The sequence below is a fragment of the Streptomyces silvisoli genome, from assembly GCF_029269905.1.
Classification (GTDB): Bacteria; Actinomycetota; Actinomycetes; order Streptomycetales; family Streptomycetaceae; genus Streptantibioticus_A; species Streptantibioticus_A silvisoli_A.
On record NZ_JARJBC010000005.1, the window covers coordinates 111,975 to 224,934 of the forward strand.

At 70.6% G+C, this 112,960-nt stretch carries 103 protein-coding genes and 7 pseudogenes (1 of these 110 running past the window's edge); 54 read left to right on the plus strand and 56 right to left on the minus strand.

Annotated elements, in window-relative coordinates; genetic code table 11:
• Window positions 1–68: 68 nt before the first annotated feature.
• The 3 genes and pseudogenes from P3G67_RS10360 to P3G67_RS10375 form a co-directional block, all read left to right on the plus strand.
• Window positions 69–369, plus strand: a pseudogene (locus P3G67_RS10360) (molybdopterin-dependent oxidoreductase); the annotation flags it as partial.
• Between the two features lie 396 nt (window positions 370–765).
• Window positions 766–1,119, plus strand: coding sequence for an AAA family ATPase (locus P3G67_RS10370; RefSeq protein WP_276093386.1), 354 nt, complete (start codon window positions 766–768; stop codon window positions 1,117–1,119).
• Window positions 1,120–1,489: 370 nt separating this feature from the next.
• A complete protein-coding gene (locus tag P3G67_RS10375; protein WP_276093163.1) occupies window positions 1,490–1,669 on the plus strand; it encodes a hypothetical protein in 180 nt (59 codons plus the stop codon).
• A 7-nt stretch (window positions 1,670–1,676) separates the two neighbouring features.
• On the opposite strand, the gene P3G67_RS10380 is transcribed toward P3G67_RS10375, so the two are convergent.
• From P3G67_RS10380 to P3G67_RS10410, 7 genes are all read right to left on the minus strand, one after another.
• Window positions 1,677–3,278 (minus strand): APC family permease, encoded by a 1,602-nt coding sequence (locus P3G67_RS10380; RefSeq protein WP_276093164.1) that lies wholly within the window; start codon window positions 3,276–3,278, stop codon window positions 1,677–1,679.
• Between the two features lie 36 nt (window positions 3,279–3,314).
• On the minus strand, window positions 3,315–3,797 hold the full coding sequence (locus P3G67_RS10385) for a hypothetical protein (protein ID WP_276093165.1): 483 nt from the start codon (window positions 3,795–3,797) through the stop codon (window positions 3,315–3,317).
• A gap of 149 nt (window positions 3,798–3,946) precedes the next feature.
• Window positions 3,947–4,243: a hypothetical protein gene (locus tag P3G67_RS10390; protein ID WP_276093166.1), complete on the minus strand. Its 297-nt coding sequence runs from the start codon at window positions 4,241–4,243 to the stop codon at window positions 3,947–3,949.
• Between the two features lie 185 nt (window positions 4,244–4,428).
• Window positions 4,429–5,403, minus strand: coding sequence for a magnesium/cobalt transporter CorA (corA, locus tag P3G67_RS10395; protein ID WP_276093167.1), 975 nt, complete (start codon window positions 5,401–5,403; stop codon window positions 4,429–4,431).
• Window positions 5,404–5,448: 45 nt separating this feature from the next.
• Entirely contained in the window at window positions 5,449–5,892 is a 444-nt protein-coding gene (locus P3G67_RS10400; RefSeq protein WP_276093168.1) for an SRPBCC domain-containing protein, read from the minus strand.
• Window positions 5,893–5,949: 57 nt separating this feature from the next.
• A complete protein-coding gene (locus tag P3G67_RS10405; RefSeq protein ID WP_269859091.1) occupies window positions 5,950–6,399 on the minus strand; it encodes an SRPBCC family protein in 450 nt (149 codons plus the stop codon).
• Window positions 6,400–6,476: 77 nt separating this feature from the next.
• A complete protein-coding gene (locus P3G67_RS10410; RefSeq protein ID WP_276093169.1) occupies window positions 6,477–7,718 on the minus strand; it encodes a benzoate/H(+) symporter BenE family transporter in 1,242 nt (413 codons plus the stop codon).
• Between the two features lie 54 nt (window positions 7,719–7,772).
• Between P3G67_RS10410 and P3G67_RS10415 the strand changes: the two genes are divergently transcribed.
• Together P3G67_RS10415 and P3G67_RS10420 are read left to right on the plus strand one after the other, a co-directional pair.
• Window positions 7,773–8,336, plus strand: coding sequence for a helix-turn-helix domain-containing protein (locus P3G67_RS10415; protein ID WP_276093170.1), 564 nt, complete (start codon window positions 7,773–7,775; stop codon window positions 8,334–8,336).
• Window positions 8,337–8,733: 397 nt separating this feature from the next.
• On the plus strand, window positions 8,734–9,993 hold the full coding sequence (locus P3G67_RS10420) for an alpha/beta hydrolase family protein (RefSeq protein ID WP_276093171.1): 1,260 nt from the start codon (window positions 8,734–8,736) through the stop codon (window positions 9,991–9,993).
• Between the two features lie 44 nt (window positions 9,994–10,037).
• Here P3G67_RS10420 and P3G67_RS10425 read toward each other — a convergent pair whose 3' ends face one another.
• Together P3G67_RS10425 and P3G67_RS10430 are read right to left on the minus strand one after the other, a co-directional pair.
• Window positions 10,038–10,499: a hypothetical protein gene (locus P3G67_RS10425; RefSeq protein WP_276093172.1), complete on the minus strand. Its 462-nt coding sequence runs from the start codon at window positions 10,497–10,499 to the stop codon at window positions 10,038–10,040.
• A gap of 596 nt (window positions 10,500–11,095) precedes the next feature.
• The gene (locus tag P3G67_RS10430; protein WP_276093173.1) at window positions 11,096–12,079 is read right to left on the minus strand and encodes an alpha/beta fold hydrolase; all 984 of its coding nucleotides are present in this window, start codon (window positions 12,077–12,079) and stop codon (window positions 11,096–11,098) included.
• A 76-nt stretch (window positions 12,080–12,155) separates the two neighbouring features.
• Between P3G67_RS10430 and P3G67_RS10435 the strand changes: the two genes are divergently transcribed.
• Window positions 12,156–12,995 (plus strand): chitosanase, encoded by an 840-nt coding sequence (locus P3G67_RS10435; protein ID WP_276093174.1) that lies wholly within the window; start codon window positions 12,156–12,158, stop codon window positions 12,993–12,995.
• 215 nt (window positions 12,996–13,210) lie between these two features.
• Here the strand turns inward: P3G67_RS10435 and P3G67_RS10440 are convergent, their stop codons facing one another.
• Entirely contained in the window at window positions 13,211–13,336 is a 126-nt protein-coding gene (locus P3G67_RS10440; RefSeq protein ID WP_276093175.1) for a hypothetical protein, read from the minus strand.
• Between the two features lie 575 nt (window positions 13,337–13,911).
• On the opposite strand from P3G67_RS10440, the gene P3G67_RS10445 reads away from it, so the two are divergent.
• Entirely contained in the window at window positions 13,912–14,367 is a 456-nt protein-coding gene (locus tag P3G67_RS10445; RefSeq protein WP_276093176.1) for a hypothetical protein, read from the plus strand.
• Between the two features lie 61 nt (window positions 14,368–14,428).
• Here P3G67_RS10445 and P3G67_RS10450 read toward each other — a convergent pair whose 3' ends face one another.
• Window positions 14,429–14,851: an HIT family protein gene (locus P3G67_RS10450; protein ID WP_276093177.1), complete on the minus strand. Its 423-nt coding sequence runs from the start codon at window positions 14,849–14,851 to the stop codon at window positions 14,429–14,431.
• Window positions 14,852–15,006: 155 nt separating this feature from the next.
• On the opposite strand from P3G67_RS10450, the gene P3G67_RS10455 reads away from it, so the two are divergent.
• The 4 genes from P3G67_RS10455 to P3G67_RS10470 all read left to right on the plus strand — a co-directional run bounded on the left by P3G67_RS10455 (window position 15,007) and on the right by P3G67_RS10470 (window position 18,283).
• Complete coding sequence (locus P3G67_RS10455; protein WP_276093178.1) at window positions 15,007–16,026, plus strand: alcohol dehydrogenase; 1,020 nt, start codon at window positions 15,007–15,009, stop codon at window positions 16,024–16,026.
• Between the two features lie 128 nt (window positions 16,027–16,154).
• Entirely contained in the window at window positions 16,155–17,279 is a 1,125-nt protein-coding gene (locus tag P3G67_RS10460; RefSeq protein ID WP_276093179.1) for a site-2 protease family protein, read from the plus strand.
• A 69-nt stretch (window positions 17,280–17,348) separates the two neighbouring features.
• Window positions 17,349–18,002 carry a DedA family protein gene (locus tag P3G67_RS10465; RefSeq protein WP_276093180.1) on the plus strand — a complete coding sequence of 218 codons (654 nt, stop codon included), beginning with the start codon at window positions 17,349–17,351 and terminating at the stop codon, window positions 18,000–18,002.
• Entirely contained in the window at window positions 18,002–18,283 is a 282-nt protein-coding gene (locus tag P3G67_RS10470) for an acylphosphatase (RefSeq protein WP_276093181.1), read from the plus strand. The genes P3G67_RS10465 and P3G67_RS10470 overlap by 1 nt, the downstream gene beginning before the upstream one ends.
• Here P3G67_RS10470 and P3G67_RS10475 read toward each other — a convergent pair.
• The gene (locus P3G67_RS10475; RefSeq protein ID WP_313879949.1) at window positions 18,280–18,450 is read right to left on the minus strand and encodes a hypothetical protein; all 171 of its coding nucleotides are present in this window, start codon (window positions 18,448–18,450) and stop codon (window positions 18,280–18,282) included. The two genes, P3G67_RS10470 and P3G67_RS10475, sit on opposite strands and share 4 nt — an antisense overlap.
• Before the next feature lie 214 nt (window positions 18,451–18,664).
• Window positions 18,665–18,943, minus strand: a pseudogene (locus P3G67_RS10480) (steroid 3-ketoacyl-CoA thiolase); the annotation flags it as partial.
• Between P3G67_RS10480 and P3G67_RS10485 the strand changes: the two are divergent.
• A pseudogene (locus P3G67_RS10485) lies at window positions 18,937–19,257 on the plus strand (winged helix-turn-helix transcriptional regulator); the annotation flags it as partial. The pseudogenes P3G67_RS10480 and P3G67_RS10485 overlap by 7 nt on opposite strands.
• 67 nt (window positions 19,258–19,324) lie before the next feature.
• Window positions 19,325–20,458 (plus strand): PP2C family protein-serine/threonine phosphatase, encoded by a 1,134-nt coding sequence (locus P3G67_RS10490; RefSeq protein WP_276093182.1) that lies wholly within the window; start codon window positions 19,325–19,327, stop codon window positions 20,456–20,458.
• 26 nt (window positions 20,459–20,484) lie between these two features.
• Here the strand turns inward: P3G67_RS10490 and P3G67_RS10495 are convergent, their stop codons facing one another.
• The 3 genes from P3G67_RS10495 to P3G67_RS10505 are packed head-to-tail and all read right to left on the minus strand — an operon-like array spanning window position 20,485 to window position 24,671.
• Complete coding sequence (locus P3G67_RS10495; RefSeq protein WP_269859108.1) at window positions 20,485–21,534, minus strand: NAD(+)/NADH kinase; 1,050 nt, start codon at window positions 21,532–21,534, stop codon at window positions 20,485–20,487.
• A 51-nt stretch (window positions 21,535–21,585) separates the two neighbouring features.
• Complete coding sequence (locus tag P3G67_RS10500) at window positions 21,586–23,931, minus strand: glycoside hydrolase family 65 protein (RefSeq protein ID WP_276093183.1); 2,346 nt, start codon at window positions 23,929–23,931, stop codon at window positions 21,586–21,588.
• On the minus strand, window positions 23,928–24,671 hold the full coding sequence (locus P3G67_RS10505; RefSeq protein ID WP_276093184.1) for an HAD family hydrolase: 744 nt from the start codon (window positions 24,669–24,671) through the stop codon (window positions 23,928–23,930). The genes P3G67_RS10500 and P3G67_RS10505 overlap by 4 nt, the downstream gene beginning before the upstream one ends.
• 243 nt (window positions 24,672–24,914) lie before the next feature.
• Here P3G67_RS10505 and P3G67_RS10510 point away from each other — a divergent pair, with 243 nt between their 5' ends.
• Window positions 24,915–26,729, plus strand: a complete 1,815-nt coding sequence (locus P3G67_RS10510; protein ID WP_276093185.1) for an APC family permease — start codon at window positions 24,915–24,917, stop codon at window positions 26,727–26,729.
• Window positions 26,730–26,732: 3 nt separating this feature from the next.
• Here P3G67_RS10510 and P3G67_RS10515 read toward each other — a convergent pair whose 3' ends face one another.
• Entirely contained in the window at window positions 26,733–26,972 is a 240-nt protein-coding gene (locus P3G67_RS10515; RefSeq protein ID WP_276093186.1) for a hypothetical protein, read from the minus strand.
• Between the two features lie 99 nt (window positions 26,973–27,071).
• On the opposite strand from P3G67_RS10515, the pseudogene P3G67_RS10520 reads away from it, so the two are divergent.
• Window positions 27,072–27,269, plus strand: a pseudogene (locus tag P3G67_RS10520) (IS630 family transposase); the annotation flags it as partial.
• Between the two features lie 73 nt (window positions 27,270–27,342).
• Here P3G67_RS10520 and P3G67_RS10525 read toward each other — a convergent pair.
• Window positions 27,343–27,720: a nuclear transport factor 2 family protein gene (locus P3G67_RS10525; RefSeq protein ID WP_269859113.1), complete on the minus strand. Its 378-nt coding sequence runs from the start codon at window positions 27,718–27,720 to the stop codon at window positions 27,343–27,345.
• 188 nt (window positions 27,721–27,908) lie between these two features.
• Window positions 27,909–28,106: pseudogene (locus P3G67_RS10530) on the minus strand (sensor histidine kinase); the annotation flags it as partial.
• Window positions 28,107–28,358: 252 nt separating this feature from the next.
• On the opposite strand from P3G67_RS10530, the gene P3G67_RS10535 reads away from it, so the two are divergent.
• Window positions 28,359–29,108 carry a DUF4118 domain-containing protein gene (locus tag P3G67_RS10535; RefSeq protein WP_276093188.1) on the plus strand — a complete coding sequence of 250 codons (750 nt, stop codon included), beginning with the start codon at window positions 28,359–28,361 and terminating at the stop codon, window positions 29,106–29,108.
• Between the two features lie 30 nt (window positions 29,109–29,138).
• Here the strand turns inward: P3G67_RS10535 and P3G67_RS10540 are convergent, their stop codons facing one another.
• Window positions 29,139–31,622: a sensor histidine kinase gene (locus tag P3G67_RS10540; RefSeq protein WP_276093189.1), complete on the minus strand. Its 2,484-nt coding sequence runs from the start codon at window positions 31,620–31,622 to the stop codon at window positions 29,139–29,141.
• A gap of 304 nt (window positions 31,623–31,926) precedes the next feature.
• Here P3G67_RS10540 and P3G67_RS10545 point away from each other — a divergent pair, with 304 nt between their 5' ends.
• The 6 genes from P3G67_RS10545 (at window position 31,927) to P3G67_RS10570 (ending at window position 39,276) form a co-directional block, all read left to right on the plus strand.
• The gene (locus tag P3G67_RS10545) at window positions 31,927–32,085 is read left to right on the plus strand and encodes a hypothetical protein (RefSeq protein WP_276093190.1); all 159 of its coding nucleotides are present in this window, start codon (window positions 31,927–31,929) and stop codon (window positions 32,083–32,085) included.
• Window positions 32,082–32,171, plus strand: a complete 90-nt coding sequence (gene kdpF, locus P3G67_RS10550) for a K(+)-transporting ATPase subunit F (protein ID WP_276093191.1) — start codon at window positions 32,082–32,084, stop codon at window positions 32,169–32,171. Before P3G67_RS10545 ends, kdpF begins: the two co-directional genes overlap by 4 nt.
• Before the next feature lie 37 nt (window positions 32,172–32,208).
• The gene (kdpA, locus tag P3G67_RS10555; protein ID WP_276093192.1) at window positions 32,209–33,873 is read left to right on the plus strand and encodes a potassium-transporting ATPase subunit KdpA; all 1,665 of its coding nucleotides are present in this window, start codon (window positions 32,209–32,211) and stop codon (window positions 33,871–33,873) included.
• Window positions 33,873–36,008, plus strand: coding sequence for a potassium-transporting ATPase subunit KdpB (kdpB, locus tag P3G67_RS10560; RefSeq protein ID WP_276093193.1), 2,136 nt, complete (start codon window positions 33,873–33,875; stop codon window positions 36,006–36,008). Before kdpA ends, kdpB begins: the two co-directional genes overlap by 1 nt.
• A gap of 17 nt (window positions 36,009–36,025) precedes the next feature.
• On the plus strand, window positions 36,026–36,655 hold the full coding sequence (kdpC, locus tag P3G67_RS10565; RefSeq protein WP_276093194.1) for a potassium-transporting ATPase subunit KdpC: 630 nt from the start codon (window positions 36,026–36,028) through the stop codon (window positions 36,653–36,655).
• 92 nt (window positions 36,656–36,747) lie between these two features.
• Complete coding sequence (locus P3G67_RS10570) at window positions 36,748–39,276, plus strand: sensor histidine kinase (protein ID WP_276093195.1); 2,529 nt, start codon at window positions 36,748–36,750, stop codon at window positions 39,274–39,276.
• A 10-nt stretch (window positions 39,277–39,286) separates the two neighbouring features.
• On the opposite strand, the gene P3G67_RS10575 is transcribed toward P3G67_RS10570, so the two are convergent.
• The 5 genes from P3G67_RS10575 to pstS form a co-directional block, all read right to left on the minus strand.
• Window positions 39,287–39,664: a hypothetical protein gene (locus tag P3G67_RS10575; RefSeq protein ID WP_276093196.1), complete on the minus strand. Its 378-nt coding sequence runs from the start codon at window positions 39,662–39,664 to the stop codon at window positions 39,287–39,289.
• A 232-nt stretch (window positions 39,665–39,896) separates the two neighbouring features.
• On the minus strand, window positions 39,897–40,712 hold the full coding sequence (locus tag P3G67_RS10580; RefSeq protein ID WP_276093197.1) for a phosphate ABC transporter ATP-binding protein: 816 nt from the start codon (window positions 40,710–40,712) through the stop codon (window positions 39,897–39,899).
• A complete protein-coding gene (gene pstA / locus P3G67_RS10585; RefSeq protein WP_276093198.1) occupies window positions 40,709–41,587 on the minus strand; it encodes a phosphate ABC transporter permease PstA in 879 nt (292 codons plus the stop codon). Before pstA ends, P3G67_RS10580 begins: the two co-directional genes overlap by 4 nt.
• Entirely contained in the window at window positions 41,587–42,582 is a 996-nt protein-coding gene (gene pstC / locus P3G67_RS10590; RefSeq protein WP_276093199.1) for a phosphate ABC transporter permease subunit PstC, read from the minus strand. Before pstC ends, pstA begins: the two co-directional genes overlap by 1 nt.
• Before the next feature lie 67 nt (window positions 42,583–42,649).
• A complete protein-coding gene (gene pstS / locus P3G67_RS10595; RefSeq protein ID WP_276093200.1) occupies window positions 42,650–43,834 on the minus strand; it encodes a phosphate ABC transporter substrate-binding protein PstS in 1,185 nt (394 codons plus the stop codon).
• Window positions 43,835–44,196: 362 nt separating this feature from the next.
• On the opposite strand from pstS, the gene P3G67_RS10600 reads away from it, so the two are divergent.
• Window positions 44,197–45,264 (plus strand): Dyp-type peroxidase, encoded by a 1,068-nt coding sequence (locus P3G67_RS10600; RefSeq protein WP_276093201.1) that lies wholly within the window; start codon window positions 44,197–44,199, stop codon window positions 45,262–45,264.
• Window positions 45,245–46,048: a family 1 encapsulin nanocompartment shell protein gene (locus P3G67_RS10605; protein ID WP_276093202.1), complete on the plus strand. Its 804-nt coding sequence runs from the start codon at window positions 45,245–45,247 to the stop codon at window positions 46,046–46,048. The genes P3G67_RS10600 and P3G67_RS10605 overlap by 20 nt, the downstream gene beginning before the upstream one ends.
• 7 nt (window positions 46,049–46,055) lie before the next feature.
• On the opposite strand, the gene P3G67_RS10610 is transcribed toward P3G67_RS10605, so the two are convergent.
• Window positions 46,056–46,517 carry a hypothetical protein gene (locus tag P3G67_RS10610; protein ID WP_276093203.1) on the minus strand — a complete coding sequence of 154 codons (462 nt, stop codon included), beginning with the start codon at window positions 46,515–46,517 and terminating at the stop codon, window positions 46,056–46,058.
• A 137-nt stretch (window positions 46,518–46,654) separates the two neighbouring features.
• Here P3G67_RS10610 and P3G67_RS10615 point away from each other — a divergent pair, with 137 nt between their 5' ends.
• From P3G67_RS10615 to P3G67_RS10635, 5 genes are all read left to right on the plus strand, one after another.
• On the plus strand, window positions 46,655–46,798 hold the full coding sequence (locus tag P3G67_RS10615; protein ID WP_276093204.1) for a hypothetical protein: 144 nt from the start codon (window positions 46,655–46,657) through the stop codon (window positions 46,796–46,798).
• A gap of 155 nt (window positions 46,799–46,953) precedes the next feature.
• Window positions 46,954–48,516: a peptidoglycan-binding protein gene (locus P3G67_RS10620; protein ID WP_276093205.1), complete on the plus strand. Its 1,563-nt coding sequence runs from the start codon at window positions 46,954–46,956 to the stop codon at window positions 48,514–48,516.
• Between the two features lie 209 nt (window positions 48,517–48,725).
• Complete coding sequence (locus P3G67_RS10625; RefSeq protein ID WP_276093206.1) at window positions 48,726–49,409, plus strand: GNAT family N-acetyltransferase; 684 nt, start codon at window positions 48,726–48,728, stop codon at window positions 49,407–49,409.
• Between the two features lie 127 nt (window positions 49,410–49,536).
• Entirely contained in the window at window positions 49,537–50,136 is a 600-nt protein-coding gene (locus P3G67_RS10630) for a YceI family protein (protein ID WP_276093207.1), read from the plus strand.
• A gap of 92 nt (window positions 50,137–50,228) precedes the next feature.
• A complete protein-coding gene (locus P3G67_RS10635; RefSeq protein WP_276093208.1) occupies window positions 50,229–51,383 on the plus strand; it encodes a low temperature requirement protein A in 1,155 nt (384 codons plus the stop codon).
• Window positions 51,384–51,774: 391 nt separating this feature from the next.
• On the opposite strand, the gene P3G67_RS10640 is transcribed toward P3G67_RS10635, so the two are convergent.
• From P3G67_RS10640 to P3G67_RS10655, 4 genes and pseudogenes are all read right to left on the minus strand, one after another.
• Window positions 51,775–52,653, minus strand: coding sequence for a YncE family protein (locus P3G67_RS10640; RefSeq protein WP_276093387.1), 879 nt, complete (start codon window positions 52,651–52,653; stop codon window positions 51,775–51,777).
• Window positions 52,654–52,851: 198 nt separating this feature from the next.
• Window positions 52,852–54,258 (minus strand): annotated as a pseudogene (locus tag P3G67_RS10645) (alkaline phosphatase family protein); the annotation flags it as partial.
• A 195-nt stretch (window positions 54,259–54,453) separates the two neighbouring features.
• Window positions 54,454–54,921 (minus strand): hypothetical protein, encoded by a 468-nt coding sequence (locus P3G67_RS10650; protein WP_276093209.1) that lies wholly within the window; start codon window positions 54,919–54,921, stop codon window positions 54,454–54,456.
• Between the two features lie 247 nt (window positions 54,922–55,168).
• A complete protein-coding gene (locus P3G67_RS10655; RefSeq protein WP_276093210.1) occupies window positions 55,169–55,630 on the minus strand; it encodes a MarR family winged helix-turn-helix transcriptional regulator in 462 nt (153 codons plus the stop codon).
• A 105-nt stretch (window positions 55,631–55,735) separates the two neighbouring features.
• Between P3G67_RS10655 and P3G67_RS10660 the strand changes: the two genes are divergently transcribed.
• Window positions 55,736–56,149: a DUF1398 family protein gene (locus P3G67_RS10660; RefSeq protein ID WP_276093211.1), complete on the plus strand. Its 414-nt coding sequence runs from the start codon at window positions 55,736–55,738 to the stop codon at window positions 56,147–56,149.
• Between the two features lie 164 nt (window positions 56,150–56,313).
• Here P3G67_RS10660 and P3G67_RS10665 read toward each other — a convergent pair whose 3' ends face one another.
• The 5 genes from P3G67_RS10665 to P3G67_RS10685 all read right to left on the minus strand — a co-directional run bounded on the left by P3G67_RS10665 (window position 56,314) and on the right by P3G67_RS10685 (window position 62,385).
• Complete coding sequence (locus tag P3G67_RS10665) at window positions 56,314–56,769, minus strand: transglycosylase SLT domain-containing protein (RefSeq protein WP_276093212.1); 456 nt, start codon at window positions 56,767–56,769, stop codon at window positions 56,314–56,316.
• Between the two features lie 803 nt (window positions 56,770–57,572).
• A complete protein-coding gene (locus P3G67_RS10670) occupies window positions 57,573–58,298 on the minus strand; it encodes a LysM peptidoglycan-binding domain-containing protein (RefSeq protein WP_276093213.1) in 726 nt (241 codons plus the stop codon).
• A gap of 423 nt (window positions 58,299–58,721) precedes the next feature.
• On the minus strand, window positions 58,722–60,878 hold the full coding sequence (locus P3G67_RS10675; RefSeq protein ID WP_276093214.1) for a SpoIIE family protein phosphatase: 2,157 nt from the start codon (window positions 60,876–60,878) through the stop codon (window positions 58,722–58,724).
• Window positions 60,879–61,112: 234 nt separating this feature from the next.
• On the minus strand, window positions 61,113–61,754 hold the full coding sequence (locus tag P3G67_RS10680; RefSeq protein ID WP_276093215.1) for a TetR/AcrR family transcriptional regulator: 642 nt from the start codon (window positions 61,752–61,754) through the stop codon (window positions 61,113–61,115).
• A gap of 262 nt (window positions 61,755–62,016) precedes the next feature.
• Window positions 62,017–62,385, minus strand: coding sequence for a VOC family protein (locus P3G67_RS10685; RefSeq protein ID WP_276093216.1), 369 nt, complete (start codon window positions 62,383–62,385; stop codon window positions 62,017–62,019).
• Between the two features lie 410 nt (window positions 62,386–62,795).
• Here P3G67_RS10685 and P3G67_RS10690 point away from each other — a divergent pair, with 410 nt between their 5' ends.
• Window positions 62,796–63,473 (plus strand): hypothetical protein, encoded by a 678-nt coding sequence (locus P3G67_RS10690; protein ID WP_276093217.1) that lies wholly within the window; start codon window positions 62,796–62,798, stop codon window positions 63,471–63,473.
• Window positions 63,474–63,552: 79 nt separating this feature from the next.
• Here the strand turns inward: P3G67_RS10690 and P3G67_RS10695 are convergent, their stop codons facing one another.
• On the minus strand, window positions 63,553–65,136 hold the full coding sequence (locus P3G67_RS10695) for an LCP family protein (protein ID WP_276093218.1): 1,584 nt from the start codon (window positions 65,134–65,136) through the stop codon (window positions 63,553–63,555).
• Window positions 65,129–65,683, minus strand: a complete 555-nt coding sequence (locus tag P3G67_RS10700; RefSeq protein ID WP_276093219.1) for a DUF6542 domain-containing protein — start codon at window positions 65,681–65,683, stop codon at window positions 65,129–65,131. The genes P3G67_RS10695 and P3G67_RS10700 overlap by 8 nt, the downstream gene beginning before the upstream one ends.
• Window positions 65,684–65,952: 269 nt before the next feature.
• On the opposite strand from P3G67_RS10700, the gene P3G67_RS10705 reads away from it, so the two are divergent.
• On the plus strand, window positions 65,953–66,261 hold the full coding sequence (locus tag P3G67_RS10705; protein WP_276093220.1) for an ArsR/SmtB family transcription factor: 309 nt from the start codon (window positions 65,953–65,955) through the stop codon (window positions 66,259–66,261).
• A 15-nt stretch (window positions 66,262–66,276) separates the two neighbouring features.
• On the opposite strand, the gene P3G67_RS10710 is transcribed toward P3G67_RS10705, so the two are convergent.
• Window positions 66,277–66,792, minus strand: coding sequence for an Lrp/AsnC family transcriptional regulator (locus P3G67_RS10710; RefSeq protein WP_391858239.1), 516 nt, complete (start codon window positions 66,790–66,792; stop codon window positions 66,277–66,279).
• A 160-nt stretch (window positions 66,793–66,952) separates the two neighbouring features.
• On the opposite strand from P3G67_RS10710, the gene P3G67_RS10715 reads away from it, so the two are divergent.
• The gene (locus P3G67_RS10715; RefSeq protein ID WP_391858240.1) at window positions 66,953–69,292 is read left to right on the plus strand and encodes a transketolase-like TK C-terminal-containing protein; all 2,340 of its coding nucleotides are present in this window, start codon (window positions 66,953–66,955) and stop codon (window positions 69,290–69,292) included.
• 50 nt (window positions 69,293–69,342) lie between these two features.
• Here the strand turns inward: P3G67_RS10715 and P3G67_RS10720 are convergent, their stop codons facing one another.
• From P3G67_RS10720 to P3G67_RS10735, 4 genes are all read right to left on the minus strand, one after another.
• Window positions 69,343–71,238, minus strand: a complete 1,896-nt coding sequence (locus tag P3G67_RS10720) for an ABC transporter ATP-binding protein (RefSeq protein ID WP_276093223.1) — start codon at window positions 71,236–71,238, stop codon at window positions 69,343–69,345.
• Complete coding sequence (locus P3G67_RS10725; protein WP_276093224.1) at window positions 71,235–73,421, minus strand: phosphotransferase; 2,187 nt, start codon at window positions 73,419–73,421, stop codon at window positions 71,235–71,237. The genes P3G67_RS10720 and P3G67_RS10725 overlap by 4 nt, the downstream gene beginning before the upstream one ends.
• Window positions 73,418–74,314: an ATP-grasp domain-containing protein gene (locus P3G67_RS10730; RefSeq protein ID WP_276093225.1), complete on the minus strand. Its 897-nt coding sequence runs from the start codon at window positions 74,312–74,314 to the stop codon at window positions 73,418–73,420. The genes P3G67_RS10725 and P3G67_RS10730 overlap by 4 nt, the downstream gene beginning before the upstream one ends.
• Before the next feature lie 630 nt (window positions 74,315–74,944).
• Entirely contained in the window at window positions 74,945–75,865 is a 921-nt protein-coding gene (locus tag P3G67_RS10735; RefSeq protein ID WP_276093226.1) for a LysR family transcriptional regulator, read from the minus strand.
• Window positions 75,866–76,072: 207 nt separating this feature from the next.
• On the opposite strand from P3G67_RS10735, the gene P3G67_RS10740 reads away from it, so the two are divergent.
• The 4 genes and pseudogenes from P3G67_RS10740 to P3G67_RS10755 form a co-directional block, all read left to right on the plus strand.
• Entirely contained in the window at window positions 76,073–76,678 is a 606-nt protein-coding gene (locus P3G67_RS10740) for an ArsR/SmtB family transcription factor (RefSeq protein ID WP_276093227.1), read from the plus strand.
• Complete coding sequence (locus P3G67_RS10745) at window positions 76,675–77,976, plus strand: MFS transporter (RefSeq protein ID WP_276093228.1); 1,302 nt, start codon at window positions 76,675–76,677, stop codon at window positions 77,974–77,976. Before P3G67_RS10740 ends, P3G67_RS10745 begins: the two co-directional genes overlap by 4 nt.
• A 169-nt stretch (window positions 77,977–78,145) precedes the next feature.
• Window positions 78,146–78,772 carry a DUF6230 family protein gene (locus P3G67_RS10750; protein ID WP_276093229.1) on the plus strand — a complete coding sequence of 209 codons (627 nt, stop codon included), beginning with the start codon at window positions 78,146–78,148 and terminating at the stop codon, window positions 78,770–78,772.
• Window positions 78,759–79,199, plus strand: a pseudogene (locus P3G67_RS10755) (DUF6114 domain-containing protein); the annotation flags it as partial. The gene P3G67_RS10750 and the pseudogene P3G67_RS10755, both read left to right, overlap by 14 nt.
• A gap of 10 nt (window positions 79,200–79,209) precedes the next feature.
• Here P3G67_RS10755 and P3G67_RS10760 read toward each other — a convergent pair.
• Window positions 79,210–79,683, minus strand: a complete 474-nt coding sequence (locus tag P3G67_RS10760) for a MarR family winged helix-turn-helix transcriptional regulator (RefSeq protein WP_276093230.1) — start codon at window positions 79,681–79,683, stop codon at window positions 79,210–79,212.
• A gap of 56 nt (window positions 79,684–79,739) precedes the next feature.
• Between P3G67_RS10760 and P3G67_RS10765 the strand changes: the two genes are divergently transcribed.
• Together P3G67_RS10765 and P3G67_RS10770 are read left to right on the plus strand one after the other, a co-directional pair.
• Window positions 79,740–80,684, plus strand: a complete 945-nt coding sequence (locus P3G67_RS10765; RefSeq protein ID WP_276093231.1) for an amidohydrolase family protein — start codon at window positions 79,740–79,742, stop codon at window positions 80,682–80,684.
• Between the two features lie 118 nt (window positions 80,685–80,802).
• Window positions 80,803–81,441, plus strand: a complete 639-nt coding sequence (locus P3G67_RS10770; RefSeq protein WP_276093232.1) for an endonuclease — start codon at window positions 80,803–80,805, stop codon at window positions 81,439–81,441.
• 30 nt (window positions 81,442–81,471) lie between these two features.
• Here P3G67_RS10770 and P3G67_RS10775 read toward each other — a convergent pair whose 3' ends face one another.
• A complete protein-coding gene (locus P3G67_RS10775; RefSeq protein ID WP_276093233.1) occupies window positions 81,472–82,302 on the minus strand; it encodes an SDR family NAD(P)-dependent oxidoreductase in 831 nt (276 codons plus the stop codon).
• Window positions 82,303–82,420: 118 nt separating this feature from the next.
• Complete coding sequence (locus P3G67_RS10780; RefSeq protein ID WP_276093234.1) at window positions 82,421–83,521, minus strand: MGDG synthase family glycosyltransferase; 1,101 nt, start codon at window positions 83,519–83,521, stop codon at window positions 82,421–82,423.
• Between the two features lie 118 nt (window positions 83,522–83,639).
• Here P3G67_RS10780 and P3G67_RS10785 point away from each other — a divergent pair, with 118 nt between their 5' ends.
• From P3G67_RS10785 to P3G67_RS10800, 4 genes are all read left to right on the plus strand, one after another.
• Window positions 83,640–84,431, plus strand: coding sequence for a polysaccharide deacetylase family protein (locus P3G67_RS10785; protein WP_391858231.1), 792 nt, complete (start codon window positions 83,640–83,642; stop codon window positions 84,429–84,431).
• The gene (locus tag P3G67_RS10790) at window positions 84,425–85,333 is read left to right on the plus strand and encodes a DMT family transporter (RefSeq protein ID WP_276093235.1); all 909 of its coding nucleotides are present in this window, start codon (window positions 84,425–84,427) and stop codon (window positions 85,331–85,333) included. Before P3G67_RS10785 ends, P3G67_RS10790 begins: the two co-directional genes overlap by 7 nt.
• A gap of 139 nt (window positions 85,334–85,472) precedes the next feature.
• The gene (locus tag P3G67_RS10795; protein WP_276093236.1) at window positions 85,473–85,979 is read left to right on the plus strand and encodes a DUF6624 domain-containing protein; all 507 of its coding nucleotides are present in this window, start codon (window positions 85,473–85,475) and stop codon (window positions 85,977–85,979) included.
• Between the two features lie 117 nt (window positions 85,980–86,096).
• Entirely contained in the window at window positions 86,097–87,767 is a 1,671-nt protein-coding gene (locus tag P3G67_RS10800; RefSeq protein ID WP_276093237.1) for a SpoIIE family protein phosphatase, read from the plus strand.
• A 37-nt stretch (window positions 87,768–87,804) separates the two neighbouring features.
• On the opposite strand, the gene P3G67_RS10805 is transcribed toward P3G67_RS10800, so the two are convergent.
• The gene (locus P3G67_RS10805) at window positions 87,805–89,106 is read right to left on the minus strand and encodes a serine hydrolase domain-containing protein (RefSeq protein ID WP_276093238.1); all 1,302 of its coding nucleotides are present in this window, start codon (window positions 89,104–89,106) and stop codon (window positions 87,805–87,807) included.
• A gap of 390 nt (window positions 89,107–89,496) precedes the next feature.
• Here P3G67_RS10805 and P3G67_RS10810 point away from each other — a divergent pair, with 390 nt between their 5' ends.
• Window positions 89,497–90,096 (plus strand): TetR/AcrR family transcriptional regulator, encoded by a 600-nt coding sequence (locus P3G67_RS10810; protein ID WP_276093239.1) that lies wholly within the window; start codon window positions 89,497–89,499, stop codon window positions 90,094–90,096.
• A 3-nt stretch (window positions 90,097–90,099) separates the two neighbouring features.
• Here P3G67_RS10810 and P3G67_RS10815 read toward each other — a convergent pair whose 3' ends face one another.
• The 5 genes from P3G67_RS10815 to P3G67_RS10835 all read right to left on the minus strand — a co-directional run bounded on the left by P3G67_RS10815 (window position 90,100) and on the right by P3G67_RS10835 (window position 94,990).
• Entirely contained in the window at window positions 90,100–91,896 is a 1,797-nt protein-coding gene (locus tag P3G67_RS10815) for an alkaline phosphatase family protein (protein ID WP_276093240.1), read from the minus strand.
• 242 nt (window positions 91,897–92,138) lie between these two features.
• A complete protein-coding gene (locus P3G67_RS10820) occupies window positions 92,139–92,975 on the minus strand; it encodes a DUF4097 family beta strand repeat-containing protein (RefSeq protein ID WP_276093241.1) in 837 nt (278 codons plus the stop codon).
• Between the two features lie 89 nt (window positions 92,976–93,064).
• A complete protein-coding gene (locus P3G67_RS10825) occupies window positions 93,065–93,589 on the minus strand; it encodes a hypothetical protein (protein ID WP_276093242.1) in 525 nt (174 codons plus the stop codon).
• A gap of 329 nt (window positions 93,590–93,918) precedes the next feature.
• Entirely contained in the window at window positions 93,919–94,491 is a 573-nt protein-coding gene (locus P3G67_RS10830) for a GNAT family N-acetyltransferase (protein ID WP_276093389.1), read from the minus strand.
• Between the two features lie 88 nt (window positions 94,492–94,579).
• Window positions 94,580–94,990, minus strand: a complete 411-nt coding sequence (locus tag P3G67_RS10835; RefSeq protein ID WP_276093243.1) for a hypothetical protein — start codon at window positions 94,988–94,990, stop codon at window positions 94,580–94,582.
• 668 nt (window positions 94,991–95,658) lie between these two features.
• Here P3G67_RS10835 and P3G67_RS10845 point away from each other — a divergent pair.
• From P3G67_RS10845 to P3G67_RS10870, 6 genes are all read left to right on the plus strand, one after another.
• The gene (locus P3G67_RS10845) at window positions 95,659–96,321 is read left to right on the plus strand and encodes a LysM peptidoglycan-binding domain-containing protein (RefSeq protein ID WP_276093244.1); all 663 of its coding nucleotides are present in this window, start codon (window positions 95,659–95,661) and stop codon (window positions 96,319–96,321) included.
• A 109-nt stretch (window positions 96,322–96,430) separates the two neighbouring features.
• Window positions 96,431–96,817 carry a hypothetical protein gene (locus tag P3G67_RS10850; protein ID WP_276093245.1) on the plus strand — a complete coding sequence of 129 codons (387 nt, stop codon included), beginning with the start codon at window positions 96,431–96,433 and terminating at the stop codon, window positions 96,815–96,817.
• 83 nt (window positions 96,818–96,900) lie between these two features.
• Window positions 96,901–97,296, plus strand: coding sequence for a hypothetical protein (locus P3G67_RS10855; protein ID WP_269858364.1), 396 nt, complete (start codon window positions 96,901–96,903; stop codon window positions 97,294–97,296).
• A 116-nt stretch (window positions 97,297–97,412) separates the two neighbouring features.
• Window positions 97,413–98,375, plus strand: coding sequence for an alpha/beta hydrolase (locus P3G67_RS10860; protein WP_276093246.1), 963 nt, complete (start codon window positions 97,413–97,415; stop codon window positions 98,373–98,375).
• Window positions 98,376–98,511: 136 nt separating this feature from the next.
• Complete coding sequence (locus tag P3G67_RS10865) at window positions 98,512–99,294, plus strand: ABC transporter ATP-binding protein (RefSeq protein WP_276093247.1); 783 nt, start codon at window positions 98,512–98,514, stop codon at window positions 99,292–99,294.
• Complete coding sequence (locus tag P3G67_RS10870) at window positions 99,291–100,922, plus strand: transporter (protein ID WP_276093248.1); 1,632 nt, start codon at window positions 99,291–99,293, stop codon at window positions 100,920–100,922. Before P3G67_RS10865 ends, P3G67_RS10870 begins: the two co-directional genes overlap by 4 nt.
• A 144-nt stretch (window positions 100,923–101,066) precedes the next feature.
• On the opposite strand, the gene P3G67_RS10875 is transcribed toward P3G67_RS10870, so the two are convergent.
• From P3G67_RS10875 to P3G67_RS10895, 5 genes are all read right to left on the minus strand, one after another.
• The gene (locus P3G67_RS10875; protein WP_269858360.1) at window positions 101,067–101,342 is read right to left on the minus strand and encodes an HPr family phosphocarrier protein; all 276 of its coding nucleotides are present in this window, start codon (window positions 101,340–101,342) and stop codon (window positions 101,067–101,069) included.
• A gap of 62 nt (window positions 101,343–101,404) precedes the next feature.
• Window positions 101,405–103,369, minus strand: a complete 1,965-nt coding sequence (locus P3G67_RS10880) for a PTS fructose transporter subunit IIABC (RefSeq protein WP_276093249.1) — start codon at window positions 103,367–103,369, stop codon at window positions 101,405–101,407.
• Between the two features lie 118 nt (window positions 103,370–103,487).
• Window positions 103,488–104,435: a 1-phosphofructokinase gene (gene pfkB, locus P3G67_RS10885; RefSeq protein WP_276093250.1), complete on the minus strand. Its 948-nt coding sequence runs from the start codon at window positions 104,433–104,435 to the stop codon at window positions 103,488–103,490.
• Window positions 104,432–105,193: a DeoR/GlpR family DNA-binding transcription regulator gene (locus tag P3G67_RS10890; RefSeq protein WP_276093251.1), complete on the minus strand. Its 762-nt coding sequence runs from the start codon at window positions 105,191–105,193 to the stop codon at window positions 104,432–104,434. The genes pfkB and P3G67_RS10890 overlap by 4 nt, the downstream gene beginning before the upstream one ends.
• 258 nt (window positions 105,194–105,451) lie before the next feature.
• Window positions 105,452–106,588: a vanadium-dependent haloperoxidase gene (locus P3G67_RS10895; RefSeq protein WP_276093252.1), complete on the minus strand. Its 1,137-nt coding sequence runs from the start codon at window positions 106,586–106,588 to the stop codon at window positions 105,452–105,454.
• A 535-nt stretch (window positions 106,589–107,123) separates the two neighbouring features.
• Between P3G67_RS10895 and P3G67_RS10900 the strand changes: the two genes are divergently transcribed.
• The 4 genes in view from P3G67_RS10900 to P3G67_RS10915 are tightly spaced (at most 41 nt apart) and all read left to right on the plus strand, a layout consistent with a single transcriptional unit that may run on beyond the window.
• Window positions 107,124–107,564, plus strand: coding sequence for a pyridoxamine 5'-phosphate oxidase family protein (locus P3G67_RS10900; RefSeq protein ID WP_276093253.1), 441 nt, complete (start codon window positions 107,124–107,126; stop codon window positions 107,562–107,564).
• A 26-nt stretch (window positions 107,565–107,590) separates the two neighbouring features.
• Complete coding sequence (locus P3G67_RS10905) at window positions 107,591–110,614, plus strand: amino acid adenylation domain-containing protein (protein WP_276093254.1); 3,024 nt, start codon at window positions 107,591–107,593, stop codon at window positions 110,612–110,614.
• A 41-nt stretch (window positions 110,615–110,655) separates the two neighbouring features.
• Window positions 110,656–111,867, plus strand: a complete 1,212-nt coding sequence (locus P3G67_RS10910; RefSeq protein WP_269858353.1) for a cytochrome P450 — start codon at window positions 110,656–110,658, stop codon at window positions 111,865–111,867.
• Between the two features lie 30 nt (window positions 111,868–111,897).
• On the plus strand, window positions 111,898–112,960 hold the 5' portion of the coding sequence (locus P3G67_RS10915) for a cytochrome P450 (RefSeq protein WP_276093255.1). 152 nt of this gene lie beyond the right edge of the window; 1,063 of the gene's 1,215 nt are visible here — the first part of the coding sequence; its start codon is at window positions 111,898–111,900; its stop codon lies beyond the right edge, outside the window.

Sequence of the window (112,960 nt, forward strand, 5' to 3'; positions counted from 1 at the left end):
GCGGTGCGCGGGCGGTGGCGTTGGGCCGCCGGGGCGGCGCCCGCGTGGCCGCGCTGGCGCGGGCGGCCATGGAGCTCCCGCCGCCCCCGGGGCCGTTCCGGCCAGGCTTCTGGCGCAGTCCGCTCCGCGGGCCATGGCTGCCCTCGGTGTTCGGGCTGGTGCTGCTGATCGGCATCCCGGTCGTCTTCGTCACCGGCCTGCTGTCGTACGCGGCCTACAACCCCGGGCTGGGCCCGCTCAACGACCAGACCCCCGACAAGGGCCTGCTGGGCTTCTACCTGTTCGACTGGCCGACGCACCCGTACTGGCTGTACCGGCTCACCCAGGGCGTGCACGTCACGCTGGGCGTGGTGCTGGTACCCGTGTCTGACCATGGCACGTTTCGCACGCTGGTACGGAGCGCATCCGCTGCACCTGCTCGTGCTGGTCTGCTCCTTCGCTTTGGCCGGGTACGCCGCCGTGCGGCTGTTCTCCGTCCGGCCGGTCGGGGTGGCCGTCTGGTTCGTGGGCGCCGTGATCGGCCATGACCTCATCCTGCTGCCGCTGTACTCGCTGGCCGACCTCTCGGCGCGCACCGTGCAACGGCACCGGGGCGGCCGGTTGCCCACCGTGCCGTGGCGCCGTCGACCCCGGCCAGCCCTCGGGGGGTGCCGGTGCGTCGGCGGGGGAGATCGGTGACCGCACGTCGGCCTGGCCTTCCCCGGCGGCCAGCTCGCCGTCGCCGACCACGCCGGGCGCTTCGACCTCCAGCTGCGGCAGCCCGGCCTGCTGCGTCCGCTACGGGCCGCGGAGCTGTCCGACGGGACGCTGCGCTACCTGCTGCTCGTCGCCGCGCTGCTCACCCCGCGCCCACCGGAGCTGCTGGTGCTCAACGAGCCCGAGACCAGCCTGCACCCGGAACTGCTGCCCCCGCTGGCCCACCTCATCACGATGGCCGCGGCACACTCGCAGGTCATCGTGGTCTCCCACTCCCAGCCGCTGACCCACGCGGTGCAGCGGCTGGCCGTCGACGACGCGCCGGAGGTCACGACCATCCAGCTGGTCAAGGAGCACGGGCAGACGCGGATCGTCGGCCAGGGGCCGCTGGACGAGCCCGCCTGGCACTGGCCCAAGCGCTGACGGCCGATTGCGGACAGACGACAGCCCCCGGTGCTCCACGTCGATGCCGTGAACCTCAGTCGTCGCCGACGGTTCCAACACCGGCATGTGCTTCTGCCGGGGGCCTAACCAGAGCCTCGATGGGGGTCACTCGGGTCGACAGACGTCTCTGCCAACGGGATGCGGCTCTCTCTGGTTTTCTGGTGTATTGCTATTTTCGTCACTATTTGTCCGGAGTCAAGGGCTGCGCCGAAGATTTCACTCCCTGGCCGCGGCTACGGGGAGTGCCGGGAATTTAACTAAAGGATCACAGCGGCGTAGCCTGGGGCTGGGACTTTTGGGGGGCCAAGGGCGACCCCGGAGGCGCACTATGGCTGAAGCCGCTGAAGCTATGGAGTCGTGGCCGTGTCGGAACTGCGGTGAGACGGATCCGGAGAAGGTGCGCTGGACCGAGCCGGAATTCGCGGTGAGGACCGACACCGAAGGCCACCAGACGATGTACGTCTACGCCGCGCTGATGGAGTGCGCCACCTGCGGCACCAGGTGCCGGGTGATCCTGGAGGGTGACTGACGTACCGTCAACTCCGCTCGCCCCGCACCGCGGTGTCCACCGCGTCGGACGGCAGCGCGAGCCGCACCGCGGTGTAGTGCACGGCCAGGCTGAACGCGATCACGACCAGCAGGTCCCACCAGCCGGGCAGCGCGCGGGTGCCGCCGTACCGGCCGAAGCGGCAGATGACCACCAGGCCGCCCAGCCACGGCCACACCCAGGCCGCCGACCGCCAGCGCAGCACGCCCCGGTCGCCCACCGGGATCCCCCTGCGGGTGAGCGCCAGTACGCCGAGCCCGAACAGCACGACGGCGGCGAGCTTCCAGTCAGCCTGGTACCCGGACCAGTAGAAGATCAGGTTGGCGAAGACGAACCCCGCCGGAGCCAGCACCGACCCGGCGGGCAGCCGGTACGGGCGCGGTCGGGCGCTGTCCCGCACCCGTAGCGCGTGCAGTGCCACCGGCGCGAAGGCGTACATGACCGCCGCCGCCGAGGTGACCACGCTGACCAGCGCCTGCCAGCTGGGGAACGGCAGGAATGCCAGCTCACCGACGACGAACGCGAGCAGCACCGAGACCACCGGCACACCCCGGCGGCCCACCGCGGCGACCGGCGCGGGCAGCACCCGCTGCCGTCCCATCGCGTACGACAGCCGGGCGGCCCCCGCCATGTAGACCAGCCCGGTGCCCGCGGGGGAGACGACCGCGTCGACGTAGAGCACGACCGCCAGCCAGGCGGCACCGAGCCCGGTCGCCAGAGTGGCGTACGGCCCGAAGTCGCCCCTGCCGACCGGGCTGGCCCAGCCGTGGCTCACCGCCGAGGGCTCCAGCGCCGCGATGAAGGCGATCTGCAGCAGCAGGTAGACCGCGGTGCCGATGGCCATGGCGACGATCACCGCCCGGGAGACGTCCCGCTGCGGGTCACGTGCCTCGCCGGCCAGTTGGATGGCCTGCTCGAAGCCCAGGAAGGCGAACACCACACCGGCGGGCAGCGCCGCGAAGACACCGTGCGCCCCGTGCGGGGCGAAGCCGCCGCCCGCGGTGAAGTTCGCGCCGTGGAAGGCCAGCGACATCAGCACCGCCACGGTCAGCAGCGGCACCGCGGTCTTCAGGACCACGGTGACCGAGTTGGTGGAGGACAGCAGCCGCACGCCGAGGATGTTGACGACCGTGAACAGCAGCATGAAGCAACTGGCGATCACCAGACCCGCGAGGGTGAGGGTGCCGTTGGGATGCAGGATGTGCACCCGGTCGTGGACCCAGCCGATGCGGTCCGAGTAGGAGAGGGTGGCCTCCACCTCGATCGGCGAGATCATCACCGACCGCAGCCAGGACATCCACCCCGCGGTGAAGCCGACCAGCGGGCCGAAGGCGAAGTACGGGAACCGCGCGGTGCCGCCCGAGATCGGATACGCCGCCCCCAACTCGGCGTGTACCAGTGCCAGCACCCCGAGCATCACCGCTGCCAGCAGCCAGGACAGCAGCGACGCGGGACCGGCGATGACGGCCGTGGTGAGCGCGCCCAGCAGCCACCCGGAGCCGATGATCGACCCGAGCGAGAGGAACATCAGGCCCCAGAACCCGACCGCCCGATGCAGCTGTCCGTCCGTGGCCGCGTTGGGGTTCGACACACGTGCATCCTGGTACCGGGCGGCGGAAGCCGCACGTCAGCTGGGCTTCGTGGGCCACTTCTCCGGTGTGCTGCTGGTGGTCACCTCGCAGACTGCGGGCTCGCCGGGGGCCGGGGACCTGCCTTCGGCGACCACCCGGACGCCGTCGAGCAGGATCCGGCAGGAGACCTGCCCTTCCCCGGCCGGGGCGACCTCCATCCGGGCCACCGCCCCCGTGTTGACGTTGGCCTCCGTGTGCCACGGCAGCCGGATGGCCCCCAGCCGCTCGTCGCGGAAGTCCTTCCTGAACGAGTCCGGGTTGTGCCGGTACCGCACCGCGGCAGCCCGCGGGTCACCGCTGACCGCTGCGGCCTCGTAGGTCAGGTTCCAGGCGTTTCCGCCCCGCCACTCCTTGACCGTGGACATGTTGTACTTCGCCCAGAACAGCCCGCCGACCACCAGCAGCGCCAGCAGGGCGCCGCCGGTGACGAAGCAGGAGTCGGCACGGAAACGGCGTGACGATGGTGACTGGTCCGGCATGCTGGCTCGGTTCCTCCGCGCTGGCTGGGCTCTCACCTCACCGTACGCACGCCGGACCGGTCGCAGTCGCGCCCTGGGGCGGAGCTCAGGGTCAGCCTGTGGTCGTACGCCCGGCCGCCAGGTCGGTCATCCGGCTGACGGCCGGAGCGTCACGGGCACCGCTCCTTGGTCTTGACCACCCGCAGCTCGGCGCGCTGGCCGCCAAGCGGCCTGCCCGGCGCGGGACTTTGCGAGCAGACCTTCCAGTTCGCCGGCCACAGCACATGGCGCCCGGCGTCGCGCGCGTCCACCAGCGTGATCCGCACGCCGTGCGGCATCGCCCGCTCGGCGGCGACCAGGCCCTTGCCGGTGACGTCCGGCATCGCGCCCGCGCCGGCCTGGGCAGGGGCGGCGAGGGCGCCGAGGAGCGCGACGGCTCCCACAGCGGTGGCGGTTGTACGGCGCATCGGTGACACCTTCCGTGCGGGGAATCGGGACGTGTAGTGACCTCCCCGGAACTCCCCGAAACCGGCACGAAGGAACGGAAGTTCACCCGTCCGCGACACCCGAGCCGCCTCACCGGATGATGTGCGGCACGAAACGCGCGTCCCCGTCGGTCACCGGGCCGCCGGACGGTGAGCGTGGGTGGTGGTCAGATCCAGTCCTTGCGCTTGAAGCTGATGTAGAGGACGACCGACAGGATCACGATGGCGGCGGTGGACGCCGCGAAGCCCCATTCGGTACTGAACCCCGGGTAGGGGACGTTCTGTCCGTAGAATCCGGTCACCGCGGTGGGCACCGCGATGATCGACGCCCAACTCGTCACCTTCTTCATGATGAGGTTCATGCGGTTGCCCTGGACGGTCAGGTTCGTCTCCATGATGGAGGTGACCATGTCCCGCAGCGATTCGGTCCATTCGGTGGCCCGCAGCACATGGTCGTAGACGTCCTGGTAGTAGGGCATCAGCGGTTCGCTGACGATGTGCAGGTCCCGGCGCAGCAGGCTGTTGACCACCTCGCGCATCGGAATGACCACCCGGCGCAGTTTCGTCAGGCTCTTGCGCAGTTCGTACGAGCGGCGCTGCACGGATTCGATCTGCGCGCGGCTGTCCTCGAACAGGAGGTCCTCGACCTCCTCGATGCGGTCGTCCAGGTTCTGCACCGCCGTGAAGTGCCCGTCGACGATGACGTCGAGCAGCCCGTACAGCAGGAAGCCCACGCCGTGTTTGGCCAGGTCGGGGTTGTTGTCCCAGCGGGCGACGACCTGTTCGATGTCGAAGCTGTCGTCGTTGCGGATGGTGATCAGGGCGCTCTTGGTGATGAAGACCGAGATCTCACTGGTGGTGAGCAGCCCGCTGTCGGCGTCGTTGCTGACCGAGTAGGCGCTGACGAAGGCATGGGTGCGGTAGTGGTCGAGCTTCGGGCGTTGGTGGTCGTGCCGGGCATCCTCCACCGCCAGTTCGTGCAGGCCGAACTCCTCGCTGATCATCTCGAAGTCGGCGTGCTCCGGGGCGCACAGGTCGAGCCACACCGCCGCGTCGGGATCGGTGACGTATTCGGATATGTCCTCGACGGGGAAGTTCTCCAGCGTGAGGGTGCCATTGCGGTAGAGCCGGGTTCGAGCCATGGCGCCAGAGCCTAGGGGCGCCGGCTATGAGCTCCGCGGCGGGGGTCAGGGCTGGGTGCCCGTGATCGTTTTGAGGTACTGCCCGAAGCTGTCCAGGAGGCCCGTGGCCCCCGCGACGGCCTGGTCGCAGGTGAAGGGGGCGACGACCGTCTGGTGGTACACGGCGACGGTCCGGCCGTCCCGCTCGCTGAAGGTGGCGGTCATCACCACCGGATCGCCCGGCGTGTCGACGGTCCACACCAGCTTCTCCCCGTCGATCACTTCGCGGTAGACACCCGACACCGGCATCTCCCCACCAGGGGTCTGCGTCACCGCTCGCCACGGACCTCCGGTGCGCAGGTCGAGTTCGACCGTGCCGGGCTTGGCGTGGAACCACTGCTGGAAGTGCTCGGGGCGGGTCCAGGTGTCCCACACGGTTGCCAGGGGAGCCGGGAAGGTCCGGGTGATGGTGAAGGCCGTGTCCGTGGTGCGGACGTTCTCCTCTGTCATGGCGCTGCTCCTTGTGGACGGTGTGACGGTCAGGTGGGCGGGCGCTGGCGACGGGGCTCAGCCGTAGCGCAGGGAGCCCGGCGTGGTGAGCTTCTCGCCGGTTTCCAGCCAGGTCTTCAGGCCCGAGAGGATCATCGGCCAGCCGCCGTACAGCTCGTTGTTGGCGCCCTGGCGCAACCGGTCGTGGGTGATGGTGAGTTGGCAGGAGTCCTCGGCGATGCGGTCGATCCGCCAGGTGACCCGTGAGGGGCCCTCGCGCCTCACCTGGTCGCTCCACAGCGCGACCATGCTCTGCACCAGCCGATGGGGCGGGTCCACCTCCAGGTTCTCTCCCTCGCCGAGCGGCCCCGGGGCGCCCGGCGCGATCATCTGGAACCGTGAGCCGGGGGTCCAGTCGGAGACGACACGGGCGCCGAAGTTGTACTTGCTCCGGATCTCCGGGTCGGTGATCGCCTCCCAGAGCCGCTCAGGGGTGGTGCGGATGTAGATCTCGTAGACCTTCTGCATGGCACCCTCCAGTCTCCAGACCGCACGGCCCTGTCGACTGGTTACCACGCCGGGCGCACTCTGTCGCCCCGAGCGACTCAGGGGCGGGGGCGGGCGGCGGTACGGCGCACCCCGTGCAGCGAGTGCAGGCCGAGACCGGCGACCAGGCCCCAGAACGCCGAGCCGATGCCCAGCACGCTGATGCCGGACGCGGTGACGGCGAACGTGATCATGGCCGCCTCGCGGGCCTCGGCATCGGCGACGGAGGCGGTCAGCGCGGAGCCCAGAGTGCCGAGCAGGGCGAGGCCCGCTACCGCCTCGATCAGCAGTGGGGGCGCGGCGGTGAGCAGCGCGGCGGACAGGCCCGCGGCGAGCCCGAGCCCCAGATAGGTGGCGCCCGCCGTGGTGGCGGCGATCCAGCGGCGCTTCGGATCGGGTCCGGCGTCCGGCCCGGCCGCGAGCGCGGCACTGATCGCGGCCAGGTTGAGCGCGTAGCCGCCGAACGGCGCGCACAGCGCGGTTGCGGCGCCGGTGCTGACCAGGATCGACCGGGTGGGCGGACGGTAGCCGAACTGGTTGAGCACGGCGATTCCGGGGACGTTCTGGGCGGCCATCGTGACCACGTACAGCGGCAGCGCGATGCCGATCACCGCACCGGTGCTGAGCGCCGGGCGGGTGGCCGTCACGGTGGGGAGGACTTGCGCGAGCGAGCCCAGATCGGGGTGGCGCAGCACGACGAGCGAGCCGATCGCCACCACGAGCGCCGCGGGGGTGGCCCAGCGCCTGGCGAACGGCGTCAAAACCGCCCACGTCACGATGGCGGGCAGGGACAGGGACGGCAGTGCCACGGCGGCCCGCACCGGTGTGAGGCACACCGGTAGCAGGACCCCGGCCAGCATGGCGGAGGCGAGTGGCGCCGGAATGGCGGTGACCCATCGGCCGAGCCGCCCCCACATGCCGGTGACGGCGAGCAGGATTCCGGTGACGGCGAAGGCGCCGACAGCCTGGGCGTAGCCGCCCGGTTGGCGGCCCGTGGCGACCAGGAGGGCGGCTCCTGGGGTCGACCAGGCGATGCTGATCGGCTGCCGGTGGCGCGTTGACAGGCCGATGGCCAGCAGGCCCATGGCCGTGCACAGTGCCAGAAGTCCGGAAACGGCCTGGCGCTGGTCCGCACCGACCGCCCGCAGTCCGGAGACGACCACGGCGAACGCGCCGGAGAAGCCGACCACCGCGGTGACGACTCCGGCGATCAGCGGTTGCGCGAGTCCGGGGGGTGAAGTGGATTCGGGTATTCGGCCGGTCTGCCGGTCGTCTGCCGGGTGGAGCCGCTGCTGTTCCATATATGGAACGCTAGCCCATCGGGGCCGCCGGGCGCGCCCGGGATACTGAATGTCATGGTGCAGGCATGGACGCCCGAGTCCGCTGTCGCGATGGGGCAGCGGATCCAGCGGCTTCGGCAGGAAAGAGGGCTCAGCCTCTCGGAGTTGGCCCGTAGCGCGGGCATCGGCAAGGCGACCCTCTCCGGGCTGGAGGCGGGCACCCGCAATCCGACGCTGGAGACGCTCTACGCCATCACGGGCCAACTGGGTGTCCCACTCGCCTCCTTGCTGACGGAGGCGACGGGCGAGGTGCGCGGTGCGGCGGTCACGGCGCGGCTGCTGGAGGTCTTCGAGGACGCCACGGCGACCACCGAGCTGTACTGGCTGACGATCAGGCCCGGTCGGGTCCAGCACTCACCCGCCCATCCGGCAGGCGTGACCGAGCAGTTGACAGTGATCGCCGGAGCCGCGCGGGTGGGTCCGCGCGGGGCGGAACGGCTGGTGCGGGCGGGCGAGCACATCTCGTGGGCCGCGGACGTCCCGCACACGTACGCCGCGGTGCACGACCAGGAGGTGCAGGCCAGCCTGCTGATCCGGCAGCCGCGCGGTGCGGCGGCCGGAAGTCGAACGGCCTGCTGAGCGGCCGATGCGGCCGTATGGCGCCGCCGAGACGCGAAGAGCGTGGCAGTCGGGGTGGCAGGGGAACCCCGGAGCGGCCATGAGTCCAAGCCGAAACGCCGCTGACTCCGTCATCGGGGCGCGACCCCGCGCGGCGGACGGAGGGCTCCACCTGGAGTTCCCGGAGGTGATGGCCCGGCTTGTGCCGGGCGGGAGGTACCGGTCGTCACCCCCCGGCGGCGGGCCGGAAAGCGACGACCAGTAGCGGCCGGTGGCCGCCCGCGTACGCCAGGCGCGTTACCGCGCTGCGTCGCCGGACTGGATTTCCGGGGCCACGGCGGCGGTGCGCACCGCTCCCGGCGCGCGTCCGGCGGCACGGTGAAGGCACACCGCATCGCCGGGCTAAGGGACGTACGCCATGAGGAACCCCAGTCGTCACATCCTGAAGGCACTGCTGGCCATGGCTGTCGCGGTGGGCGGCTGCTCCGCCGGCCACGGCGCCCCCGCCTCGGGCTCGGCCACCGCCTCCGGCCACTCCACCGCCGCGCCCCCCGATGTACGGGTCGCGGACCACACCTACCAGGTGCCGCGGCCCCTGCCCGAGGACGCCCCCGGTGCCCTGATCGCCGCCACCGACCAGGGCCCGGACCAGCAGACCGGCGCCGCACACCGCTGGACCGTGCTGTACCACTCGGTCAATGCCCACCACGCGGACATCCCGGTCAGCGGCACCGTGCTCGTCCCCCGGGGCGCACCGCCGCCCGGCGGTTGGCCGGTGGTGTCCTGGGGACACGGCACCACCGGCGTCGCGGACCGCTGCGCGCCGTCGCAGGCGCCGAACCTGGGTTTCAACGAGTACGCGCAGGAGCTGCGCACCCTGCTGGGCGCCGGTTACGCGGTCACCGCCACGGACTATCCAGGGCTCGGCACACCCGGTATGCACACCTATCTGGTCGGCGCCGACGAGGGCAACGCGGTGGTCGACATCGTCACCGCCGCCCGCCGTGTGGAGCCCAACCTGGCGCCGACCTGGTTCGCCGTCGGCCACTCCCAGGGCGGCCAGGCCGCCCTCTTCGCCGCCAACGCGGCGCGCCGGGTGCCCGGACTGCGCCTGCGGGGCACGGTCGCCATCACACCGGCCAGCCACCTGGAGGTGATGCTTCCCGGCGTCATCGCCGCACACCAGCCGTCCCAGCTGAGCTTCGCGCTGTACTCCCTCGCCGGGCTGAGCGCCACGGATCGGTCCGTCAACCTCCGCTCCCTGCTGGGGCCTTCGGCCGCCAGGACCGCCGCCGGAATCCTCAGCCAGTGCCTCGGCGGAGGGCACACCAAGCTGACCGACGCCAGCACCGAACAGGCGCTTCCGCTCAGCGGCGAGCAACTCAGCCGGGTGGACGGTGAGATGGGCGCGTACGGCGACCCGGACCGCGCCGCGATCCACGGACCGGTGCTGGTCATCCAGGGCTCGGCCGACCAGGACGTACCGCCGCGGTGGACCGACGCCGTGGTGGGCAACCTGCGGTCGCTGGGGTCGCGCGAGGTGGTGGAGCGCACATACCCCGGGCTTGACCACGACCAGGTGCTCGGCCAGTCCGTCTGCGACCTGCTGGCGTTCCTCGGCGCACACGGCGGCCGACCCTCGGCCAACTGCGTCCCCTACCAGAGCGACGGTGGCTGAGGCGCGGCCCCGAACCCGTCACGCCAAGGCCGTTCGGCGGTGGATCACCCCGTGGCGGGTCGCGGACGCGGCAGCGGGAGGTGCTTCGCGCGGTGCGCCTTGGACCTGCGCTTGGCCTCGCTCAACGCGGTGCGCAGCCCTTCCTCGACCAGCTTGACCTGCTCCAGCATCGCCCGGGCCCAGTCCCGCTCATGGGTGTAGAGCTCGGAGGCCTGCGGCAGGCGCGCGTCGTGCCCCGACAGCGAGTCGGTCAGGTCACGCAGCCCGGCCTGCATCGCATGGACATCCGCCTCCAGCCACCGCCGCACCATCGAAGCCAGCTCCACCGGGTGGCGGTGCAGCAGTTCCTCGTGCCACCAACGGGCTGGGGCCAGGTCGAACAGCCAGTTCTTGGCCGACTGCTCGAACTCCGGAGAGCCCGGCGGACGGACCGAGCCCGGCCAGTTCACCGGCGGTCGTTCGGGTCGGTAGGGGAACGGTTCCGGCTGCGAAGAGGAACGTGCCATGTTGTGCTCCCTGGAGGATCACCTCACTGCTGAGGCGGTGTGTGCTGATGACGCGGGGGACGAGGAGCGGCGGGCGCGGGAGGCGCTCCTCGCACACTTGGGACCAGGATCTTTAGCGGCTGTTTTTCAGCGAACGATATCTACTCGCTGGTATGCGCACAAGGTTCCGAATTGCCGCAATCGCTGCCGTTGGGGGCAGCGCGGTGTGCGGGGGGTGCGGTGAGGTGCCGGGGCATGATTGGCGAGAGCGCGCCCGCCGGGTTCCGGAAGGCCTTTTCGGCCCGAGGAGTTCCCCGAGCGGTACGCCCGCTGGCGGTAGTTCGACCAGGCGATCAAGGCGGCCGGGGTGTTCCTCGCCGCGTCGGGCTGGTCAAGCCCGACGTGGGCGCGGCCGTCCCGGGGTGCGACCGGTGAGACGCGGATCACATTGGAAGCGGTCCACCGACACGGGCAGTTGTCCGCCTCGATCCCGGCGGCCACCACCGCGGAAGCGCTGGCGCTGCTCGGTCCGAACGACTCCTAGGGGCGCGACCGAGGAGGTGGCGACAGTCCCGAACGGGGCGATCCCCGATCCGGAGCGGCCCCGGCCGAAGGTGTCAGCCCAGCGCCGTCACCGCTGCGGCGACCCGTTCCGGGTCGGAGATCATCGTCAGGTGGCGCCCGTCGGGGATCAGGGTGGGCGGTGGTGCTCCGATGCGGGCCGCGGTCTGGGCGGGGGCCTGGGGGGTGAACACGTCGTCCCGGGAGCCGAACACCACGGCCTTGGGGATGTGTACGGCACGCAGCCGTTCCAACTGGTCGGCGGGTAGGCCGGGCACCCCCGCGTCGAGCAGGCCCCACAGCGCCGCCTCTGCGCCCGGTACCTGAAGCGGCCGCCGCCACACGTCCACCCCGGCGCGGTCCAGCCGTGGGCACCTGGGGCCGCACTGTGCCTCGTACAGTCGCCGGACCAGCGCGTCGGAGCCGAGCCCGAGCCGCAACAGGCTGGTGCGGTACGGGTCGATCAGCAGGTACCGCAGCGCGGACGGCGCCCCCGCACCGGTGTTGAGCGCGTCCCCGTCGAGCAGGACCAACCCGCCGATGCGCCCGGGGGCCCGCAGTGTCGCCTCCGCGACCATCGCCGCACCGCTGGAGTGGCCGACCAGCACGGGACGGTTCAGTCGCATCGCGTTGAGGAAGCCGAGCAGTTGCCGGGTGAGGTGGTCGACGGTGTAGGGGCCGCGCCGCTCGCTGTATCCGTCGCCGGTGAGGTCAAGGGCGTACACCCGGTGGTCGCGGGCGAGCAGCGGGGCGAGCCGGGACCAGGTGTCGACCGACTCGAAGGCGCCGTGCACCAGGACGATCGGCGTCCCGGTGTGCCCCCACGTCTGGTAGCGGGTACGGATGTCCGCCGCCTGCACGTATCTGAGCCCGGACGGAGGCGCGGCGCGGCCCGCCGTGGCGGCGTTGTAGCCGAACGACGCGACGGTCACCGCGATCACTAGTCCGGCGCAGGCCAGGGCGGCGCGCCGGAACCAACGCGTCAGCCGCGGACGGCGCCGGGCGGGTGCCGCGCCGCCCGTAGTGGTTGACGTGGACATGGTGACCCCTTACGGTCCTGGCCTAGTTAGGAAACTTTCCTAACTAGCGGGAGTCTCGACCACAAGGGAGATTCGCATGACACGCACCGTGCTCCGATTCCTGGTCCCGGTATCCCTCATCGCGGCGTTCGGCACCGCGATGACCGTGCCCGCGACGGCCACCGCCACCGCGAGGCCCGGCACCGACCAGCAGACGATCTACATGATGGACGACATCACCGCCGTGTTCGAGCAGAGCGCCAGTTCCCCGCGGTACGCCAACATCGAGAACGACAACGACGGCTGCGGCTGGACGGCGGGCTGGATCGGCTTCTGCACCGCCACCGGCGACATGCTGGACCTGGTGAAGCAGTACGACGCCGCCGAGCCCGACAACGTACTGGCCAAGTACACCGCAACGCTCCAGCAGTTGGCGGATGCCGGTAGCGACGACACCAGTTCGCTGGGCAGTGCCTTCCCCGACGACTGGAAGCAGGCCGCGCAGGACCCGGCGTTCGTACAGCTGCAGCTCAAGGTGGGGCATGACACCTACCTCACCCCGGCACAGGACCTCGCGGCCAAGGAGGGCGTCAAGACCAACCTCGGCCTGGAGAACCTCTTCGACACCGCGCTGATGATGGGGCTCGGCCCCGACGACTGCGACGGCATGGTAAAGATCGCCAGCGAGACCGACTCCGCGCTCGGCGGCAACCCCGCGTCCGGCGTGGACGAAGCCCGGTGGCTCTCCCAGTTCAACACCATCCGCCAACAGCACATGACCAACCCTTGTACGCCCGGACGGCAGAACGACTGGCCGCAGGCCGTCGACCGCTCACAGGCGCTGCAGCAGCTGGCCGATCAGGGCAACTGGGACCTGACCGCACCACTGACCGTGGGCGCCGACTTCAACATCACCATCACCGACCCGCACGACTGAGGCGTCGTCCCGCCGAGGCCGGATCACCGCCGGTCGCGGCGGGATGTGAAGCACGGCCGAACTCGGGGGAGTTGAACGGAACCCAGCAGCGCCCGGCCCTCCACGGCGGCTGCGGCGGACTGTCCGTGCCGACCCGGGGCGCGGTGGGCCTGCGCCATGTGGAGGAGCGTCTGCCCCTCCCAGTACCGCTGACACATCACACGGAAGACACACCGTCAGCGGCCCCGCCCCCGGGCCAGGCCCAACACCTCCGCCTCACCATAGGAGTTCGCGTCGGCGCGGAAGTCGGCCAGCGCCGTGCTCGGCAGGGTGCCGCTCCCCTCGTGACGGCCACAGCCCAAGGCGATCACCCCGCGCAGTCGGTGCGCACAGCCAAGGCCGATCGGGGCCTCTGCGGCCGCGGCGAGCAGCCGGGCCTCACCTTCCGCCTCGGCCGACCTGGAGGGCGAGCCGGTACTGACCGCACGATTCCGCGATGTCCAGCGCGGCCGCGCGATCCTCCACGCGCTGCGCGCGACGGACTGACGGCTGTCGCCCCGTGCGTTCCGAAAATCCGCCAGCGCACGCGTCCGTGTGGCCGCCCAACTCGGCGGAACCCGCCGTCGGCCAGGCGGAATCGGTGGGCGGAATCGGACGAACGGGCGATGCGGGACGGGAGTTGGCGGGTCTGGGCCAATGGTGGCGGGACTCGCTGGTCCGGTCCCGTGCGCGGGCGCCGCGCGGTGCTGTGGGGGTTGAGGCATATGCGTACGGCACTGGCAGGAAAGTGCCGCTCACTGCGCAGCGATCACGCCAGTCTCAATTTCCCACTGTAATCGGAGACTTGCACACCGTTACCGTTGCGGAGTTCGTTTCCACCGCTTCGATCCAAAGGATCCAAAGGAGACGTATGCGCACGTTAGCGCCCTTAGGGCGGATGGTAGCCGTAGCGGCCTCGGGTCTCGTGCTCATCGCGATGCCCCTTCTCGCCGCACCGGCGCAGGCGGCCCCGGCCCCGACGGCCGGCCATCAGGTCACCGTCAACCGGCCGATGGACGACAGCTTCTTCCTGGCCGGCTCGACACTCCAGCGCAACCAGGCGTGGACGTCGGGCAACGGCCGTGCCGTGCTGCGGCTGCAGCAGGACGGCAACCTGGTGCTGTACAAGGACGGCCGCGCCGCGTGGCAGGCCGTCGGCGCCTGGCCCAGCGGCTCCAGTGCCGTGATGCAGGCCGACGGCAACTTCGTGGTCTACGCCGCCGACGGCAGCCCGCTGTGGGCCTCCGGCACTTGGGGGTACTCGGGCGCCTACCTGGCGGTGCAGGATGACGGCAACGTCGTCATCTACACCAGCGCCGGCGTCCCGATCTGGGCGACCGACACCGGAGACTGACGCACCGTGGGCTCCCCGTGGCGGCGGCACCCCGCCGCCACGGGGAGCCCGCAGGCCGCCGTCACCCGCGGTCGGTTTCCAGCGCCGCGCGTACCCGGGCCGCCACCTGCGCCGCCTCCCCGTCCGAGGCGTAGCGGTGTCGGGGCCAGAAGAAGCCGCGCAGCCCGTCCTTGGGGTTGCGCGGTACCACATGCACATGGAAGTGCGGAACCGACTGGCTGACCCGGTTGTTGGCGGCGACGAACGATCCCGCGGCTGCCATGGCGCGCTCCACCGCCCCTGTGACCAGCCGGACCCGGGCGAAGAACGGCCCAACCTCGGCCTCGGGCAGGTCGGTCAGCGTCTGGGCATGCTGTCTGGGCACCACCAGCACATGCCCGGGGAACAGCGGTCGGGCGTCCAGGAAGGCCACCGTCGTCCCGTCCTCGAAGACCCGGTGGGCGCTCGCCTCACCGGCAGCGATCGCACAGAAGATGCAGTCCACGGCGAACAGTCAACTACGCCTGCCGCTGACCATGCGTCCTCCGGTCGCCGAGCCCGCGCAGGTGCGCTCTCATGGAGACGTGGCCTGTGCGCGAAGTGCCAGGGCACCTCGGCGCACGGCTGCTTCCCCGCACCCCCTCCCCGTTGGAGGATGCCATGAACTCCATGCGCGTCGCCCAGGCCGCAGCCAAGGGCGGAAAGCTGGAGGTCGTCGAGCGGGAAGTGCCGCAGCCCGGGCCCGGACACGTGCGGATCACGGTCGAGGCGTGCGGTGTCTGCCGCAGTGACGCGGGGTTCATCGACGCCGTCTTCCCTGGCGTGCGGTTCCCGTTGGTGCCCGGACACGAGATCGCCGGACGGATCGACGCGCTGGGCGACGGTGTGGCGCAGTGGCAGGTCGGCGACCGGGTGGGGGTGGGCTGGTTCGGCGGCTCCTGCGGGCACTGCCTGCCGTGCCGGCAGGGTGACTTCATCGCGTGCGTCAATCTCAAGGTGCCTGGCTGGGCGTATCCCGGCGGCTACGCGGACGCGATGGTCGCCCCGGTCGACGCACTGGCCCGGATCCCGGACGGACTGACCCCCGTCGAGGCGGCGCCGTTGGGGTGCGCGGGCGTGACGACGTTCAACGCGCTGCGGCGCAGCGGTGCGCGCGGCGGGGACCTGGTGGCCGTGCTGGGGGTGGGCGGTCTGGGGCACCTGGGCATCCAGTTCGCCGCCAGGCTCGGCTTCGAGACGGTGGCCGTCGCCCGCGGTACGGCGAAGGAGGAGCTCGCCCGCGAGCTGGGCGCGCACCACTACGTCGACAGCCAGGCCACCGATGTCGCCGAGGCGCTGCGAGGGCTCGGCGGGGCGCGGGCCGTCCTGGCCACGGCTGCCGACTCCGCCGCGATGGCGGCCACCGTCGACGGGCTGTCCCACCGCGGGCAGCTGCTGGTGATCGGAGCCACCCCGGAGCCACTGGAGATCTTCCCGCTCCAGCTGATCACGGGCGGGCGCGGTGTGCGGGGTCATGCTTCGGGGACCGCCCAGGACGTGGAGGACACCATGCACTTCGCCGCGCTCACCGGCGCGCGGCCGATGGTGGAGACCATGGCACTGGACGACGCGGAGGCGGCGTACCAGCGGATGCTCAGCGGCCAGGCCCGCTTCCGCATGGTGCTGACCACCGGCGACTAGCCGCCCGGGGCACGGTGGGGCTCGCGGCTCGGCCATGCGCCCGGGAACCGGGGTTCCCCGGGCGCGCCCCATTCCATGCGGAGGGCGAAGCTTGAAGGGCGGGGGTGACGCCTGCCTGAAGGAGCGGGATGAACGGCTCCGTACTGATCGGGAAGATCTTCGGGATACCGCTGCGGGTCCACTGGAGTGTGCTGGTACTGGTGGTGCTGCTGGGGTACGGCCTGGGGCGCGGCACGATTCCCGCGCTGGCGCCGGGCCGGGGTACGGGTGTCTACACGCTGGCCGCGCTGCTCGGTGCGCTGGCCCTGCTGGCGAGTCTGCTGCTGCACGAGTCGGCCCATGCGGTGATGGCCCGCCGACGCGGTGTGGCGGTGGAGGACATGACGCTGTGGGCGCTTGGCGGGGTCACCCGGATCGGGCGGGCCGAGACACCGCGGGCGATGCTGGTGATCTCCGGCTGCGGCCCGCTGGCCAGCCTGCTGCTGGCCGGAGTCGGCATCGGCGGTGCGCTGGCGGTACGGGCGGCGCTGGGCTGGAACGTGGCGGCGGCCGTGCTGTTCTGGTTGGGCTGGGCCAATGCGCTGCTCGCCGGGTTCAATCTGCTGCCCGCCGCCCCGCTGGACGGCGGGCGGATCGTCCAGGCCCTGCTGTGGGGGCGCACCGGGGACCGGGAGCGCGCGGAGCGGGCCGCCGGGCGAAGCGGGCAGGTGGTGGGCATGCTGCTGGTGGGGTTCGGCGTCGTCAGCTTCTTCTACGGTTCGGCCACCGGGCTGTGGCTGGCGCTCATCGGTTTCTTCCTGTCCGGCACCGCGGGCGCCGAGGCCCAACGCGCCACCCTCAGTGCCGCGCTGCACGGGGTGCCGATGTCCCGTGCCATGTCCGCGCCCGTGGTGACCAGCCCGGAGTGGCTGACGGTCAGCCGGTTCCTGGACGAGACGGAGTCCCAGCGGCGCCACTCGGTGATACCGCTGCTCGACTTCGACGGCCGGCCTTCCGGCCTGGTGACGCTACGGCAGCTGGCCGCCGTGCCGGGGTCGCAACGGGACCAGGTACGGCTGCGCGACGTCGCCACCCCGCTCTCCCGCTGCACCGTCGCCACCCCCGACGAGGCGCTGCTGGACGTGTTGAGCCGGGTGTCAGGCCCGCCGCGGATCCTGGTCGTGGACGGCGGGCACCTCGTCGGCATCGTCACCGCGCACGACGTCTCGCGCCTCACTCACCTGCTGAGGGACCGGCACGACGCCCCGCGGTGAAAGATCGCCATCGCGCTGTACGCGGCCTAGGCTCTGGGCCATCGCCCGCTGACGAGTACGGGGAAGCGCATGGATGGCTCGCCGCAACTGCCTGGCGTACTGGCCGACTTGGCCCCACTGCTGGACCACTGGGGCTATCTGGCGGTCGGCGGCCTGATCTTCCTGGAGGACTTCGGCGTTCCGGTACCGGGTGAGACCCTGCTGATCGCCGCCGCGGTGTACGCGGGCGCGGGGCGGCTGAACATCCTCGTGGTCGCGGTCGTAGCATTCGTCGCCGCCGTCTGCGGCGACAACGTCGGCTACGCCATCGGCCGGTTCGGCGGCCACCGGCTGGTCACCCGCTTCGGGCGGTACGTACTGCTGACCCCCGAACGCCTCGCCAGGGCCGAGGAGTTCTTCGCCAGGCACGGCGGAAAGGTCGTCACCGTCGCCCGATTCATCGAGGGCCTGCGGCAGGTCAACGGCATCATCGCCGGTCTGGCCGAGATGTCCTGGCGGCGGTTCCTGGTCTTCAACGCGCTGGGTGCGGCCCTGTGGGTCGGACTGTGGGTGACCGTGGGCGGCCTCGCGGGCCAGCACATCAACACCCTCTACCCGGCGATCCAGCGCTATGAGCTCTACCTGCTGGCCGCCCTCGCGCTACTGGTGGTCTTCCTCGTCGTCCGCCGCTGGCACCGCCGCGCGTCCGCCAAGAAGTCGGACGGCGGGCGGAGGATGGAGTAATGATCCGTAAGAGAGTCATCGTCTCGGGGGACGTGCAGGGCGTCTACTTCCGCGACACCTGCCGCCGTACCGCACTGGAACTCGGCGTGGCGGGCTGGGTGCGCAACCTCCCGGACGGAACCGTCGAGGCGGTCTTCGAGGGCGAGACCGGCGCGGTGGAACAGATGGTGGCCTGGTGCCACCACGGTCCACCACTCGCGATCGTGGACCGGGTCATCGTCCACGACGAGGCGCCCGAGGGTCTCGTCGGCTTCGAGATCCGCCCAACCCCCTCGGGTTAGGTGACCGGCCCCACGGTCCGGCGGTAGGTGGCGCCCCGGTCGATGATGTCGGCCCAGCGGTCCCCGTGGACGTTCCGAGTGATCCCCGGCTCCCGCAGGAAGTCGTGCGGGAGGCCGAGCGACACCGCGCTCACCTCGTTGAGCCGTTGGACCACGAGCGGGTCCACGCGCCCTCGACACTGGCGAGGTTGTCGGCGGGCTGGCTCTCCTTGGTGGCGCCGATGATCGGATGGCCCCAAGGCTCAACTCGCTGACGCGTAAGCCGGTTTTGCCGAACAGTGTGTAGCGCACGGTGTTCCCTTCGGTCGGAGCGCGCCTCGGAGGCGGTGTGCTGGAGCACGCTCCAGGGCAAGGGCGCCCCGTGACCTCGCTGAGCTACCGTCAGATTGCTTCGAGTAGCGCCGCGTTGGCGAGGCCGCCCGCCTCGCACATGGTCTGCGGGCCGTAGCTGGTGCCGCGTTGCTCCATGGTGTGGACGAGGGTGGTCATCAGACGCGTGCCGCTGGCGCCCAGTGGGTGACCCAGTGCGATCGCACCGCCGTTGACGTTGACCTTCGCCGGATCCGCGCCGGTCTCCCGCAGCCAGGCCAGGACGACGCTGGCGAACGCCTCGTTGACTTCGAACAGGTCGATGTCCGCCAGCCGCAACCCGGCGCGACGTGCTGGCCACCCGGCTGCGCCGACTCGTGGAGGCGGGGGTGCTGGAGAAGCTCCCGTACAGCGAGCGGCCGCGGCGCTTCGAGTACCGCCCCACCCCGGCGGGCTGGGAGCTGCAGCCGGTACTGCTGATGCTCATGAAGTGGGGCGACCGGCACCTCGCCGACCGACCGCCGATGGTGCTGGAACACGCCTGCGGCGCCGACCTGACCCCGGTCGTGGTCTGCGGCCACTGCGGTCGGCAGGCCGACCAGGGCACTCTCACCCCACACGTCCTGGCCCCCGGCTGGACCCGCACCGGCCCGGCCGCCGACTGAGACACGCGGCGCCGCGGATCAACGCCTGCGGCGGCGCCCAGCGGCGATATGGATGCAAGCTGGGGACATGCCCCTTCGGCCGATCCGCGGAAGTCCACGCACCTGGCAGCCCGGACATGCGCCAGCGCTGGTCGTGATCCCGTTGGCGCTCATCGCCGCGGTCGTCACCGCCGACCTGCTCGCCCCGCCGCACATCCATCTGGGCCCGCTGCTGGTGGCGGCCCCCGCGGTCTCGGTCGCGTTCGCCGGCGCCCGGCTCACGTCGCTCATCGGGTTGCTCGCGGTCGGGGCGCAGATGCTGATCGGGGTGTACCGGGAGTCGCTGACCTCGGCCAACATCGACGCCCAGATCGCCGCGCTGGTCGTGGTCTCCGCCCTGCTGGTCGTCTTCTGCCTGGTACGGGACCGGCGCGAACGGCAACTGCACCGGGTGCGGTCGGTCGCCGAGGCCGCCCAGCACGTGCTGCTGCGACCGCTGCCCCGGCGCAGCGGCCCGCTGCGGATCGGCTGCCTGTACCTGCCCGCCGAGGAGGAGGCCGAAATGGGCGGCGACCTGTACGCCGCCGCCCGCACCCCCACCAGCACCCGGCTGCTCATCGGCGATGTGCGCGGCAAGGGACTGGCCGCCATCAGCCATGCCGCGCTGCTGCTCGGCGCCTTCCGTGCCGCCGCCCACCGGCTGGCCACCCTGCCCCGGCTGGCCATCCATCTCGACGGCGCCACCCGCTGGGACTCCAGCCAGTGGCGCTCGGCGTCGGACGAGGACACCGACGAGTTCTTCGCGACCGCGATCTTCATGGACATCCCCGACGACGAGTCGGTCGTCCACATGATCGTCTGCGGCCACCCGCCCCCGCTGCTGTTCCGCGACAACGAAGTGACCACGCTGCGGCCGAAGGCCAGCCATCTGCCCATCGGCCTGGGGGGAATGGTCGACGCCATTGAGTACGAGGTCGAGACGTCCCCGTTCGAGACCGACGACCTGCTGCTGTTCTACACCGACGGGGTGATCGAGGCCCGTGACGCGAAAGGGCGCTTCTACCCGCTCGCCGAACGGGCGGCGGCCTGGGCCAAGGACGACCCCGACGAAGTGGTCCGCAAGCTCCGCGACGACCTGCTGGACCATGCCCAGGGCCACCTCGGCGACGACGCGGCCGTGATCGCCATCCGCCGCGGCGGCCCCGCCACCAAACCGCCGTAACCGTAGAGGAGTTGGCGTGCCCCCGGTCACGTGTCGGGCGGCGGGGGCAGTCGTAGGTGCGCCAGGTCCGCGGGCACCGGCGCGGCCGGGCGGATGAACGGCGGGGCCTGGTCCGCCGACGCGGGCGCGTCGGCCAGCCGGAAGCGGTCCCTCAGCCGCCGGTAGAAGTCGGTCTGGCCGAGCCGCAGTAGCCGCAGCCGGGCCGGAGCCTTGTAGGCGGCCACCCAGTCGCCGGGGTTCAGCACCCCGCGCAGCTGGCCGTCGATGCTGACCGCCACCTGGCCGGACTGCGGCAGCACCCGCACCGCGATGGCCTCGTCCGCCGATGCCACCACGGTGCGGTCGAACGCCATGTGAGCGGCGACCGGGGTGAACACCACCGCGTCCGTGTACGGCGAGACGACGGGCCCCCCGGCCGCGAAGCTGTACGCCGTGGAGCCGGTGGGGGTGGCCACGATGACCGCGTCGGCCGAGTAGGCGGCGAGCAACTGGCCGGTGATGTAGACGCCAAGGCTGGCCTGCCGGTCCCGGGCGAGCTTCTCGAAGACCACGTCGTTGACGGCGATGACGTCCAGCGCGACGCCCCAGCCGACCTCCTGGTCACTGCGGGCCTTCGGCGGCGGCAGGGCGGGGCCGCGTGCGTAGCACAGCAGCGCCTCCATGCCGATCGGCATCTCCAGCGGGCGGGACGCCCGCAGCGTGAGCATCATGCGCTCCTCGACGGTGGCCCGCCCCTGGTACACCTCTTCCAGCGCGTCCAGCACCTCGTCCGCGGTGGTCTCGGTGAGGAATCCGAGACGGCCCACGTTCACGCCCAGCACCGCGGCGCCGTTCTTGGCCGCGATGCGCGCACCCCGCAGGAACGTGCCGTCGCCGCCGAAGGTGACGATCAGGTCGGGGTGCCCGGCCGCCGCCGCCTCCTCCTGGCCGCTGCGCCGCGGGATGTCGCTGCGCCACACGTCGATCTCGGTGCAGGGGATACCCCGGTCCGCACACCAGGCGCGCACGGCGCCAGCCGCCGCGACCGCTACGGGGCGCGCCTGGTGGACCACTAGGCCAAGCCGGTTGACAGCCATCGTCGTCTCCACGGTAGAGCCAAGCGGGCCACGCGGCGCGCCGGGCGCGCCTCACTCACGGCGGACCGGCCGGCGGCCGGGCGGCTGCTCCGGTTCCGGGCGCGTCGTGGTGGGCGCGAGCGGCCGGGTCTGCGGGCCCTTGTCGGAGACGGTGACCATCTCGTCGCAGTGCCGGATCTCCAGCGGCGCGCCCTCCAGCAGGGTGTATGTGGCGGACGCGTCGGTGATCTCGACCCGTAGCCGCCGCCCGCGCATCTGCACCGCGAACGCGAGCCGCCGCAGCCGCTCGGGCAGCCGAGGCGCGAAGCACAGCACCCCGTCGCGGTGCCGCATGCCGCCGAAGCCCGCGACGAGGGTGAGCCAGGTACCGGCGAGCGAGGCGATGTGCAGCCCGTCCCGGGTGTTGTTCTCCAGGTCGTGCAGGTCCATCAGGGCCGCCTCCGACAGGTAGTCGTAGGCCAGCCCCAGGTGGCCGACCTCGGCCGCCATCACTCCCTGCACGCACGCCGACAGTGAGGAGTCCCGTACCGTCAGTGCCTCGTAGTAGTCGAAGTTGCGCGCCTTCTGCTCCTCGTCGAAGGCGTCACCGCGCACGACCATCGCGAACACCAGGTCCGCCTGTTTGACCACCTGCTTGCGGTACAGGTCGAAGTACGGGAAGTGCAGCAGCAGCGGGTACTGGTCGGGCTGCGTACCGTCGAAGTCCCACACCTGGTGGCGGGTGAACCCAGCGGACTGCTCGTGCACGCGCAGCGCGCTGTTGTACGGCAGGGTCATCGCGTCGGCGGCGTCGCGCCAGGCGGCGGTCTCCTCGTCGTCGACCCCCAGGGCGGCCCCCTCCTTCTCGTGGCGTTCCACGGCGCTGGCGGCGGCCCGCAGGTTCAACTGGGCCAGCAGATTGGTGTACAGGTTGTCGTCCGCGATGGCGCTGTACTCGTCGGGCCCGGTCACCCCGTCGATGTGGAAGCGGCCGTGCGGATCGTGGTGGCCCAGGGAGTGCCACAGCCGCGCGGTCTCCACCAGCAGTTCCACGCCGGTCTCCCGCTCGAACTCCTCGTCGTCGGTGACCGCCACATAGCGGGTCACGGCGTACGCGATGTCCGCGTTGACGTGGAAGGCGGCGGTTCCGGCCGGCCAGTAGCCGGAGCACTCCGAACCCTCGATGGTGCGCCAGGGGAAGGCCGCTCCCTTCAGGCTCAGTTGGCGGGCGCGGTCCCGGGCGGCCGGCAGCGTGGACTGCCGCCAGCGCAGCGCGTCGGCCACCGTGTGCGGCGCGGTGTGGGTGAGCACCGGCAGTACGAAGCTCTCGGTGTCCCAGAACGAGTGCCCGTCATAGCCGGAACCCGTCAGGCCCTTCGACGGAATCGCCCGCTGCTCGGCGCGCGCTCCGGCCTGCAGTACGTGGAACAGGGCGAAGCGGATGGCCTGTTGGATCTCCTCGTCGCCGTCGATCTCGACGTCACCGCGCGCCCAGAACTCGTCCAGGTAGTCGCGCTGCTCGTCCAGCAGCCCCTGCCAGCCCGTGCTGCGGGCCGCGGCCAGCGCGGCGTCCGTCTGGTCGCGCACAGCCGGCCGGGAGCGGCCCCCGGACCAGCCGTAGGCGACGAACTTCTCCAGTCGCAGCGTCTCGCCGGGTGCCAGCTCGGAGGTGACGGTGAGTCGGCCGATGTGCCCGCTGCTCTCGCTGGCGGACTGGGTGGACGGCGGCCCCTGCACGATGTGGTCGGCGGCCGCCGCGACCCGCAGCCCGCTGTGTTTGGTGCAGTGCAGCAGCCGCATCCGCATGCCGTCGGAGTAGTGCTCCTCCGGCATCAGTGGGGACTCCAGAACGGCGGAGACCCGGGGGTCGCCGGTGGTCTTCGGCAACTGCTCGTTGGCCACGAGTTCGGACTGGACGACTATCCTCACCTTGGCGTCCAGCGGCTCCACCTCGTAGGCGACGGCCGCCACGGAGCGCTGGGTGAGCGAGACAAGGCGGGTGGAGCGCACCCTGATGGTGGTTCCGGCGGGCGAGGTCCACTCACACGTGCGGTGCAGGAATCCGCCGCGCAGGTCCAGGACGCGTTCGTGGGAACGCAGCCGCCCGTAGCGCAGATCGAACGGTTCGTCATCCACTAGCAGCCGGATGATCTTGCCGTTGGTCACGTTGATCATGGTCTGGCCGGACTCCGGAAAGCCGTAACCCGCCTCGGCGTACGGCAGCGGATGCACCTCGTGCACGCCGTTGAGGTAGCTGCCGGGCAGGCCGTGCGGCTCGCCCTCGTCCAGGTTGCCGCGCCAGCCGACATGCCCGTTGGACAGCGCGAACACCGACTCGCTCTGCGCGAGTACGTCGAGGTGCAGGCTGGTCTCGCGCAGGCGCCAGGGCTCGACCGCGAACGACGGGTGGCTGATCATGCGTGGTCCTCCAGTAGCTCCGCGAGGTCGCGCACCACGATGTCCGCGCCGTGTGCGCGCAGGGCGTCCGCCTGGCCGACGCGGTCCACGCCCACCACGTAACCGAAGTGGCCGCCGCGACCCGCGTCCATCCCCGCCAGGGCGTCCTCGAACACGGCCGCCGCCGAGGGCTCGACGCCCAGGTCGTGCGCGGCCTCCAGGTAGGTGTCCGGGTGCGGCTTGCCCGGAAGCTTGCGCTCCGCCGCGACGATGCCGTCGATGCGCACGCCGAAGCACTTCTCCATACCGACCGAGACCAGCACGTCACGGCAGTTGGCGCTGGAGGAGACCACTGCCGTGCCCAGCCCGGCGGCGCGCGCCGCCTCGACGTAGCGGACCGAACCCGGATATGCCTCGACGCCCTCGGTACGGATCTTCTCCAGCAAGAGCTCGTTCTTCCGGTTGCCCAGACCCCGCACGGTCTCCCGGTCTGGCGGGTCGTCATCGCCGCCCTCCGGCAACTCGATGCCGCGCGAGGCGAGGAACGTCCGCACACCGTCCGCCCGCGGGCGACCGTCGACGTACTCGTCGTAGTCGGCGACCGCGTCGAACGGGCGGAAGCCCGGCCCCTCACGGCGCCGCAGGAACTCGTCAAACGTCGCCTTCCACGCGGCGGCGTGCACCACCGCGGTCTTCGTCAGCACACCGTCAAGGTCGAACAAGCACGCCCGGATGCCGTCCGGGAGACCGATCTTCGTCATGGAACGCGCGTGCCCGCGCCCCGTCCCCGGCATGCCTGTCACCGGCCCGGGCCAGCCGGACGCCGGAGAGTTGTCAGCCATGCCGACGAATCGGGCACCGCCCTCGGCGTACGGCGGACCTGGCCGCCGCCGTGGGTTTTCCACAACCCGGCAGGGGAAGCGGCGCGTTAGGAGTCACCGGCCAGGCGGCGCCGTCACACTGGCCCGGAGGCGGTTGACGACGAGAGGTCAGGTGAGGTCTCCGTGACGTTTGGACTGGCTCCCCGCAAGGCGCAGCCGAGGGTGCCGTTGCGCCACGGCGAGGGCGACAAGTCCCGTCTGACCAGCGTCGAGGGCCTGGCCGCGCTCTCCCTTGACGCGCTCAGCTCGGTGGCATACGGCCCCGAGGCGATCGTCGTCGTCCTGGTCGCGGCCGGGACCGGAGCGCTGACCGCCGCACTCCCGATCACCCTGGTCATCACCGGCCTGCTGGTGGTGCTCACCATCTCCTACTGCCAGGTGATCGCGGTCCACCCGGACGGCGGCGGGGCCTACGCGGTGGCCAAGAAGAACCTGGGAGCCCGGGCCAGTCTGCTGGCGGCGGCGAGCCTGGTGGTGGACTACGTGCTGACCGTGGCGGTCAGCCTCGCCGCGGGCGCGGGCAGCCTCGCCTCGGCCTTCCCCGTGCTCGGCCACCATCTGCTGGCCGTCTGCCTGGTCGGCCTCGCCCTGCTCACCGCCGTGAACCTGCGCGGCATCGCGGAGAGCGCCCGCTTCCTGATGCTGCCCACGGTGCTGTTCATCGTGAGCATCCTCGGCATCGTCGTCGTGGGCCTGCTGCGCTCGCATCCGGCCGCCAGCGTGGGTACCGCGCAACCCGTCCATGCCTCCGAAACCCTCGGCCTGCTCCTGCTGTTGAAGGCTTTCTCCTCCGGATGCTCCGCGCTGACCGGAGTGGAGGCGATCGCCAACGGCGTACCGGCGTTCCGCGAGCCACGCGTCAAACGCGCCCAGCACACCGAGTTGATGCTGGGCACACTGCTCGCCGTGATGCTCGTCGGCCTGTCGATCCTGATCCGCCGCGACCATGTCGCACCACGCGGGGGAGTGACCGTACTGGCCCAACTGACCGCCGGCGCCTACGGAACCGGCTGGCCGTACTACGCGAGCAACCTCATCGCCACCCTCGCCCTCGCGCTGGCCGCGAACACCAGCTTCGGCGGACTGCCCGTGCTGATGAGCCTGTTGTCCCGCGACAACAGGCTGCCGCACGTGTTCGGCCTGCGCGCCGAACGCCCGGTGTACCGCTACGGAGTGGGGGCCCTGGCGCTGCTGGCCGCCGCGCTGCTGATCGCGGTGGGCGGCAACACCCAGCGGCTGATCCCGCTGTTCGCCATCGGGGTGTTCATCGGCTTCACCATCAGCCAGGCGGGCCTGGTACGGCACTGGGCCAAGGAGCGCCCGGACGGCTGGGTGCCCCGGGCACTGATCAACGGCACCGGCGCGGTGCTCACCGCGGTGGCGTGTCTGGTCCTGCTCACCACCAAGTTCATGGCCGGCGCCTGGGTGGTGGTCATCGCGGTGCCGCTGCTGATGCTGCTGTTCACCCGAATCCACCGGTACTACACGGTCGTTGGCGCCGAGCTGGGGCTGGGCCGGATTCCCGGCAGGCCGATCGAGGGCAGCAGCCTGGTCATCGTTCCGCTGGGCGAGATCAGCAAGCTCGCCCAGGCCGCGATCAGCGCCGCCCTCGCCCTCGGCGGCGAGGTCGTCGCACTGTCCGTGCACACCGACCCCGACAAGGCCGAAGCGCTGCGACGCAGATGGCAGGAGTGGAACCCGGGCGTTCCACTCGACATCGTCGACAGCCCGCAGCGCTCCCTGGTCCAGCCCATCGTCGACTACGTACAGCACGCCGCACGCGACGGCAGAGTGGTCACCGTGCTGATCCCGCAGGTCGAACCCCGCCACCGGCGCTACGAGTTCCTGCAGAGCCAGCGCGGCCTCCTGCTCGCCACCGCCCTGCGCTACCGCACCGACGCGGTCGTGAGCGTCCTGCCGTACCGGTTGAGCGTATAGCGGCTACGGCGTTGCGGTGAGCCGCTCCACCAGCCAGTCCGCGCCGTGCAGATCGATGCGGGCGCTGAACTGCCGTGCTGCGCCCAGCCCTCCGCAACGCTGCGCCAGGGGCTCGATGACGTACGGATTCAGCTCGTCCCAGTCGATCCGGTACGGGCCGCTGACCGTCGCCGTGGCCCGGATCCTCGTTTCGTGCGCGGCGCTTACGGCGGCGTAGAACCCGCCCAGGCTGAGCCCGATCACCCCGATCCTGGCGGCATCGACACCGAGACGGCCCTCCAGCGCGTCGGTCTCGCCGACGACTGCGGCATCACCGAACGGGTCGGCGGCCCGAACCTCGGCCTGCCGCACTTCACCCTGGCCAACTGCCACCACCGCAGCCACCCCGCGCAAACCCAGGCCCTGCACCGCTACCTGCGCTGGCGCAACGCCAACGCCCGCCACCCCGACGTACTTGCCGCCCAACGCAAGGAACGCGCCTGCATCCGCAGCGAGAAGGGCATCCGCTGGGGCGGACGCCCCCTCAACGCCGCAGCCTGACCGACCGCGAACCGCAGCCCCCGGAGTACCGAAAGGGACAAGTTCACGAGAAGGACAGCGACAGAAGGACGACTCAGGAGGCGGACGGCTCGATCTCCCCCGCAAAGACGATGACCTGGTCGATGAGGCTCCGCCGCAGATGGACGACGTCCGTTCCCGCCAGGCGGGGGCCTCCATCGGGCGTGGTGAAGACCCACTGGTACCGGGCCCACTCATCAGGCATGTCCACCGCTGAGCAGCGCACCATCGTGCCGGTCCCCGCCGGGTGGCGCCGGATGTCCAGCACGAACCGCTCGACCGCCGCGATTCCTTCGCTGCGACCCAACGGTCCCCAGAAGACCACGTCTGAGGTCAGGGCCTGGGAGAGCAGGGCAGTCACATAGCCGTCGTCCGAGGCGTTAAACGCGGAAATGAACGTGTCGATTGCGGAGCGTGCCGTCTCTTCCTGCATGCCCCAGTAATACCAGCCTTGCGCGTGCGCTCGTCCCGCGAGCCGCCTTCCGATCACGGTGGACCGTCCCGGTCACAGCACTAGACGCGCTGCTAAGGGCGTTCACCGAGACGGCGGGCAGTAGCAGATGGCTGGAGTACGACCGGGACGACTGGCTGCCGGAGGCGGGCGCCCTCACCCCGCTCGTCTCACGCCGGGACGGGGTGCTGTAGCGCGGGCGCGGCGGGCAGCGACACCACCATCGTCAGGCCGCCGCCCGGCGTGTCCTCGGGCAGGAGGGTGCCGCCCATCGCCTCGGTGAAGCCCCGGGAAAGCGCGAGGCCGAGTCCGAGGCCGGTGGTGTCGTCGGTGTCGCCCAGCCGTTGGAAGGGTTCGAAGGCCCGAGGAAGACCTTCAGCCGACCGGGCCGGGTATCTGGCGGGTCGGCGGCGACATCGCTGTTGGCCACCGGGAACTCTCCTCGATCCGTACGGTGTCTCTTTGTCCATATCGTGGCGCCGCCAGGACCAGCTCAAAGGGGCGGATCGGCGATGTTGACACGATTCTGACCCCCGGGCGTGCGGTCGGCCCGCCATGACCGGCTCGCCGGTACGCGCCAGGTCAGCGACCCTGTAAGCAGGGAGACGGGAGGTACCGCCATGCGTCGCTTCCTGCACAGGGACCTCGCCGCGATCGTGGCCGGGCTGGTGGCTCCGCTGGCCGTGGCCGCGGCGCTGGTATCCGCCCGTGCGCACATCTCCAACACCGACGTGGCGCTGGTACTGGTCGTGGTCATCGTCGCGGTGGCCGCCATCGGACACCGCGTGGCGGGTGCCCTCGCGGCGCTGTCGGCCGCCGCCTGGTTCGACTTCTTCTTCACCCGGCCGTACGAGCGGTTCGCCATCACCAAGTCCGCGGACATCCGTACGGCGGTGCTGCTGCTACTGGTGGGCCTCGCGGTCTCCCAGCTGGCGGCGCGGGCCAGACGGCTGAAGGTGATCACGATCACCGACGCCCAGTACCTCGGAGCGATCCACGCCACCGCGGCCCGGGCGCAGACCGCGACCTCAGCGGCCCAGGTGGTCGACCAGGTCAAGCGGCAGCTGAGCGAACTGCTCCAGCTGCGCGACTGCCGCTTCGAGTACGGATCACTGCTGGGCCACCCCGCGCAGCTGCGACCGGACGGCAGTGTGCTGGTCGGGCGCCGGAGCTGGGACGTCGACCAGCAGGGGCTGCCGGACGAGGAGATCGAGCTGCGCGCGTTCGGCAACGGCCGCTACCTCGGCCGGTTCATGATGCGTCCGGCACAGGGCGCCAAACCACCGCTACAGGCCCGCCTGGTCGCGGTCATCCTGGCCGAACAGGCCGGATCGGCCCTCGACACGGCGGGAACGACGCTGGAGGACTAGCCAACTCCTTCTGCGACCAGCCCCGTTGGCTCACCCGCCGGGGTGGGCCGAGGTCGGGAACGTCAGGGTCACGGAGAACGCGGGGCCGCTCGTCGCGGGCTCCAGGGTGCCGCCCATCGCCTCCGTCAGGTCACGCGCCAGCCGCAGCGCCAGACTGTCCGACCTGGCGTCAGGGGCGCTGGCCCGGGACGTGTTGTCCACGATGCCGTCGGTGACCCGGATCAGCAGCCGGTCGGGCAGTACTTCGGCGGTCAGCGTCGGAGGTCGGCCCTCGGGGCTGTGCCGCAGCGCGTCCGCGCTCAGGGCCGTGAGGGTGCGGGTCAGCGCGGCGGCGTCGGCGATGACGTCGGGCGTCCGCTCCGGTAGTTGGAGCAGGATGGTGTGGCGGCCGGGACCGAGGTCGTCCAGGGCCGCCGCCAGCACCTCGTCCAGGTCGACCGGGCGCAGGTACAGTTCGAGCGCCCCGGCGTGCAGGCGGCCCAACCGGTCGAGGTCGGCGACGAGTTGGACGGCCCGATGCACCGCCGACAGCGCCGCGTCGAGCAACTGGTCCCGCTCCGCGGCCGAGGCGGCGGGCTCCCGTAGCCGCGCCAGCGCCGTCTGAGCCGAGTGCAGCGGGGACCGCAGATCGCGCCCCGCGGTCATCAGCAGTGAGGTACGGGTGCGTTCGGCCGCGGCCCGGTTGTCCGTCTCGGCGGCGCGCCGGGCCAGTCGGCCGTGAACGTGCGCCAGTCCCAACTGCGCCGCGCACGCGGCGAGCACCCGCTGGTCATCGGCGCTCAGCGGACGGCCGCGCGCGGCCAGCGTGAGGTCGTCGGTCACCGGACTCTCGACGTCCGCCTCGTACGGACGCTCCGCAGGACGCTCGCCCGCGCTGGCTACCACGTACCAGCGCGGCCGCGGTCCGTTCGCCCGGTCGCGTTCCAGGAGACTGACCGCGGTTAGGCCGAAGTACTCACGTACCAGTTCCAGCAGGGTGGGCAGGTTCTGCCCGTGCATCATGGCGGTCGCCAGGCGGCTCAGGGCGCGCGCCTCCGTGGTGGCCCGCAGGGCCTGGTACGTACGCCGGGCGGCGGTCCCGGCGGCCGTGCCGACGAGCGTGGCGGTGACGATGAACACGACCAGCGCCACGACGTCGTTGAGGCGCTCGATGTCCAGCGAGTGCACGGGCGGGGTGAAGTAGTAGTCGGTCAGCATCCCGGCGGCGACGGCGGCGATCAGCGCCGGATACAGGCCGCCGACGAGCGCGATCACCACGATCGCCAGCATGTACAGCACGAGGTCGATGGCGAGACCGAGGTGGCCGCGCAGTACCACCAGCACGGCGGTCAGCGCGGGCAGCAGCAGCACCGTGGCGGCCATCGCCGACCAGTAGCGGCGCGGCCCGGTGCCTCGGGCCGGGTGCGGTGGCCGCACCAGCGGGGTGGCCGCACCGGCCGCCTCCTCGTGGGTGACGATGTGCACGTCGATGGGGCCCGAGCCGTCGATGGTGCGCTTGCCCACTCCCGCCCGCAACAGTGAGCGCAGCCGGCCCCGGCGGCTGGCGCCCAGCACGATCTGGGTGACGTTCTCGGCCTGGGCGAACTGCAACAGCGCCTCGACGATGTCCTCGCCGGTGGTCTGGTGGTAGCTGCCGCCCAGTGCCTCCACCAGGGTTCGCTGCTCGGCCAGCGCCGCGGGGTCGGCGTCGGCCAGCCCGTCGCTGGGGACGACGTGCACGGCCAGCAGTTCACTGCCCGGCGTCTTGGCGGTGATCCGGGCGGCCCGGCGGATCAGCGTCTCACCCTCCGGGCCACCGGTCAGACCGACCAGGATCCGCTCCCGGGTCTCCCACGGCGCGGCGATCCCGTGCTCCGCGCGGTACCGCTGCAGCCCCTCCTCCACCCGGTCGGCCAGCCACAGCAGGGCCAGTTCGCGCAGCGCGGTGAGGTTGCCGACCCGGAAGTAGTGGGTGAGCGCGGCCTCGATGCGGTCCGGCGGGTAGATGTCCCCGTGGGCCAGCCTGCGGCGCACCACCTCTGGCGGCAGATCGACCAACTCGATCTGGTCGGCCCGCCTGGCCACCTCGTCGGGAAGCGTTTCCTGCTGTCTGATCCCGGTGATCTGCTCGACCACGTCGTTGACGGACTCCAGATGCTGGACGTTGAGCGTGCTGACCACGTCGACGCCCGCCGCCAGCAGTTCCTCGACGTCCTGCCACCGCTTGGCGTTGCGCGATCCCGGTACGTTGGTGTGGGCCAGCTCGTCGACCAGGGCGACCTGCGGGAGGCGGGCCAGCACCGCGTCCAGGTCCATCTCGGTGAAGTCGCTGCCGCGGTACCTGAGGCTCCGGCGGGGGACGGTCTCCAGGCCCTCGGCCAGGGCCATGGTCGGCCGCCGCCCGTGCGGTTCGAACAGTCCGATCACCACGTCGGTGCCCTGGGAGCGCAACCGCTGGCCCTCCTTGAGCATGGCGTAGGTCTTGCCGACCCCGGGGGCGGCCCCGAGGTAGATCCGCAGACGCCCACGCGCCATTGGCGTGCTCCCGCCGACTCATCACGATGCGTAACCGTGTCCCTGGCACTCCCATGGTGCGCCCGAGCGGGCTTCGAGGCAGTGTTCGAGTCGTACCGCGTGTCCGGAATTCACAGCGAATACCCAGGTGCCGAACAGTGTGCTCAGCCACCGCTCAATGGCTTGACCACTCAATCGGCTGCGGCGTGTCAAAAGCTCATCAGGGCGCCGCTCGATAGCGTCAGAGCTCCGCTAACGGGGGTCGTCAGCGGGGGCCGGCAGCCCTTCGCTGAAAGGGCCGGTTTCAGCCGACACCGCCCTCGGCTTGAGCGCCCCCACTTCTTCACGCCGCGGCCGAGCGGTCCCGTACCGTCATCTGCTCCGCGGGGGTGTGCCGCACATGTCGGACCTTCTCTTCATCGGCCTCATCATCGTGGCCTTCGCCCTCATCGGGCTGGCCGCCAAGGGGGTGCGGCGGCTGTGAGCGTCGAAAACATCGTGGGCCTGATCGTCGCCGTGGGCCTTGTGCTGTATCTGGTGTTCTGCCTGATCTTCCCCGAGAAGTTCTAGTCGCCTCGACCCGCCTCCTGAACCGGAGAGGTCCTCCATGAACGAAACTCTCGCGGGCTGGCTCCAGATCCTCGCCCTGGTGGGCGCGCTGGCCCTGTCCTTCCGGCCGCTGGGCGACTACATGGCCCATGTCCTCACCTCCCCCCGGCACTGGCGGGTGGAGCGGCTGGTGTACCGGATCGGCGGTGTGCGGGGGGACGCCGACCAGACGTGGCCCGCCTACCTACGCAGCGTGCTGACGTTCTCCGCGGTGTCGGTGCTTTTCCTGTACGCCTTCCAGCGGCTGCAGAACCATCTGCTGCTCTCCCTCGGCATGAAACCGGTGGCGCCGTCCCTGGCGTTCAACACGGCGGCGTCGTTCGTCACCAACACCAACTGGCAGGCCTACTCGGGCGAGTCGACCATGGGCCACCTGGTGCAGATGGCGGGCCTGGCGGTGCAGAACTTCGTCTCCGCCGCCGTGGGCATCGCCGTGGTCGCCGCCCTGATCCGCGGCTTCACCCGGAAGAAGACCGACCGGGTCGGCAACTTCTGGGTGGACCTCACCAGGATCGTGCTGCGGGTGCTGCTGCCGATCGCCTTCGTGATGGCCGTCGTGCTGGTCGCCGGCGGTGTGATCGAGAACTTCCACGGCATCCAGTCGATCACCACGATCGCGGGCGACCACCAGAGCATCACCGGCGGCCCGGTCGCCTCACAGGAGGCGATCAAGGAACTGGGCACCAACGGCGGCGGCTTCTACAACGCCAACTCCGCGCACCCGTTCGAGAACCCCAACCCGTTCACCAACTGGCTTGAGATCTACCTGCTGTTGGTGATCGGCTTCTCCATGCCGCGCACCTTCGGCACCATGGTCGGGGACCGCCGCCAGGGCTATGCCATCGTCGCCGTGATGGGTCTGATCTGGGCGGCGTCGGTGGCCATCGTGACCGCCAACGAACTGCACAGCGTGAGCAGTTCCGTCGGGCACGCGGCCGGCGGAATGATGGAGGGCAAGGAGCAGCGGTTCGGCATCTGGGCCTCCGCGCTGTTCGCCGTGTCCACCACGCTCACCTCCTGCGGCGCGGTCGACTCCTTCCACGACTCGTACACGCCGGGCGGCGGCGGGACGACCATCTTCAACATGATGCTGGGGGAGATCGCGCCCGGCGGCACCGGCTCCGGTCTGTACGGCATCCTGATCCTGGCGGTCGTCGCGGTGTTCGTGGCCGGACTGATGGTCGGCCGCACCCCCGAGTACCTGGGCAAGAAGCTCGGCGCCCGGGAGATGAAGTTCGCCTCGCTGTACATCCTGACCACGCCCGGCATCGTGCTGGTGGGGGCCGGTATCGCGATGGCCCTGCCGGGGGAGCGGGCCGCGATGCTCAACGCGGGCCCGCACGGCTTCTCGGAGGTGCTGTACGCGTTCACCTCGGCCGCCAACAACAACGGCTCGGCGTTCGCGGGCCTTTCGGCCAACACCGTCTGGTACAACACCGCGCTCGGCGTGGCGATGCTGTTCGGCCGCTTCCTGCCCATCGTGTTCGTGCTGGCGCTGGCCGGGTCGCTCGCCCGCCAGCAGGCGGTGCCGGTCACCGCGGGCACGCTGCCCACCCACCGGCCGCAGTTCGTCGGCCTGCTCGCGGGTGTGATCCTCATCGTCGTTGGCCTCACATACTTCCCCGCCCTCGCGCTGGGACCTCTCGCGGAAGGGTTGCACTGATGCCCACGGCCACCGCTCAACCCCCCGTGTCGAAGGACCCGTTGGCGCCCAACGTGCACCGGGTCTCCGGTGGACTGCTCGACCCCAAGCAGTTGGTGACCTCCTTTCCCGGCGCGCTGCGCAAGCTCGATCCGCGGGTGATGGTGCGGAACCCGGTGATGTTCGTCGTGGAGGTCGGCGCTGTGCTGACCACCCTGTCGGCGATCAAGGACCCGGGCGTCTTCGCCTGGGTGATCACCGTGTGGCTGTGGCTCACCGTCGTCTTCGCCAACCTGTCGGAGGCGGTCGCCGAGGGGCGTGGCAAGGCGCAGGCGGAGACGCTGCGAAAGACGAAGACCGACACCATGGCCCGTCGGCTGCCCGCCGACTGGCGGCCGGGCGCCACCGACCTCACCGAAGAGGAGGTTCCGGCGACGGCGCTGCGGCTGGGCGACCACGTGGTGGTCGAGGCGGGCCAGATCATCCCCGGTGACGGCGACGTTGTCGAGGGCGTCGCCAGCGTCGACGAGTCTGCGATCACCGGTGAGTCGGCGCCGGTCATCCGCGAGTCGGGCGGTGACCGCTCGGCGGTCACCGGCGGTACCAAGGTGCTGTCCGACCGGATCGTCGTGCGGATCACCTCCAAGCCGGGGGAGACCTTCATCGACCGGATGATCGCCCTGGTGGAGGGCGCGGCCCGGCAGAAGACCCCCAACGAGATCGCGTTGAACATCCTGTTGGCCTCGCTGACCATCGTCTTTCTGGTGGCCGTGGTGACGTTGCAGCCGTTCGCCATCTTCGCGGGCGCCGAGCAGAGCATCGTGATCCTGGTGGCGCTGGTGGTCGCACTGATCCCGACCACCATCGGCGCGTTGCTGTCGGCGATCGGCATCGCGGGTATGGACCGGCTGGTGCAGCGAAACGTACTGGCCATGTCCGGCAGGGCCGTTGAGGCGGCGGGCGATGTGAACACCCTGCTGCTGGACAAGACCGGCACCATCACTCTGGGCAACCGTCAGGCCGCCGAGTTCCTTCCGGTCAGCGGGGTGCGGGTGGAGGAGCTCGCGGACGCCGCCCAGCTGTCGTCCATCGCCGACGAGACGCCCGAGGGCCGCTCGGTCGTCGTGCTGGCCAAGGAGCGGTACGCGCTGCGCGGGCGCGGCGAAGGGGAGTTGGCGCACGCCGAGTTCGTCCCCTTCACCGCCCAGACCCGGATGTCGGGCGTGGACCTGGACAGTTCCGAGGACAACCGATCCCTGCGCAAGGGCGCGGCGACCGCCGTGATGCGCTGGGTCAGGGAGCACGGCGGACATCCCACCGAGGAGGTCGGCCCGATCGTGGACGGCATCTCCGCGAGTGGCGGCACACCGCTGGTCGTCGGCGAGGTCGCCCGCCACGAGGACACGAGCACCGCCCGGATCCTCGGGGTCATCCACCTCAAGGACGTGGTCAAGCCGGGTATTCGGGAGCGCTTCGAGGAGTTGCGCCGGATGGGCATCAAGACCGTGATGATCACCGGTGACAACCCGCTGACCGCTCGGGCCATCGCCCAGGAGGCGGGAGTCGACGACTTCCTCGCGGAGGCGACTCCCGAGGACAAGATGGCGCTGATCAAGCGGGAGCAGGCGGGCGGCAAGCTGGTCGCGATGACCGGTGACGGCACCAACGACGCTCCGGCGCTGGCCCAGGCGGACGTCGGTGTGGCGATGAACACCGGTACCTCGGCCGCCAAGGAGGCCGGGAACATGGTGGACCTGGACTCCAACCCGACCAAGCTCATTGAAATCGTCGAGATCGGCAAGCAACTCCTCATCACCCGGGGCGCGTTGACGACCTTCTCCATCGCCAACGACGTGGCGAAGTACTTCGCCATCATCCCGGCCATGTTCGCCAGCGTCTATCCGGGCCTGCGTCGGCTGAACATCATGGCCCTGCACAGCCCGACCTCTGCGATCTCCTCGGCGATCATCTTCAACGCCCTGATCATCGTCGCGCTGATCCCCCTCGCCCTGCGCGGGGTGCGCTACCGGCCCTCGTCGGCGGCCTCGCTGCTCACCCGCAACATCGTGCTGTACGGCTTCGGAGGACTGGTGCTGCCGTTCATCGGCATCAAACTGATCGACCTGCTCGTCCAGTTCGTCCCCGGACTGCACTGACCAAGGAAGGCGTCCTCATGGCTGGCTCTCTCACCCGCCTGCTCCGCCACCACCTGGCGGCGCTGCGGATGCTGCTGGTGTTCACGGTCATCACGGGCATCGTCTATCCACTGGTGGTGACCGGAATCGCCCAGGCAGTCTTCCCACACCAGGCCAACGGGTCCTTGCTAAAGGACGGAAGGCGGCCGGTCGCCTCCTCGCTCATCGGCCAGAACTTCAACCTGCCGCCCAGGAAGGGGCAGACCACCGGCGCCCCGGACCCCAGGTGGTTCCAACCCCGGCCCTCCGCGGCCGGACCGACCGGCTACGACCCGACGAACTCCGGAGCCTCCAACCTCGGCCCCAACAACGCGGGTCTGGTCAAGGCGGTCAAGGACCGCCGGGCCGCCGTAGCCGCGTTCGACGGCGTGCCGCCGAGCAGCGTCCCCGCCGACGCGGTCACCGCGTCGGGCTCCGGTCTCGACCCGGACATCTCACCCACATACGCCTACGAGCAGGTCAACCGGGTGGCGAAGGCCCGCGGCCTGGACCCGGTGGCGGTACGGAAGTTGGTCGCCGAGCACGTCCAGGGCCGCAACCTCGGATTCCTGGGTCAAGAACGCGTCAATGTCGTCGTGCTCAACCACGATCTGGCCGCGTTGAAGTGACGATGAAACGGAACCCAACTGCACACAGCACGCCGCCCGGGTGAGCTCCCCCTCGCCCGGGCGGCGTGCCGTCCGGTCAAGGAGGGCTCCGGGTGACGCGGAGCATCGGCACGGCCGCCGCGCCTGGCGGCCGACCCGGCAGGCTGAAGGTCTTCCTCGGCGCCGCGCCCGGGGTCGGCAAGACCTACCGTATGCTGGACGAAGGGCGCCGCCGGGCCCGCCGCGGCACCGATGTGGTGGTGGCCTACGCCGAGTGCCACAACCGTCCGCACACCGAGGAGATGCTGGTCGGCCTGGAGCTGCTGCCCAGGACCCGGCGCCAGTACCGGGGGCGGGAGTTCGAGGAGATGGACCTGGACGCGGTCCTCGCACGCCGCCCCGAAGTGGCGCTCGTTGACGAGCTACCGCACACCAACATCCCCGGCGGACGGCACGCCAAGCGCTGGCAGGACGTCGAGGAACTGCTCGCCGCCGGAATCGACGTGCTCACCACGGTCAACATCCAGCACCTTGAGTCACTCAACGATGTGGTGGAGAAGATCACCGGGGTGCCGCAGCGGGAGACCCTGCCCGACGAGATCGTCCGCCGCGCCGAGCAGATCGAACTGGTCGACATGCCCGCCGAGGCGGTGCGCCGCCGGATGGCGCACGGCAACATCTACGGCCCGGACAAGGTCGACGCGGCGCTGTCGCACTACTTCCGGGTGGGAAACCTCACCGCGCTGCGGGAGTTGGCGCTGCTGTGGGTCGCGGGCCGGGTGGACGAGACGTTGCAGCGGTACCGCAGCGAGCACGCCATCGGGGGGGTCTGGGAGACCCGTGAGCGCGTCGTGGTGGCGCTGACCGGCGGGCCGGAGGGCGAGACGCTGATCCGCCGCGCGGTGCGGATCGCCAGCCGGGCCTCCGGTGGAGATCTGCTCGCCGTCCATGTGGTGCGCAGTGACGGGCTCTCCGGCGCGTCTCCGGCCGCCCTCGCCAGTCAGCGCAAGCTGGTGGAGAGCCTGGGCGGCAGCTTCCACTCCGTAGTCGGCGACCATGTGCCCACCGCGCTGCTGGAGTTCGCCCGCGCGGAGAACGCCACCCAGCTGGTGCTCGGCACGAGCCGCCGCAACCGGCTGGAGCACCTGCTGAACGGGCGCGGCATCGGCGAGACCACCGTCGAGCTGTCCGGTGACATCGATGTGCACATGGTCACCCATGAACGGATGGGCCGTGGACGCCGGTTGGCGGTCTCCGGCGTCCGGGCGCCGCTGGTGCGACGGATCGCCGGGGCGGTCGCCGCGGTGCTGCTGCCGGTACTGCTGACCGTGGCGCTGCGTGGCGTCGGCAGCGGGCTGAACCTCACCAGCCAGGCGCTGCTGCTCCTGCTGACCGTGGTGGGGGTCGCGGCGATCGGCGGTGTCGGCTCGGCACTGCTGTCCGCGGTCACCGCCTCCCTGCTGCTGAACTACTACTTCATCCCGCCCATCGGCGAGTTCACCATCACCGAGCCCAACAACGTCCTGGCACTGGCCGCGTTCGCCATAGTGGCGGTCACGGTCGCCGCCATCGTGGACCGCTCGCAGCGACTGGCCCGGCGGGCGGCGAACGCCACCGCCGAGGCGGAGACCCTCTCGTCCATGGCGGGCAACATCCTCGGCGGTGACCAGGCGGTGGAGGTGCTGCTGGACCGGACGCGGGAGACGTTCGGCATGGACTCCGCGGAGTTGCTGCCGCGCACCGCACCGGACGACGAAGCCCCGGACGACACGGCGGTACTGAAGGTTCCGGTGGGCGAGAACAGCCTTCTGGTGCTCAGGGGGCGCCGGTTGCCCGCCTCCCAGCACCGGGTGGTGACCGCCTTCGCCGCCCACCTGGCCGCCGCGCTGGACCGGGCCCGGCTGGCCGAGACCGCCGCCGAGGTCGAGCCGGTCAAGGCCGCCGACCGTACCCGTACCGCGCTGCTCGCCGCGGTAAGCCACGATCTGCGCACCCCGCTGGCCAGCGGCCTGGCCGCGGTCACCTCGCTGCGCGGCGCGGATGTGGAGTTCTCCGCCGAGGACCGGGACGAACTGCTGGCCACCGCCGAGGAGTCGCTCATCAAGCTCAACCGGCTGGTGGACAACCTGTTGGACATGAGCCGTCTACAGGCCGGTGCGCTCCCCGTGCACCTTCAGCCCACCGGGTTCGAGGACGTCATGCCGCTGGCCCTGGACTCGCTGCCGCCGACCTCCGTGCCCGTACAGACCCGGGGGCTCGACCGGACCGGTGAAGTGATCGCCGATCCACCGCTGTTGGAGCGGGTCATCGCCAACCTGGTGCTCAACGCGGTACGCCACTCGCCCGAGGGCCGACCGGTGCTCGTCAGCGCCAGCACCCTCGCCCACCACGTCGAACTGCGGGTCACCGACCACGGCCCGGGACTGCCGGAGCAGGACCGGGACCGGGTCTTCGAGCCGTTCCAGCGGCTCGGCGACCACGACAACAACGCCGGCCTCGGTCTGGGACTGGCCCTGTCCCGTGGCCTGGCGGAGGCGATGGGCGGCACCCTCACCGCCGAGGACACTCCGGGCGGCGGACTGACCATGGTGCTCTCGCTGCCCGCCGCACCCACCAGCCGCGAGGGCACGGACTCGGCGTGAGGTGACGAGGTCAGGCCGCCGTGCGCGGTCTGCCCTCTGCGGCGGGCGCCCCGACAGCGAGTCGCGCCCCACAGGAGACGGCGGCCCGCGAGCTGCCGGGGACCGCGCCAGGGCTCGGCGAGCCAGGCGAGGTCCGGTTCGACCGCCAGCAGGAACCCGTCGGCCGTCGTACGGTGACCCCGGCCGGTGCGGCGACCCGGGGCGCCGGTTCCTCGCGTAGGTACACCATCCGCTCCCAGGGGGTGAGCCAGCGGAAGGCCGCACCGAGCACCGGCAGGAACCGCTGGGGCGCGTCGATGTACGCACCGGCCAGCGGGGCCAGCCCGGTCGGCGTGCAGACCCTCGGATCGCCGCGCAGCAGACAGTGGTCGGCGCACCGTACCGCCAACGCCCGTGCGCCGTACGGGCGGTCGGCCCACCAGCCGCCGTTGCCGGTCGCCAGTACGTGCCAGGCACAGCCAGGAGTCGAAGCGGCGGATGCAGCGGGTCCTGACCAGTTGGTGGGGACGCAGTGCGAGAGCAGTGTCGTGATCAGCCACGGGAGGTAGGAGATCGGCGGCAGCGGTTGGCCCCGTCGGTGGCGAACGGGAAAAGTCCCTGATCCCGCGCATGTCGCGGGATCAGCCGATCTTCCCGCTGATGTAGTCCTCGGTGGTCTGCCGCCGCGGGGAGCTGAAAATCCTTTCGGTGGGCCCCACTTCGACCAGCCGACCCGGCTCACCCACCGCCGACATGGTCAGGAAGGCGGTGGTGTCCGCGACCCGGGCCGCCTGCTGCATGTTGTGGGTGACGATGACGACCGTGTACGTCTCCTTGATCTCCCTGATCAGATCCTCGATGGTCAGCGTGGAGATCGGGTCCAGGTGCGCACAGGGCTCGTCCATCAGCAGGACCTCCGGTTCCACCGCCAACGCCCGGGCGATGCACAGCCGTTGCTGCTGGCCACCGGACAGGCTCGCGCCGGGCGCCTTGAGCCGGTCCTTGACCTCGTGCCACAACCCGGCCTTCGTCAGCGCGCGTTCGGCGATCTCGTCGTGCGGGGCGCCACGGCCGAGCCGTCGGCCCAGTTGCAGCCCGGCCAGCACGTTGTCGCGAACGGACATCGTGGGGAACGGCGCCGGGCGCTGGAAGACCATGCCGACCCGATGCCGGATCTCGACCGGGTTGCTGTCCTTGGCGTAGATGTCGGCGTCATCCAGCAGCACCTGGCCGGTCACACTCGCGCCGGGCACGGTCAGATGCAGTCCGTTCATACAGCGCAGCAGCGTGGACTTGCCGCAGCCGGACGGCCCGATCAGGGCGGTCACCTGACGCGGTTCGATGGCCAGGTCCACGTCTGCCACCGCGGGGCGGCCGTGGTAGCGGGCGGTCAGGTTGACCACGTCGATCCGGGCCGCGGCCGCGGCCGCGTCGGAGGTCGGGGGTACGTGGTTCATCGGGCACTCCTGACGATGCCGCGGCGGCCGACCAGCCGGGCGCCGACGCTGAGCACCAGCACGATGACGATCAGGGTGAGCGTCCCGGCCCAGGCCCGGGCCTGCGCGGTGGCGAACCCCGTGATGGCGTTGCTGAAGATCTGCAACGACAGGGTGGACATCCGACGGGCCGGATTCGCCTCCAGGAAAAGGTCGTTGCCCAGCGCGGTCAGCAGCAGCGGCGCTGTCTCGCCCATCGCACGGGCCACCGCGAGCATGACCCCGGTGGTGATCCCGGAGCGGGCGGTCGGCAGCACGATCGCCATGATGGTGCGGGCCCGGCTCACCCCGAGCGCCAGACTGGCCTCGCGCAGCTCGACCGGCACCAGCCGCAGCACCTCCGCGGTGGCCCGGATGATCAGCGGCAGCATGATCAGTCCGAGCGCCACCGCCCCCGCAAACCCGGAGAACCCGAAGTGCGCGACCCACAGCGCGTAGACGAACGCCCCGGTGACGATGGACGGCAGACCGATCAGCACGTCGGTGAGGAAGCCGCACGCCCTGGCCAGCCGGCCTCGGTACTCCACCATGTGAACGGCGGCGGCGATGCCGATCGGCACCGACAGCGCGGTGGCGATGCCGACGATCACCACCGAGCCGACGATGCCGTTGGCGAACCCCCCGCCCGCCTGCGAGGGATCCCCCGGCGGTGTCCGGGTCAGGAACATCGGCCCGAGGTACTTCAGCCCCTGACCGGCCACATAGGCCAGGATCCACAGCAGCAGCGCCACCACACCGACGGTGACCAGCCCCAGCACCACCGTCATCACCGCGTTGACGGCCATCCGACGCGGCAGACCACGGCGGGCGGCGGACGCGGACGTGGGTGCGGCCATCACGCGATGTCCTCTCCGGTACGCCGGACGATCAGCTTGCCGACGGTGTTCACGACCAGCGCGATGACCAGCAGCCAGGCACCCACCACCATCAGCGACTGGAGGTGGAACGGCTCGGTGGATTCGGTGAACTCGTTGGCGATCACCGAGGACATGGTCGACCCGGGACCGAGGATGCTCGTGGTGATCGACAGCACGTTGTTGCCGATCACCATGGTGACCGCGATGGTCTCGCCGACCGCCCGGCCCAGGCCGAGCACGGCGGCGCCGGTGATGCCCGAGCGGGACCGCGGCAGTACCGCCATCCGCACCATCTCCCAGCGCGTCGCGCCCAACGCGAGTGCCGACTCCTTGTCCGCGGTGGGGACGGTGGCGAAGACCTCGCGGCAGATCGCCGTGATGATCGGCAGGATCATGATCGCCAGCACCAGACCGGCCACCAGATAGGAGACGCCGAAGAAAGGACCGGCGAACAGCGGCCCGATCACCGGCGCCGTGCCCAGGGTCCGGGACAGCCAGACCCCGGCCGGGCGCACCGCGGGGATCAGCGCGAAGATGCCCCAGAACCCGTACACCACCGAGGGGATCGCGGCCAGCAGGTCCACCAGGCCGGACAGCGGCCTGCGCAGCCAGCCCGGCGCGATCTCGGTGAGGTACAGCGAGACGGCCACCGCGACCGGTACGGCGAGCACCATCGCGATCAGCGAGGTCACCGCGGTGCCGTAGACGAACTGCGCGATGCCGTACGGGTTCGGATGCCTCCCGGTGGCGGTGGCCTCGGACGGCGCCCAACGGTCGGAGCCCAGGTAGCTGAGGATCCCGTACTGGTGCAGCGCGGGCCACGCCTGCTGCACCAGGAACACCGCGGTCGCCACCAGGACCACGATCACCAGTGCGGCGGCGCACCTGACGGCATACCGGAAGACGGTGTCGGTGCCGCCCCGTCGGGCGCGCACCCGCCGCCACGGGGTGGGGGAGCCGGGCAGGGGGTTCATCTGTCGTCCCGGGGTCGGGCGGCGCCGGGGGCGGGAAAGCCTGGGCTCTCCCGCCGCCCGGCGGTGGCTAGGTGACGGCGGGCTTGCCGTTGACGGTGACCCGCTTGAGCTGGTCCACGGCCGGTTTCCGCAGGTCCTGGCCCAGGGGGGCGTAGTTCAGGTTCGCGTTGAGGTCCTGCCCCTTGGACAGCACCCAGGCGAAGAAGTTGACCAGGGCCGCGGCCTTCGCCGGGTCCGTCTGGCTCCGGTACAGCAGCGCGTAGCTGGTGCCGGTGATCGGGTAGGCGTTCGGATCGGGGCCGTCGATCACCGCGCGGTGCAGGACGGCGGGGTAGGTGGCGCCGTTCGCCGCCTTGGTGACGGTGGCGACGCACGGCTGGACGAACCGGCCCGCCTTGTTGCGCACCTGCCCGTACGTGCTGTTCTGCGCCAGTACGTAGTGCAGCTCCAGGAAGCCCAGCGCGCCTTCGGTCTGGTTGACCTGCCCGGAGACGCCCTCGTTGCCCTTGCCGCCGATACCGACCGGCCAGGCCACCGTCTTGCCCGTGCTGCGGCTCGGGCCGCCGAGGGCGTGCACCCAGGTCGGGGACTGCTCGGAGAGGAAGTCGGTCCAGATGTTCGTGGTGCCGGAGCCGTCGGAGCGGTGCACCACCGCGATCGGCTCGTTCGGCAGCTTCTTCCCGGGGTTCAGTGCGGTCAGCGCCGGGTCGTTCCACGCCTTGATCTTCCCGGCGTAGATCTTCCCGAGCACGTCGCCGGTGAACTTCAGCCCGGATTTCACACCCGAAAGGTGGTACGTGGGTACCACCGCGCCCAGCAGCAGCGGAAGCTGCAGCACCGGACCCTTGGCCTTGGCCTGCTCGGCCGGAGTCATCCCGGTGTCGCTGTCACCGAAGTCCACCGTGCGGGCCTGGATCTGCGCCACACCGCCACCGGAACCGATCGACTGGTAGGCCACCTGCACACCGGTGGCCTGGCTGTAGGTCTTGGTCCAGTACGACATCAACGGCGCCACGAACGTCGACCCGGCCCCGGACAGCGTCCTCGCGCCGCCCGGCAGCTCGCCGAACGGCGCCGGGAAGTGCGGCGCGTGGTAGCCGGACCCGCAGACCTGGGCGCCGAAGTCCGCCCCGGCCGTGGAGCTGGCGCCACCGCTGGGGCCGCCGGCGACGTTGTTGGTGCTCCCGCAGCCGGTGGCGACCAGTGCCACCGCGACCACCGGAACGAGCCCGGCAAGGGCCTTGCGCGCCATGGCACCCATTCTAGGAATGACCTGCGTACTTGGCGTCCGACGCGCCCTCGGGCCCGCGGACCGCCGCCGGGCTCGACCGCGCGGCGCCCGCGGCGTGCTTGACCCACTTGGCGGCACCGTCGCCGCGGACGCGGTGCCAGCCTCCCCGGGACGGCGTGCCGATGCGCCGCCAATTCGGCTACGGCCAGGCCAAGTCGGGTCCAGGCGGACCGCTTGGGCAACGAGTCGTGGTCCATCGGGTGGCGGACGGGCCGCCGCACCTCCGTGAAGGTTCACCCCTCCCCGGTACGGGATGCGGGGAGTACGGGCGCGGAGGAAAATGGGATGCGGCGGGGACGACCGACACACGGAGGTGTGTGGCGATGGCCTGTCCCGCCCGGGCGGCGATCCCCCAGCCGGTGCTCGGTCCGCTGACGAACGCGGCGATCTTCCTGGTGGTCACCATCGACCCGGACGGCGAGCCCGTCGCACGGGAGTTGCTACCGGACCTGCCGGGACTGAAGCGGGCCGTCGGCTTCCGGTCCGCCCAGGCTGACGCGTTGAGCTGTGTGGTGGGCATCGGCTCCGACGCCTGGGACCGGCTGTTCGGCGGACCCCGCCCGGCCGAGCTGCATCCGCTCCGGGAACTCGTGGGCGCCGAGCACCGAGCCGTCTCCACACCGGGTGACCTGCTGTTCCACATCCGGGCCGGTCGGCTGGACCTGTGCTTCGAACTGGCCAGCGAGATCATGGACCGGCTGCGTGGCGCGGTGACGGTACGGGACGAGGTGCACGGGTTCCGGTACTTCGACCAACGCGACCTGCTCGGCTTCGTGGACGGCACGGAGAACCCGGTCGGCGGCAAAGCCGAGGAAGCGGTGCTGATCGGTGACGAGGATGCCGAGTTCACCGGCGGAAGCTACGTGGTCGTCCAGAAGTACCTGCACGACCTGCGGGCGTGGGACGCGTTGCCGGTCGAGGCCCAGGAGCGGGCGATCGGCCGTACCAAGCTCTCCGACATCGAAATGGACGACGCCGTCAAACCGCCCGACTCGCACGTCGCGCTCAACACGATCACCGACCCCGACGGCACCGAGCGACAGATCCTCCGCGACAACATGCCCTTCGGCAGCGTCGGGCGCGGCGAGTTCGGCACCTACTTCATCGGCTACTCCCGTACCCCCGCCGTCATCGAGCAGATGCTGGAGAACATGTTCCTGGGAACCGAGTCGGCCGCCCACGACCGGATCCTCGACTTCTCCACGGCCGTGACCGGAACGCTGTTCTTCGTACCCAGCGCGGACTTCCTGGACGACCTGCCCGAGCCACCCGGAACGGCTGGCGCCGCCGTCGCCGCACCACCAGAGGAAAGCACCGCGTGGCCGGACGACGGCTCGCTGGGAATCGGCAACCTGAACAGGAGCGCCCCCGATGAAGAACCTGCATCGTGAACTGGCGCCCATCTCCGACGCCGCATGGGCCGACATGGAGGAAGAGGCGCGGCGCACCTTCAAGCGCCATGTCGCGGGCCGCCGCATCGTGGACCTGCCCGAGCCCGCAGGTGTCGAACTGGCGGCGGTCGGCACCGGCCATCTGACCGCCATCGATCCTCCGGCCGACGGCGTGCTCGCCCACACCCGCCGATCGCAGCAGGTCGTGCAACTGCGGGTGCCGTTCACCGTCGACCGCCAGCAGGTTGACGATGTGGAGCGCGGCGCCAAGGACGCTGACTGGCAGCCGGTCAAGGACGCGGCCCGGAAGATGGCGTTCGCCGAGGACCGGGCGGTCTTCGAGGGCTATCCGGCCGCGGGCGTCGACGGCGTACGGCGGGCTACGTCCAACCCCGCACTGACCCTGCCGACCGAGGTGCGCGACTACCCGACCGCCATCAGCCAGGCGGTGAGCACCCTGCGGTTGGCGGGCGTTGGCGGCGCGTACACGCTGGCGCTCAGTGCCGACGCGTACACCGCCGTCAACGAGACGTCAGATCACGGCTATCCGATACACAAGCACATAGACCGGGTCCTGGACGGCGAGATCATCTGGGCTCCCGCCATCGACGGAGCGTTCCTGCTGTCCACCCGGGGCGGTGACTTCGAACTGCGCATCGGCCAGGACGTGTCGATCGGCTATCTCTCCCACGACGACACCAGCATCCGGCTCTACTTCCAGGAGACCTTCACCTTCCTGATGTACACGGCGGAGGCCGCCGTGGCGCTGGTGGCGCCGCAGTGACGGCGCCTCACGCCTGCGTACGCGCCGTGGCGAAGTGGTGGCGGGTGACGCGGGCGATCTGGTGCCAGAAGGGCACCGCCGTCAGGTAGGCGCCGAGCACGGACATGACGCCCAGTGACACATCCACGCTCACCCGCCCCTGCTTGGCCCAGTACACGTCCTGCAGGTCCAGCAGCAGCGCGAACTCATCGGCGATCAGCGCACACCCCGCGCCGTAGGCGGCGGCCACCGCGGGATGCCCGACGGCCTTCTCGTCCCCGCGTACCGCGACCATGCCGACGCCGGTGAGGGCGGCGATGCCGAGGTTGTAGTGGTGCAGGTGCTCACCGGCCGCGGAGAGGTTTCCCCACGGCAGCCAGCCGCCACGGATGCCGTGCGTGATCAGCCGCACCGTACCGAAGGTGGCTCCGAAGGAGGCCCAGGTGATCACCAGAGGCCTCTTGGTGGGGGAGAGGTTGGCGTCCGCCACCGCTCGCCACCGATCGATCAGACGCGGTCGGGTGGAGCCGTTCCGTTGTTCTGCGCGATGGTTCATAGGTACAGCCGATCAGCTGCGGTTGAGATGGCCCGGCCAGACACGCCGCGCGGGGCGAGCTGGTGGAAGCGGTGGCCGCCGAGACGCGCGCTCCGGGCCTCGGCGAGGTCCAGTGGCCGACCCCCGCCTGGAACGAGAGCGGGGTCCGCTTCTACGGCCGCCTCGGCGCAAACGCGAAGGAGAAGCTCCACTACACCCTCCCGGGTGCTGACTGACGAGTAGTCAAGTGGTTTCGGTGGAAACGCCGGAAGAGGTTCGAACGTTCATTTCGCCGACGCCTGTTGGTGGGTTTGACCGCTCTCGATGCCATCCGTCCCCCTCATAGGATCGCCGTGTTCCAACCCCTAGCGATCTTCAAGAGGAGATGACCGTGACACGGCCCAGAGGCCAACAGCGCCAGCGCCGCTACCTGTTCATGGCGACGGCGGCCGTGCTGGCCGGAACGGCGGTCGCCGTCCTCGCCGAGAGCGGTGCCCAGGGCGCCAACGACGCCCACGCACAGGCCACTTCGCCCACTACCGGGAACTGGCTGAGTATGAGCGGCGACCACCTGGTGTACGGACACGACGCAGAGGGCAACCGCATCCCCGACTACTCGTACGCCGGGTACGACGGCGGTGGCATACCGCTGCCGAAGGTGCCCACCCGGGTGACCGTCCCCGCGCCGGGCACCGGTGACCAGACCGCGACCATCCAGGCCGCCATCGACAGGGCCTCGGCGCTGCCGCGGGGCGCCGACGGGTTCCGCGGCGCCGTCCAACTCGCCCCAGGCGCCTACCACATCGCCGGTCAGCTGCACATCGACGCCAGCGGTGTGGTCCTGCGGGGCGCGGGTGCCGACTCCTCTGGCACGTCCCTGGTGGCCGACCAGCCGACCGTCCGCACCCTGGTGACCATCGGCACCAAGTCCCGCTACACCACCGTCGGCGCCGCCCAGCAGGTCACCGACGACTACGTGCCCGTCGGCGGCACCACTGTCACCCTCGCCAGCACCCAGGGCCTTTCGGTCGGCGACGAGGTGGTGGTCGAACGGCCCGCCACCCAGGCGTGGATCGACGCGCTCGGTATGACCGACGTGTGGAAGCCGAACTGGAGCCTGAAGTCGGAGCGGAAGATCACCGCCATCAACGGTGACAAGGTGACCGTCGACATCCCGCTGACGACGGCGCTGGAGAAGAAGTACGCCCAGGCCACCGTCTACCGCTACACCTTCCCGCGCATCGACCACGTCGGCGTGGAGAACCTCAGCGAGGACGGCCAGGCCATGTCCGGGGCGCCCGACTATGCCAAGTCCTTCTACAACGCGGCTCCTTGGGAGTTCAACGCGGTGCAGGACTCCTGGGTGAACAACGTCGTCTGGCACCACTTCGGCGGCAGCGGCCAGACCTTCCTCGGCCCGCAGAGCCGCCGGATCTCGGTGCTGCACACCCGGGCCCTGAACATGATCACCACGGACAGCTCGGCTCGTTCCGAGGCGTACCTGCTCCAGGGGCAGGAGAACCTGGTCCAGGACTGCGCGGTGACCGCGGCCAAGATCCACGCCTTCTCCACCTACGGCCGTCAGGCCGGGCCGAACGTGTTCGCCAACTGCCGGGCCACACTGGTGCAGACGAGCTACGACGCCGGTGGCCACGAGCGCTGGGGCAGCGGCACGCTCTACGACAACGTGACCTTGGACGGCTCGCTGCTGCTGGTCAACAACGGCAACCGGGGCAGCGGCCACGGCTGGTCCGACGCCAACAGCACCGCGTACAACTGCACCACCCAGCAGTACATGGTCCAGGACCCGCCCACCGCCCACAACTGGGCCGTCGGCTGCACCGGGACCCTGCAGAAGGGCAGTGACGGGCAGGTCGAGTCGCCCGGCAGGCACACCATGCCCACCAGCCTGTACGCACAGCAGCTGCTGGACCGGGGCGCGGCGCGGCGCTGACACCCTCCACCACCACGGGGCCGCGGGGGCCACCGTCCCCGCGGCCGACGTGATTTCCGGGGGCCGGTGTCCAGTCGATCTTCAACCTGTCAGCCATCCGGCGTCCACCGACCGACAACCTCGCAGCCATCACATGGCGCGACCGTACGCCTGTCGGCACCGAGTCATTCCTCGCCGAACCCAGTACCGCCGCACCGCTGAAGGACCCAGTGCCCGCACCCGTATTCCTCCATGGCCGCACCGTGCGCCTGGAGCCGCTCGCCGAGCATCACGTCGAGGGCCTGGCGGTGGCCGCCAGTGACGATCGCGGCGACCACGCCTTCATACCGGTCCCCAGTGGGTTGGAGGCGGCTGAACGGTACGTCGCCGAGGCGCTGGCGGCCCAGGCGGCGGGCCGGGCGCTGCCCTTCGCCACGGTGGGGGCGGCGGACGGCCTGGTGGTGGGGGCGACACGGTTCTGCGAGCTGGACTACTGGCAGGGGCCGGTGATCTGGCCGCCGGCCCCGCGCGGCCCGCTGGGCGATCCGCTCACCGCGACCCCCGACGCCGCGGAGATCGGCGGCACCTGGCTGTCCGCCCGCGCCCAGGGCACCGGGATCAACACCGAGGCCAAGCTGCTGATGCTGCGGCACGCCTTCGAGACCTGGGGTGTGCGGCGCGTCTCGATCCGCGCGGACGCGCGCAACACGCGCTCCCGCGCGGCCATCGAACGCCTCGGAGCGGTCCTCGACGGGGTACACCGGGCACACACCCGGGGCTTGGACGGCATGGTGCGGGGTACGGCGTTCTACTCGATCCTGGACGACGAGTGGCCGCAGGTGCGGACCCGACTGGAACAGCGGGTCGCGGCGAGTCCCGCGGCGGACGGCGGACGCCCGCTGGTGTCGGCGTAGCGACGGGTATCCGCCGGATTCGGCCGAACGGAGGATTCTCCGCCCGACCTGTTGAACATTAAACCAAACTGCCCTACGCTGAGCCTTGAAAGTTCAAGTTTCAATTAATTCTCCCCGAGGAGTCATCATGGGCATCTTCAACCGCAGGCCAGAGACCACCAGCGCCGCCGCGCCCGCCACCGAGGACCTGTCGCACCTCACCGGCGCCTACACCATCGACACGACGCACAGCGAGATCGGCTTCGCCGTCCGGCACGCCATGGTCACCACCGTGCGCGGCCAGTTCTCCGAGTACGAGGGCAAGCTCCACCTGGACGGCGGCGACCCGACCCGTTCCACCGCCGAGGTGGTGATCAAGGTCGCCAGCATCGACACCAACCAGGAGCAGCGCGACGGCCACCTGCGCACCGGTGACTTCTTCGACGCCGAGACCTACCCCGAGATCACCTTCCGCAGCACCTCCGCGCAGCAGATCGACGCCGAGACCTACCGGCTCACCGGCGACCTCACCATCAAGGGCACCAGCAAGCCGGTCTCGATCGACTTCACCTTCAACGGCAGCGCCAAGGACCTGTACGGCAACGAGCGCGTCGGCTTCGAGGGCAGTACCACCATCAACCGCACGGACTGGGGCCTGAGCTACAACGCCGCCCTGGAGACCGGCGGTGTCCTCATCGGCGAGAAGGTCAAGCTCACCTTCGACATCTCCGCCGTCAAGTCCGCCTGAACCACGGCCCGTTGACGCCGCCCGCACGCGGGCGGCGCGGCCCCGCACACCCAAGATCCGGCAACGCGGTGGCCGTCTGGAACAATCCCCTGGTGAGCACAGCGAACAACGCGCCCGCGGCGGCGCAGAGCGTGCGGCCGTTGGAGTTGTTCTTCGACCTGGTCTTCGTCTTCGCGATCACCCAGATCGCCTCGGTCCTCACCGCCCTGCCGACCGGGGAGGGACTGGCCCGGGTCATCGTCCTGCTGGCCATCACCTGGTGGATGTACGGCGGCTACGCCTGGCTCACCAACGCCCTTGACCTGGAGCGGACCGGAGCCCGGCTGCTCCTGCTGGTCGGTACCGCGGCGTTCTTCGTGATGTCGCTGGCCGTGCCGAGGTCCTTCGAGACCGGCCTGTGGGGTGTGGTGCTCGGCGCGGCGTATCTGGTCGTCGTGCTGGTGCACACGGTCGGATTCATCGGGACCTCCGGGCACCGGGGCATCACCCGGATCGGGCCGCTCAATCTGGCCAGCGCGCTGATCGTGCTGGCCGCCGGTGCGGCCCCGGACCGCTGGCGGCTGCCGGGGCTGGCCCTGGCGTGCGCGCTCCAGGTTCTGACGCCGTTCATCGGCGGCGTCGGCGGATTCACGGTCGGCGTCGGGCACTTCGTGGAACGGCACGGTCTCGCGGTGATCATCTTGCTTGGAGAGTCGATCGTCGAGGTCGGATCGGCCGCCACGGGCCAGCGAGACCTGGTGACGGTGGTGGCGGGCGCGCTACTGGCGCTCGCCCTCAGTGCCGCGATGTGGTGGCTGTACTTCGACCGCGAGGAACGGGACAGCGAGCAACTGCTGCACCGCGTCCCGGCGCAGCGGCGCTCGCGGGTCGCGCTGTACTCGTTCGGCTATGCGTATCTCGTCATGATCTTCGGCATCGCCGTCACGGCGGTCGGCATGCAGAAGGCGATCAACTCGTTCGACACACCGCTGCGCGGGCTGCCGTTGGGAATGCTGCCGCTCGGAGCCGCGCTCTTTCTCGCGGGGTTGGCGTACTTCCACCGCGTGTTGGCCGGGACGTGGCCGGTGTCGCGCCTGGTGGGCGCCGTGGCCGTCGGTATCGGTGTCCCCGCCGCGCGCTGGGTCGGCGGTTGGCTGGCGCTGACGGTGACCACGGCGGTCCTGGTGGGCCTGGTGGTGGCCGAGCGGCGGCCGGTCCCCGCGGGCCGACGCCCGAACGGCGGGTCCCGGGTGCCGATGTCCGGATAGCCGTGAACGCCGCCGCTCGGAGCCGGTGCGGGCCCCGGCTGGCACGGCCGTTGACACCGTCGCCGTGACGGCGGACGCCCATGGACCCGCGACAACCGGAGCAGCAGACGCACTCAGTGGTCCGCCTCATCCCTGTGGTCTCGCGGCGGACAGCCAGCACCGTGACCGGCGGACGACCAGCGCGGCAAGGCGATCCGGCGCTCCCGGGACGCACCGGCCGCCGACCTGCCGGGGCGGCCGCCCCGTGGAACGGCGGGACGGACCGTGAAGCACCACAGCGCCCCGGCTCCACGTTGGGAGCCGGGGCGCGCGAGGCTGTAGACACTGGGATCATCCACGCACCAACGCGTAGCAGTTGGGCGCGCGGAAGAGTCCCCGCCGGGGTGTGGTCCTAGGCGATCACCACTCCACTGGGCTCGGTCGACAGGCCGAGCGGAGTGCTGGCGACGACCTCCAGCGTCTTCGCGTCGATCACGTCCACCGTGCTGGCGGCATTGGTGGACACCCACACGGCGCTGTCCGTCGCGGTGATCCCGGTCGGCACATGGTGCACCCGCACCGTACGCAGCACCGTGTGGCGCGCGGCGTCCAGCACCGTGACGGTGTCGTCTCCGGCACCGGTCACGTAGACGCGGGCACCGTCCGGGCTGACCGCCAGCTGCCAGGGGGTTTTGCCGACCCGGACCCGGGCGACGACCTGGTGGCTGCGGGTGTCGATCACCGACACGGTCCGCTGCCAGGTGTTGGCCACGTAGATGTGCTTGCCGTCCGGATGTACCGCAACGCCGTTGGCCCGCGCCTGGCCGGTGAGGTGGGTGCGCGGTGCGCCGTGCCCGGTGTCCACGACGGCCAGCCCGTCGGCGCAGGTGACGTAGAGGTGCCTGCCGTCCGGGCTGGCCGCGACGGCGTGCGGGGCGAGACCGGCCTGCCAAGTCGCCCGTACCCTGTCGGAGTTGGTGTCGATCACCGAGATCGTCCGGGATCCGCCGGGACCGGTGTCCGGACCCGTGTTGGCCACGTAGACGCTGGTGCCGTCCGGCGACACCGCGACGCCGTGCGGGTAGAGGCCGACGGTGACGCTGGGGGCGAACGTGCCCTTCCTGGTGTCCAGTACGGAGACGGCGCTCCCGCCGGACTCGGTGACGTAGAGCTTGCTGCCGTCCGGCGTCCGGGCGATGCCGTACGGGTTCGGCCCGCACGGGATGCTGGCGACCAGCTTGTGGTTCGAGGTGTCGATGGCCGCGATGGAGTAGCTGACGATGCCCGCCACATAGGCGTGGACACCGCTGGTCGGACCGGTCTTGGGGACCGAGTCCTGGATACCGGGGAAGTCGGTGCCCGCGGTGCCGTGCGGGAAGTCGGCGCTGTGTGTGGTGGAGTTCTCGACGACCCGGCTGGTGGCGTACTGGCGGGTACCGCTGAGTGCGCTCGGTGTGGTGTCCGACGTCGCGACCGGCTTGAGTCCGGGACCCTCGTCCTGGTGCGGGGGAGTCTGGTCCTTGCCCGGTACCGGTGGTGCGGGCAGCGTTGCGACCTCGTGCTCGGCGACCCACAACTGGTGCTTCGTCGCGGGAAGTTGAGGGAACGGCCGGATGTGCTTGAAGCCGAACGCCGAGGTCAGGTCGCCGAAGGTGCGCCGCCGCCATTCGCTGATGTTGGTCTCCCGTACTCCCGTGAGCCGCTCCAGGAAGCGCAGCACCGAGGTGTGGTCGAAGGGCTCGCTACACACGAAGCCGCCCAGCGTCCACGGCGAGACGATGATGCACGGCACCCGGATCCCGGCGCCGATCGGCAGGCCGTCCACGAACTCGTCGGGGGTGCCAGAGGGCGGAGTCGGCGGGATGACGTGGTCGAACAGTCCGTCGTTCTCGTCGTAGTTGATGATGAAGACCGTCTTGCGCCACACCTCGGGATTGGCGGCGACCGCGTCGAGCTGCCGGGCCAGGAAGTCCGCGCCGGACGCCGGAAGGTAGTCCGGGTGCTCGCACTGCGGCGAGGTGGGGATGATCCAGGAGACGGTGGGCAGCCGGTCGTTGAGCGCGTCTTGGGCGAACTGGTCGGCGGGGCCGATGGTCAGGCCGTGCTCGTAGAGCGGGTCACCGGGAGCGGAGTCCTGGAAGGCCTTGAAGAACTCCAGCGGGTTGCAGCCGTAGTCGTCCTCCTCCTGGTACACGTGCCAGGAGATCCCCGCCTTGGTGAGCCGCTCCGGGTAGGTCGTCCAACGGAACGGCTTCGGTATCACGTTGCTGATCACCGGGCCGCCGAAGGCGCCGCTCGGATCGATGGTGCCGGACCAGTGGTAGAGCCGGTTCGGCCAGGTCGGGCCCAGTACCGAGCAGTGGTAGGCGTCGCAGATGGTGAAGGACTCGGCGAGTGCGAAGTGGAACGGGATGTCGGCGCGCTCGTAGTAGCCCATGGTGTACGGGCCGTGTGCCTCACCGTCGGCCTTGCGGTGCGCGGGGACCCAGTTGTCCATCGCGCCGCCGTTCCACGCCTCGTGCTGCACCGACCACGCGTGGCTGGTCGACGGGATCGCCTGGGCGCTGCTGGTTCTGGTGTCGAGGTGGAACGGCAGCAGGTAGCCGTCCGGATTGGCCGGATCCGGCTGGTGGAAGATCGACCGGCCGTTGGGCAGCTTCGCGGCGTCGGGGTCGTCGAAGCCCCGTACCCCGCGCATGGTGCCGAAGTAGTGGTCGAACGAGCGGTTCTCCTGCATGAGGATCACGACGTGTTCGATGTCGTCCAACGAACCGGGGCGCTGGGCCGTTTCGGCCATGGCACGCCGCAGGTTCGGCGGCAGGAACGATGCCGCGGCGGCGGCTCCGCCGACACCGAGTGCGGACTTGAGTACGTGCCGGCGCGAGAACTCGTTCATGACCACCTCGATGTCAAGATCGGGACCGCGTCACAGCACACAGCAACTCGCCCAGCGGCACAAGACATTGAGCTGGCCGGAGATTGAAATCGCGGGGGGCCAGGGCGAAATGGGCCATGGTCCAGCCCCCGTCCGTCACCGCGGGGGAAGCGGCCGACGTACGGGGGCCGGGCGTCAAACGGAACGGTTCGGCGGTCAGAACACGAACGGGCCCGGGTCCTGCGCCGAGGTGGCGTTACAGGTCACGGTGATGCCGAAGACCGTCACCGTGAGCGAGGTGGCCTGGAGGCCGTCACCGGTGGGGACGGTTCCGGTGAGCGGGCCGGTGGACACCGGGCTTCCCGCGGGGATGTCCGGGTTGGAGTTTCCGGTCAGCGTCACGGTTTGGGAGTTGCTGTCGGTCAGGACGAGGGACGAGCTGACCGAGTTGGCGGAAACCTCGATGGGAGCGGTGATCGCCGAGGTGGAGAGCGTGATGGTGGCCGTGCTGCTGTCCTGGGAGGCGGTGAGCGTGGCGGTACCCGAGCCGAAGGAGCCGCAGTCGAACGACACCGTGGCGGTGTCGGGCGAGACCGCGCCCGCGAACGGCGCGGTCACCAGGCTGGCCGCGACGATCACACCGGAGCCGAGCACCGCACCGATCCCAAGCCTTCTATGCCGCATGAGCTTTCCCTTCCGGATGCGCAACTGTGGGGGGAACCGGCGTTGCCGACCGCTCTCATGGCGGAGGCAGGGCATTGATCAGCGATTAACCGGCGTTCGCGCGAGACAGCGGTTCGAACCCACGCCGACCGCTTCGGTTCTGACGAGTAGTCAGCCAACCGGTACCACGGCCCATTGATGCACGGCCGACGTTAGACAACAAGGCTCACCGCCAAGGTTTTTTGGCGTGTCCAGGTCACGTTTGCGGTCAAGGTGCCTCATGTGAAGGGCTCGAAGACCTCTCCTGCTGTTGGCGGACGCGGTGGGTGAGACGGCGCAGCAGGTCCCTGGTGGCGGCGATCTCGCCCGGAGGGAAGTCGGCGGCCAGCGCGCGGTGGGACTCGGTGGCGCGGGTCGTGATCTCTCGCAGGACGTGACGTCCGTCGGGTGTGAGTTCCAGCAGGGGTGAGTTCCGGTGGTCGGGATTGGGCTGGAAGGTGGCGAGGTCCTCGCCGACGAGGTCGTTGGCCACGCGCTGCACCCCCTGGCGGGCGATGCCCAGGCGGCGGGCCGCCTGGGCCACGGTTCGCGGCCCGTCGGAGAGGACGCTGAGCAACTGCCACCGGGCCTGCGTCTGCCCCATGGTCGCGGCGATCGCCTCGCCCGACCTGCGCAGCGCTCCTGCCGCCTCGAAGACGTCCGCGACCAGCAGGGCCATCTCGTCACTCATTGCGCAACCCCTAGATTGGCAACATGTTGCACTATTGGAAACATGTTGCCATGATAGCCGACCCGCCATGCCGGGGCGCCACCTCCTCACCCATCCGGAGACACCTTGAGTACCGCGACTACGAACGTGCGTGCCGCCATGGAACGTGCGGCCGCCATCCGCCCCAAGGTCGGCGGGTTCCCCTATCTGGCCGAGACGCTGCGCCAGGCCGGAGTCACCCGCTGCCGCATGGCCGTGCCGTCAAACGCGATGCTGTACCTCACCGATGCCGGACCCGTCGTCGACCAGGGCGAGCCGCTGGTCACGGGCATGGTCGACGTCATGGCGTTCGATCGCGAGGCCCTCGTCAAGGCACTGCGCGCCGACCAGGCGGGCGAGACCACGTTCCACGAGTTCGTCCAGGGTTGCTGGAAGGCCGGTGTGGTCTGGTACGACGTCGACCTGGTCGCGCGCACCTGCACCTACTACGGCGCCGACGGCGACAGCTACACCGAGATCTACGTCGCGGTGGATGTCTGACGGGCTCCACCGCCGACCCCGCCCCGCTACGGCGCTGGATATCGGTTCAGCGGCCGGGAGTCCTGGGCCGAAGGGCAGTTGCAAGGAGGAAACGCCGCGCGGGGCGGCGGCACTTGGAGTGCCGTCGCCCCGCGTGGAGTGGGGGTCTCGCCTGGAGTGCGCGCTCAGTAGGCGGAGTTGACGTTGTCGATCGAGCCGTAGCGGTGTGCCGCGTAGTTGGCGGAGGCGGTGATGTTGGCGACCGGGTCGTAGATGTTCGAGGAGGTACCGGTTACGTGGTAGGCCTTGAACGTGGGGTCGATCACCTGCATGAGGCCCTTGGAGGGGGTGCCGATCTTGGCGTTGGAGTCCCAGTTGTTGATGGCGTTGGGGTTGCCTGCGGACTCGCGCATGAGGTTGCGGTGGATGCCGTCGTAGCTGCCGGGGATGCCCTTGTCGTGCATGACGACCAGGGCTTGCTTGATCCAGCTGTCGACGCTGCCGCTCTGGGTGGCCGCCGATGCGCTCGGGGCGCCGGCGGTCGCGGCGAGTACCGACAGGCCGGTGGCGGCGAGGCCGCTGAGGGCGAAGGTACGGGCCTTGGTCAGGCGGCGGGTCGAGGGCTTGGTGAAGCGCAGCATGCGAGGGGTACCTCTTTCGTCGGGGACTCCAAAAGCATTAACCAGGCATTAGGGGCAAAACAAGACATAAGAATCGGCGTGGGCTACGACCTGGATTAGTACGGCGACATTCACTCGCGGGTGAGCCCCCGCCATTCCCGGCTTGCGGGCACCTGGTTGCCACTAAGTGGCCTCGTATGTGACGCGCCTCATATCGGGGGCATCACAGTGAACCCCCCTTAGTGTGATGTGGGTCATATTGCGCCCGTCACACAAATAGGCCGGTGGGTGGGGAAGGCGCTGTAAGGAATGCCGAAGGCCCGGAAATCAGGAGGCCTGGAAATCAGGGGGCCCCGCGTCGGCCCCGGCGCGGTGCTGGCCGCGCTTGGCTCGGGCCCCCGGCGGGTGCCGCTGGCGCGGCTCGGGGTGGAGGCGGTGCGGGTTGCTCGCGGCTCAGTCGCCGCGATGGCGGCCGGCTCCTGGATGAGAGGGCTGCGCCGGGATGCCCGCCGCGTCGGGCAGGGGTGGCCGGGGGGCGGATGCCGCTGATCGTGACCGCCATCCACATCGGGGTGGGCCTGGAAGGCCGCCGCGGACAGACGCCTGACCCGCGGTATGTCATCGGCTGCGCAGCGCGCACCGCACCGGGGGCGATCAGGCCTGACGCGCAGCCGACCGTGAAGGCGTCGCGGTCGCGTACCGCGCGGCGGCGTACGGTTCGATCACGTCGACCATGGGCGTTGCCGTCGCCTGGGCGCTCGGTTGCGGAAACGGCGAACCGCCGCGCGTGACGCACGGCGGTTCGGTGGTGCTATGAGGTGCGATCAGTAAGCGCTGTTGACGTTGTCGATCGAACCGTACCGGTGCGCCGCGTAGTTGCAGGCGGCGGTGATGTTGGCGACCGGGTCGTAGATGTTCCATGACGTACCGGCCACGTGGTAGGTGGTGAACGTCGGCTGGATCACCTGGAGCAGACCGATCGAGGGGTGACCGGCGGCGGCGTTGGAGTCCCACAGGTTGATGGCGTTCGGGTTGCCGGAGGACTCGCGCATGATGTTGCGGTGGATGCCGTTGTAGCTGCCGGGGATCCCGTTCTGATGCATGATCGCCAGCGCGTGGTTGATCCAGCCGTCCAGGTTGTTCGGGTACGACTGCGTGCTCGTCGTGGCCGAGGAGGACGTCGCGGTGGTGGCCGAGGCCGGGGTGGCAGTCGCCACGGAGGGCGTGCTGGAGGCGGTGGACGAGCTGGACGCGGTGGACGCGGTCGATCCGCCGGGGAGGGTCAGCTGCTGCCCGGGCTGAAGGACGTACGGGCTCGTGATGCCGTTGGCCCGGGCGAGCGCCTGCCAGCCACCGGTCACGTTCTCGGCCTGGGCGATCCCCGACAGGCTGTCACCGGACTGGACGGTGTACGTCGCCGGTGCGGAGCTCGCGGTGGCGGCCTCGGCCGCGCCGGGCGCGGCCAGGCAGGTGAGGGCGAAGGTGCCGGCGATGACGGCGCCACTGGTGAATCCAAGGCGCTTACGGCGGTTGGGTGCAGGAGTGGGCATGAGAGCAGACCTCTTCCGGGGGGCTTGTCCGCAGTTGCCGGTCCCCTCGGCAATAAGCCCGCATCTCGACTAGCGGTGCGCTGCGGCGGGGACATTCTTAGCTGCTCGGAAATAGGTCCACAATTGCTCTTTTTACTACCTTGGTTAGTTGCGCGGGCCGGTGACCGGGACCTTCGGCCCGCATCATTGGTCCTGTAAGGAGGACGTAAACCACTAGGTCACTTCGTAAGTGACTTGCGCCCTATGTCGCGCATCACATGATGCAGGGCAGAAAGGACGCATGGTGACGTTAGCGGTGCGGAATGTGCATATTCCGTCCCGAACGCGGTCGGAATTGGCCCGTATATGAACGCAGCCGACATTCTGCAGAAAATGCATTAGATGCAGAAAAGGAGCTAAGCGTCTCTATGGGGTGAAACGGACTTAAGGTGCTTCACTTGCTATCGGCTGCTCGCACCAGATGGTCTTGCCATCCCGGGCGTGCCGGGTGCCCCAGCGCTGGGTGAGCTGGGAGACCAGCAGCAGCCCGCGCCCGCCCTCATCGAAGCTCCGCGCACGGCGCATGTGCGGTGCGGTGTTGCTGCTGTCGGACACTTCGCAGATCAGCGTCTCGTCGCGGATGAGCCGCAGCTCGATCGGCGGCTGGGCGTGCCGGATCGCGTTGGTGACCAGCTCGCTCACCACCAGTTCGGTGGTGAAGGCCGCCTCGTGCAGCCCCCAACTGGCGAGTCGGCGAGCGGTCCACGCACGGGCATCGGCCACGGCGGCGGGGTCCGCCGGGATGCCCAGACCGGCGACCCGATCAGCGGCCAGCGCCTTGGTACGGCCGATCAGCAGCGTCGCGTCATCGGAAGGCCGCTCGGGGAGTACCTCCTCGAAGACCGACTCGCACAGCGCCCGCGCTGACAGCGTGGGACGGGCGAGAGCCCGGCGCAGCCGCCGCAGACCCTCGTCGACATCACGGTCCCTGGAGGCGATCAGGCCGTCGGTGTAGAGGGCGAGCACGCTGCCCTCCGCGAGTTCCACCTCGGCCGCCTCGAACGGGAGGTTGCCCAGCCCGAGCGGCGGCCCCAGCGGCAGCTCAGGGAACTCAACCGTGCCGTCCGGGGCCAGTACGGCGGGCGGTGGATGCCCTGCGCGGGCGATGCTGCAGCGCCGGGAGACCGGATCGTAGACCGCGTATGTGCAGGTGGCGCCCTGCTCGGCGGCCTCGGCCTGCCCGTCGTCCTCGGTGGCGAGACGCGTGACGAGGTCGTCGAGATGGGTCAGCAGCTCGTCCGGGGGCAGGTCGACATCGGCGAGGGTGCGTACGGCGGTGCGCAGCCGGCCCATGGCCGCCGCCGCGGTGATGCCGTGGCCGACGACATCGCCGACCACCAGTGCCACGCGCGCACCGGACAGCGGTATGACGTCGAACCAGTCGCCCCCCGCGCCGCTTCGACCACCCGCCGGCCGGTAGCGTGCGGCGACGTCGACCGCCGCCTGCGCCGGAAGACGCTGGGACAGCAGGCTGTGCTGGAGCGCGAGGGCCGCCGTGCGCTCTCGGGAGAAGCGGCGGGCGTTGTCCAGGCAGAGGGCGGCGATGGCGACCAGTTCCTGGGCGAGTAGGCGGTCGTCGTCGGTGAACGCATCCGCGCTGCGCCGGAAGAAGACGGTGACGCCCAGGATCGCGCCCCGCGCGGATATCGGCACCGGCATGAGCGACTGGAACTTGAACGCCTGGAAGCGCGCGGCCCGCGCGGGGTCCATGGCCAGCCACGCCTGCACGACGGGGTCGGGCGTGCGCAGCACGGCGGGCTTGCCGGTCGCCATGGAGCGCACCGGGGGTGACTGCGCCGGGTAGTAGTCCACTTCCCCCGGCTTGCGCACGGCCTCCGGTTCGCCTGCGAGCACTGAGCGGTTCGCCATCCGGCGCAGTGCCACGGTCCGGGTGAAGGGGCCGGGCTCGTCGCCGCGGAGCACGGTGTCCAGGAGGTCGACGGTGACCCAGTCGCAGAGCCGGGGAACCGCGGTGTCGGCGAGTTCCTGAGCGGTGCGCATCAGGTCGAGCGTGCTGCCGATGCGGGAGCTGGCCTCGTTGATCATGGCCAGCCGCTCCTGGGCGCGGTGCTGCTCGGTGATGTCGTCCACCGTGGTGCAGACGCCGAAGACCTGGCCTTGCTGGTCGTGGAGCGGCGCGGCGGTGGTGGCGAAGATCCGATCATGGTCGGGGTCGGCCGCTGAGCGTCCCCGGATCTCGTCCACCACAGCCGGTTCGCCGGTGGCGAGCACCTGGCGCACACAGCGTTCCCACACCGCCGGGTCGGGGCCGTAGGCGAGCCTCGACAGTCGGTGTGCTTGGCCGTCCGTCGGTGGAGCGCCGAGGAGGCGGCCCATCGCGGTGTTCTGCCGTATGCAGCGCAGATCGGCGTCGAAGACCGCCACCGCGATCGGTGACTGGCTGAACAACCAGTCCAATATGGCCTGTTCCTCATGCGAGCACCGGAGCTGGCCGGGCGTTGCCGCCATGATCGCCTCGTCTCGCTCCTGCGCAGCGTGCGTCCGCGCCTGGCTGATCGCCAAGCCGCTCACGACCAGCATGCTCCCCATATAGATCCGGTACAACCGGATCTATATGGGTTTGCCCGGCTTGCAGTGGAGCCGCCGCCTTGCCCTCCTGTCGGCGGACGCAGGTCTTCCGGACCCCACCTGACGCCCGCTCACCGGCGTCACGCGGCGGATCCGCCGCCGATCCCGGGGACTGGCGCAGGGCGCGGCCCACACGGCTCGGGCTGCTGGCGAACGACTGCGGGTGTCCCTATATCTGGGGTGCGGTCACCGGGCCTCCTCATGTTTGGTGAGCGCGCCGTACAGGAAGAGGGTGACCAGTTCGCGGTCGGTGAGCGGCTCGGGGGCGCCAGGGCGCCCGGCGGACATCAGCAGGAGCTGGAAGGCGTCCGCGAGCCGTTCCGGGGCGAGCCGCAGGCTGTCCCGGTCGGGCTCGAACAGGGCGGCCAGGGCCGCGCGTGGCGTGGCGAGGGCCGCTTCGCGGTCCGGCGGGCGGGTGTCCGTGCCCGGCTGGTCGGGGGCCGGTCGCCCAAGCCGCCCGGCGGAGGCAAGGGCGCCCGCCACGGCGCCTATCCGGGCCATGTACCCGCGCATCACCTCGGCGGCCTCGGTGAGGCGGGCCGTGAGCGGTTGGTCCAGGGAGATCGATTCCAGGTGGGCGACGGCGTCGTCGGAGCGCAGGGCCTCGGCCATGCAGGCCGCGAGCAGTGCGTCCTTGTCCGGGAAGACGCGGAATATCGTGCCTTCCCCGATGCCCGCGGCTCGGGCGATCTTCGCCGTGGTCACGGAGGCGCCGTACTCGATGACGAGAGGGAGGGCGGCGGTGACGATCATCGCCCGGCGCCCTTCGGGATCCATGGCCGGGGCGCGGCGGCGGGCTGGCGTGGTGGAAGCGGTGTTCTCCGTCATGCCTCAACTCTACGGAGTGAGTACTCACTCCGTCAAGATGTCGCCCGCTCCGTCGAGAGGTGATGTCGCCCAGAGTGCGGTCCGGAGGGGGTGGCCGGTCGGCCGAAGAGACGGATCAACTCCCGTAACACTGCTGCCGGTTGTCCCTCGGCGATGCTGGGGGCCGGTCGCCTCGACCAGCGGCCGGTGCGCGTCGGCACCCGTTCACATCCCGGTCGGCAGTCGCTCGGGCAGCGCGCGGGCCTTGTGCCCGTGCCCGGCGTCAGGTGAGGGGCTGGAGGAACTCCAGACGGTTGCCGACCGGATCGGTGCTGTAGAAGCGGCGGTGCCCAGGCAGGTTGTCGTCCCACACCACCGGGGCGTTGTGCGCGGCGAGCCGTTCCGCGAGCGACTCGATGTCCGTGACCCGCAGTCCAGGGTGGGCCTTGAGCGCGGGGCGGAAGGGATCCTCGATGCCCAGGTGGAGTTGGACGCCGCGGTCGTCGCTGGCGAACCAGCAGCCGCCCCGAGCGGCGAGCACCGGCGGCTTGGGGATCTCGACCATGCCGAGCGCGCCGACGTAGAAGGCCCGCAGGATCTCCTCGCTCGCGGGAGGCGCGGCAAGCTGAACGTGGTCAAGGGCAGTGAGCATGGTGAACTGGCCTCCAGTCGGAGCGGGTTGGACCGTCCGGCCCACCGCTCACCATGTCCGGGCGCGACGAGCGCGCGTTGGGTGACGGTTACCGCGAGCCGGTAGAAAGCGGGGAGAAGTGGATGCGGGGCTGACTGTGGCCCGGACTGCTGCCGCAATCCATGTTTTCGCCTCCTCCCGGCCGGGGGCGCTCGCCTTGGAGACCTCAACGCCCGTAAACCACTTGAGTATAGACAGCTACTTGCGTAACGATGCAAATACTTGGCGGAGTCTTGATGCTCCAGTGCGTGACGGTCAACGGCGCGCCGATGCGTCAGAAGTTGCGCAACCAGGGAACTGAAGCAGCGAGTTACCGCGTCGCTCCGAGTAAGAGGTCAGCGGAGTGACAGCACGACCACCGGAGGAAGACCATGGGGGAACCTTCTGCGTATCGCCCTACAGCGGGCACCTTTTCCAGTAGCCCCGGCTACCTGTTGCAGGAGGACCGAGGTGATTTCGACCAGGTTCTGCAACAGGCCCTGGAGGCTCCGCGGATCCGGGGGGCGCTGGCCGACTCCGGTGAAGCGGTCACCGTCGAGCAGTTGCGCACCCGGGCGTTCGGGGCGAGTGCCTTCATCGCCGCCGCCGCACAGGCGGAGTACCAGGAGTACGTACGGGTCCGTGAGGCGGCCGTCCACCCGGACGGGGCACGCGCCGAGCGGGAGGGCAGCGTCGCTCCGGACTTGGGCGGAGGCGGCCAGCTTGGAGCGGCGTTGGCCGTGCTCGTTCCGGTGCTGGGCGGCATTGCCTCCGCGGTCTTCCTGCTGCTCGGCTACGGTCTGCGGCTTTCCGCCGCCTGGCCGCAGTTCGCGGGAACGCTGATCGCCACGGGATGGGCGGCGGCCGGAATCTCCGCGGTGGTCGCGCTGTCCGACGCGGTCGGACTGCTGGCCAGCGCGGCGCGCAACGGCGCCGAGGCGGACGCCGCGCACAGCCCGGAGGTCGAGCGTGCCCGCGGCAAGTGGCGAGTGGCGCTGTTGGAACGCGGCATGTTGCCCTATCTGCTGGGCCAGTTGCCGCAGAGGCGGCCCGCCGGGATCGAGGCGTAGGACGGCGCGTTGGCCGCGTTCCGCGAACGAAACCCCGGGGCCGGCCCCGGGGTTTCGCCTATCGCCTCGCGCCGGGGCGTCAGTTGACGCAGGGGATGCCGCCCTCCTTCACGGAGTCGCCCGCGAAGGCGCTGTCCGGCGGCGTCGACGGCGAACTCGACGGGGAAGCGGACGGGGCCGTGCCGCTGGAACCGGTCGAGGTTGCCGGGGGCGCGGTGAAGTCCGTGCCAAGGGTGATCTGGACGTGACCGGCCGGGACCGACGCGCTGGAGACGGCCGCGGCGGTGCCGAGCTTGGAGGCGAGCTGCTGGGCTGCCTGCTGCGCGCCCGCGCCGTAGAGGACCGTGGTCTTCAACTGGGTCGCGGCGTTGGACGTCCGCCCGGCCGAGTAGCCGAGCGTCGTCAGTGCCTTGAGCTCGTCGGCCGCCGCGCCGGTCTTGCCCGAGCCGTTGAACACGTCCACCGTCGCGGGCGCGGGCTTGGCCGTGTCGGACGACTTGGTGCCACCGGAACTGGGGGAGGGGGACGGGTCGTGCCCGATGGTCGCCTGCACGATGGACCTGATCTGGTCCGGGTTGACCAGGTTGACGTCCTCGTTGTTGCGCATCCCGAAACCGGCGATCGGCAGGGTGTGGAAGACCACGTTGCCGCCGGTGAGGTTGGTGGCCTGCTGGGCGAAGTCCAGCACGTCGAACTTGTTGTCGATGACCAGGTCCTTCTTCACCACGCCGAACAGTCCCTGGAGCTTGCCCAGGTCGTTGAAGACCCCCTCGGTCTTCAACTTGTGGGTGACCGAGGAGATGAACGCCTGCTGGCGGTGGGTACGGTCCAGGTCTCCGCCGTCCAGGCCGTGCCGCTGCCGTACGAACGCGAGCGCCTGCTTGGGGTTGAGGTTCTGCGACCCGGCCTGGAAGTTCGCGCCGGAGTACCAGTCGTGGACCGGGTGCTTGAGGCAGACCTGGATGGGCTGGAGTACCTGCGCGATGTCGTAGAAGCCCAGCAGGTTCACCTCGGCGAAGTGGTCGATCGGTACGCCCAGGAAGTTCTGCACCGTCGCCAGCGTCGCCTCACGACCGGCCTCTCGGCTCTGCGCCTCCAGGTCGGCGCCCTTGACGCCCTGCGCGGACAGCTTGTCGTGGGCGACCGTGTAGGCGTTGGCGTACGCCTCCTTGATCTTGTAGTGCCCCTGTGATGTGCCGTCCCCATTGAAGGTCTGGACGTAGTCGTCGCGCGGGATGGAGAACGCGGTGACCTTGCCGCCGTCCGCGGGTATGTGCATCAGGATCAACGTGTTGGTGTTGTAGTACCCGATGTCACTGGAACCGGCGTGCAACTGGTCCTGGACGAACTCCTTCGGCAGGTCGTTGCCGTTCATGTCCTTGCGCGAATCCAGGCCGATCAGCAGCAGGTTCACCGAGTTGTCGAGGTGCTTGGGCGCGTGCTGGCCCACCTTGTCCAGCGCGTCGGAGGTGTTCAGACCGCTGGTGATCCAGTGGTACGCGGCCCAGGAGACCCCGCTGGCCGCCAGCACCGCCGCCGAGGACAGGCACACGGCGACCCGCCCGGCGACCACCAGCGGCGAACGCCGGGGTGCCTTGCTGTTGCGGCGGGCGGCCCGGCTGCCCGCTCGCCCGGACGACTCGGCACCGACTTCGTCACGCACCGCTGCTCCTCCTGTTACGCCTGGCCCGGACAAGTCGCGCCGCCAGTACGGCGATCACCGTGATCTCGGCCGCCGCCATGGCCGGGAACGCGTCAACGGCCCAGTGCACGGCTGAGGTTGTCAGCTTGCCATGAGAGGTGGACGTGCTCGCCAGTTGTTCGGCGGCGATGGTGATCGCGGCCAGCACGAGCGGCGGCGCCGACAGCACCAGCCAGGTGCCCTCGCGGGTACTGTTCATCGCGGTCAGCGCCGCCGCGAGCGCCGCCGTGATCGTGAAGGTCCAGCCCAGTGCCGAGCCCAGCAGCTCGTCCAGCAGGGCACCCGCCACCGGCAGTGCCAACGCCAGCAGGACGATCCTGCCGAGCGGCGCCGCACCGGGTTTGTTCCGCTTGCTCCGTGCGGTGCGGCCGGGGGCCTGCCCCGCGCCAGCTCTACGGGAGCCGTCCGCCGCTCGGCCGCGCGGGCCCGGCACACGGCGGGACTGCCGTGCCGTCTCTCGCGGCAGGTACATCGACTCGCTCGGGGCTTCGGCGCTCTGGCCTGTCATTCGCCTTCCTCGTCCGGCCCGCCGACACGTCCGTCCGGCAGTGCATTGGTCCTGCTTGCGAAGGACGCATGAACTGATGCTTCCGGTTCTAGGGACGACTCGCGTCGACTCCTGGTTGCATTGTTGCGCAATGTAGCAAGCATGGAGGCTAAGCTGTTCGGGTGCCCGGAAGCAATCCCGGGGGCGGTGCCACGGAAACAGGGGACGCGAACCAGGTCGGGGAAGGGGCCGCGGCGATGTCGGGAGGGGTGCGGCATGGGGATCCCCCTGTGCGGGCGTTCGGTCTCGCCGCCGAGGCGTTCGGACTGCTGGCCTCCCCCCTGCGACTGCACATCATCCTGGCGCTGGCCGAGCGGGAGAGCGACGTGTCGCAACTCGCACTGCGCGTCGGCGCCACGCCGCAGGCCGTCAGCCAGCACCTGGCCAAGCTGAAACTCGCCGGAGCAGTGCGGGTCCGCAGCGAAGGCCGGTACCACGTTTACCAGGCGATCGACCCGCAGTTGGGCGTGGTGGCCAGGATGATGCTCGAAAGGGTCATGGGCGAGCCGCTGGACGACGCCGCAAGCCTGCCCGCCTGATAGTGAGCGCGCCCCTCAGCCGCGGGTGCGGCCGGGCGAGGGGCGGGCGGTCCGGGGCTCCGCGGCTCTGCTGAGGAGTTCCGTCAGCCGGTGCGGTACGAGTTCCCGCATCGCGAGAGCCGTGTTGGTGCGTTCGATGCCGGGACAGTCGAGGATCTTCCCGGCGACGCGGTAGAGGTCCTCGGTGTTGGCGGCGACCACCCGCACCAGCAGGTCGGTCGGACCGCTGAGGCCGAAGACCTCCACGATCTCCGGAATGTCCTTGAGTCTTTCGGCCACCTCGGCCAGGTGGTGCTGGTCGGCCTGGGCGGTGACGAACGCGGTGAGCGGATAGCCGAGCGCACCCGGGTCCACCCGGCGTTCGAACGAGCCCAGCGCGCCGTTCTCGTCCAGCTTGGCCAGCCGGGCCTGCACCGTGTTCCGGGACAGCCGCAGCCGTTCGGCCAGCGCCAGAACGGTGGCGCGTGGATCGTCGGCCAGCGCGAGCAGTATCCGGGCATCCGTGGCGTCGACGACCGGTCCGCTGTTCACAGTGCTCACTCAAGCCCCCTTTCGTCTTGGGCAAGTGAGCACAATGCTCACCTGGGTTGAGAGACGTTGTGCAGATGGTGAGTCGTGTGTCTACTTACGGAGCATAGAGCGGAATCAACCCGAGCGACGGTGCGAATGGCACCGGAGGTGGTGGAGCGTGATCACTAGTGCCGTGCCGGCCCAACCGCGGACCCCAGGCGGTGCCGGGCAGGACGAACTCGCCGCGCTCGGCGCGGTCGAGCGCCGCGTACTGTGGCTGTCGACGGCGATCATCGACCACGCCAACCGGGTGCGCCCCAACCCCTCCGGGCTGAAGGTCGGCGGCCACCAGGCCTCCAGCGCGTCGATGACCTCGATCATGACGGCGCTGTGGTTCCACGAACTCAGCGCGCACGACCGGGTTTCGGTCAAGCCGCACGCGTCGCCCGTACTGCACGCGATCAACTACCTGTTGGGGGAGTTGGACGCGTCGTACCTCACCACTCTGCGGTCCTTCGGCGGGCTGCAGAGCTACCCCAGCCGCTCCAAGGACCCCGATCCGGTGGACTACTCCACCGGATCCGTGGGCATCGGCGCCACCGCTCCCGTCTGGGGCGCGATCGCCCGGCGCTATGTCGAGGGGCGGTTCGGCGGAGCGGGGCGTGGACGGCAGTACTCGCTGCTCGGTGACGCCGAACTGGATGAGGGCGCGATCTGGGAGGCCATCCAGGACCCCATGGTCCCCGACCTCGGCGAGATCGTGTGGATCGTGGACTTCAACCGGCAGTCGCTGGACCGCGTGGTGCCGGGGATCGCCGCCGGGCGGCTGCAGGGCATGTTCGCCGCCGCGGGCTGGCAGGTGATCACCGTCAAGTACGGGCAGTTGCTTGAGGAGTTGTTCACCCGCCCCGGCGGTGAGATGCTGCGCAAGCGGCTGGACACCATGGGCAACCCGGAGTACCAGCGGCTGCTGCGCTGCACCCCGCAGCAGCTGCGCGAGCGCCTGCCCGGCGCCGGTTCGACGGCCGCGCCCATCGCCGAGCTGATCGCGGGACTGGACGACGACACGCTGCGCGCCGCCGTGCGCAACCTCGGCGGGCATGACCTCGGCGCGCTGCTGGAGGCGTACCGCCGTATCGACGACAGCCGCCCGACGGTCATCTTCGGCTACACGGTGAAGGGTTACGGCCTGTCCAGCGAAGGCCACCCGCAGAACCACTCCTCTCTGCTGACGGAAGCGCAGATGCGCGAGTTGGCACGGCGTTTGGGTACAGACCTGGACGACCCGTGGGCGGGATTCGCCGACGGCAGCCCGGAGTCGGAGCTGTGCCGTGCGGCGTCCGACCGGCTGCGGCGCCCGCAGTTCCCGCGTACCGCGCCTCCCGAGCTGCCCACCGACATCGGCCGCACCCCCTCGGGCACCGGCAACACCCAGCAGGCCCTGGGCCGACTGCTCCTCGACCTGACCCGGCAGGCACCGCAGGCCGCCGCCCGGATCGTCACCGTCAGCCCGGACGTCAGCTCCTCCACCAACCTCGGAGGCTGGCTCAACAAGGCCGGGGTCTGGTCGCACACCGAGCGCCCCGACTGGTTCGCCGACGACGCCGAGACCATTCTGCACTGGCGGGAGAAGCCCACCGGCCAGCATCTTGAACTGGGCATCGCGGAGACCAACCTGGTGGGGCTGCTCGGCGAGTTGGGCGCCACCTGGAGCCGCTGGGGCCAACCGCTGCTGCCGATCGGCGTGGTGTACGACCCGTTCGTCAACCGGGCGCTGGAACCATGGTCGTTCGGAATGTACGCGGGAGGCCAGTCGATCCTGGTGGGCACTCCCTCAGGCGTCACCCTCGCACCGGAGGGCGGTGCGCACCAGTCGATCACCACACCGTCGCTGGGCATCGAACAGCCGGGCTGCGTCAGCTATGAGCCCGCCTTCGCGATCGACACCGAGTGGTGTCTGCTGGCGGCGCTGGCCAACCTGGGCAAGCCCGACGGCAGTTCGGCCTACCTGCGGCTGTCCACCCGCCCGGTCGACCAGACGCTCGCCGCGGTGCCGTCCGACCGGGCCGCCCGTGAGCGCCGCCGCCGCCAGGCCGTGGCCGGTGCCTACGCGTTGCGGCGGGCGGAGCAGCCCGCGGTGACCCTGGCGGTGATGGGCGCCATGGTCCCGGAGGCGCTGGCCGCCGCGGACCGGCTGGCGGAGCTGGGCTTCCCCGCAGATGTCATCTGCGTGACCAGCCCGGACCTTGTCTTCCGTGCCGTACAGGCCCGACGCGGGTTGCAGGAGGGTTCCGGTTGGCTGCTCGACCAGGTCTTCCCCGCTGAGCGGGCGGTCCCGATGGTCACCCTGCTCGACGGCCACCCGCACACGCTGGCCTTCCTCGCCACCATCAACAACGTGCCGGCGACCACCCTGGGCGTCAGCCGCTTCGGCCAGTCCGGAGCCATCGAGGACGTCTACCGCTACCACGGCATCGACACCGACAGCGTCGTTCGGGCGGCGCTGGATCTGGTGGACTGAACGGGAGTTGGCCGGGGTGCTGGCGGCGCCGCCAGCACCCCGACGCCGAATCACCCGACGGCGTCGTCGACCGGGGCGAGAGCCAGCGGCTCCGCCGCGTAGCGGTTCTGTTCCGCGAGCAGCCGGGCGAACGGTCCACCCCGCGCCCGTAGTTGCCGATACGTACCGCGCTCCGCGATGCGGCCCGACTGCAGGACGACGATCTCGTCAACCTGCCCCAGAGTGCTCAGCCGGTGCGAGATGACGATCACGGTACGGCCGCGGGTGAGGTGTTCGAGGGCGCGCATCACCTCCGCCTCCGCCTCCACGTCCAGGTGCGAGGTCGGCTCGTCCAGGATCAGGATCGGGGCGTCGCGCAGCAGGGCGCGGGCGATGGCGATGCGCTGCCGCTGGCCGCGGGAGAAGTTCTTGCCCAACTCGCGTACCCCGGCCTGGTATCCGTCGGGCAGCGCGGTGATCGTGTCGTGGATGTGTGCCTGCCGGGCGGCGGCGATCACCTCTTCGTCCGTCGCGCCCGGCCGGCCGATGGCGATGTTGTCGCGGACGGTCCCCTCGAACAGGATCGAGTCCTCCGGCACCACGGCGATGTTGGCGCGCAGTGTCTCCAGCGGGTAGTCGCGGACGTCCAGGCCGTCGACCGTGACGCTGCCCTGCCAGGACTCGTAGAAGCGCGGCAGCAGCCGGGTGAGGGTGGTCTTGCCGCTGCCGGACAGACCGACGAGGGCGAGCCGGGTGCCCGGCCGGATCTCCAGGTCCACGCCGCGCAGCACCGGTCGGTTCCGGTCGTAGCCAAACTCCACGCCATGGTAGGCGATGTCCCCGCGCAGGCGTGAGGGGCCGGTGTAGCGGCGGGCGGCGGAGCGTTCCTCCAGGGGCTGGTCGAGGATCTCCTGGATGCGTCCGGCCGCGGCTGAGGCGGTGGACGCCAGCAGCGTGAGCTTCGACAGGTCGCGCATCGGCTGGTAGAGCTGCTTGGAGTAGGCGAGGAAGACGGTCAGGGTGCCGACGGTGAGGCTGGCGGCCGGAACGGTGAGGAATCCCAGCGAGTAGCGGTGGGCGTGACCGGCGGCGATCCAGGCGCCGAAGGTGATGATCACGACGTCGCTCACCGTGATGAAGACGATCACCAGCGGGTTGAACTCGGCCTGCCGACGCCCTGCGCGCAGTCCGAAGCGCCGCTGCTGGTCGACATGGCCCGCGAAGGCCCGGGCCGCCCAGCGCTCCAGGGTGAACGCCTTCAACTCCACGATCGCGGTGATGGACGCGTTGGCCACCCGGGCGACCTGCCCGGCCGCACGGGCCGCCTCCTTCGAGGCCCGTTTGACCCAGCGGGTGTAGAGCAGGACGGTCACGAACAACAGCGGGGCGATGCACATCGCCAGTACGGTGAACTGCCAGTTGATGACCAGCATCACGGTGAGGATCCCGGCGAGGGTGAGCACTCCGGACAGCAGGTCGACCAGTCCGTCGGTGACCAGCTTCTCGATGTCGGTGATGTTGCCGCTCACCCGTTGGACGACCTCGCCGACCTGTTGGCGGACATGCCAGTCCAGGCCCAGGTTCTCGATGTGTGTGAACAGCCGCTTGCGCAGTCTCGCCCCCAGGTCCTGGCCGACGTAGGCCGCCACGGAGAGCTGGACGAACGCCACCACCGCACTGATCAGCCCGAGGGCGAGGAACATCAGTCCTGCGAAGAGCAGCACCCCGAGTTGGGTGTGCGCCTCCGTGAGGTGCGCTCCGCTGCGGTCGCCGAAGCGGTCGAAGTAGCCGAGCAGCCACTCGGTGCCGGGGATGTGTGGATCCCGGTGGTCGACGATCTTGTCCAGGATGATCTTGAAGGGGAAGGCCGCCAGTACATCACTGGTCACCGCGACGAAGGTCAACGCGACCGCGACGCACACCAGCAGCCGACGGCCGCGCAGTTGCCGATAGAGGAAGCGGATCATCCGTCCTGCCCTCCGCCGAACCGTTCCCGACACCGCTCGATCTCCGCCGCGACCCAGCGCAGTTCGGCTGGCCGAGGGCTGCCGAGACGGCGAACCCGGCGCGAAGCGATCTTCAGCAGCAGCGCGGCGTCGAACAGGGCGGCGCGCTGCCGTACCGCCGCAAGACGCGCCGGGTCTGCGCCCTGGTGGGCCAGCGCGGCCAGATAGGCGTCGAGGAAGGCGTCTGCGGCCGCCTCGTACCAGGCATGGTTGCCGTGTTGGGCGCGTTCCAGACGCCGTGGCCGCAGATACGCGAGGAAGTACCCCACGTCCAGCGCCGGATCGCCCTGGCCCGTGCCGTCCAGATCGGTGATCACCGGATGGCCGGGCGGGCAGAAGACGAGCTGGCTCGGCTTGAACGCGCCGTGCACCAGGGCGGGTTGAGTGCTCTTCGCCCGGCGCAGCGCCTCGGCGAGAGGCTCGACCACACCGGCCAGCTCGCCCACCGTACCGGTCAGGGTCTGCGCCCAGGCCTGGACCCGGGTCGCGTAGTGGTGCCCGTCCGGCGCGCTCCGGCCGGACGCCACCGGGCTGGTGTGCAGCCAGGCCAGCGCCGCCGCGCTCGCGGCGAGCGCCTCCCACGGCGGACGTACACCGTCGCGTGGCCGCCGCGGTGGGCGCAGTAGCGCCGTACCGGGCAACTGGCCGCCGACGTGGGCACCGCCCGCGGTCTCGGTCAGCACCAGGCCCAACTCCTCGACCAGGCCCAACGGCCGTGGCACGACCGCCGGTCGGGCCGAGTGTTCGGCCGCCGCCCACAACCGCTCGCCGAGTTGATGGGCGGCCGTCGCGTCGGCGGAGTCACGATAGAGCTTGCCGAAGAAGACCAGTTCGTCCCCGCCGGACAGCCGCACGTGGTAGCGCAGTACGCAACGAGTCGCGGGCTTGTACCGGACCGGATGTACCCGCACCGCGCTGACCCGGGCCTGTGGATCCTCCACGACCGTTCTGGCCGCGGCCGTCAGGGCGGTGGCCAGCCTGCCGTCCGGTGGGTCGGTGGCGCACGCGACGGGCAGAGCGGGCAACTCGGCGTCATGCGGGAAGGACTGCAGCGTCAGGCCGATCCGCGCGCAGTGCAGTACGCCGGGCCAGCGGCCGTGGAAGTCGGCCGGGTCGACGGAGGAAAACGGCTCCCCGGCAACGGAGTTGGCCAGCGCCGACTCGGCCAGCCGCACGGTCACCAAAGGCCCGGCGGCGCTGCGATAGCTCGCGGTCAGCCCCCGCCCGGGCTTGCGGCGCACCGAGGCCACCCGCAGCGCACCGGCGTCACGGTCGAGCGCGCCGACCAGGTCGCGTACCGTCCCGTGGAGCACCGCCACCGGCGATGCCACGGCCTGCCGCAGCGGAGGGCCGCCCCGGGGCACCGCCTGCCGTACCAGAGCGGCGAGCGCCAGGGGCGCGCCCGGGGCGCCACGGCATCCGGGGAACGGATTGACGTCGACCACCATCGGCCCGGCGCCGGTGTCGAGGATGTCGACGCCGTAGATCCGCAGGGCGAACACCTCGCCCACGGCCCGGGCCAGATCGAGCCACCCCGGCGGCAGCCGCCGCGGATCGAGCGAGCGGGTGGCCTTCCGCGCGGCGCCGTCCAACGGGCTGCCCCGAAGCCCGACGAAGACCCGCTCTCCGACCACCCAGAGCTTGTGGTCCAGGCCGTCGTTGGCGATGAACTCCTGGACGACCACGGGCTCATCGGCCCAGTCACCCTGCAACGTCCCCAGCCGCTCCGGCCGGTCGAGGCGCGCCACGAGATCCCCGCGGCGACTGGTGCGGCTCTTGACGATGAGCGGGAAGCCCGGTGCCGTCGCGTCCACGAGGTCCGAAAGCCGGGCGAGATGAAGGGTGTTGGGGAACGGCAGCCCCGACCGCCGGGCGAGGTCGGCCATGTGAACCCGGTCCAGGCAGCGCTCGGTCGCGTCGGCGCCGTTCACCACCTGGCCGCCCAGTCGCTCCAGCCGACGGGCGAGCGCCACGGCGCGCGGCGAGTGGGCCTTGAGCAGGTACAGGTCCGCGGTCGGACCGAGATCCCCGGCAGTCGGGTCGTCGGCGTCGAACACCGTGACGCGGTGCCGCCCACCCAGCAGATCGGGCAGCGGCGCCAGCAGCGGATGGTCCGGGTGGCCGGTCAGTAGGCAGACTCTCATGGCAGCCCCGCCCCCATGGGCTCGTCGGCCGTTGGAACGCCGGGGCTTCTACCGGCCAGCGCGCCGCCCCTGTCGTCCTCTGCCAGCCGGGTGCTCAACAGCGCCGCCCGCTCCTCGCGTTCCGTACGGCCGACGGCGGCCAGCCGAAGGATCCTGCGGGCCACCCGCTCGACCGCGTCGGGGACGCAACGGAAGCTGGGGAAGTCGTTGACGTCCACCACGACCCAACCGTCCGGACCCTCCACCAGGTCCACCCCGTACAGGTCGAGACCGAACACCTCACCCACGGCGGTGGTCACCCGCGCCAACTCGCTGGTCAGCGCCGTATGGTGGCCGCGCACCGGAACGCCCGGGTGCAGCGGTGAGCGGTGGATGGTGGCGTGCATGTCCCCGCCGATGTTGTAGACCTTGACGTCCACACCGGAGTTGACGACGTACGGCTGGGCCAGCAGGAAGCCCTCACCGGCCAGCGATTCGGCGATGTCGCTCAGTTCGGCGGGCCTGGTCACCAGATGCACGGCGCGGCCCGAGTTGCCGCCGGTCGGTTTGACGACCAGCGGATAGTGCTCGTCCGGTATCTGGTTCAGCAGCGTCGGCGCGGCCGCGAAGTACGTCAGGGGGAAGGACAGCCCGGCCCGGCGGGCAATGGCCGCCGCCACCGCCTTGTCGCGTACGAGTCGGATGGCCCGGGCGTCGTTTATCGTGGTCAGCCCGCTGGCCGCGACCGCCTCCAGCACGCTCAACCCGGGGCCGCCGGAGACGGTCTTGAGTACCCAGGCGTCGTGCGGGGCTTGGCGCGCCAGATCGGAGACTCTGGCTATGGACCGTCCCGGCTCGAACACATCGATGTGATGGTTCCACTCCGCCAGTCGGCGGGCCACGGACAGGGGCATGCTGTCGCGACGGTAGCAATCCTCGACGATGAAACACAGCCTCATCGGACCGCACCCTCTCCTCGTCGGCATAACACCGCGGAGCTTTGTTATGCCGGGGCCTGAACGGCGGTATGCCGGCTAGCTTCCGAGGCAACCAGTCGGACGAGCCAGGCGCCCGCTCAAGTAGGCCATTCGGTTAACGGGTGGCGAGTTTGGTGAATCCATCACATAACGTGGAAGTGAACTAGTGCCCCTCCAGGGCGCCGGTCCCCGGCCGAGTGAGCCGACCGGGGACCGGCTGCGGGTGCCTCATGCACGGTCGTACGCGAATTCCCCCGAATGGCGTAGTCGTCACGTGGCGCCATACCCGTTGCCGTCGGGCTGGACCCGGATGGGAGTCGAACTTCCCGTGCTTGGCGAGCATGCTGATCGCCGCTCGACGGGCCGAGCGGTCTGCGGTCTCGCCGTACGTTGAGTGCGGCGGGTTTCGTCTCGCGAGCGTTCTCGGAGCGATGGGTTCCTCAAGGAGCCGGGCGCGGGCGGGGCGTGGTAGTCCGGCCTTCACGTCCCTGCCGTACAGCACCCTGCCGTGCTCCACGAGGTCCAGTGGGTCGATCGCGGGGAACCGGCCGTTCCTGACGAAGACGTTCAGCCCACCGGCAGGTGTTCCGCCGCCTCCCGCAGGCAGTCAGCCAACTCGGCCGCCGCGTCGGTCTGCGCCCCCGGAGGCCGTGCGAGCAGCACGCGGCGGGAGACCGGCGCACCCTCGCGGACGCGCACCACCCGCACGTTGTCGGGCAGCAGTCCGACAAGGTACGGCGGCAGCGTGGTAACCCCACATCCCGCGGCGACCAGGGCGAACTTCGAGAGCCAGTCCTGCGCCTGATGCCCGACCACCGGCCGTTGCGGGAGCGCGGGCCAGACCCCCAACTCCGGCTCGCCGCGTGCCGCTTGCGTGCTGGAGATCCATGTCACGTCCCGCAACTCGGCCAGCGTCACCGACCCGTCGCGCCCGAGCTCCCCGCGTGCCGGGACGGCTACCAGCAGATCGCCTTCGAGCAGGACGTCCAGCCGTAGTGGCGGACTCTGGTCGTCGGGAGCCGGGTGAGGAGGCCGGGACGAGATCACCGCGAGGTCCAGCGTGGTGGCGCGCAGACCGCGCACCAGGGACGGGGTCGAGCCCTCCCGGGTCACCACCTGGACGTCCGGACGGCGCCCTCGCATCAGTGCCAGAGTCTCCGGGAGGATCGCCGCGCCCACGCTCTTGAAGACGCCGAGGCGCACCGATCCGCCGCCCGGCTCGGCCCCGTGCATGATGCGTTCGGCCCGGTCGACCTCGTCAAGCGCGGCCGAGGCGTGCCGTAGCAAGGTCACTCCCGCCGCGGTGAGCCGGACCCCGGCTCCGCCGGGCCGCCGTTCGAAGAGGCGCGCGTCCGCGGCGCGTTCCAACGCGGCCATCTGCCGTGACACGGCGGACTGCGAGTAACCGAGCGCCGCCGCGGCCGCGGTGAAGGACCCGCGCTCGGCGATCGTGCGCAACACCCGCAGCGCGGTCGAGGACCACTCCATGACGAAACAACATATCCCACGGTCCCAGCCCGGCGTCTTCGGCATGGGCTGGCCAGGAGAACCACGCCCACCAGGCGGGAGCGACGCCGACCGGTTCGGTCGACAGCCTCGTAGTCGCCGGTAAGTGGCCGCCCGTCAGCGGAAGTTGCCGATGAGTTTCTGCAGAGGACTCTTTGCAGAGAGTTCTCTGTAAGATAAGCTGTCCGCATGCCAGGGGAAGTCGAGCGCACACCACGACCCAGCAGGCCCACCCGGCGCATAGACGCGCGCAGTCTGCGGGGGCTGGCGCATCCGCTGCGGATGCGGATCTTCGAGTTGCTCAGTCTTGACGGTCCCGCCACCGCCACCAGGCTCTCCGAACGGCTCGGGGAGAACACCGGAACCGTCAGCTGGCATCTGCGTCAGCTCGCCGAGCACGGTTTCATCGAGGAGGAGACGTGGCGGGGTACCAGGCGCGAGCGCTGGTGGCGGAGGGTCGCCGTTCCGAACGAGTTGAACACCGCTGACTTCCGCGACGATCCGGACAGCCGGGGCGCGCTCTCGGTCTACCTCCACGAACTGGTCCAGCTGCACTTCAACCGGGTCATCACCTACGTCAACGAGGACTGGGACGACGCGTGGCGGGCCGCGGGCACCCTTGCCGACTGGAGCGACCTGCGGCTGACGGCGTCCCAACTGGCGGCGCTCAACGCAGAGTTGGCGGCCGTCATCGCCCGCCACACTCCCGCCCCGGACGCCGAGCCCGCCCCTGACGCGCTGCCGGTGGTCGTACAGCTGCAGTCGTTCCCCCGCGGACAGCGGGGCGGGGCATGAGCCAACTGCTGCGGCGCCACCCTGACTTCCGGCTGCTGTGGTGCGGCGAGATCGCAGGCAAGTTCGGCGCGTCCGTCACCGGGGTGGCGATGCCGCTGATCGCCGTGTCCGAGTTGCGGGCCAGCACGTTCGACGTCGGCCTGCTGACCGCCGCCGCCTGGGCTCCGTGGCTGCTCATCGGGCTTCCGGTCGGTGCCTGGGTGGACCGGCTGCCGCGTAGGCCGATCATGCTGACCGCCGCCGCGGTCTCGCTCGTGGTGTTCGCCTGTGTCCCGGTCGCCGCCTCGTGCGGTTGGCTGAGCACCGGCCTGCTGCTGGTCGCCGCGCTCGTCACCGGCACGGCGGCGGTGTTCTTCCAGACCGCCTACAGCGCCTATCTGCCCAGCGTCGTGGCGCCCGCCGACCAGGCCGAAGGCAACGCCAAACTCCAGGGCGGCGCGTCCGCGGCACAGATCGCCGGGCAGGGATCCGGCGGTCTCGTCGCGCAGTTGGCGGGCGCGGTGAACGGCATGTACGTCAACGCCGCCACCTTCCTGCTCAGTCTGCTCTGTCTGGCGGGCATCCGGTACCGCGAGCCGCCCACCGCCAGGGCCGTACGCCGCCCCAACGCACTGCTCGGCGAGGTCGGCGAAGGGCTGCGACTGATCGGCGCCGACCCCTGGTTCCGCACGCTGGCGCTGTTCGCGGCGGCCTCCAACCTGGCCCTGATGGGGTACCAGTCGATCCGGGTGGTCTTCCTGGTCCGGAGCGTGGGTCTGGCCTCCGGGGTGGTCGGCGCGCTCATCGCGGTAGCCAGCACCGGGGGCGTCGCCGGGGCGTTCGTCGCCCGTCGGGTCGCCGATCGGATCGGTACGGCTCGGGCGACGCTGCTGTTCGAACTCGGGCTCACCACCTTCGCCCTGCTCATCCCACTGACCTTCGGCGGCGCCGGAACCGTCGCCTTCGTGGTCGGCGGCTTCTGCGTCTCCGCGGGCGTCGTGGCCGGAAACGTGATCAAGGCGGGTTTCCAGCAGCGCTACTGCCCGCCTGAGCTGCTGGGCCGCCTCACCGCGAGCACGGCTTTCCTCAGCTACGGCACGATCCCGCTCGGGGCGCTTCTCGGCGGTGCGCTCGGCACCGGGGTCGGTCTGCGCGCGGCGATGTGGATCACCACGGCGGGGATCCCACTCGCCGCACTGGTGCTGTTCTTCTCTCCCGTCCGGCGCGTGCGGGACCTGCCGGGTTCCCGCCCGGCCCGAGGCGGACCAGCGCGGTGCGAAACCGTGGCCACCGGACGGGGATCCGCCGGAGCGGCCTAACCGCCTCACTCGTCTGCCCGGGCCGGCGTGCCGAAAGCCGCCGTGCCGAACAGGCTGTAGTACGTCACCGGCCGCGGAGGCCGTCCCGACCGGCCTCTCCGCGACGGTGAAGTCTGCTTTCCCGGGCGCGCGGCGCGCTGCGGCAGGCTGTTCCGGAGGGAGGCAGGGTATGTCGCGCAGCCTCGGCAGAACGCGCTGGAAGCGCTTCGCCGTCATCATGGTGCCGGGCCTGATGGTCGCCACGGCCCTCGGCGTCGGCATGGCACAAGGCGCGCTGGCCGCGTCGTTCTTCGTCTCCGGACGGCGGTTCCAGCTCTCCGTCGACTCCCTGGTCGGACACGGGATGAGCGCGTACAGCACGATCGACGTGACCAGGACCGGTGTGCGCATTCCGGTGGAGGTGACCGGGCTGCGGTCCGCGGTGATCCGCGGGCTGTGCGAGTCGGTGGTGACTCCGATTCCCTTCCTCGGCCCGTACACCCTGCGGCTCACCGGGGCGGACCGGGTGCGCCGGGCCGAGGCGCGGGACATCTTCATCGACGCGACGTCCATCATGGTCCGGCAACAGACCAACCACGGCCTGAACATCGGTGTGGCGGCCGGTGCCTTGACCAAGGGACCGGTCAATCCGGGTGACCGGCACTCACGGTTCTTCGACCCCAACGGCGTTGCCCAGCAGTCCTCGACCGTCTTCCTGGCCGACGCACGCTGGGAGGCGGTCGCGGTCACGGCGGTCACCCTCGATGTGCCCGATGTCAGGGTGCGGCTCAGGGCGGGACACCATGAGTGCTTCTGACCTCGCCGAGTGCGGTGCCGGTGAGCGGCTCAGGGGGGCAGGGCCACGCGCCGCGATCGGCAACGTCCGCCTGGCGTTCCGGCGTTGGCGCGGTACCCGGCCCTTCTGGGCCGGACTGTTCACCATGTCGGCGGGCGTGCCGGTCATCTACTTCCCGTACGCCAGCCTCGGTCTGGGCGGGATCCCTCTCGCGCTGTCTACCACTGCCGGGGCCGGATCACTGGTGATCGGGGTCCTGCTCATCGTCCTGGGGTTCACCCTGTGGTTCCAGCAGCAGGCGCGGATCTTCGCGGGGGTCGCGGCCATGCTGCTCGCGCTGGTCTCGCTGCCGCTGGCCAACTTCGGCGGCTTCCTGCTCGGGCTGTGTGGCGGCCTCGTCGGCGGCGCGCTGGCGTGCTCCTGGGCGCCGCCGAGCGGGAACGAGCCCTGATCCGCGGTCAGTTGTGGCCGTCGATGATCTCGGCGAGGCGGTGGAGTTGTGCCGCGAGTTCCGTCCGTTCGGCGGCGGTGAACGAGGCATATCCGCGGCGCTGGGCCTCACGGCGCTGGTCGCGCAGCCGGGTGAGCTGTTCGGTGCCTTCCTGGGTGAGGCGGACGAGGACGCGGCGTTCGTCGTCGGGGCAGCGGCGCCGGAGCACCACGCCCCTGCCTTCGAGTTGCTGGAGCATGCGGGTGGCGGTGGGCACGCTGACCCCCGCGGTGGTCGCTAGCCGGCTCACGGGCAGCTCGTCGCCGGAGGCCAGCGGATCGAGCAGCGCCAACTGGGACAGCGACAGGCCCCCCGCGGCGGCGGCCCGGCCGCGGGCCTTGCGCATGGCCAGGAACAGGGCGTCGGCGGCCTGCGCGAGTTCCTCCACGGCGGTGTCCGGTCCTGGCTGCGGGCTTGTCGAGTCCTTGCGGTCGTGCTGCATGGCTGTTAGCTTACTCAGCATTCGCTTAGCAAGCTAAAGAGTGGGGAGCTAAGGAAATGGCATCCGCCGCACGCGTCGACGTACACGAGCATGTGCTCCCGCCCGCCTACCGGCGGCTGCTGGTCGAGCGAGGTCTGGACGCCGGGGGCTGGGCGCTTCCGGAGTGGGACAAGGACAGCGCGATCGCGATGATGGACACCCAGGGCATCGCCACCGGCGTGGTCTCGGTCAGCGCGCCCGGAGTGCACCTCGGCGACGACCGCGAAGCCCGTACGCTGGCGCGCTCGGTCAACGAGTACGTCGCCGAGTTGGTCAAGGACCGCCCCGACCGGTTCGGCCAGTTCGCAAGCATCCCGCTGCCGGACGTGGACGGCTCGGTCGCCGAGGCCGTCCACGCACTGGACGAGCTGCGCGCCGACGGGGTGGTGCTGATGTCCAACGCGGGCGGTCGCTATCTGGGCGACCCCGCCTTCGAACCGCTGTGGGCGGAGCTCAACGCCCGCGCGGCGGTGGTCTTCGTCCACCCCACCGAGGCGCCCGCCCCGACGCTGCCCGGCGTCCCCGCGCCGGTCATCGACTTCCCCTTCGACACCACCCGTACCGCGGTGCAGTTGACGCTGAACGGCGTGATGAGCCGCTACCCCGACGTGAAGGTGATCCTCTCGCACGCGGGCGGCTTCCTGCCCTACGTCGCCCACCGGGTCGCCGTCGCCAGCACGATCGTCAACCCGGAACTGACCGTCGACGGCATCCTGGCCGATCTTCGCCGCTTCTACTTCGACACGGCGCTGTCCGGCAGCCCCACCGCGCTGCCGTCACTGCTGGCCTTCGCCGCGCCCGGCCACGTCCTGTACGGCAGCGACTGGCCGTTCGCGCCGGTCGCCGCCGGCGCCTATTTCGACGGGCACCTGGACGGTTACCAGGACTGGCAGCCTGGTCAACTGCGCGCCGTTCAGCGGGGCAATGCGGAAGCGCTCTTTCCGCGCCTTGCGCGCGACTGACGGGGCCCCCGGGGCCGGCTCGCACGCTGGACCCGTTCGACGTGCTGCGGATCGCGGTGATCCGCGGGATAGTCGGGATGAGTGGATCGATCGGACACCCACGTGTAGGTGATCACTCATGGGCTCGAAGAACGAAGCCGTCGTACGGGCGCTGCTTGAGCGGCAGAAGAAGACCTACGCCGCGGAGGCGGGCATCACGGTGAGGAACACCCCCGCCGCGCTGTACCAGATGCTGGTGCTCTCGATGTTGCTCAGCGCCCGCATCAAGGCGGACATCGCGGTGGCGTCGGCGCGTGCGCTGTTCGACGCGGGAATGCGCGACGCCCGCAAGATGGCGGACGCCACCTGGCAGCAGCGCGTGGACGCGCTGGGTGAGGGCGGTTACCGGCGTTACGACGAGCGGACCTCCACCCAACTCGGCCGAGCCGCCGAGCTGGTGCTCGACCGCTACGCCGGTGACCTGCGCCGACTGCGTGAGGAGGCGGACCCCAAGAAGGCGTTGCGCGACATCCCCGGCATCGGGCCGGTGGGCGTCGACATCTTCCTGCGGGAAGTCCAGGCGGTCTGGCCCGAGTTCGCACCGTATGTGGACCGCAAGGCCATGGAAGGCGCTGAGCGGCTCGGACTGCCGACCTCCGCCGAGAAGTTGGCCGGACTCGTCAAGAGGTCCGAGGTGCCTCGGCTGACGGACGGCCTGGTGCATGCCGCGATCGACAAGCACCTGGCCCAGGAGGTCCGGGAAGCGGCCACCGTCTGAAGTCCCCTTCCGCGCGGACGGGTTGACGGATCAGCCGAACCGCGCCGCCAGTTGCCGGAACAGTGACGGCGCCGCGCCGTTGAGGCGGGCGGGGAAGCGCAGCCAGCCGGGAACGAACGCCTCGCTGCGGTCGTGCGCCACGGCGTCCCAGACCGCGTCGGCGACCCGCCCGGGGGCGACGGGCCGGGGCCGGGACCGCTGGTACAGGGCGCCGCGGCGGGCGAAGAACGGGGTCTGCACGACGCCGGGCAGCACGGTGGAGATCCGCACCCGGCTGCCCAGTAGCTCGTACCGCAGACTGTCGGCGAACGTGGTCAACGCGGCCTTGGCGGCCGAGTACACCGCCTCCTGCCGTACACCGACCGCACCCGCGATGGACCCCACCAGCACCAGGTGCCCGGCGTCCCGCCGCAGCATCTGCGGCAGCACCAGACGGACCAGGTGCACCACGGCGGCCAGGTCGACGGCGAGCACCTCGTCGATCGCGGCGGCGGGCATGTCGGTGAACGGTCCCGCCCAGCCGATGCCCGCCGCGGCGACCAGCAGGTCCACCCGGCCGCCCAGTTCGACCGCGCTCTCCACCAGCCGCCGGCATCCGTCGCGGTCACCGAGGTCACCGGGTAGCGCGATGCCACCGGTGGCCGTGGCCACCTGGTCCAGCCGGGTGCGGTCCCGTCCGTTGAGCACCACGCGCCAGGCCCCGCCCTCGGCGAACCGGGCGGCGACCGCCGCGCCGATACCCGACGACGCGCCGGTGATCAGGGCCACCGGGGCATCGGTGGGGACGGCCGTGGTCCGGCGGGCCACCACGTGTCCACCGTGCGGCAGCGGACTGCCCGCAGACGCTCGCGCGGCTTCCATCAGGAGCCCTCCTCCGGTGGCGCATCACGGTCATTCTTCCCCAGTCATTCCATAACGGATAGTTGAACCAGCCGTCAGCGCTCGGCCGTTGACACCCGCCTGGCGCAGTACGGGCGGCTCAGCGCGGCGCCCCCGTCCGGGCCGCGGTGGCCAGGACATCGGCGGCGTCGGCGGTGAACAGCGCCCGGCCCGCGTCGATCCGCGCCTGCCGAACCGGCCCGTCGAAGGCCAGCTCACGCAACGTCCGCAGCAGGTCCTGCGGGGAACGCGCGGGAACGCACAGCCCGGACTCGGCCATACGGCGGACGCTGTGCACGCCGTGCCCCGCGATCGGCCGGTACCCGACCACCGGTACCCCGGCCGCCAGGGCCTGCGCCGCGGTCTGCCCGGCGGCGTTCATCACCAGCACGTCCACCGCCGCCATCAGCGCCGGTACATCGTCCACCCAGCCCAGCGCGACCGTGCCCGGCACCCGGTCCAGCCGCCACCGCAGCGCCCGACGCCGCCCGCACAGCACGACCGGCAGCCAGCCGTCCCCGCTGAGCAGGGCGGCCGTCTCCGCCAGCTGCGACCCCACACCCCACGCACCCGTCGACAGCAACACCGGGCGACCCGGGGCGGCCCGCGCGAACGCGTCGACACCTGCCGGGTCCGCCGAGTAGTGGAACGCGTCCGCCACGACCGGCCCGACCGCCAGCGCGCCTTGGCCGCCCATCCGCCGGACGTCCTGTGCGGTCTGCGGGGTCGGGCACAGATGCAGGTCATTGCCGGGATGGACCCACTGCCGGTGCACCGCGAAGTCAGTGATCACCACGGCGCTGGGCACCCGCAGCACCCCCTCCTCGCGCAGCCGCCCGCAGATCTGCGCTCCCAGGTGGAACGTGGACACCACCGCGTCCGGCGGATCGGCCGCCAGCCGCCGTCGCAGCGCCTGGGCCGCGGGCAGCACGATCGGCGTGGTGTCCCTGCCCTGGCGGTTCCCGTCCGGCGGCGGGACGAAGTACGCCCGGTAGATCGCGTCGTAGACGACCGGAACGTGCCGGATCACCGTGGCGTAGAAGGCGCGCAGCGCGACGCCCAGCCGGGCCGGCAGCAGGTCGAGGACGTCGATGGTCTCCGTACGGTGCCCGCGCCGGGCCAGCCGCCGGGCCAACTCGGCGGCCACCGTGTCATGTCCCGCTCCCATGCGGGCGCTCAGGATGACGAACCGTAGGGCCACACCAAGACCTTTCACGCCCCGGCCGACTTCCGCCAGCGCTGCGCCGTACCGCCGGTCGGGTGACGTGTCACCGCCGCTCCGGTCGCAGGTCGCCGAGGGAGCGCGGGAGACTGGCCACGTGCGTGCCGTTCGCCCACCAAGCGCGCCCCCGGCATGGCGCGCGCTGTCGGTGTGCGCGCTCGCCGGGGCGGCTGCGCACATCGGCCCGGCCGGGACCTGGCTGCCGCCGGTGCGCCGGTCGCTGTTCCCGGCCCTGGACGGCCGAGGCCGCCCGGGGCACATCGCGCTCACCTTCGACGACGGGCCCGCCCGGCACAGCACGCCGTACTTCCTGGACACCCTGGACCGGCTCGCGGTGCGGGCCACGTTCTTCGTGCTCGGCCGCGCCCTGCTGGAGGCGCCCGATACCGGCCGGGAACTGGTCGCGCGAGGGCACGAGGTCGCCGTACACGGCTGGGACCACCGCCGTCCGTGGTGGCCCACGCCGCTGCGCGACCTGAGTGAACTGCGGCGCACCGTGGCGGCCGTCGGCGCCGTCTGCGGGGTCCGCCCCCGGTGGTACCGGCCGCCGTACGGCGTGCTCACCGGCGGCCGGTGGGCCGCGGCGCGCCGGGTGGGGCTGCGCCCGGTGCTGTGGTCCGCGTGGGGGCGGGAGTGGGTTTCGGGCGCCACCGCGCGGAGCGTCGCCGACCGCGTGGGCCGCGGGCTGCACGGTGGCGGCACGGTCCTGCTGCATGACACCGATCGGGCGTCCGGCGCCGACTCCTGGCGCGTCGCCCTCCAGGCGCTTCCCGAACTGGTGGAATGCTGCCGTCGACAGGGCTTCACGATCGGGCCGCTACGCGATCACGGCATCGGCGTGGAGAACGCCCGCCCCGGCGGGCAGGAGCAAACGGGACGCTTGTGCTGACATATGTGTTGGCCGTACTCGCTGCCTGCGCCAACGCGGCATCGTCGGTACTCCAGCGTCGCGCCAACCTCGGCCTGCCCGCGGAGGACAGCCTCAGTCTGCGGCTCATCAGGGCGTTGCTGCGGCGCCCGGTGTGGTACGCGGGGGTGCTCGGCATCACGGTGGGCTTTCTGCTCCAGGCCACCGCGCTGTCGGTGGGCGAGCTGTCGGTCGTGGAGCCGATCCTGGTGTTCGAGCTCCCGCTGACGCTGATCCTCGGCTCGCGGGTGTTCCACGCCCGGCTGCACCGCCGTGAATGGCTCTCGGTCGTGGGAATGACCGTGGGCCTGGCGGTGATGCTGTTCTGCCTGGCGCCGTCCGGGGGCAACGCGCAGGCGGTGGACGGGATGGTCTGGCCGATCGGCATCGGTCTGAACCTGGCGGTGGTGGCGACCGCGGTGCTGTGGGGCCGTACCGCGAAGGTGGCGGAGCGGCCGGAGCTCGGCGGGCGGCGCGCGGCGTGCCTTGGAGTGGCGGCGGGCTGCCAGTTCGGGCTGACGGCCGCGTTGATGAAGGGCGCGGTGTCGCAAGGCGGTCAGGGCGTCGCCGCCGTCTGTACGGCCTGGCAGCTGTATGCCATGGTCGCCTCCGGCGTCACGGGGATGTTCTTCCTCCAGTCGGCGATGCACGCGGGGCGGCTGCTCGCCGCACAGCCCGGCCTGACGCTGTCCGACCCGCTGGTCTCCGTGCTGTGGGGCGTGGTCGCCTTCCACGAACAGGTGCGGCAGGGATGGTGGCTGCTGCCGGCGATCGCCGGTGCCGCCGCCATCACCATCTGCGTTGCCGTACTGGCCCGTTCACCCCTGCTCGGCACGGAGGAGCGGCGCCCGGTGCGCGCTCGACACTCCATCGTCCGGCGCTGAATCATCCGGGGGTAGATCAAGTATCCCCGCTCGGAGCCGCTCCTGTCACCGTGCTTGGGGACGATCTGGGCGGTGATCGGCGCGTCTACCGTTACGGGTGACCGGACAACGCACCCCAACCGCCCCTGGAGCAGGAACAATGGCGTACGACACCGCGGCACTGGCGGCGGAACTGATCAGCATGGCGAAGGCCGACCACGAGACCTCGCCGAGCGCCAACAGCGAGGATCCCGCTGACCAGTTGGCCTGGCGGCGACTGACCGCACAGCACGGTGACCGTCTCAACGAGATCATGGACGAGTACGGTTGGCCGACGGCCGAACTCGTCGGTGCGGACGCGGCGCGCGCCGCATGGCTGATCGCCCAGCACGCCGACCGGCAACTCGATGTGCAACGGCGCGCGCTGCGGCTGCTGGAACAGGCGGTGGCCGAAGGCGCGGCCAGCCGTCGCGAGCTGGCGTTCCTCCGCGACCGGGTGCTGGTCAACGACGGGCGGGAGCAGATCTACGGCACACAGATCGCCGGGATCAGGGAAGGCTCGCCCGTCCCCTGGCCCTGCCAGGACCCCGAGCGGATGGACGCCCTGCGGGCGGACGTGGGCATCGAGCCGTTCGCGCAGTACGTCGCCAAGTTCCCAGCGGCCTGAGCCTCACGGCCTCGCACACGCAAGGCGCGTACAGGGTGAACGGTAGAATATGGGGCAACGTGCGGGGAGCCCCCCGGCGTCCAGCGCTTCGCGCCCGCGGCTGTGGCGGTGACCGACATGAAACGGCACAGCATCTCGTACCGGGGGGAGGGCCGGACCGTGCCGCGCACCGCCACGCCGGCGAACGTCCAGTCCACCCTCGCCCTGAACGGCATGGGCAGCTTCCAGTGGGACGTGGAGGCCGGCAGCTTCTTCCTGGACGCCGGAGGACTCGCCGTGATGGGACTGCGTGCCGGTGAGTACGACGGGCGCGCCCGCACCCTCGGGCGCCGGATCGTCCCCGACGACCTGCCGGGCCTGCAGGTCGTCGTGGCGCGGGCGCTGGCGTCCCACCCGAGTTACGGCGCCTACTTCCGGGTACGCCACCCGGACGGCAGCGTCCGCTGGACCCATATCCAGGGACGGGTGCTGCGCGACGCCACCGGCCGGGCCCGGCGGGTGGTGGGCATCGTCCGTGACGCCAGCGACGAACTCCAGCACTTCGCGGAGCAGACCGCCCTCAAGGTCGACCGGCAGCGGCAGACCGACGTCGTACAGGCGCTCACCTACGCGCTGTCCCAGGCGCTCAGCGTCGAGGATGTCACCACGGCCGTGACCAGCGAGGAGACCCGAAAGCGCATCGGCGCCACGGCCGTCGCCCTCGGCCTCGTGGAACAGGGCCACACCCGGCTGGTCGGGGCGGCGGGGCTGCCCGAGGGGCTGATCCGCGACCTGTCGGTCTCCCGGGTGAGCGCAGCGATGCCCTTCGCCGAGGCGGTCCGCACCGGTACCCCGCGGTTCCTCAGCCGCCATGAGCTGCGCGACCGCTATCCCAGAATGTGGCCCTATCTAAAGGCGACCGCCTTCACCAGGGCCGCCATCCTGCCGCTGGTCGCACAGGCACAGCCGACCGGCGCCCTGGCGATCGCCTTCCAGGACCGGCCGGGATTCACCTCCGGCGAACGCAACCTGCTGCTCGCACTGGGCTCCACCATCGCCCAGTCCCTCCAGCGTTCGGTGCTCTACGACCACGAACACGAACTCGCCGTCGGCCTTCAGCACGCCATGCTGCCGTCCCGCATCCCGGACTGTCTGGGCGCCCGGATCGCCGTACGGTACCGGCCATCACAGGGTGGCCGGGAGATCGGCGGTGACTGGTACGACGTCATCTCGCTGCCACTCGGCCGGATCGGCATCGTGGTCGGCGATGTCGAAGGCCATGACGTCCACGCGGCCGCGATCATGGGACAGTTGCGGATCGCCCTGCGCGCCTACGCCGCCGAAGGGCACTCGCCGTCCACCGTGATCACCCGTGCGTCGGAGTTCCTGCGCGACCTGGACACCGAGCGCTTCGCCACCTGCATCTACGCGGACCTCGATCCCACCACCGGCCTTGCCGGCGTCGTACGGGCCGGTCATCTGGGGCCGCTGGTCAGACGCTCGGACGGCAGCTGCAGCCGCCCGAGCGTGCCCGGCGGGCCGCCGCTCGGCCTGCTCGACAGGGCGGACGCGTCCCCGTACCCAGCCGCGCCACTCCAACTGTGCGCCGCCGACACGCTGTTGATGTGCACCGACGGCCTGGTGGAGTTCCACGGCATGGACCTGGACGAGGGCATGAGCCAGCTCGAAACCGTGATGATCGACGGTCCGGCGCCGCTGGAGGACCTCGCCGATCACATCATCGACACCATCGAGGCCCGCTCAGAGCTGTTGGACGACGCCGCCCTGCTGCTCGCCACGCTCGGTTGAGGTCCGGGCCGGGCCCGGACCTCAACCGGCCTTCACATCACCGGTTGGCCAGCAGGTCCGACGTTCCGGAGGTCCGGGCGCGTGCGCTGGGCATCTCCTGTTGCGCTATGCGCTGGGTGTCCACGGTCTGGCTGCGCTGCTGGGCGGTGGGGGCGGGCTTGCCGCAGAACACCGGGTCCAGGGCGCGCCGTTCGGCGGCGAAGACATCGGAGTTGTTGGAGGCGTTCGCGGAGATGGTGACCTGCCGCGAGCCGTCCTTGGTGGTGTAGGTGTAGGTCTGGTAGCCCTCGATGATGCCGTCGTGGCCGATGACCTTGGTGCCGCAGGACAGGTCGTACTGGCGAAGGCCGAGGCCGTACTGGGAGGTCGGCGTCACCGCCTCCATGGTTTCCATTTCCGCCAGTTGTGCGCGCGGCAGCAGATGTCCGGTCGTCAGCGCCTGCAGGAAGCGGTTGAGGTCCGAGGTGCTGGAGATCAGGGCACCGGCGGACCAGAGCCATGAGGCGGTCTGGTTGGTCGCGTCGAACAACGGCTTGGTGCGGTCGTCCTGGGTGAGGTAGCCGATCGCGTGCGGCCCGTCGATCGTGGTGCGGGGCACCACGAACTCGGTGTGGGTCAGCTTGAGCGGTGCGAGGATGCGCTGCGTGAGCACCTGCGCGTACGGCTTGCCGGTGATGTGCTCGACCAGCATGCCCAGCACGACGAAGTTGGTGTTGGAGTAGCTGTACTGGCTGCCCGGCTTGAACTGCTGGCCGTGCTTGAGGGCGTCGGCGACCAGGGCCTGCGGCTGGTAGGTCTTGTAGCGGAACTTCTGGTAGCCGGTGACGGTGTCTCCGGTCAGCAGGTCGTTGGTGTAGTCGTACAGACCGCTGGTGTGGTTCAGCAGCTGGCGTACCGTGATGGTGGAGTCGGCGGGCAGTACGCCGTGCGGCAGGTAGTGGGTGGCCGCGGTGTCCAGGCCGACCTTGTGCTGTGCGACCAGTTGCAGGACCAGCACCGAGGTGAAGGTCTTGGTGACGCTGCCGACGCGGAAGTCCCCGCTGGGGTTGACCGGCGAGTGCGTGGCGATGTCGCCGGTGCCCACGCTGACCGTGCCGGAGTGTCCGCTGGTGTCGTTCACCCGGGCGAAGACACCAGGCGCCCCCGCGGTGACGACTCCCTGCAGTGCCTGCTTCAGGGCAGCCATGTCGGGGGCGGGGCTGGTCTGCTGGGCCGCCGCGGCGGCTCTGTTGGGAGCGGCGCTGGCCGGCATCGCGGCGGCCAGCATCGAGCCCAGCGTTCCCACGACCACGGCGCCTGTGACGGCGCGCCGGGTGGAGCGGGCGAGGAATCGAGTCATGAAGTCTTCGATGTCCTTTTCTGTTGTGCACTGCCCGTGTCGTCGACGGTGCGTGGTCGATACCACGGTGATGCCAACGTTCGGGCGGTGGAACGGCGATGGGGCACCGGTGCACCCATGACGTGGGACACGCGTGCTGCCCGGATAATTGTGCTCGTACGGGTACACACGGAGCCGACGATGGTTCTACCACAGTGCCCAACGGCCGCCAATGACACGGGCGGTGGCTCGGCGCGCGGCGGGACTTCCTGGACGCACGGGGCGGCCACGAAGGCGGCGGCGCGGATGACGGCCATGGTCTGTGCTCGGCGCCTCCGGAGAGCATACTCGGTTCGAAAGTGCAACGAGTAAACATTCGTAACGGGGCAATCAAACGTTAGGGTGGTGTCCATGAGCGAGACGATGGGGCGCCGGGAACGAAAGAAGGCCGCCACCCGCCAGGCGCTGGCGGACGCGGCTCTGAGGCTGTTCCTTGAACGCGGTTACGACCAGGTCAGCATCAAGGACGTGGCCGACGCCGCGGATGTGTCCACCACGACACTGTTCAAGCACTTCCCGGGCAAGGAGGCCCTTGTCTTCGACGAGGACGCCGATCTGGAGGCCGCGCTGGTCGCAGCGGTACGCGAACGCCCGGCGGGCCAGTCCATCCCGGCCGCCCTACGCGCACACGTCATCCACGCGAAGCTGGGCTCCGCGACCCCCGACCCGGGGTTCGCCCGGTTCGTCCAACTCACTGAGGAGACACCCGCGTTGCGGGAGTACGCCCACCGCATGTGGATGCGCCATGAAACCGCTCTGGCGCGCGCCATCGCCGAGGACATCGGCGCCCCCGAGGACGACATCGCCTGCGCGGCGCTGGCCCACTTCGCCCTGGAGGCGGCCAGCCTGGCCCGCGGCCGGGCCAATCCGCGGCAGGCGGTGGAGCGCGCCTTCGACCTGCTCGAACACGGTTGGCAGGCGGCTGCCCGATCCGGCGCCCCCAAGGGGTAGCCGTCAGCTGACGGTCAGGGTGAGCGGGCCCGCCAGTGCCGTGTAGCCGTTGTTGTAGAGGTACCAGACGTCGTAGTCGCCCGGTCCTGGCAGACCACTGGTGCCGAACGTCAGACTGCCGCTGCCGTTCGGTGCGTACTGCCAGCTCAGCGAGTTCTGCCGGCCGGGTGCCACGCCCTGCGGGTAGACGCCGATCCAGTTGGTGGAGCTGGTGGTGGTCGGGGGTGTGGAGTAGCGGAAGGTGACGGTCGCCCCGCCGGCGACGCTCGGGGTGCCGGTGGTCAGCGTACTGCTGGGCGCCGGGCTGGAGTTGGGCGTGAAGGCGTCGTTCAGCGGCGTCGCGTAGGTGTCGTTGGCGGTGATGCCGGGGAGGCCCAGCGCGGCCTCGATGGTGCGGGCGGTGCTGTAGTGGTCGTAGCGGGTGGCGCTGGTGGTGCCCGCCGGGACGGTGCCCTGGGAGCCGTCCACGATCGCGGCTACGTGGTTGTCCGGGTCGCTGCCGTCCTCGTCCCAGGTGACGATCAGCAGGGACTTCTGGGTGGTCCAGGCGGGTGACTGCATGATCGGCGCCAGCGTCTGCCGCAGCCAACCATCCTGTGCCTTCAGGCTGGTGGAGTTGCCGTTGCCGGAGGCTTCGCCGTCGTAGTAGTCATCGGCCGCGATCCAGGAGAAGCCGGGGGTGGTGGCCGCGCTTGCCAGATCGGTGGTCAGCTGGCTGGTGTCGAAGAGGTGGGCGGCGCAGCGGCTCTGGTTGCCGCTGATGTCGGTGTAGTTGATGAACGGCGCGTCATCCGGCTCGTAGTACGAGTCGTGCCCGTTGGTGGTGTTGCAGGGGGTGCCCATGCCCTGCTCGTATGCCTTCCATGACCTGCCCGCGGCATCGAGTTCGTCGCCCAGGTTGGTGTGTGGATCGTTGATGTTCGGCCAGTAGGTCGCGCCCTTGACGTAGGTGTCGCCGCCCGCGACGGCCAGGTAGTTCTCGTCGCTGGGGTGGTAGACCGCGTGGTAGTCGGCCATGGTCGCACCCTGTGTCATCAGGCTGTGCAGGTACGGGGTGTCCGTCGGGTCGCCCATCACGGCCGAGTAGTCGGTGTTCTCCATCATGACCATGAAGACGTGGTCGAAGCCGGGCACCGTGGACGCCGGGGGAGTGAGCGTGGCCGCGTGGACCGGGGTGGACAGTGTCAGCGACAGGTTGTCCAGATAGCCGGACTCGCCGGAGGACTGCAGGAACGCCACCTCGACCAGGATCGAGCGGGTACCCGCCGGAACCGTGCCACTGCTGCTGCGGGCCAGGAACGAAGTGGTGTCGGCGCGGTCGGCGGCCGACACGGTGGGCAGGTCGACGGTGGAACCCAGCGGCTGGCCGGAGCCGTCCTGGAACCGCAGCGAGACCTGTACGTACCCCGCGTAGTTGGTCCAACCCCCAAGCCACCCGGCCAGGTTGTAGCTGACGCCGCCACCGTCGATCGCCGTCGCCGCCGAGGACACATCAACCGTCTGCCGCATCGTGCCGTCGCCCTGGTTGCCGGGGGCGAAGAAGGCACTGCCCGGCGCGGGACTCGCGGGGTGGCCGAAGCTCCCCGCCGAGTAGCAGATGACATCCGGGCTGCCCGACACCACCGTCCAGCCCGGGATGGTGGTCGCCGCGGTCCAGTCGGTGGTGCAGTAACCGGCCTCCGCGTCCCCGTTCACGATCAGGTTGCCGCTGGTGGTGGCCGCGTGCGCGGGTACCACCGCCACCAGCAGCGCGCCCAGCAGGGTGAGGACGCCGCCGAGCGCTCGCCACAGAAGTCTCATGTCCGGTACCTCGCCGCATGGGGAACAACAGCCGCCGGTGAACGGCACATTGGTAGCGACCCCGGCTGTCGGTACCGGTAACTCCGGGTCAACTAGTCATGTACGCAGCAAGGCTGCGGCGGGGGTCCGGGTCAGCCGATGGCGAGCAGCTCCTCGTGGAAGCCGCCGAACCCCCGCTCGCGTGACTCGCTGATGTCTCGCGTGCGGCGGCCGTGCTTCCGGCAGTGTGCAGCCGTGGGTGGTCAGGCGCGGCGGATGACGATGTCGCCAAGCCCGGTGCGGGCGCGCACCTCGACGGTCGCGTCGGATGTCTCGGGGCCTTCGGCCGGACCGAGCGAGTTGCGTACGCTGCCGAAGCGGGAGTTCAGATCGAGCCAGGCCGCGGTGGACTCGCTGATGCCGACTTCCAGATCACCGGTGGCGGTCTGGACGGAGACCGAGCCGCGCACCACCTCGCCGACCCGGATGCCGCCGTAGGCGGACCTGGCATCGACCCCGGCGTGTGCGGTGCCGATGGAGATACGGCCGTTGGACGAGTTCGCCCGCACGTCGCCGGTCACCTTGCCGATGGTGATCTCGCCGTTGGCGTTCTTGACGGTCGCCTCGCCCGCGATCTCGCCGATGTCGATCCGGCCCGCCCCGGTGACCTCGGCGTTCCCCGCCGCCCGGTGCACAACGATGTCGCCATGGCTGGTCTTGAGGTTCACGGTGCCCGCCTCGGCGATCTGGATGTCGCCCGCCGAGGTCTTGAACCGGCAGTCACCGAGGCGGCCTTCGCAGATGAAGTCGGCCATGGGCGAGTCGGCGTGCACCTGCGAACCGCTCGGCAACTCGATGCTGATGTCCAGCGAACCGGCAGTACCGAACAGCGACCGCTTCCTGGGCCCCTTCACGAGCAACTCGCCGTTGGAGTAGCTGACTTTGGTCTGTGCGGCGGCGCGTACGTCGTTGTCGTCGGCACCGTTGCCGGGCAGCACCTCGACCACCGTGTCGGTGCGCTCGCTCGCGGTGATCCGGGCGGTGCCGATGTCGAATTGGAGAGAGACGGAGATCGGCTCTGGGGTGGCGAAATCAGGCATGGCTGTACCGTCCTCCTGGCTTGGGTCTGCGGTTCCGCTGGTGCAGCGGTGTCGACGGAGAAGTGGTGCGGTGCGCGGCGCGGGAAGGTCTAGCGGACCCAGCCGGTGTAACTCTGGCCGCCGCGCTGGCGGCTGCGGCCCGATGTCCGGCCGCGCTCGCCCGGTTCCAGCGCGATGGCGACGGCCCGTACCAGCCAGGCGTTGACCGAAAGTCCCTCCTGCCCGGCGGCGTCCTCCACCCGGGCCTTGAGGTGGGCGGGCAACCGGAAGTTGATCCGTGCCGTGCCGCCCTCGTCGCCGTCCGACGCGAGCGGCGGCACGGGCACGGGGGCGGCGCCGATGGTGCGGTCGTCCTCGTACGTCTCCTGGCCCGGTGGCGCCGTCACCACGAACTCCGGGTCGAGCCCGCGCAGCCGGACGTCGACCGAGCCCGGCGCCATGTCCCGCGTGACCTCGTCCATGGCGGCGGACAGCGCGTTCAGCAGGGTGAGCCGGGCGGCCGACTCCAGGGGCGCGGTGAGGCGTTCAGCCAGGCTGCGGGCTTCGTCTCCGCCCGCCTGCGCGGCGACCGCGAGCTCGCGGCGGAGGTTGTCGACGTAGGGGGTGAGGTCCATGACGCCAGTATGGCGCCGAGATGGCGCCATTGCAAAGCCATGTGATGCCACAATCTGGTGATGGCGTCAGGACGCGTAGGACCGTGGCAGCCGCCGCGGTCCTGCGCTGTGGTGTGGCGCGTGCGGGGCAGAACACTCAGCAGTCCGGTGGTGCGCCACGAGGCGGCCGCGTTGCCTGATACCGAAGCGCTCCAGTTCGGGCAGCCATGTCAGACCGGCTGACGCACGCCGAACGGGGCGGTGCTGTTCCGAGTCTCTCGCGACTCCGCCTCGCCGTACCACTGGAGGCGCACCACGCAGGGCGAGGCGGGAGGCGGGCGCATGGTCACCTACGCATGATGCCTGGGCAGTTGTCCGGTGGCCCGCCACTCCGGTGCCAGCACCGACCAGATCTCGATGTCGTGTCGCTTCCCCCGGTACAGGTAGCTCTCCCGCAGCACGCCGTCCTTCGTCATGCCGAGCCGCCGGGCCACCGCGATGCTGGCCTCGTTCGCCGCCGCGGCGCGCCACTCCACGCGGTGGATGCCCAACTCCTCGACGGCCCAATCGATGATCACGCGGGCGGCCCTGGTGACCAGGCCCTTGCCCACCGCCGACGGTTCCAGCCAGCAGCCCGCCTCGGCGGTGCCCTGCTCGACGTCCATCGTCCGGAAGAGGACTCCGCCGACCAGCTTGCCGCCGGTCCAAATGCCGTAGATCCGCCCGGCGTTGGCCGCTGCCTTCTCCGCGTACGCCATGAGGTACGCCCGGCTGGACTCCAGGTCCGTGACCACGTCCGGCAGCGCTATGTAGCGCCCGACGAACTCCCGTCCCCGGTCGATGTTGGCCAGGAGCTCCTCCGCCCGCGATGGTTCGAGCGGGCGCAGTTCGGCGCCGTCGTCGCCCAGGGATATCGGGTACATCGCTGCCTTTCGCGGTCCGAACCAGTGCACGGTGAGGAGATCCTCGCACGGGCGCGTCGCGCGCTACAAAGTCGTATGCCTTCGTCCGTCACGCCCGAGCGGCCCGCGGCTCGTCGGTGCGCACGATGGTGGCGAGCACCTCGTTGAAGGCCTCGGTCGAGGTGGGGTGGGTGTAGACCGCATCGCGGAGTTCGGACGCCTTGATGCCGTACCGAATGGTGAGAGCGACGGTGTTGATGAGTTCCTGCGCGTCGACGCTCAGCAGCGCGGCGCCGAGGATCTCGTCGGTGTCCGTGTCGACCACGAACTTCATGACTCCGCGGGTGTCCTCGACGATGTACGCACGCGGCATCGCGACGATCTCGGCGACGGGCCGGCTCGCGATCTTCACCCGGTGACCGGCCGCACGCGCCTCCTCCTCGGCGAGCCCCACGGTGGCCAGCGGCGGAGTGATGGACAGGGTGTGCGGGATCGCCACCCGGTCCGCCGCCGACGTCACCGAGGGCGTAGATATGCGGCTGGCTCGTCCGTAGGAACTCGTCCACCTCGACCGCCCCGCGCTCGGTGGTACGCACGCCCGCGGCGTCAAGCGCCAGGCCGCGGGTCGCCAGGCCATGGCGTCTCCCCGATCCGCACGGGGTCTCAGTTCACCCGCCCTCCGCAGGACCGGCAGCCGGGCCCGTCCCGCCCCGCGGCGGACGCGGCGGCGCTCGGGCTGTCGGAGCTCTCGCCGGACCCGTGGGACAAGGCCCTAGATCAATCCCCTTGTGTTGTCCAAGACGCGGATCATGGCGCGGCCGATGCCGGTGTGCGCCTCCTGGCCCGTTCGTCGCACAGCCCGGTACTGCGACGGTCCTACCCCGGCAGCCGTATCCGGAGGGAGGGCCCCGCGCCCCCGCCGTAGGCGTGCGCCGCCCCGCCCGCCTGTCCTCGGCGGGCTGGTGCGCATCCGGGGCGGGCGGCCCAACTTCCGTGCTCCTGTGCCCACTTGTGTGCCCGAACCCCCACGAAACTGATGAGGCGTCATGTAATCAAGCGGTGGCACGTAGCGGCGCACGGCGATCTGTGAACTCTTCGCGCCTTGTGAGTGACAGGGCCGCACTGACGTACTGCCTACAGCCCGCCGGGACCGCCGGCGGGTGGGAACCGCAGTGGAGAGGAAGGCCTATGTCCGTACGACCGCGGCACCGCCGCACCGCACCCCCACGGCTCCTGTCGTCGCTCCGCACCGCACTCACCGTCGGCGGTTTCGGCATCGTCCTGCCGCTCCTCGGCCCCGGCACCAGCGACGCGGCCTCCGACACCACCTGGGACCGGGTCGCCGGATGCGAGAGCGGCGGCAACTGGAGCATCAACACCGGCAACGGCAACTACGGAGGGTTGCAGTTCACCCAGCAGACCTGGGCGGCGTTCGGCGGAACCGCGTACGCGCCCCGGGCCGACCTGGCGAGCAAGGCGGAACAGATCATCGTGGCGGAAGCGGTGCTCGCCCGGCAGGGGCCCGGCGCATGGCCGGTGTGCTCGGTACGGGCGCATCTCACGCGGGGCGGGCACCCCGCGCCGGTGAAGCGGAGCAGTGGTCCCCGGCACGCCGCCCCCAAGTCCCGTTCGCACGGCGGCACCGGCCACCGCCCCGACACCGGCGGCCCGGCGGCCGCGCCCACCACGTCGTACACCGTGCACGACGGCGACACCCTGTCCAGTGTCGCGGTGCAGGCCACCGTCCCCGGCGGCTGGCAGCGGCTGTACGACGCCAACCGGAACGTGATCGGACCCGACCCTGATGTGATCTACCCGGGGCAGCGGCTCACACTGCCCTCCGGGCACTAGCACGTCAGGCAGCGGGCTGCTGACCGCTGATGCCGTGGCCGTGGGACTCGCCGCACGGTCACGGAAGCGGAAACCGCTGCCCGCGCAGTGCGGGATCTATGGTGTGGGTATGGATGAGGAACGCGCCAACCGGCTGGTGGCGGCGCTGCGCGCTCGTGGCGTGATGGCGCACGTGGCCGAGGTGGGAGTCTACGAGTTCGGGATCCGGGTCGTCCTCGACGAGAGCATCGAGGCGCTGTGGGACACCGACGGCGCGGCGGGACTGGACGCGGAGGTCGTCAGCGACGGCGTGCTCGTCGGCTTCGTGCCGCACATCGCCGGATCGGAGAGCTTCACCGAACAACAACTCGTGGACGCCATCGCGGGGGCGAACTACTCCGTGGAAGGCCTCCATCCGCCAGCGGACGCCCAGGGGCCTGATGAACGGCCGCCAACCGCTCCGTCCGCCAAGCCGCCGGTCGCCCGGCGGCACAAGGCGCACTGGTGGCGCCACTGAGCCGCACGTACAGGGTCACCACTTGGTTGCCGTTTCAACCGGACCCTATGCCCGGGAAGGGGGCGACGGCATACTGCGGAGCCATGACGCTGTTGGCTGAAAACATCACCCTCGAACGGCTGGAAGAACTCCTCGCCGACGAATCCATCGCCACCGTGCACCGTGCCCTGTGGCTGTTGCTGTGGGAAGGCGAGTTGCCGGTCGTGGACCTGCTGTCGCTCGATGTCTGCGATGTCCAACTTGGCGGGGCGGGCACGGATGCCGTGCTGGGGAAGGACGGACCGGCCGGCCGGATGGTGTTGAGCGAGCGCGCGGTCCGGCTGCTGCGTGAGTTGACGGGGGAGCGGGAGGCCGGGCCGCTGTTCGCTGTCGACGGCCGGGTGCTGACCTGGGAGCAGGCAACGCTGGCCGCGCAGCAGCAGGGCCACGGCATCCACGCGTTCCGCACGGGCGGCAAACGTCACCGGCAGTCGGAGTAGCGCCCAACGCGGACGCGCACGAAGGCAGTTGCCGCCCGCAGGACGAGCGGGCAGTGACCAAGCCCACGGTCCCGCCACGCTGCCGCCTTCGGGCCGGACCCACTACAGTCAGCGCCGTGGACTTCCGTACCGACATCCTGGGCGAGCCCTACCAAGCCGTTGACCTGCCGCTCACCCCTGATGACGAGGGCGAGGTCACGGCGACCCTCGTGCGCCGCAGGGCGCACCCCAACGGTGCGGCCGAAGGCACCCGGCGGGCCGTGCTCTATGTCCACGGATACACCGACTACTTCTTCCAGACGCATCTCGCGGACTTCTACGTCGACCGCGGTTTTGACTTCTACGCCCTCGACCTGCGCAAGTACGGCCGCTCCCTGCGCCCGCACCATTCGCCGAACTTCGTGCGCGACCTCGACGCCTACGCCGAGGAACTGGACGAGGCCGTCCGCGTCATCCGTGACGTCGACGGCCATGACACCCTGCTCGTCAACGGCCACTCCACCGGCGGACTGGTCAGCGCCCTGTACGCGGACCGGCGGGCCGGGCGGGGAACCATCGACGGACTGTTCCTCAACAGCCCGTTCCTGTCGATGCCCGCCCCGTACGCGGTACGCACCTTCGGCGCCCCGCTGCTCGACGTGCTCGGCCGGTTCGCGGGCACCCGCAAGCTGCCCACGCCGCTCAACCCCCACTACGTGCACAGCCTGCACCGTGAGTTCCGGGGCAGTTGGGACTTCGACCTGAAGCTCAAGCCCGCCGAGGGCTTCCCCCTGTTCGCCGGATGGCTGGCCGCGATCCAACGGGGACAGCGCCGGGTGCGCCGCGGGCTGCGGATCGACTGCCCGGTCCTGGTGATGGCATCCACCGCCAGCACGGTCACGCTCAAATGGGACGACGCGCTGCACCACACCGACGGGGTGCTGCGCGCCGACGACATCGCCGCGCTCGCTCCCCGACTGGGACGGCATGTCGTCACCGTACGCATCCACGGCGGTGTGCACGATCTGGTGCTCTCCGGCCCCGAGGCGCGTGAGCAGCTCTTCGCTGAACTGGACCGCTGGCTGACCGCCTATCTGTGACGTTTCGCCTCCAACACCCCCAGAGGCGATCCGGTCCGGGGCCGCCGATTTCCTCACCGCCGGGCGAAGTCTAGGGTGGTCCCCCGGGGGCACGACCAGCCCCTCGTGATATGCCGATGGGGAACGAGGAACAGCAGTGGAACAAGGCAGCACGCCCGCCGTACGCATCGAAGGGTTGTGGAAGCAGTTCGGTGAGCAGGTGGCGGTCGCCGGAGTCGATCTGGAGCTTCCCGCCGGGCAGTTCATCGGCCTCGTCGGGCCCAACGGGGCCGGTAAGACCACCACCTTGTCGATGGTCACCGGACTGCTGCGTCCCGACTCGGGGCGGGTGGAGATCGGCGGCCACGACGTGTGGAGCGATCCGGTCGCCGTCAAGTCACGGATCGGCGTACTGCCCGAGGGACTGCGGCTGTTCGAGCGGCTGTCGGGGCGCGAACTGCTCTCCTACACAGGGCGGTTGCGGGGCCTGCCCGGCGACGAGGTGGACCGGCGGGCCACCCAGCTGCTCGACGTTCTCGACCTCGCGGTGGCGCAGAACAAGCTGGTGGTCGACTACTCCACCGGTATGCGCAAGAAGATAGGCCTGGCCGCGGCCCTGCTGCACAACCCCGAAGTCCTCTTCCTCGACGAGCCGTTCGAGGGAGTGGACCCCGTCTCGGCGCAGACCATCCGTGGTGTGCTGGAGCGCTACACCGCTTCCGGGGCGACCGTCGTCTTCTCCAGTCATGTGATGGAGTTGGTGGAGTCCCTGTGCTCCTGGGTCGCGGTGATGGCCGCGGGCCGCATACGGGCGCAGGGTGCGCTCGCGGAGGTACGGGGCGACGCCGCCAGCCTCCAGGCGGCGTTCCTGGAACTGGTCGGTGCCCAGCGCACCGCCTCCGGTGACAGCCTCGACTGGCTGGGCGGCGACGCCCGATGAACAGCACCCCCCAGCCGGAGGCCGCGCGCCCCGGCACCGCCTCCCTGATCCCGGTCTTCGTCCAGCTCAAGCTTTCGCTGCTGCGCAACGGGCTGCAGCAGTCCTCCCGCCGCAAGGCCGTCTACGTCACCTCGATCGTCCTCGTCGGGCTTTTCACCGCGCTGGAACTGCTCGGTCTGATCGCGCTCCGCGGCACCGCACACATGGCCGCCCTCACCACGCTGCTGGTCGTGGTGCTCGCGCTCGGCTGGGCGGTCATGCCGCTGTTCTTCGCCAGCGGCGACGAGACCCTCGACCCGACCCGGCTGGTGATGCTCCCGCTGCGGCCCGTCCCGTTGGTGGTGGCGCTGCTGACCGCGTCCCTGATCGGCATCGGGCCGGTGTTCACCTTGGCGATCGTGGTCGGCTCGGTGGTCGCCACGGCGAACGGCGCGGCGGCCACCGTCGTCGGGGTCCTCGCCGCGGTGCTGGTGCTGCTCGTCTGCCTGGCACTGGCCCGTGCCGTCGCGACCGCCAACGTCCGTCTGCTGACCAGCCGCAGGGGACGCGACCTGGCGGTGCTCAGCGGCCTGATCATCGGCGTCGGCATGCAGTTCGTGAACATCGGCGTACAGCGGCTCGGTGCGGCCGGGGGCCTGCGGGCCCTGGCGCCGGTCGCCGACGTCCTGCGCTGGGTGCCGCCGGGTTCCGCGATGGACGCCGTACGGGCCGCCGGCGAGGGATCGTACGGCGTGGCCGTGGCCGAACTCGCGCTCACCGCCGCGGCGTTGGCCCTGCTGCTGTGGTGGTGGCAGCGGTCCCTGACCCGGCTGATGACCGCACCGGACTCCTCCACCCTGCAGGCCTCCACCGAGCCGGACAAGGCGCGTGCGCAGCGGCCGGGGCTCGCGAGTGTGCTGCCCACGGGCCGTACGGGCGCGGTGATGGTGCGGTCACTGCGCTACATCTGGCGGGATCCGAAGACGAAGACCGCGTGGATGTCCTCACTGACCCTCGGCCTGCTGGTGCCGATGCTCAACGCGGCACAGGGCCACGGCTCCCTGTACTTCGCCTTCTTCGCGCCGGCACTGCTCGGCATGCAGATGTACAACCAGTTCGGCCAGGACACCTCCGCGTTCTGGATGGTGCTGCAAACCATCGCCTCGGCACGTGACGCCTACGTCGAACTGCGCGCCCGCGCCCTCGCGTTGTCCCTCATCGCGGTCCCGTACGTAACTGTCGCCGTCACCGGCGTGGCCGCGGTCACCCGCGAGTGGCGGTCACTGCCGGAGGTGTTGGGCATGTCCTTCGCCATGCTCGGCGCGCTGCTCGGAACGGGCGGTATGACCTCGGCGCTGTTCCCGTACTCGATCCCGCAGGACGGTGGCTTCAAGAACGTCGCCCCGGGGCAGGCCGGAATCGCCTGGCTCTCCCTCTTCGGCGGACTGCTCGCGGGCACGGTGGTGTGTTCGCCGCTGATCGCCCTGACGATCTGGCTGCACGTCTCGGCCAACCTCGGCCTGATGTGGATCCTGCTGCCACTCGGGCTCGCCTACGGCTTCTGCGCGGCCTGGCTCGGGCTGCGCCTCGCCGGCCCGCGGGTCGTCGCACGACTCCCCGAGATCCTGCTGGCGGTCAGCAAGGGCTGAGCCCCGCCTTCCGCATGGGAACGGCGCCCGCCGATGGCAACATCGGCGGGCGCCGTTCTGCGTCCTCGCGGCGGTTGAACGCAAGGCCACGACGTTCCCGGCGACCCACTGCCGGAACGTCTTCGCCGGGGCCCGGACTTCGGGTCAAGACTCCTGGGAGTCGAGGTCGCGGGCTATGAGGGTGGCCAGTTCCTCGATCGCCGCCTCCGCACCGTCGCCTTCGGCGGTCAGCACCAGTGGTTCGCCGTGCTGGGCGCCCATCGCGAGGACGGAAAGCAGGCTGCGGGCGTCCACCGGGGACCGACCCTCGCGAGTGACCGTCACTCTGACCGGTTGGCGGGCGGCGGCCTGAACGAACAGCGACGCGGGGCGGGCGTGCAGACCGCTGCGGGAGCCTACGACAACAGTGCGCTGGGGCATGAGAACTGAGCACTCCTTCGAAATGACGGGAAACGGGGCGTGAACGGTTCGGCACACAGGGTTCAAGCGGGCATCGGTGCCTTGGCGTTGGCGTCCTCCGGGGCGGAGGCCGCCTCCCGTACCGTGGCCGCTGCGCGGCCGCCCTTGAGCAGGACCACCAGAGCGGTGGTGAGCACCGTACCGGCGGCGACGGCCACCAGGTACAGCAGCGGCTGGCCGATCAGCGGTACGACGAAGATGCCGCCGTGCGGAGCCCGCAACGTACAGCCGAACGCCATGGACAGCGCACCGGTGAGCGCACCGCCCGCCATCGTGGAAGGGATGACCCGCAGCGGATCGGCGGCGGCGAACGGGATCGCGCCCTCGCTGATGAACGATGCGCCCAGGACCCATGCGGCCTTGCCGTTGTCGCGCTCCGCCTCGGTGAACAGCGCTCCCCGGACGGTGGTGGCCAACGCCATCCCCAGTGGGGGGACCATCCCGGCGGCCATGACCGCGGCCATGACCTTCAGGCTACCGGCCGTCGGACTGGCCAGGCCGCCGACCGCGAAGGCATAGGCCACCTTGTTGACCGGGCCGCCCAGATCGAAGCACATCATCAGACCCAGAAGGACACCCAGGATGATCGCGTTGCTTCCGGACAGTCCGCTCAGCCAGTCGGTCATGGCCTTTTGGAAGGCGGCGATCGGCTTGCCGACCACGACGAAGACCAGGAAGCCGACAATGAGGGAGGAGACCAACGGAATCACAACCACCGGCATGATGCCGCGCAACACGGGCGGGACGCGCAGGAGTTGTACGGCCATCACCACCGCGCCCGCGAGCAGGCCGGCGACCAGGCCGCCGAGGAAACCGGCGTTGATGGTGACCGCGATGGCGCCGCCGACGATGCCGGGTACGAGACCGGGCCGGTCCACCATGCCGTAGGCGATGTATCCGGCGAGGACCGGGATGAGGAACCCGAAGGCGGCGGAGCCGATCTGGAACAGCAGGGCGGCCCAGCTGGAGGTCTCGGTCCACACGAAGTGCTGGGCGACCGAGGGTGCCTTGTTGATCTGGTAGCCGCCGATGGCGAAGGCGAGTGCGATCAGCAGTCCGCCCGCGGCGACGAACGGCACCATGTAACTGACGCCGGTCATCAGCCACTTGCGCAGCCGCGTGCCGAAGTGGTCTCCGGCTGAGTCCGTCGGGGGCGGGGCGGTGGCGTGGCCGGTGACCTCGCCGCGGTCGGCCCTGTCCCGCACCTCGGCTATGAGCTCAGCGGGGCGGTTGATGGCGGCCTTCACCCCGACGTCCACGGTGGGCTTGCCGAAGAAGCGGGACCTGTCGCGCACCTCGATGTCATGGGCGAGTACCACGCCGTCGGCGGCGGCGATGACAGCGGGGTCCAGCGGGGTGAAACCCGCCGATCCCTGCGCCTCCACGGCGAGTTCGACACCCGCGGCCTCGGCCGCCTTCGTCAGGGACTCCGCCGCCATATACGTGTGGGCGATGCCGGTGGGGCACGAGGTGACGGCGACGATGCGGAAGGGCACCGGTCCACTGTCGGACGCGGCGGTCTCGTGCGCCGCATCCGGCGGAGCGCTGTCCGCACCGCGGATCAGGGCACAGGCGGCGGCCGGGCTCGCCTGCGCACGCAGGGCGGAGGTGAAGTCCGGGTCCATCAGCCGCCGGGCCAGACTGGACAGGATCGTCAGATGGGCGTCGTCCGCACCGGTCGGGGCGGCTATCAGGAAGATCAGGTCGGCCGGGCCGTCAACGGCCCCGAAGGCGATGCCTTGTTCGCTGCGCCCGAAGGCCAGTGTCGGGACGGTGACGTGCGCGCTACGGCAGTGCGGAACGGCGATGCCGCCCTCCAGGCCGGTCGGCATCTCGGCCTCGCGGGCCGCCACGTCCGCGAGGAAGCCGTCGAGATCGGTCACGCGGCCGGTGGTGACCATCCGCTCGGCGAGTCGGCGGACGGCGGCTTCCTTGCTCTCGACCGACAGGTCGAGGTCGACCAGTTCGGCGTTGATCAACTCACTCATCACGCGGCTCCTTGCTCGCGAAACCGCCCGGCGGGCGGCAGGGGGACGCGGGGTACCGGCCGGACGCGGCGCGCGGTCGGTGATCGGTGACCGGCCGGGGGAGTGGACCCTCGGCCGCTCATGGCGTTGGCTCCGTGAGCGCGCGGTCCAGGGGGACCCGCGCCGTCGTCGTCACCGCCGCCGGAACGAGGTCGGTCGGCCTGGGCATGGCGCTGCCAGGCAGTTGAACGGCGGCCGCCCCGTGGGCGACGGCCGCGGCCAGGGCGGCCGGGCCCGTGCCGCCCGCCGCGAGGAATCCCGCCAGCGACGCGTCGCCCGCTCCGACGTTGCTGCGCACGGCGGTGACCCGCGCGCTGCCGAAGTACGTCCCGCTGGCGTCGACCAGCAGTTGGCCGTCGGCTCCCAGACTGGCCAGGACGGCCCTGGCACCTCGGTCCCGAAGGTCCTGCGCCGCCTTGACCGCGTCGCCGATCGTGGCCAGGGGGCGGCCGACGACCTCTGCCAGTTCCTCGGAGTTCGGCTTCACCACCTCCGGGCGCTCCCGTAGCGCGGCGTCCAGGGCGGCGCCGGAGGTGTCGACGGCGATCCGGGCGCCCGCCCGGTGGGCCTGCGCCACCAACTCGGCGTACCACTCCGGGGGCAGCCCCCGAGGCAGGCTGCCGCAACAGGCGACCCACCGGGTGTCCGCCGCCCGAGCCCGCACGGTCGCCAGCAGTGCGTCCGCCTCCGCTGCCGTGATCTCCGGCCCGGCCGCGTTCACCTTCGTCAGGGTGCCGTCGGGCTCGACCAGGGTGATGTTGACGCGAGTTGATCCGTGGACCGGCACCCCGGCCGCCTCGATGCCGTGGTCGCCGAGGAGTTGGGCGAGCAGCGCACCCTCGGGACCGCCCAGCGGGGCGACGGCGACCGTCGCGTGGCCGGCGGCCGCCACGGCGAGGGAGACGTTGACGCCCTTGCCGCCGGGCTCGACCCGGTCAGCGGTGGCCCGCAACACGGAACCGCGGTCCAGCGCGGGCAGTTCGTAGGTGCGGTCCAGACTGGGGTTCGGGGTGACGGTGAGGATCATGCGCGCACCACTTCGGTGCCCTGCCGCTCGATGGCCGCGGCGTCGTCAGGGCTGAGGCCCTTGTCCGTGATGAGCAGATCGATCTGGGAGAGGTCGCCGAAGCGGGCGAAGTACTCCTTGCCGAACTTGCTGGAGTCCGCCAGCAGTACGACTCGGCGGGCGGCCGAGACGATCGCGCGCTTCACGGCGGCCTCGGCCAGGTCAGGGGTGGTCAGCCCGTCCTCGGGCGAGAACCCGTTGGCTGCGAGGAAGGCGACATCGGCTTTGACTTCTCCGTAGGCCCGCAGCGCCCATGCGTCGACCGCCGCCCGGGTGCGGTGCCGCACCCGGCCGCCGACCAGGTGCAGGCAGACGCCGGGATGGTCCGCGAGGCGGGCGGCGATCGGCAGGGCGTGCGTGACGACCGTCAGGGTCGACTCCACGGGGAGGGCGGCGGCGAGCCGAGCCGATGTCGTGCCCGCGTCGAGGATCACGCTGCCCTCCGTGGGGAGCAGGGCCAGGGCGGCATGCGCGATCCGGTCCTTCTCCGTGGCGGCGACGGCGTCCCGCTCGACGAGATCGGGCTCGAAGTCGAGGCGGCCGACGGGGACGGCGCCTCCGTGCACGCGCTGGACAAGCCCGGCCCGGTCCAGCGCCTTCAGATCGCGTCGCACGGTCTCGGCCGTGACCTCGAAGTCCCTGGCCAGCGAGAGCACGTCGACCCGGCCGCTCTCGCGGGCCAGGCGCAGGATCTCCTGCTGTCGCTCAGCTGCGAACATGTGGGTTTCTATCCGTTTCATGACCGGACCAGTGGTTCTGCCGCAGGTTACGCCAGCAGCACCGCAAAGTAAACAGGTTCGGACATTGAAACGGGCGCGAACGGACTTTGCGAGCACCCTTCGACTACGTGAGGGCGAAGAAGCACGGCGCCGACTCGCTGGGCGCGGCGGCGCGGACGAGTAGGGCGCGTGCGGCTCCCGCACGCGCCCCGCTCCGTCGATCGGCCGGGGCGGTGGACATCGGCCGCCCCGCCGCGCTCAGAGGTGCCGACCGACGAACTCGGCCACCTGCGAACCGAGTTGCAGCCCCGAGCTGTTGTCGATGGCGGTGTGCTGCCCGGCCCAGAGACGGCTGAGCGTGGCGTCGTTGGCGGCGGCCGGGATGCTGTCGAAGGTACGGGTGGTGCCCTTCGCGGTGAGTGCCAGCCGGTGCTGTCCGCCGAAAAAGGCGGTGAGCACGGTCTGCGCCACCTGACTCAGGGCGGCGTGCGCTCCCGGGAAGGACGGGTCCGGCGCGGTCGGCAGCAGGGGCGTCCAGCGCGGGTCGCCGACCACGCGCGGGTTGTAGTGCGTGCCACCGAGCCGGATGGCGGTGACCGGGCGCCAGACCCGGTAGTGGTACTTGGCGTCGTACAGCGCGATCACGGTGTCGGCGAGCGACAGGTCGAGGTCGGCGAAGGCTTTCACCGTCTTTTCCAGGCCGGCATTCTGAGTGGTCGCCAGGTCCTGGGCGGCCTCGTTCCAGAGGTTCCACAGGGGCGCCGCCGCCCAGAACTTGCCGGACGCGGTCTGGTCGGGAGTGCGGGTGGTACTGGTGTCCCGGCCCAGGCTCTTGACCTGGTTCAGTGCCGTCGCGTACGCGGCACTGCTCACGGGCGGTGGCACCGCGGGCCGGAACTGGCTTCCGCTGGCCAACACGAACGGCTTGACCGAGCCCCAGTCGGTGTACACGGGTGCCGCGGAGCCGGGCGTCGGCCGGTACGCGCCCGGGCCGACCCCAGGGGCGAAGCGCGTGGGCGTGGCCGACGAGCCGTCGTGCGAGCGCAACGTGATCAGCCGCCTGGCCACCGCCCCACCGACCCGGATCCCGTCTCGCTTGCCGCGGCCGTCGGCTATCGCGGCCAGTTGGGTGGCGAGCCGCTGGTCCACCCCCGCCCGCTTGGCCGGGTAGAGGGCGACCAGCACGTCGTGGGCCGCCTGGTCCGCCGCCGCGTCCGCGCGGGCGCCGCGCGGCGCGGCCACAGAGACCAGATAGGAGGGGTCCGTCCGGGTGATCGACACCACCGCGTCGTACTCGGCGGCCTGCAGGATCGCGAAGCTGCGCGTGGGGTGGACGGTGGCCGGTTGCGCCTTCGGATCGCTCAGGATCGAGATGAGCTCACGGTTCCACTCCACCACCGACCTCCCTGACCCCGAAGCGGCGGGGCGGGCGACGGTCGGGCGAGCGGCTGCGGTTGTTCCATAGGCCGGTGCGGTGAGTCCTGCCGCCAGCGCGGCTCCGGTCAGTATGGCGAGGGTCCTGCCTTTTCCACCCATGGTGTGGATTCCTTTCGCTGACGGCGGGTTGTGGAAACCGTTGGCCGTAGGCCTTGTCGAAAGGCCGACGGGCAGTGCGAGGTCGGCGCCCGTCTGGCGGATTCCGCAACACGGTCAGCCGTGCACGAACGGCGGCGCCGTTCACCGATATGGCCGGTGGCCAGATACACATTGCTGGCACCGGAGCCACCCCGCAACTTCGGCCGTACGGCCGGACCGGTCCACCCCCGGTCGGCCTAACGGCGCGCCGTGCGTCCTACATCCCGGCGATTGGTGCGGCATGTTGGTGGTGATGGCGTTGTGTCGGGCGCCGAACATGCGACTCTCGGCTTGTCACGCTCCCTTTTCATCAGCCCACCCGCACCTGAAAGGCGTATCGACAGTGGATTTGGCGATGTCCGTCGAAAACCGGGAGAAGTTCCTCGCCGACGTGCACGTGGGGGTGCTGGGAGTGCACGATCCGCGCGGTGCGAGCGCGCCGCTGCTGGTTCCGGTCTGGTACGCCTACGAACCCGGTGGTGAAGTACTGGTGCAGACCGCACGGGAATCGGTGAAGGCCCAACTGGTGCGTGCGTCAGGGCGTTTCAGCCTGTGCGCACAGAAGGAATCCGCCCCCTACCAGTACGTCAGCGTGGAAGGCCCGGTCGTGGCCGTTGACGATCCGGTGCCGGCCGCCCAACACGAGGCACTGGCACACCGCTATCTGGATCCGAAAGCCGCCTCGGCGTACCTGAAGGCCAATGAGCGTCAGCTCAGGGAGGACGTCCTTTTCCATATGCGTCCGCAGCGCTGGCGCACTGCCGACTTCTCCGCCTTCGCCGCGGAATTCAGTTAGCCGGCGAGGGGCGAAGGGATGTCTCCATGACGCTCGGTGGCGCGACCGGATCCGCTGCGGCCCGGAACGTCGACAGCGCGCGGGACAGCTGTCTTCATGAGCTGTTCGACGCGCAGGCGGCACTCCGTCCGCGTGCGCACGTCGGCGTGCACCACGGGCGCGCCCTGACCTACGGCGAACTCCAGGCGCGCTCCGACCAGTTGGCCGCCCGGCTGTTCGGCGCCGGGGTACGGCACGGCGACGCGGTCGGCGTCTTCGGCAACCGGTCACTGGAAGCGCTGATCGCGTTCGTGGGCATCCTCAAGGCGGGCGCCGCCTACGTCCCCCTGGAGGACACCACGCCGCCGCACCGCCTCCAGGCGATGGCCGACGAGTCCGGGGCGCAGACCGTCGTGACGCTGCCCGGCAGTGCCTGCCGCCTCCGTCGGGTACGGACCCATGTCGACCTGACCGCCCCGGCGCCCGCCAGCCCCGCCGAGGCACCGCGGCCGCGGACCACCCCGACGGACTGCGCCTACGTGATGTTCACCTCCGGATCGACCGGCCGCCCCAAACCGGTGGCCGTTCCCCACCGGGGCGTCGTGCGGCTGGCCATGTCGGACCTGGTCGCACAGCGACCGCGCCCGGGCGATCGGGTGCTGCACGCATACGGACTGTCCTCGGACGCCTCCACCATCGAGATCTGGTCGGCCCTGCTGGGCGGCGGCTGCCTCGTCCTGGTCGACCGGGAGGAACTGCTCTCGCCCGCCGTGCTGGAGGAGCGGCTGGTCGCGGAACGGGTGGCGATCGCCTATCTGACGACGGGCGTCTTCCACCATGTCGCGCGCACCCGGCCGCAGGCGCTGCGGACCCTGCGGTTCGCCTCCGCGGGCGGCGAGGCGATGGACCCGGACCTGACCCGCGCCGTGCTGGCCGCCTGTCCGGACACCACCCTCGTCAACTTCTACGGCCCGACCGAGAACAGCGTGGTGTCCACCGCCTACGCGGTGCGCGACCTGCCCGCCGGGCAGCAGACCGTGCCGATCGGCCGCCCCCTGGAACACTGCGTCTGCCATGTCCTACGGGAGGACGGCACCCCCGCACGAGCGGGGGAGGAGGGCGAACTGTTCGTCGGCGGCGACGGCCTGGCCCTGGGCTACCTCGGCGACCCGGAGCTGACCGCCGCCCGCTTCGTGGAGCGCCCGGTCGCCCCCGGCACCCGGCTGTACCGCACCGGCGACCGCGCCGTCTGGCGCGAGGACGGCGAACTGGAGTACCGCGGCCGGGCGGACCGCCAGATCAAGCTGCGCGGCCACCGCATCGAGCTGGACGAGATCGAGGCGCGGCTACGGGCGGACGACGCGGTCGGCGAGGCTGTCGTGGAACTGGACGGCGACGTCCTGACCGGCTACGTCACCGCGGCCCACCGGGGAGAGGCGGTGCCCCTCGACCGGGTGCGCGAGGAACTGGCCGCATGGCTGCCGCTGGCGGCGGTCCCGGCGCGGCTGGTGGAGGTCGCGCGGTTCCCGGTCACCGCGGCGGGCAAGGTCGACCGGCGCCGACTGCTTGAGATGGTGGGGCAGGCGGCCGACCGGCCGGCGCCGAGCGAGGACGGGAGCACGCACGGCCCGCTGGCCGACGTGTGGCAGACGGTGCTGCGCGCCCAACCCGGCGACGACGACGACTTCTTCGACCTGGGCGGTGACTCACTACTGGCCGCCGAGGTCGTCAACCGCACCCTCACCGCACTGGACATCGACGCGCGGCACGGCAGCACACTGGTGCACAGCCTGCTCCGTTACCCCACCCTGCGCGGCTACACCGCCGCCGTCACCGCCGTCCAGGACAGCAAGCCACCGCACGCGTCGTCCCCGGTGGACTACCGGGCCGAAGCCCGGCTCGGCTTCACTCTGACGACGCCCCGGCAGCCCGCCCCCGACTGGCGGCGGCCCCGGAACGTACTGCTCACCGGCGCTTCCGGATTCGTCGGCGCCTTCCTCCTCGACCGACTGCTGCGCGGCACCGGCGCCCGGATCCACTGCCCGGTGCGCAGCCGGGACCGTACGCACGCCGAGCACCGCGTGACGGCCAACCTGGCCCGCTACGGCCTCGCCCCACCAGCGGCCGACCGGCTTGACTGCTTCCCCGCCGACCTCGCCGAAGAAGGCCTGGGCCTGTCGACCGGCCATGCCGACGAACTCGCCGACCTCCTCGATCTCGTGGTGCACGCCGCGGCACAGGTCAACTTCCTCTATCCCTATGACGCGTTGCGCCGGGCCAATGTGGATGCCACCAAACAACTGGTGCGGCTGGCGGGTGAACGCGGTGTGCCCGTGCACTTCCTGTCCACCATCGCGGTGGTGGCGGGCTTCGGCACCGCCGGCGTACGCCAGGTGCCGGAGGACCTGCCGCTGGACCACGCCGACCGGCTCACCATGGGCTACGCCGAGAGCAAGTGGGTGGCGGAACAGTCACTTCAGGAGGCCGCACGGCAGGGCCTGCCGGTGGCGGTCTACCGCCCGTACGAGATCACCGGTGACCGCTACACCGGTGCCTGCAACACCGAAACCGCCATCTGCTCACTGTTCAAGACCATCGCCGAGACCGGCCTCGCCCCCGACATCCCCCTGCCGTTGGACTTCGTACCCGCCGACTACCTCGCCGAAGCCGTCGTCCGCATCGCCACCGAGCGGCCCGCGACCAACCTGACGTACCACCTGACCAACCCCCACCCGGCGACCCTGCACGCCATGCTCGACCGAATGCGCGCCGCGGGCCACCAGATCCGTCAACTCCCGTACCGAGAGTGGGTCGACGAGCTGGTCCGGCACGTCGCAGGCAATCCCACCAGCCCCACCGCGCCTTTCGTGTCGCTGTGCGTGGACCGCAGCCACAAGGCGGACATGTCCGTCAAGGAGATGTACTTCGAAGGCACCTTCCCGACCCTGGGACGCACCAACGTCGAGCGCGCGGTCGGCGACCTGCCGTGCCCGCCGGTCGACGCGGACCTGCTGGACCGCTACCTGGAGTACTTCTACGCGACCGGCTACATCGAACGTCCCACGAAATAGCGGCACTTCCCCAGGAAGACAACCCGGAAGGCCACCGAGCAATGACCGCACCGCCGCCCCAAGCGCCCGACCGCGACCCCGAGGTGCTGGACTTCCCGCTCCCGCCGCCGGGCACCATGGGCCCACCCGAGGAGTACGCCAGGCTGCGTGCCGACTGCCCGCTGGCCAGGGTCGGCATGCCGCTTGGCGCCACCGCCTGGTACGTCACCCGCTACGACGACGTGCGCGAACTCATCGCCGACCCCCGGCTGATCAGACCCACCATCAACGAATGGCCGACCCGCCCCGACGAACCCGCCGACCAGGGCCCCACGCTGACCACGATGGCCGAACTGGACGGTCCACGGCACGCCGCACTGCGCAGGGCCGTCGGCCCGGCGTTCAGCGCCAGGGCCATCCGGGACCGCGTGCCGCGGCTGCGGGAGCTTGCCGAAGGGCTGTTGGCGGACTTCCAGGACGGCGGAAGCCCCGGTGACCTGGTCGCCGGTTTCACCCAGCCGTTCCCACTGCTGGCGATGTGCGACCTGGTGGGCATCCCCTATGAGGAACGCGACCGGTTCCTGCCCGTACTGGACGACGGGTTCAGCGGGATGGTGAACGCGGCGGAGAGCCGCCGGGTCACCGATCTGCTGCGCGAGTACACGGCGGAACTGATCGCACGCAAACGGCGATCGCCCGGCGACGACGTGCTGACCCAGCTCATCCGCCAGTGCGACGCCGAGGAGTTGACCGATGAGGACGTCCTCGTGTTCGGGCTCTCCATGCTCACCGTGGGGTTCGGCATCAGCGGCATCTTCCTGGGCAACTCGGTGCACACACTGCTGCGACGGCCCGACCGGTACACCAGACTGCGCGACGCCCGGCACCTGATGCCCGACACGGTCGAGGAACTGCTGCGCTACATGCCGGTGATGAACGGCGTCGTCATCCTGCTCGCCACCGAGGACCTTGAGGTGCACGGGCAGACGATCCGCAAGGGCGAAGCCCTGCTGCCGGTACTGGCCGCCGCCAACCGCGACGAGAGCGTGTTCCCCGACGCCGACCGGCTCGACCTCTGCCGAACCGCCAACAACCACCTCGCCTTCGGACGGGGAGTCCACTACTGCCTCGGTTCCCATCTGGCGCGCGCCGAACTCACCGTGGGGCTTGAGGCGTTGTTCGACCGCTTCCCGCGGCTGCGCCTGGCCGACGCACCCACCTGGGACGACCAGTCCCTGACGAAGTCACCACTGACACTGCCGGTCAGCTGGTGACGGCCGCCGACGAGCTAGGGAGGACCACCCGTGAGCGGCACACCACAGGCGGCGCCACCGGCACCCGACATCGACATGCCCATCCCACCGCCCGGCACCATGGGGCCGCCCACGGAATACCCACGACTGCGCAGGGAATGCCCACTGGCCAGGGTACGGCTGCCGATCGGCGCCACCGCCTGGTACGTCACCCGCTACGACGACGTACGCGATCTCATCGCGGATCCCCGGCTGGTCAGGCCCACCATCAACGACTGGCCGCCCGGCGCGGGGCAGGCCGTCGCCGACGACGAGCCGGGTCTGATCACCATGATGGAACTGAACGGCCCACGGCACGCCGCACTGCGCAGGGCACTGGCCGAACCGTTCAGCGTGCGTGCCATCCGGCGCCGACTGCCCCGCGTCCAGCGCTGCGCCGACCGTCTGCTGGACGAGTTCGCCGAGCGCGGCCGGCCCGGCGACCTGGTCGCGGGGTTCCTCGAACCGTTCCCGCTGATGGTGATGTGCGAGCTGGTGGGCATCCCGTACGAGGACAGCGAGTACTTCCTGCCCATGGCGGACGCCGCCCTCGGCGCACTGGTCACCCTGGACGAGGGCCGCGAAGTCACCCGCCTGCTGCGCGAGTACATCCACACGCTGCTGGACCGCAAGCGGCACGAGCCGGCGGACGACATGCTCACCGAACTCGTTCGTGACTGCGCACGCGGCACCCTCGACGAGGAGAGCGCGCTGAACTTCGGGCTCTCCATGCTCATCGCGGGATACCGCACCAGCACCATGTTCCTGGGCAACGCGGTTCTGGCCCTGCTCACCGAACCCGCCCAGTACGCCCGACTGCGTGACGACCGCGGCCTGATGCCCGGAGCGGTCGAGGAACTCCTGCGCTACGTACCGGTGATGAACGGCGTAGTCGTCCTCCAGGCAGTGGAGGACATCGTGTTGCACGGTCGCACCATCCACGCGGGGGACGCGGTCCTGCCCGTACTCGCCGCCGCCAACCGCGACGAGAGCGTGTTCCCCGACGCGGACCGACTCGACCTGTGCCGGGCGGACAACCCTCACATCGTCTTCGGCCGTGGCCCGCACAACTGCA

What these genes read in the sequence shown, in the direction of transcription:
- P3G67_RS10800 (WP_276093237.1), top strand. Translation starts at nt 86,097, where the DNA reads ATGAAACGGCACAGCATCTCGTACCGGGGGGAGGGCCGGACCGTGCCG.
- P3G67_RS10600 (WP_276093201.1), top strand. Translation starts at nt 44,197, where the DNA reads ATGGCCTGTCCCGCCCGGGCGGCGATCCCCCAGCCGGTGCTCGGTCCG.
- P3G67_RS10650 (WP_276093209.1), bottom strand. Translation starts at nt 54,921, where the DNA reads ATGCGGCATAGAAGGCTTGGGATCGGTGCGGTGCTCGGCTCCGGTGTG.
- P3G67_RS10870 (WP_276093248.1), top strand. Translation starts at nt 99,291, where the DNA reads ATGAACAGCACCCCCCAGCCGGAGGCCGCGCGCCCCGGCACCGCCTCC.
- P3G67_RS10690 (WP_276093217.1), top strand. Translation starts at nt 62,796, where the DNA reads ATGGGGGAACCTTCTGCGTATCGCCCTACAGCGGGCACCTTTTCCAGT.
- P3G67_RS10720 (WP_276093223.1), bottom strand. Translation starts at nt 71,238, where the DNA reads ATGATCCGCTTCCTCTATCGGCAACTGCGCGGCCGTCGGCTGCTGGTG.
- pfkB (WP_276093250.1), bottom strand. Translation starts at nt 104,435, where the DNA reads ATGATCCTCACCGTCACCCCGAACCCCAGTCTGGACCGCACCTACGAA.
- P3G67_RS10890 (WP_276093251.1), bottom strand. Translation starts at nt 105,193, where the DNA reads ATGTTCGCAGCTGAGCGACAGCAGGAGATCCTGCGCCTGGCCCGCGAG.
- P3G67_RS10745 (WP_276093228.1), top strand. Translation starts at nt 76,675, where the DNA reads ATGAGCCAACTGCTGCGGCGCCACCCTGACTTCCGGCTGCTGTGGTGC.
- P3G67_RS10375 (WP_276093163.1), top strand. Translation starts at nt 1,490, where the DNA reads ATGGAGTCGTGGCCGTGTCGGAACTGCGGTGAGACGGATCCGGAGAAG.
- P3G67_RS10775 (WP_276093233.1), bottom strand. Translation starts at nt 82,302, where the DNA reads ATGGAAGCCGCGCGAGCGTCTGCGGGCAGTCCGCTGCCGCACGGTGGA.
- P3G67_RS10685 (WP_276093216.1), bottom strand. Translation starts at nt 62,385, where the DNA reads ATGCTCACTGCCCTTGACCACGTTCAGCTTGCCGCGCCTCCCGCGAGC.
- P3G67_RS10735 (WP_276093226.1), bottom strand. Translation starts at nt 75,865, where the DNA reads ATGGAGTGGTCCTCGACCGCGCTGCGGGTGTTGCGCACGATCGCCGAG.
- kdpB (WP_276093193.1), top strand. Translation starts at nt 33,873, where the DNA reads ATGCCCACGGCCACCGCTCAACCCCCCGTGTCGAAGGACCCGTTGGCG.
- P3G67_RS10760 (WP_276093230.1), bottom strand. Translation starts at nt 79,683, where the DNA reads ATGCAGCACGACCGCAAGGACTCGACAAGCCCGCAGCCAGGACCGGAC.
- kdpC (WP_276093194.1), top strand. Translation starts at nt 36,026, where the DNA reads ATGGCTGGCTCTCTCACCCGCCTGCTCCGCCACCACCTGGCGGCGCTG.
- P3G67_RS10415 (WP_276093170.1), top strand. Translation starts at nt 7,773, where the DNA reads ATGGTGCAGGCATGGACGCCCGAGTCCGCTGTCGCGATGGGGCAGCGG.
- P3G67_RS10905 (WP_276093254.1), top strand. Translation starts at nt 107,591, where the DNA reads ATGACGCTCGGTGGCGCGACCGGATCCGCTGCGGCCCGGAACGTCGAC.
- P3G67_RS10400 (WP_276093168.1), bottom strand. Translation starts at nt 5,892, where the DNA reads ATGACAGAGGAGAACGTCCGCACCACGGACACGGCCTTCACCATCACC.
- P3G67_RS10765 (WP_276093231.1), top strand. Translation starts at nt 79,740, where the DNA reads ATGGCATCCGCCGCACGCGTCGACGTACACGAGCATGTGCTCCCGCCC.
- P3G67_RS10825 (WP_276093242.1), bottom strand. Translation starts at nt 93,589, where the DNA reads ATGGACCTCACCCCCTACGTCGACAACCTCCGCCGCGAGCTCGCGGTC.
- P3G67_RS10385 (WP_276093165.1), bottom strand. Translation starts at nt 3,797, where the DNA reads ATGCCGGACCAGTCACCATCGTCACGCCGTTTCCGTGCCGACTCCTGC.
- P3G67_RS10700 (WP_276093219.1), bottom strand. Translation starts at nt 65,683, where the DNA reads ATGACAGGCCAGAGCGCCGAAGCCCCGAGCGAGTCGATGTACCTGCCG.
- P3G67_RS10630 (WP_276093207.1), top strand. Translation starts at nt 49,537, where the DNA reads ATGGGCATCTTCAACCGCAGGCCAGAGACCACCAGCGCCGCCGCGCCC.
- P3G67_RS10580 (WP_276093197.1), bottom strand. Translation starts at nt 40,712, where the DNA reads ATGAACCACGTACCCCCGACCTCCGACGCGGCCGCGGCCGCGGCCCGG.
- P3G67_RS10900 (WP_276093253.1), top strand. Translation starts at nt 107,124, where the DNA reads ATGTCCGTCGAAAACCGGGAGAAGTTCCTCGCCGACGTGCACGTGGGG.
- P3G67_RS10670 (WP_276093213.1), bottom strand. Translation starts at nt 58,298, where the DNA reads ATGCCCACTCCTGCACCCAACCGCCGTAAGCGCCTTGGATTCACCAGT.
- P3G67_RS10820 (WP_276093241.1), bottom strand. Translation starts at nt 92,975, where the DNA reads ATGCCTGATTTCGCCACCCCAGAGCCGATCTCCGTCTCTCTCCAATTC.
- P3G67_RS10750 (WP_276093229.1), top strand. Translation starts at nt 78,146, where the DNA reads ATGTCGCGCAGCCTCGGCAGAACGCGCTGGAAGCGCTTCGCCGTCATC.
- P3G67_RS10675 (WP_276093214.1), bottom strand. Translation starts at nt 60,878, where the DNA reads ATGCTGGTCGTGAGCGGCTTGGCGATCAGCCAGGCGCGGACGCACGCT.
- P3G67_RS10425 (WP_276093172.1), bottom strand. Translation starts at nt 10,499, where the DNA reads ATGGCACGTTCCTCTTCGCAGCCGGAACCGTTCCCCTACCGACCCGAA.
- P3G67_RS10470 (WP_276093181.1), top strand. Translation starts at nt 18,002, where the DNA reads ATGATCCGTAAGAGAGTCATCGTCTCGGGGGACGTGCAGGGCGTCTAC.
- P3G67_RS10810 (WP_276093239.1), top strand. Translation starts at nt 89,497, where the DNA reads ATGAGCGAGACGATGGGGCGCCGGGAACGAAAGAAGGCCGCCACCCGC.
- P3G67_RS10740 (WP_276093227.1), top strand. Translation starts at nt 76,073, where the DNA reads ATGCCAGGGGAAGTCGAGCGCACACCACGACCCAGCAGGCCCACCCGG.
- kdpA (WP_276093192.1), top strand. Translation starts at nt 32,209, where the DNA reads ATGAACGAAACTCTCGCGGGCTGGCTCCAGATCCTCGCCCTGGTGGGC.
- pstS (WP_276093200.1), bottom strand. Translation starts at nt 43,834, where the DNA reads ATGGCGCGCAAGGCCCTTGCCGGGCTCGTTCCGGTGGTCGCGGTGGCA.
- P3G67_RS10830 (WP_276093389.1), bottom strand. Translation starts at nt 94,491, where the DNA reads ATGTACCCGATATCCCTGGGCGACGACGGCGCCGAACTGCGCCCGCTC.
- P3G67_RS10795 (WP_276093236.1), top strand. Translation starts at nt 85,473, where the DNA reads ATGGCGTACGACACCGCGGCACTGGCGGCGGAACTGATCAGCATGGCG.
- P3G67_RS10430 (WP_276093173.1), bottom strand. Translation starts at nt 12,079, where the DNA reads ATGTCCACGTCAACCACTACGGGCGGCGCGGCACCCGCCCGGCGCCGT.
- P3G67_RS10455 (WP_276093178.1), top strand. Translation starts at nt 15,007, where the DNA reads ATGAACTCCATGCGCGTCGCCCAGGCCGCAGCCAAGGGCGGAAAGCTG.
- P3G67_RS10410 (WP_276093169.1), bottom strand. Translation starts at nt 7,718, where the DNA reads ATGGAACAGCAGCGGCTCCACCCGGCAGACGACCGGCAGACCGGCCGA.
- P3G67_RS10605 (WP_276093202.1), top strand. Translation starts at nt 45,245, where the DNA reads ATGAAGAACCTGCATCGTGAACTGGCGCCCATCTCCGACGCCGCATGG.
- P3G67_RS10875 (WP_269858360.1), bottom strand. Translation starts at nt 101,342, where the DNA reads ATGCCCCAGCGCACTGTTGTCGTAGGCTCCCGCAGCGGTCTGCACGCC.
- P3G67_RS10525 (WP_269859113.1), bottom strand. Translation starts at nt 27,720, where the DNA reads ATGCAGGAAGAGACGGCACGCTCCGCAATCGACACGTTCATTTCCGCG.
- P3G67_RS10850 (WP_276093245.1), top strand. Translation starts at nt 96,431, where the DNA reads ATGGATGAGGAACGCGCCAACCGGCTGGTGGCGGCGCTGCGCGCTCGT.
- P3G67_RS10495 (WP_269859108.1), bottom strand. Translation starts at nt 21,534, where the DNA reads ATGGCTGTCAACCGGCTTGGCCTAGTGGTCCACCAGGCGCGCCCCGTA.
- P3G67_RS10880 (WP_276093249.1), bottom strand. Translation starts at nt 103,369, where the DNA reads ATGAGTGAGTTGATCAACGCCGAACTGGTCGACCTCGACCTGTCGGTC.
- pstA (WP_276093198.1), bottom strand. Translation starts at nt 41,587, where the DNA reads ATGGCCGCACCCACGTCCGCGTCCGCCGCCCGCCGTGGTCTGCCGCGT.
- P3G67_RS10535 (WP_276093188.1), top strand. Translation starts at nt 28,359, where the DNA reads ATGCGTCGCTTCCTGCACAGGGACCTCGCCGCGATCGTGGCCGGGCTG.
- P3G67_RS10540 (WP_276093189.1), bottom strand. Translation starts at nt 31,622, where the DNA reads ATGGCGCGTGGGCGTCTGCGGATCTACCTCGGGGCCGCCCCCGGGGTC.
- corA (WP_276093167.1), bottom strand. Translation starts at nt 5,403, where the DNA reads ATGGCTCGAACCCGGCTCTACCGCAATGGCACCCTCACGCTGGAGAAC.
- P3G67_RS10815 (WP_276093240.1), bottom strand. Translation starts at nt 91,896, where the DNA reads ATGAGACTTCTGTGGCGAGCGCTCGGCGGCGTCCTCACCCTGCTGGGC.
- P3G67_RS10490 (WP_276093182.1), top strand. Translation starts at nt 19,325, where the DNA reads ATGCCCCTTCGGCCGATCCGCGGAAGTCCACGCACCTGGCAGCCCGGA.
- P3G67_RS10465 (WP_276093180.1), top strand. Translation starts at nt 17,349, where the DNA reads ATGGATGGCTCGCCGCAACTGCCTGGCGTACTGGCCGACTTGGCCCCA.
- P3G67_RS10855 (WP_269858364.1), top strand. Translation starts at nt 96,901, where the DNA reads ATGACGCTGTTGGCTGAAAACATCACCCTCGAACGGCTGGAAGAACTC.
- P3G67_RS10405 (WP_269859091.1), bottom strand. Translation starts at nt 6,399, where the DNA reads ATGCAGAAGGTCTACGAGATCTACATCCGCACCACCCCTGAGCGGCTC.
- P3G67_RS10680 (WP_276093215.1), bottom strand. Translation starts at nt 61,754, where the DNA reads ATGACGGAGAACACCGCTTCCACCACGCCAGCCCGCCGCCGCGCCCCG.
- P3G67_RS10445 (WP_276093176.1), top strand. Translation starts at nt 13,912, where the DNA reads ATGGTAGCCGTAGCGGCCTCGGGTCTCGTGCTCATCGCGATGCCCCTT.
- pstC (WP_276093199.1), bottom strand. Translation starts at nt 42,582, where the DNA reads ATGAACCCCCTGCCCGGCTCCCCCACCCCGTGGCGGCGGGTGCGCGCC.
- P3G67_RS10730 (WP_276093225.1), bottom strand. Translation starts at nt 74,314, where the DNA reads ATGCCCCTGTCCGTGGCCCGCCGACTGGCGGAGTGGAACCATCACATC.
- P3G67_RS10845 (WP_276093244.1), top strand. Translation starts at nt 95,659, where the DNA reads ATGTCCGTACGACCGCGGCACCGCCGCACCGCACCCCCACGGCTCCTG.
- P3G67_RS10665 (WP_276093212.1), bottom strand. Translation starts at nt 56,769, where the DNA reads ATGCTGCGCTTCACCAAGCCCTCGACCCGCCGCCTGACCAAGGCCCGT.
- P3G67_RS10910 (WP_269858353.1), top strand. Translation starts at nt 110,656, where the DNA reads ATGACCGCACCGCCGCCCCAAGCGCCCGACCGCGACCCCGAGGTGCTG.
- P3G67_RS10500 (WP_276093183.1), bottom strand. Translation starts at nt 23,931, where the DNA reads ATGATCAGCCACCCGTCGTTCGCGGTCGAGCCCTGGCGCCTGCGCGAG.
- P3G67_RS10390 (WP_276093166.1), bottom strand. Translation starts at nt 4,243, where the DNA reads ATGCGCCGTACAACCGCCACCGCTGTGGGAGCCGTCGCGCTCCTCGGC.
- P3G67_RS10420 (WP_276093171.1), top strand. Translation starts at nt 8,734, where the DNA reads ATGAGGAACCCCAGTCGTCACATCCTGAAGGCACTGCTGGCCATGGCT.
- P3G67_RS10655 (WP_276093210.1), bottom strand. Translation starts at nt 55,630, where the DNA reads ATGAGTGACGAGATGGCCCTGCTGGTCGCGGACGTCTTCGAGGCGGCA.
- P3G67_RS10460 (WP_276093179.1), top strand. Translation starts at nt 16,155, where the DNA reads ATGAACGGCTCCGTACTGATCGGGAAGATCTTCGGGATACCGCTGCGG.
- P3G67_RS10770 (WP_276093232.1), top strand. Translation starts at nt 80,803, where the DNA reads ATGGGCTCGAAGAACGAAGCCGTCGTACGGGCGCTGCTTGAGCGGCAG.
- P3G67_RS10725 (WP_276093224.1), bottom strand. Translation starts at nt 73,421, where the DNA reads ATGAGAGTCTGCCTACTGACCGGCCACCCGGACCATCCGCTGCTGGCG.
- P3G67_RS10805 (WP_276093238.1), bottom strand. Translation starts at nt 89,106, where the DNA reads ATGACTCGATTCCTCGCCCGCTCCACCCGGCGCGCCGTCACAGGCGCC.
- P3G67_RS10435 (WP_276093174.1), top strand. Translation starts at nt 12,156, where the DNA reads ATGACACGCACCGTGCTCCGATTCCTGGTCCCGGTATCCCTCATCGCG.
- P3G67_RS10505 (WP_276093184.1), bottom strand. Translation starts at nt 24,671, where the DNA reads ATGACGAAGATCGGTCTCCCGGACGGCATCCGGGCGTGCTTGTTCGAC.